Annotated in this window: 112 protein-coding genes and 1 pseudogene (2 of these 113 running past the window's edge); 87 read left to right on the top strand and 26 right to left on the bottom strand. The window is 66.5% G+C overall.

Going from position 1 to position 114,330, the window contains the following annotated elements; translation table 11 throughout:
* Window positions 1-31: the 5' portion of a sigma-70 family RNA polymerase sigma factor gene (locus tag ACZK45_RS10470; RefSeq protein ID WP_032127329.1), read on the bottom strand. The gene continues 593 nt to the left of window position 1, outside the view; only the first 31 of its 624 coding nucleotides appear in the window; its start codon is at window positions 29-31; its stop codon lies beyond the left edge, outside the window.
* Between the two features lie 134 nt (window positions 32-165).
* On the opposite strand from ACZK45_RS10470, the gene ACZK45_RS10465 reads away from it, so the two are divergent.
* The 11 genes from ACZK45_RS10465 to ACZK45_RS10415 all read left to right on the top strand — a co-directional run bounded on the left by ACZK45_RS10465 (window position 166) and on the right by ACZK45_RS10415 (window position 11,424).
* A complete protein-coding gene (locus ACZK45_RS10465; RefSeq protein ID WP_253143121.1) occupies window positions 166-933 on the top strand; it encodes a hypothetical protein in 768 nt (255 codons plus the stop codon).
* An 82-nt stretch (window positions 934-1,015) separates the two neighbouring features.
* The gene (locus tag ACZK45_RS10460; RefSeq protein WP_032127330.1) at window positions 1,016-1,966 is read left to right on the top strand and encodes an acyl-CoA desaturase; all 951 of its coding nucleotides are present in this window, start codon (window positions 1,016-1,018) and stop codon (window positions 1,964-1,966) included.
* A gap of 1 nt (window position 1,967) precedes the next feature.
* A complete protein-coding gene (locus tag ACZK45_RS10455) occupies window positions 1,968-3,245 on the top strand; it encodes an NAD(P)/FAD-dependent oxidoreductase (RefSeq protein ID WP_478445808.1) in 1,278 nt (425 codons plus the stop codon).
* Window positions 3,242-4,009, top strand: a complete 768-nt coding sequence (locus tag ACZK45_RS10450) for a DUF1365 domain-containing protein (protein WP_478445807.1) — start codon at window positions 3,242-3,244, stop codon at window positions 4,007-4,009. Before ACZK45_RS10455 ends, ACZK45_RS10450 begins: the two co-directional genes overlap by 4 nt.
* Entirely contained in the window at window positions 4,006-5,265 is a 1,260-nt protein-coding gene (locus ACZK45_RS10445; protein WP_478445806.1) for a class I SAM-dependent methyltransferase, read from the top strand. Before ACZK45_RS10450 ends, ACZK45_RS10445 begins: the two co-directional genes overlap by 4 nt.
* 1 nt (window position 5,266) lies before the next feature.
* Complete coding sequence (locus ACZK45_RS10440) at window positions 5,267-5,812, top strand: DUF2878 domain-containing protein (RefSeq protein WP_478445805.1); 546 nt, start codon at window positions 5,267-5,269, stop codon at window positions 5,810-5,812.
* Window positions 5,809-6,594: a DUF1295 domain-containing protein gene (locus ACZK45_RS10435; RefSeq protein ID WP_478445804.1), complete on the top strand. Its 786-nt coding sequence runs from the start codon at window positions 5,809-5,811 to the stop codon at window positions 6,592-6,594. The genes ACZK45_RS10440 and ACZK45_RS10435 overlap by 4 nt, the downstream gene beginning before the upstream one ends.
* Complete coding sequence (locus tag ACZK45_RS10430) at window positions 6,591-7,664, top strand: SAM-dependent methyltransferase (protein WP_121503239.1); 1,074 nt, start codon at window positions 6,591-6,593, stop codon at window positions 7,662-7,664. Before ACZK45_RS10435 ends, ACZK45_RS10430 begins: the two co-directional genes overlap by 4 nt.
* Before the next feature lie 8 nt (window positions 7,665-7,672).
* The gene (locus ACZK45_RS10425) at window positions 7,673-8,206 is read left to right on the top strand and encodes a lipocalin family protein (RefSeq protein ID WP_478445803.1); all 534 of its coding nucleotides are present in this window, start codon (window positions 7,673-7,675) and stop codon (window positions 8,204-8,206) included.
* Between the two features lie 150 nt (window positions 8,207-8,356).
* Entirely contained in the window at window positions 8,357-9,103 is a 747-nt protein-coding gene (locus ACZK45_RS10420) for a LuxR C-terminal-related transcriptional regulator (RefSeq protein ID WP_260467336.1), read from the top strand.
* Window positions 9,103-11,424: an ATP-binding protein gene (locus ACZK45_RS10415; RefSeq protein WP_478445802.1), complete on the top strand. Its 2,322-nt coding sequence runs from the start codon at window positions 9,103-9,105 to the stop codon at window positions 11,422-11,424. The genes ACZK45_RS10420 and ACZK45_RS10415 overlap by 1 nt, the downstream gene beginning before the upstream one ends.
* Here ACZK45_RS10415 and ACZK45_RS10410 read toward each other — a convergent pair whose 3' ends face one another.
* The 10 genes from ACZK45_RS10410 to ACZK45_RS10365 all read right to left on the bottom strand — a co-directional run bounded on the left by ACZK45_RS10410 (window position 11,425) and on the right by ACZK45_RS10365 (window position 22,306).
* On the bottom strand, window positions 11,425-12,180 hold the full coding sequence (locus ACZK45_RS10410) for a SapC family protein (RefSeq protein ID WP_459001196.1): 756 nt from the start codon (window positions 12,178-12,180) through the stop codon (window positions 11,425-11,427). It abuts the gene before it with no gap.
* A gap of 110 nt (window positions 12,181-12,290) precedes the next feature.
* On the bottom strand, window positions 12,291-12,563 hold the full coding sequence (locus tag ACZK45_RS10405) for a hypothetical protein (protein ID WP_005409616.1): 273 nt from the start codon (window positions 12,561-12,563) through the stop codon (window positions 12,291-12,293).
* A gap of 252 nt (window positions 12,564-12,815) precedes the next feature.
* On the bottom strand, window positions 12,816-14,852 hold the full coding sequence (fusA, locus tag ACZK45_RS10400) for an elongation factor G (RefSeq protein ID WP_346484541.1): 2,037 nt from the start codon (window positions 14,850-14,852) through the stop codon (window positions 12,816-12,818).
* Window positions 14,853-15,292: 440 nt separating this feature from the next.
* Window positions 15,293-16,051 (bottom strand): hypothetical protein, encoded by a 759-nt coding sequence (locus ACZK45_RS10395; protein WP_180837726.1) that lies wholly within the window; start codon window positions 16,049-16,051, stop codon window positions 15,293-15,295.
* Between the two features lie 100 nt (window positions 16,052-16,151).
* Window positions 16,152-16,775, bottom strand: coding sequence for a hypothetical protein (locus ACZK45_RS10390; protein ID WP_180837727.1), 624 nt, complete (start codon window positions 16,773-16,775; stop codon window positions 16,152-16,154).
* Window positions 16,776-16,882: 107 nt separating this feature from the next.
* A complete protein-coding gene (locus ACZK45_RS10385) occupies window positions 16,883-17,644 on the bottom strand; it encodes a heme ABC transporter ATP-binding protein (protein WP_006366865.1) in 762 nt (253 codons plus the stop codon).
* Window positions 17,641-18,684, bottom strand: coding sequence for a FecCD family ABC transporter permease (locus ACZK45_RS10380; RefSeq protein WP_012511012.1), 1,044 nt, complete (start codon window positions 18,682-18,684; stop codon window positions 17,641-17,643). The genes ACZK45_RS10385 and ACZK45_RS10380 overlap by 4 nt, the downstream gene beginning before the upstream one ends.
* On the bottom strand, window positions 18,681-19,727 hold the full coding sequence (locus ACZK45_RS10375) for a heme/hemin ABC transporter substrate-binding protein (protein ID WP_478445801.1): 1,047 nt from the start codon (window positions 19,725-19,727) through the stop codon (window positions 18,681-18,683). Before ACZK45_RS10375 ends, ACZK45_RS10380 begins: the two co-directional genes overlap by 4 nt.
* 51 nt (window positions 19,728-19,778) lie before the next feature.
* Window positions 19,779-21,155 carry a YncE family protein gene (locus ACZK45_RS10370; RefSeq protein WP_065723255.1) on the bottom strand — a complete coding sequence of 459 codons (1,377 nt, stop codon included), beginning with the start codon at window positions 21,153-21,155 and terminating at the stop codon, window positions 19,779-19,781.
* 122 nt (window positions 21,156-21,277) lie between these two features.
* Complete coding sequence (locus ACZK45_RS10365; RefSeq protein WP_478445800.1) at window positions 21,278-22,306, bottom strand: alpha/beta hydrolase; 1,029 nt, start codon at window positions 22,304-22,306, stop codon at window positions 21,278-21,280.
* A 279-nt stretch (window positions 22,307-22,585) separates the two neighbouring features.
* Here ACZK45_RS10365 and ACZK45_RS10360 point away from each other — a divergent pair, with 279 nt between their 5' ends.
* Window positions 22,586-22,960, top strand: coding sequence for a hypothetical protein (locus ACZK45_RS10360; RefSeq protein ID WP_478445799.1), 375 nt, complete (start codon window positions 22,586-22,588; stop codon window positions 22,958-22,960).
* Window positions 22,961-23,033: 73 nt separating this feature from the next.
* Here ACZK45_RS10360 and ACZK45_RS10355 read toward each other — a convergent pair whose 3' ends face one another.
* On the bottom strand, window positions 23,034-23,423 hold the full coding sequence (locus ACZK45_RS10355) for a DUF805 domain-containing protein (RefSeq protein ID WP_478445798.1): 390 nt from the start codon (window positions 23,421-23,423) through the stop codon (window positions 23,034-23,036).
* Window positions 23,424-24,003: 580 nt separating this feature from the next.
* Between ACZK45_RS10355 and ACZK45_RS10350 the strand changes: the two genes are divergently transcribed.
* Window positions 24,004-24,816, top strand: a complete 813-nt coding sequence (locus tag ACZK45_RS10350) for an IS110 family transposase (protein ID WP_478445310.1) — start codon at window positions 24,004-24,006, stop codon at window positions 24,814-24,816.
* A 36-nt stretch (window positions 24,817-24,852) separates the two neighbouring features.
* Here the strand turns inward: ACZK45_RS10350 and ACZK45_RS10345 are convergent, their stop codons facing one another.
* From ACZK45_RS10345 to ACZK45_RS10330, 4 genes are all read right to left on the bottom strand, one after another.
* Window positions 24,853-26,151, bottom strand: coding sequence for a replication-associated recombination protein A (locus ACZK45_RS10345; protein ID WP_223276803.1), 1,299 nt, complete (start codon window positions 26,149-26,151; stop codon window positions 24,853-24,855).
* Between the two features lie 209 nt (window positions 26,152-26,360).
* On the bottom strand, window positions 26,361-26,999 hold the full coding sequence (gene lolA, locus ACZK45_RS10340) for an outer membrane lipoprotein periplasmic chaperone LolA (RefSeq protein WP_478445797.1): 639 nt from the start codon (window positions 26,997-26,999) through the stop codon (window positions 26,361-26,363).
* Between the two features lie 111 nt (window positions 27,000-27,110).
* On the bottom strand, window positions 27,111-29,054 hold the full coding sequence (locus tag ACZK45_RS10335) for a DUF3857 domain-containing protein (protein WP_293791585.1): 1,944 nt from the start codon (window positions 29,052-29,054) through the stop codon (window positions 27,111-27,113).
* 39 nt (window positions 29,055-29,093) lie between these two features.
* Window positions 29,094-31,454 (bottom strand): DNA translocase FtsK, encoded by a 2,361-nt coding sequence (locus ACZK45_RS10330; RefSeq protein ID WP_032127351.1) that lies wholly within the window; start codon window positions 31,452-31,454, stop codon window positions 29,094-29,096.
* A 233-nt stretch (window positions 31,455-31,687) separates the two neighbouring features.
* On the opposite strand from ACZK45_RS10330, the gene trxB reads away from it, so the two are divergent.
* Window positions 31,688-32,659, top strand: coding sequence for a thioredoxin-disulfide reductase (gene trxB, locus ACZK45_RS10325; RefSeq protein ID WP_014037154.1), 972 nt, complete (start codon window positions 31,688-31,690; stop codon window positions 32,657-32,659).
* A gap of 101 nt (window positions 32,660-32,760) precedes the next feature.
* Window positions 32,761-33,885 (top strand): GNAT family N-acetyltransferase, encoded by a 1,125-nt coding sequence (locus ACZK45_RS10320; protein WP_478445796.1) that lies wholly within the window; start codon window positions 32,761-32,763, stop codon window positions 33,883-33,885.
* Between the two features lie 85 nt (window positions 33,886-33,970).
* Here the strand turns inward: ACZK45_RS10320 and ACZK45_RS10315 are convergent, their stop codons facing one another.
* Window positions 33,971-35,239 carry a hypothetical protein gene (locus tag ACZK45_RS10315; RefSeq protein WP_478445795.1) on the bottom strand — a complete coding sequence of 423 codons (1,269 nt, stop codon included), beginning with the start codon at window positions 35,237-35,239 and terminating at the stop codon, window positions 33,971-33,973.
* Window positions 35,240-35,311: 72 nt separating this feature from the next.
* Here ACZK45_RS10315 and aat point away from each other — a divergent pair, with 72 nt between their 5' ends.
* From aat to ACZK45_RS10295, 4 genes are all read left to right on the top strand, one after another.
* Complete coding sequence (gene aat / locus ACZK45_RS10310; RefSeq protein WP_478445794.1) at window positions 35,312-36,052, top strand: leucyl/phenylalanyl-tRNA--protein transferase; 741 nt, start codon at window positions 35,312-35,314, stop codon at window positions 36,050-36,052.
* Between the two features lie 86 nt (window positions 36,053-36,138).
* Complete coding sequence (gene infA / locus ACZK45_RS10305) at window positions 36,139-36,357, top strand: translation initiation factor IF-1 (protein ID WP_005409596.1); 219 nt, start codon at window positions 36,139-36,141, stop codon at window positions 36,355-36,357.
* Between the two features lie 171 nt (window positions 36,358-36,528).
* Window positions 36,529-36,801: a hypothetical protein gene (locus ACZK45_RS10300; RefSeq protein WP_125895705.1), complete on the top strand. Its 273-nt coding sequence runs from the start codon at window positions 36,529-36,531 to the stop codon at window positions 36,799-36,801.
* 129 nt (window positions 36,802-36,930) lie between these two features.
* Window positions 36,931-37,308 (top strand): hypothetical protein, encoded by a 378-nt coding sequence (locus ACZK45_RS10295; RefSeq protein WP_478445793.1) that lies wholly within the window; start codon window positions 36,931-36,933, stop codon window positions 37,306-37,308.
* A 48-nt stretch (window positions 37,309-37,356) separates the two neighbouring features.
* Here the strand turns inward: ACZK45_RS10295 and ACZK45_RS10290 are convergent, their stop codons facing one another.
* From ACZK45_RS10290 to clpA, 3 genes are all read right to left on the bottom strand, one after another.
* Complete coding sequence (locus ACZK45_RS10290; protein WP_032127356.1) at window positions 37,357-37,644, bottom strand: HigA family addiction module antitoxin; 288 nt, start codon at window positions 37,642-37,644, stop codon at window positions 37,357-37,359.
* Window positions 37,645-37,652: 8 nt separating this feature from the next.
* On the bottom strand, window positions 37,653-37,931 hold the full coding sequence (locus tag ACZK45_RS10285; protein WP_478445792.1) for a type II toxin-antitoxin system RelE/ParE family toxin: 279 nt from the start codon (window positions 37,929-37,931) through the stop codon (window positions 37,653-37,655).
* Window positions 37,932-38,114: 183 nt separating this feature from the next.
* On the bottom strand, window positions 38,115-40,400 hold the full coding sequence (gene clpA, locus ACZK45_RS10280) for an ATP-dependent Clp protease ATP-binding subunit ClpA (RefSeq protein ID WP_125895707.1): 2,286 nt from the start codon (window positions 40,398-40,400) through the stop codon (window positions 38,115-38,117).
* 138 nt (window positions 40,401-40,538) lie between these two features.
* Here clpA and ACZK45_RS10275 point away from each other — a divergent pair, with 138 nt between their 5' ends.
* A complete protein-coding gene (locus tag ACZK45_RS10275; RefSeq protein ID WP_478445791.1) occupies window positions 40,539-41,351 on the top strand; it encodes an APH(6) family putative aminoglycoside O-phosphotransferase in 813 nt (270 codons plus the stop codon).
* A 138-nt stretch (window positions 41,352-41,489) separates the two neighbouring features.
* Here ACZK45_RS10275 and clpS read toward each other — a convergent pair whose 3' ends face one another.
* Window positions 41,490-41,816, bottom strand: coding sequence for an ATP-dependent Clp protease adapter ClpS (gene clpS, locus ACZK45_RS10270; protein WP_006444529.1), 327 nt, complete (start codon window positions 41,814-41,816; stop codon window positions 41,490-41,492).
* A gap of 112 nt (window positions 41,817-41,928) precedes the next feature.
* Here clpS and ACZK45_RS10265 point away from each other — a divergent pair, with 112 nt between their 5' ends.
* The 9 genes from ACZK45_RS10265 (at window position 41,929) to ACZK45_RS10225 (ending at window position 47,973) form a co-directional block, all read left to right on the top strand.
* Window positions 41,929-42,402: a hypothetical protein gene (locus ACZK45_RS10265; protein ID WP_032127360.1), complete on the top strand. Its 474-nt coding sequence runs from the start codon at window positions 41,929-41,931 to the stop codon at window positions 42,400-42,402.
* Window position 42,403: 1 nt separating this feature from the next.
* Window positions 42,404-42,865 (top strand): NUDIX hydrolase, encoded by a 462-nt coding sequence (locus ACZK45_RS10260; RefSeq protein WP_107431877.1) that lies wholly within the window; start codon window positions 42,404-42,406, stop codon window positions 42,863-42,865.
* The gene (gene mnmA, locus ACZK45_RS10255; protein ID WP_107431878.1) at window positions 42,862-44,004 is read left to right on the top strand and encodes a tRNA 2-thiouridine(34) synthase MnmA; all 1,143 of its coding nucleotides are present in this window, start codon (window positions 42,862-42,864) and stop codon (window positions 44,002-44,004) included. The genes ACZK45_RS10260 and mnmA overlap by 4 nt, the downstream gene beginning before the upstream one ends.
* On the top strand, window positions 44,001-44,615 hold the full coding sequence (gene hflD / locus ACZK45_RS10250) for a high frequency lysogenization protein HflD (RefSeq protein WP_010485865.1): 615 nt from the start codon (window positions 44,001-44,003) through the stop codon (window positions 44,613-44,615). Before mnmA ends, hflD begins: the two co-directional genes overlap by 4 nt.
* A 164-nt stretch (window positions 44,616-44,779) precedes the next feature.
* Entirely contained in the window at window positions 44,780-45,970 is a 1,191-nt protein-coding gene (locus ACZK45_RS10245; protein WP_005409587.1) for a methyl-accepting chemotaxis protein, read from the top strand.
* Window positions 45,971-46,068: 98 nt separating this feature from the next.
* On the top strand, window positions 46,069-46,284 hold the full coding sequence (locus ACZK45_RS10240) for a hypothetical protein (RefSeq protein WP_125895711.1): 216 nt from the start codon (window positions 46,069-46,071) through the stop codon (window positions 46,282-46,284).
* A gap of 97 nt (window positions 46,285-46,381) precedes the next feature.
* Window positions 46,382-46,729 (top strand): hypothetical protein, encoded by a 348-nt coding sequence (locus ACZK45_RS10235; RefSeq protein ID WP_121503220.1) that lies wholly within the window; start codon window positions 46,382-46,384, stop codon window positions 46,727-46,729.
* 112 nt (window positions 46,730-46,841) lie between these two features.
* A complete protein-coding gene (locus ACZK45_RS10230; RefSeq protein ID WP_121503219.1) occupies window positions 46,842-47,306 on the top strand; it encodes a hypothetical protein in 465 nt (154 codons plus the stop codon).
* Between the two features lie 139 nt (window positions 47,307-47,445).
* Window positions 47,446-47,973 carry a hypothetical protein gene (locus ACZK45_RS10225; RefSeq protein WP_478445790.1) on the top strand — a complete coding sequence of 176 codons (528 nt, stop codon included), beginning with the start codon at window positions 47,446-47,448 and terminating at the stop codon, window positions 47,971-47,973.
* Window positions 47,974-48,090: 117 nt separating this feature from the next.
* Here the strand turns inward: ACZK45_RS10225 and ACZK45_RS10220 are convergent, their stop codons facing one another.
* Entirely contained in the window at window positions 48,091-50,850 is a 2,760-nt protein-coding gene (locus ACZK45_RS10220; RefSeq protein ID WP_293791612.1) for a bifunctional diguanylate cyclase/phosphodiesterase, read from the bottom strand.
* A 131-nt stretch (window positions 50,851-50,981) separates the two neighbouring features.
* Between ACZK45_RS10220 and ACZK45_RS10215 the strand changes: the two genes are divergently transcribed.
* Both ACZK45_RS10215 and ACZK45_RS10210 read left to right on the top strand, forming a co-directional pair.
* A complete protein-coding gene (locus ACZK45_RS10215) occupies window positions 50,982-53,084 on the top strand; it encodes a sensor histidine kinase (protein ID WP_478445789.1) in 2,103 nt (700 codons plus the stop codon).
* A 4-nt stretch (window positions 53,085-53,088) separates the two neighbouring features.
* Entirely contained in the window at window positions 53,089-54,861 is a 1,773-nt protein-coding gene (locus tag ACZK45_RS10210; protein WP_032127372.1) for an EAL domain-containing protein, read from the top strand.
* A 196-nt stretch (window positions 54,862-55,057) separates the two neighbouring features.
* Here ACZK45_RS10210 and ACZK45_RS10205 read toward each other — a convergent pair whose 3' ends face one another.
* From ACZK45_RS10205 to flgA, 4 genes are all read right to left on the bottom strand, one after another.
* Complete coding sequence (locus ACZK45_RS10205) at window positions 55,058-56,278, bottom strand: ATP-binding protein (protein WP_019337422.1); 1,221 nt, start codon at window positions 56,276-56,278, stop codon at window positions 55,058-55,060.
* Between the two features lie 91 nt (window positions 56,279-56,369).
* Window positions 56,370-56,708 (bottom strand): flagella protein, encoded by a 339-nt coding sequence (locus tag ACZK45_RS10200; RefSeq protein WP_049399388.1) that lies wholly within the window; start codon window positions 56,706-56,708, stop codon window positions 56,370-56,372.
* On the bottom strand, window positions 56,705-57,010 hold the full coding sequence (flgM, locus tag ACZK45_RS10195; protein WP_049421929.1) for a flagellar biosynthesis anti-sigma factor FlgM: 306 nt from the start codon (window positions 57,008-57,010) through the stop codon (window positions 56,705-56,707). The genes ACZK45_RS10200 and flgM overlap by 4 nt, the downstream gene beginning before the upstream one ends.
* Before the next feature lie 75 nt (window positions 57,011-57,085).
* A complete protein-coding gene (gene flgA, locus ACZK45_RS10190; protein ID WP_478445788.1) occupies window positions 57,086-57,742 on the bottom strand; it encodes a flagellar basal body P-ring formation chaperone FlgA in 657 nt (218 codons plus the stop codon).
* Between the two features lie 474 nt (window positions 57,743-58,216).
* Here flgA and ACZK45_RS10185 point away from each other — a divergent pair, with 474 nt between their 5' ends.
* From ACZK45_RS10185 to ACZK45_RS09910, 56 genes and pseudogenes are all read left to right on the top strand, one after another.
* Complete coding sequence (locus ACZK45_RS10185) at window positions 58,217-59,053, top strand: IS110 family transposase (RefSeq protein WP_478445787.1); 837 nt, start codon at window positions 58,217-58,219, stop codon at window positions 59,051-59,053.
* 69 nt (window positions 59,054-59,122) lie between these two features.
* Window positions 59,123-60,067 (top strand): chemotaxis protein, encoded by a 945-nt coding sequence (locus ACZK45_RS10180; protein ID WP_032127374.1) that lies wholly within the window; start codon window positions 59,123-59,125, stop codon window positions 60,065-60,067.
* A gap of 137 nt (window positions 60,068-60,204) precedes the next feature.
* Window positions 60,205-60,600: a flagellar basal body rod protein FlgB gene (gene flgB, locus ACZK45_RS10175; protein ID WP_005409576.1), complete on the top strand. Its 396-nt coding sequence runs from the start codon at window positions 60,205-60,207 to the stop codon at window positions 60,598-60,600.
* Between the two features lie 3 nt (window positions 60,601-60,603).
* Entirely contained in the window at window positions 60,604-61,011 is a 408-nt protein-coding gene (gene flgC / locus ACZK45_RS10170; protein ID WP_010485892.1) for a flagellar basal body rod protein FlgC, read from the top strand.
* A 23-nt stretch (window positions 61,012-61,034) separates the two neighbouring features.
* The gene (locus tag ACZK45_RS10165) at window positions 61,035-61,718 is read left to right on the top strand and encodes a flagellar hook assembly protein FlgD (protein ID WP_049421924.1); all 684 of its coding nucleotides are present in this window, start codon (window positions 61,035-61,037) and stop codon (window positions 61,716-61,718) included.
* A 32-nt stretch (window positions 61,719-61,750) separates the two neighbouring features.
* A complete protein-coding gene (gene flgE / locus ACZK45_RS10160) occupies window positions 61,751-62,974 on the top strand; it encodes a flagellar hook protein FlgE (protein ID WP_049398109.1) in 1,224 nt (407 codons plus the stop codon).
* Window positions 62,975-63,006: 32 nt separating this feature from the next.
* Window positions 63,007-63,756: a flagellar basal body rod protein FlgF gene (locus tag ACZK45_RS10155; RefSeq protein ID WP_032127377.1), complete on the top strand. Its 750-nt coding sequence runs from the start codon at window positions 63,007-63,009 to the stop codon at window positions 63,754-63,756.
* Window positions 63,757-63,858: 102 nt separating this feature from the next.
* Window positions 63,859-64,644 (top strand): flagellar basal-body rod protein FlgG, encoded by a 786-nt coding sequence (flgG, locus tag ACZK45_RS10150; protein WP_005409571.1) that lies wholly within the window; start codon window positions 63,859-63,861, stop codon window positions 64,642-64,644.
* Window positions 64,645-64,666: 22 nt separating this feature from the next.
* On the top strand, window positions 64,667-65,359 hold the full coding sequence (gene flgH, locus ACZK45_RS10145) for a flagellar basal body L-ring protein FlgH (RefSeq protein WP_010485899.1): 693 nt from the start codon (window positions 64,667-64,669) through the stop codon (window positions 65,357-65,359).
* A gap of 2 nt (window positions 65,360-65,361) precedes the next feature.
* Entirely contained in the window at window positions 65,362-66,498 is a 1,137-nt protein-coding gene (locus tag ACZK45_RS10140; protein WP_049421917.1) for a flagellar basal body P-ring protein FlgI, read from the top strand.
* A gap of 1 nt (window position 66,499) precedes the next feature.
* On the top strand, window positions 66,500-67,699 hold the full coding sequence (gene flgJ / locus ACZK45_RS10135; protein WP_032127379.1) for a flagellar assembly peptidoglycan hydrolase FlgJ: 1,200 nt from the start codon (window positions 66,500-66,502) through the stop codon (window positions 67,697-67,699).
* Window positions 67,700-67,707: 8 nt separating this feature from the next.
* On the top strand, window positions 67,708-69,588 hold the full coding sequence (flgK, locus tag ACZK45_RS10130; RefSeq protein ID WP_478445786.1) for a flagellar hook-associated protein FlgK: 1,881 nt from the start codon (window positions 67,708-67,710) through the stop codon (window positions 69,586-69,588).
* Entirely contained in the window at window positions 69,585-70,793 is a 1,209-nt protein-coding gene (gene flgL, locus ACZK45_RS10125) for a flagellar hook-associated protein FlgL (protein ID WP_049398114.1), read from the top strand. The genes flgK and flgL overlap by 4 nt, the downstream gene beginning before the upstream one ends.
* A gap of 86 nt (window positions 70,794-70,879) precedes the next feature.
* Window positions 70,880-71,575: pseudogene (locus ACZK45_RS10120) on the top strand (flagellin N-terminal helical domain-containing protein); the annotation flags it as partial.
* 177 nt (window positions 71,576-71,752) lie between these two features.
* Window positions 71,753-72,466, top strand: a complete 714-nt coding sequence (locus ACZK45_RS10115) for a flagellin (RefSeq protein WP_478445880.1) — start codon at window positions 71,753-71,755, stop codon at window positions 72,464-72,466.
* A gap of 222 nt (window positions 72,467-72,688) precedes the next feature.
* Window positions 72,689-74,233 carry a flagellin N-terminal helical domain-containing protein gene (locus ACZK45_RS10110; protein ID WP_478445785.1) on the top strand — a complete coding sequence of 515 codons (1,545 nt, stop codon included), beginning with the start codon at window positions 72,689-72,691 and terminating at the stop codon, window positions 74,231-74,233.
* Window positions 74,234-74,416: 183 nt separating this feature from the next.
* The gene (fliD, locus tag ACZK45_RS10105; RefSeq protein ID WP_049421909.1) at window positions 74,417-75,757 is read left to right on the top strand and encodes a flagellar filament capping protein FliD; all 1,341 of its coding nucleotides are present in this window, start codon (window positions 74,417-74,419) and stop codon (window positions 75,755-75,757) included.
* Window positions 75,758-75,882: 125 nt separating this feature from the next.
* Entirely contained in the window at window positions 75,883-76,302 is a 420-nt protein-coding gene (gene fliS, locus ACZK45_RS10100) for a flagellar export chaperone FliS (protein ID WP_049398118.1), read from the top strand.
* Entirely contained in the window at window positions 76,299-76,589 is a 291-nt protein-coding gene (locus ACZK45_RS10095; protein WP_125429337.1) for a hypothetical protein, read from the top strand. The genes fliS and ACZK45_RS10095 overlap by 4 nt, the downstream gene beginning before the upstream one ends.
* A complete protein-coding gene (locus tag ACZK45_RS10090) occupies window positions 76,586-77,164 on the top strand; it encodes a PilZ domain-containing protein (RefSeq protein ID WP_317216534.1) in 579 nt (192 codons plus the stop codon). The genes ACZK45_RS10095 and ACZK45_RS10090 overlap by 4 nt, the downstream gene beginning before the upstream one ends.
* Before the next feature lie 91 nt (window positions 77,165-77,255).
* Window positions 77,256-77,888 carry a response regulator gene (locus ACZK45_RS10085; RefSeq protein WP_032970105.1) on the top strand — a complete coding sequence of 211 codons (633 nt, stop codon included), beginning with the start codon at window positions 77,256-77,258 and terminating at the stop codon, window positions 77,886-77,888.
* Window positions 77,889-78,173: 285 nt separating this feature from the next.
* Window positions 78,174-79,583, top strand: coding sequence for an RNA polymerase factor sigma-54 (rpoN, locus tag ACZK45_RS10080; RefSeq protein WP_478445784.1), 1,410 nt, complete (start codon window positions 78,174-78,176; stop codon window positions 79,581-79,583).
* A gap of 14 nt (window positions 79,584-79,597) precedes the next feature.
* Window positions 79,598-79,975, top strand: a complete 378-nt coding sequence (locus ACZK45_RS10075; RefSeq protein ID WP_010485922.1) for a response regulator — start codon at window positions 79,598-79,600, stop codon at window positions 79,973-79,975.
* Window positions 79,972-81,477 carry a sigma-54 dependent transcriptional regulator gene (locus ACZK45_RS10070; RefSeq protein ID WP_049421906.1) on the top strand — a complete coding sequence of 502 codons (1,506 nt, stop codon included), beginning with the start codon at window positions 79,972-79,974 and terminating at the stop codon, window positions 81,475-81,477. Before ACZK45_RS10075 ends, ACZK45_RS10070 begins: the two co-directional genes overlap by 4 nt.
* A 185-nt stretch (window positions 81,478-81,662) precedes the next feature.
* Window positions 81,663-82,079, top strand: a complete 417-nt coding sequence (locus ACZK45_RS10065; protein ID WP_125895717.1) for a hypothetical protein — start codon at window positions 81,663-81,665, stop codon at window positions 82,077-82,079.
* A gap of 387 nt (window positions 82,080-82,466) precedes the next feature.
* Complete coding sequence (gene fliE, locus ACZK45_RS10060; RefSeq protein WP_253143087.1) at window positions 82,467-82,832, top strand: flagellar hook-basal body complex protein FliE; 366 nt, start codon at window positions 82,467-82,469, stop codon at window positions 82,830-82,832.
* Window positions 82,833-82,844: 12 nt separating this feature from the next.
* A complete protein-coding gene (gene fliF, locus ACZK45_RS10055) occupies window positions 82,845-84,491 on the top strand; it encodes a flagellar basal-body MS-ring/collar protein FliF (RefSeq protein WP_253143086.1) in 1,647 nt (548 codons plus the stop codon).
* A 7-nt stretch (window positions 84,492-84,498) separates the two neighbouring features.
* A complete protein-coding gene (gene fliG, locus ACZK45_RS10050; RefSeq protein WP_024958226.1) occupies window positions 84,499-85,485 on the top strand; it encodes a flagellar motor switch protein FliG in 987 nt (328 codons plus the stop codon).
* Window positions 85,482-86,123, top strand: a complete 642-nt coding sequence (locus ACZK45_RS10045) for a FliH/SctL family protein (protein WP_032129206.1) — start codon at window positions 85,482-85,484, stop codon at window positions 86,121-86,123. Before fliG ends, ACZK45_RS10045 begins: the two co-directional genes overlap by 4 nt.
* Window positions 86,120-87,505, top strand: coding sequence for a FliI/YscN family ATPase (locus tag ACZK45_RS10040; RefSeq protein WP_032129207.1), 1,386 nt, complete (start codon window positions 86,120-86,122; stop codon window positions 87,503-87,505). The genes ACZK45_RS10045 and ACZK45_RS10040 overlap by 4 nt, the downstream gene beginning before the upstream one ends.
* Window positions 87,506-87,508: 3 nt before the next feature.
* Window positions 87,509-87,976 (top strand): flagellar export protein FliJ, encoded by a 468-nt coding sequence (gene fliJ / locus ACZK45_RS10035; RefSeq protein ID WP_005416437.1) that lies wholly within the window; start codon window positions 87,509-87,511, stop codon window positions 87,974-87,976.
* On the top strand, window positions 87,976-89,112 hold the full coding sequence (locus tag ACZK45_RS10030; RefSeq protein WP_125895417.1) for a flagellar hook-length control protein FliK: 1,137 nt from the start codon (window positions 87,976-87,978) through the stop codon (window positions 89,110-89,112). Before fliJ ends, ACZK45_RS10030 begins: the two co-directional genes overlap by 1 nt.
* A gap of 192 nt (window positions 89,113-89,304) precedes the next feature.
* Complete coding sequence (locus tag ACZK45_RS10025) at window positions 89,305-89,820, top strand: flagellar basal body-associated FliL family protein (protein WP_049421892.1); 516 nt, start codon at window positions 89,305-89,307, stop codon at window positions 89,818-89,820.
* 10 nt (window positions 89,821-89,830) lie between these two features.
* Window positions 89,831-90,835, top strand: a complete 1,005-nt coding sequence (fliM, locus tag ACZK45_RS10020) for a flagellar motor switch protein FliM (protein WP_032129211.1) — start codon at window positions 89,831-89,833, stop codon at window positions 90,833-90,835.
* Window positions 90,832-91,167, top strand: a complete 336-nt coding sequence (gene fliN / locus ACZK45_RS10015; protein WP_012510967.1) for a flagellar motor switch protein FliN — start codon at window positions 90,832-90,834, stop codon at window positions 91,165-91,167. The genes fliM and fliN overlap by 4 nt, the downstream gene beginning before the upstream one ends.
* Complete coding sequence (gene fliO, locus ACZK45_RS10010; RefSeq protein WP_125895418.1) at window positions 91,164-91,583, top strand: flagellar biosynthetic protein FliO; 420 nt, start codon at window positions 91,164-91,166, stop codon at window positions 91,581-91,583. Before fliN ends, fliO begins: the two co-directional genes overlap by 4 nt.
* Window position 91,584: 1 nt before the next feature.
* Complete coding sequence (gene fliP / locus ACZK45_RS10005; RefSeq protein WP_043395553.1) at window positions 91,585-92,364, top strand: flagellar type III secretion system pore protein FliP; 780 nt, start codon at window positions 91,585-91,587, stop codon at window positions 92,362-92,364.
* An 82-nt stretch (window positions 92,365-92,446) separates the two neighbouring features.
* A complete protein-coding gene (locus ACZK45_RS10000) occupies window positions 92,447-92,716 on the top strand; it encodes a flagellar biosynthetic protein FliQ (RefSeq protein ID WP_012510965.1) in 270 nt (89 codons plus the stop codon).
* Window positions 92,717-92,729: 13 nt separating this feature from the next.
* On the top strand, window positions 92,730-93,521 hold the full coding sequence (fliR, locus tag ACZK45_RS09995) for a flagellar biosynthetic protein FliR (RefSeq protein ID WP_012510964.1): 792 nt from the start codon (window positions 92,730-92,732) through the stop codon (window positions 93,519-93,521).
* Between the two features lie 164 nt (window positions 93,522-93,685).
* A complete protein-coding gene (locus ACZK45_RS09990) occupies window positions 93,686-95,818 on the top strand; it encodes a putative bifunctional diguanylate cyclase/phosphodiesterase (RefSeq protein WP_121503205.1) in 2,133 nt (710 codons plus the stop codon).
* A 118-nt stretch (window positions 95,819-95,936) separates the two neighbouring features.
* On the top strand, window positions 95,937-97,067 hold the full coding sequence (flhB, locus tag ACZK45_RS09985) for a flagellar biosynthesis protein FlhB (RefSeq protein ID WP_107432403.1): 1,131 nt from the start codon (window positions 95,937-95,939) through the stop codon (window positions 97,065-97,067).
* Between the two features lie 44 nt (window positions 97,068-97,111).
* The gene (gene flhA / locus ACZK45_RS09980) at window positions 97,112-99,172 is read left to right on the top strand and encodes a flagellar biosynthesis protein FlhA (RefSeq protein WP_153855598.1); all 2,061 of its coding nucleotides are present in this window, start codon (window positions 97,112-97,114) and stop codon (window positions 99,170-99,172) included.
* 145 nt (window positions 99,173-99,317) lie between these two features.
* On the top strand, window positions 99,318-100,940 hold the full coding sequence (flhF, locus tag ACZK45_RS09975; RefSeq protein WP_180837599.1) for a flagellar biosynthesis GTPase FlhF: 1,623 nt from the start codon (window positions 99,318-99,320) through the stop codon (window positions 100,938-100,940).
* Complete coding sequence (locus ACZK45_RS09970; RefSeq protein WP_125895422.1) at window positions 100,927-101,814, top strand: MinD/ParA family ATP-binding protein; 888 nt, start codon at window positions 100,927-100,929, stop codon at window positions 101,812-101,814. Before flhF ends, ACZK45_RS09970 begins: the two co-directional genes overlap by 14 nt.
* On the top strand, window positions 101,811-102,554 hold the full coding sequence (locus ACZK45_RS09965; RefSeq protein WP_049401180.1) for an RNA polymerase sigma factor FliA: 744 nt from the start codon (window positions 101,811-101,813) through the stop codon (window positions 102,552-102,554). The genes ACZK45_RS09970 and ACZK45_RS09965 overlap by 4 nt, the downstream gene beginning before the upstream one ends.
* Window positions 102,555-102,611: 57 nt before the next feature.
* Window positions 102,612-103,004, top strand: a complete 393-nt coding sequence (gene cheY, locus ACZK45_RS09960; RefSeq protein WP_006365466.1) for a chemotaxis response regulator CheY — start codon at window positions 102,612-102,614, stop codon at window positions 103,002-103,004.
* A complete protein-coding gene (locus tag ACZK45_RS09955; protein ID WP_006442968.1) occupies window positions 103,004-103,609 on the top strand; it encodes a protein phosphatase CheZ in 606 nt (201 codons plus the stop codon). Before cheY ends, ACZK45_RS09955 begins: the two co-directional genes overlap by 1 nt.
* A gap of 2 nt (window positions 103,610-103,611) precedes the next feature.
* Window positions 103,612-105,444, top strand: a complete 1,833-nt coding sequence (locus tag ACZK45_RS09950; RefSeq protein WP_478445783.1) for a chemotaxis protein CheA — start codon at window positions 103,612-103,614, stop codon at window positions 105,442-105,444.
* A gap of 101 nt (window positions 105,445-105,545) precedes the next feature.
* Window positions 105,546-106,286 carry a flagellar motor protein gene (locus tag ACZK45_RS09945; RefSeq protein WP_010482457.1) on the top strand — a complete coding sequence of 247 codons (741 nt, stop codon included), beginning with the start codon at window positions 105,546-105,548 and terminating at the stop codon, window positions 106,284-106,286.
* Window position 106,287: 1 nt separating this feature from the next.
* Entirely contained in the window at window positions 106,288-107,304 is a 1,017-nt protein-coding gene (motD, locus tag ACZK45_RS09940) for a flagellar motor protein MotD (RefSeq protein ID WP_032129222.1), read from the top strand.
* Between the two features lie 4 nt (window positions 107,305-107,308).
* Window positions 107,309-108,091, top strand: coding sequence for a ParA family protein (locus ACZK45_RS09935; protein ID WP_005413243.1), 783 nt, complete (start codon window positions 107,309-107,311; stop codon window positions 108,089-108,091).
* Window positions 108,088-109,290 carry a chemotaxis protein CheW gene (locus tag ACZK45_RS09930; RefSeq protein WP_329913559.1) on the top strand — a complete coding sequence of 401 codons (1,203 nt, stop codon included), beginning with the start codon at window positions 108,088-108,090 and terminating at the stop codon, window positions 109,288-109,290. The genes ACZK45_RS09935 and ACZK45_RS09930 overlap by 4 nt, the downstream gene beginning before the upstream one ends.
* 285 nt (window positions 109,291-109,575) lie before the next feature.
* Entirely contained in the window at window positions 109,576-109,884 is a 309-nt protein-coding gene (locus tag ACZK45_RS09925; protein ID WP_014037092.1) for an STAS domain-containing protein, read from the top strand.
* Window positions 109,881-110,246 carry a response regulator gene (locus ACZK45_RS09920; protein WP_005409521.1) on the top strand — a complete coding sequence of 122 codons (366 nt, stop codon included), beginning with the start codon at window positions 109,881-109,883 and terminating at the stop codon, window positions 110,244-110,246. The genes ACZK45_RS09925 and ACZK45_RS09920 overlap by 4 nt, the downstream gene beginning before the upstream one ends.
* 45 nt (window positions 110,247-110,291) lie before the next feature.
* Window positions 110,292-112,280, top strand: coding sequence for a chemotaxis protein CheA (locus ACZK45_RS09915; protein WP_032129224.1), 1,989 nt, complete (start codon window positions 110,292-110,294; stop codon window positions 112,278-112,280).
* A gap of 351 nt (window positions 112,281-112,631) precedes the next feature.
* A protein-coding gene (locus ACZK45_RS09910; protein WP_125895426.1) for a methyl-accepting chemotaxis protein crosses the window boundary here: on the top strand, window positions 112,632-114,330 show its 5' portion. Its footprint extends 551 nt past the window's final position; 1,699 of the gene's 2,250 nt are visible here — the first part of the coding sequence; its start codon is at window positions 112,632-112,634; its stop codon lies beyond the right edge, outside the window.

Genomic DNA, 114,330 nt, shown 5'->3' with positions numbered 1-114,330 from the left:
TGAGGAGTGTGCTGGCGGCGTCAGGGTACATCTGCGTTCGCGGCGGGCAGGTGAAGGTCTTCCTCTGTACGCGCAGGGGCAGCCATTGGATGCAGTCGGCACTGCGCATCCAACCGGGCGCCCCCGCCGTATGACCTGAGAGACCTCCGCTTCCGGATGAACACCATGCGCACTGCCTGGCTGCTGTTGTGCCTGCCCCACGCCGCGCTGGCGGCACCCTGGCTGCGAAATGAGGGTGTGGCCACCTCCGCGCAGGGCGACATCCTCTACCGTGAAGTGCACTGGCGGCGCGAGGCAACGGAGGGTGCCGAACGCTGGGTGCTGTACCAGTGCCCGGATGGCCAGCCCTTCGCCCGCAAGCATCTGCCCGCCAGCGCCCGCCCGCAGGCACGGGGCTATTCGCTGCAGGACCGCCGCAGCGGCCAGACCGCCGAAGTCGACGCCACTGGCGACTCGGTGTCGATTGCCTGGAAGGAAGATGCCGCCAGCCAGCCGCATCAGCGCCGGCTTGAACTGCCGCCGGACGCGGTGATCGATGCAGGGTTCGACGCTGCGGTGCGCCTGCACTGGCCGGCGCTGCTGCGCGGCGAACGCATCAGTCTGCCCTTCCTGGTACCTGGGCGGCAGCGCTACTTCCCGGTGCAGGTGCGGCGCATCGGTCCGGTACGTTGGCAGGGTATTGATGGGCAGTCGATCGACGTCAGTCTGGACACCTGGTACGGCGGCATCGCCCCGCGTCTGTCACTCGTCTATGCCAGCACCGACCGCCGCCTGCTGGAATTCCGCGGTACCAGCAACCTGCGCGATGCACGCGGCACTTATCCGCAGGTGACGGTGCGCTTCAGCTCGCCTGCTGCCGAGCAGACTGCCGCGGAATGGCAGCAGGCCTGGACGCATCCTCTGGTCGACCGCTGCGCCGTGACGCCCAGGTGAAGTCGAGATTCTTCGCGTCGCAGCGCATCCATTGCACGCGCTGCTGCGTACAGGTAGACACGACACCCGCCGAGATCCCCCAATGGCCTCTGTAGCGCCCCTCCCCCGTCGACGCTCGCGCCTGCTGCGTACGCTGCAGCGCTGGATCGACACCGGCAACGTCGCAGAGACCACCGGCGAACAGCCCGGCCGCATCGACTGGTTGCGCGCCGTGCCATTCGCACTGATGCACCTGGCCTGCATCGCTGTGCTCTGGGTCGGAATCTCATGGACAGCGGTGATCGTCGCCGCAGTGCTTTATGCGGTGCGCATGTTCGCCATCACGGCGTTCTATCACCGCTATTTCTCGCACCGGACCTTCCAGGCATCGCGGCCGGTGCAGTTCGTGTTCGCTGTCATCGGCGCCTCCAGCGTGCAGCGTGGGCCGCTTTGGTGGGCCGCCCATCATCGCCATCACCATCGCCATGCCGACCAGCCGCTGGATCCGCACTCGCCACGCGAGGGCGGCTTCTGGCGCAGCCACATGGGTTGGTTCCTGACCCGCGAGGCGTTCGCCACCGATCTGTCACGGGTGCCGGACCTGGCGCGCTTCCCCGAACTGCGCTGGCTGGACCGTTTCGATACGGCCGTACCGGTACTGCTGGCCGCAGCGCTGTATGCATTGGGCGCCGGGTTGGAGCGCTGGGCACCGGGCCTGCACACCTCCGGCCCACAGCTGCTGGTGTGGGGCTTCTTCATCTCCACCATCGTGCTGTTCCATGCCACGGTCACCATCAATTCGCTGGCGCATCGATTCGGCCGCCGCCGCTTCGACACACGCGATGACAGCCGCAACAACCTCTGGCTGGCGCTGCTCACCTTCGGCGAAGGCTGGCACAACAACCACCACTTCTTCCCCGGCACTGTCCGCCAGGGCTTCCGCTGGTGGGAAGTGGATTTGACCTGGTACGGACTGCGCGCGATGGCGGCCCTGGGCCTGGTCAAAGGTCTCAAGCCCATCCCCGAGTGGGTCCTGGCCAAGGCGAGGTACTGACATGCGCATCGCCGTCATCGGCTCGGGTATCGCGGGGCTGGCCAGTGCCTGGTGGCTCGATGGCCAGCACGACGTCACGCTGTTCGAGGCCAACGACTACCTCGGTGGCCATACCCACACGCACGACGTCCAGGTGGGTGGGACACGCATGGCCGTGGATACCGGGTTCATCGTGTTCAATCCCCAGCACTATCCGCTGCTGACCGCGCTCTTCGACGAGCTGGGTGTGGCTTCGCAACCGACCACGATGAGCTTCTCGATGCACAGCGAGCGCAGCGGCGTGGAGTACAACGCCACCTCGCTGGATGGCCTGTTCTGCCAGCGCCGCAACCTGGTGTCACCTCGATTCTGGGGCATGCTGGCCGACCTGCGCCGGTTCTATCGGGATGCGCCGTTGCTGCTGGCCGAGGAAAACGGCCCCACGCTCGGCGAGTACCTGCGCAGCCAGCGCTATGGCGAGGCCTTCATCGACGAGCACCTGCTGCCGATGGCCTCGGCACTGTGGTCCTCACCGACCGCCACCGTGCAGGACTTCCCGGCGCGCTACCTGGCCCAGTTCATGGCCAATCACCAGATGCTGCAGATGACCGGGCGCCCGAGCTGGCGGGTGGTCAGCGGGGGATCGGCGCGCTACGTGGATGCGCTGCGCCGCCGCTGGCGGGTGCATGAGCGGCTGCAATGCCCGGTCAGGATGGTCGAACGCATGCCCTGGGGTGCACGCGTGCACAGCGCGGCCGGCGCGGAGGCCTTCGACGAAGTGATCCTGGCCTGCCACAGCGACCAGGCGCTGGCGTTGCTGGCCGACGCCGATGCCATCGAGCGTGAGGTCCTTGGCGCCATCCGCTATCAATCCAACGAGGCCGTACTGCATACCGATGCCTCTTTGCTGCCGCGCAACCGCAAGGCGTGGGCGGCATGGAACGCGCACGTGCCAGAGGATCGCGCCGCGCCCTGCACGGTCAGCTACTGCATGAACCTGCTGCAGGGCCTGCCCGGCGATACGCCCCTGGTGGTTACCCTCAACCGCAGCGAGGCAATCGATCCGGCCAAAGTACTGCGTACGCTGCGCTATGCCCACCCGGTGCACGACCACGCCGCGGTGCGGGCACAGCAGCGCTGGGCGGAACTGCAGGGCCGTCGCCATACGTGGTTCGCAGGCGCCTATTGGGGCTGGGGCTTCCATGAGGATGGCATCCGCAGCGCCCGCCGCGTGGTCGATGCCCTGCAGGCCTGCGCTCCACATCGGCTGGCATCCGCCTCGGATGAGGTGGCGGCATGAGTGCCAGCGCGCTCTACATCGGGCAGGTGGTGCATCGCCGGCATCATCCGCACCCGCATGCCTTCCGTTACCCCATCGCCCAGCTGCTGCTCGATCTGGACGAACTCGATACGGTGTTCGCCGGACGCTGGTTGTGGTCGGTCAATCGCCGCAACCTGGCCGAGTTCCGCCGCAGCGACTACTTCGGCGATCCCGCACGGCCACTGGCCGATGCCATCCGCGATCACGCTGCCCACACGCTTGGCTACCGGCCGACCGGCCCGGTGCGCCTGCTCACCCATCTTCGCTTTGCCGGGCACGTGTTCAACCCGGTCAGTTTCTACTACTGCTACCAGGCCGACGGCAGCACGCTGGACTGCATCGTGGCCGAGATCACCAACACGCCCTGGAAGGAACGGCACGCCTATGTGCTGCCGGTCGCTACCGCCACGCACGAAGGCAGCTCACTGCGTTGGCAGTTCGACAAGTGCTTCCATGTCTCGCCGTTCATGCCGATGGACTGCGGCTACGACTGGCGGTTCAACCGCCCCGACCAGGACCTGCGCGTGCACATGCAGGTCTGGCGGGACGGCGTGCGCCAGTTTGATGCCACCCAGGCCATGCAGCGGCGTGCCTTGGATGGCCGCGGGCTGGCCCGGGTCCTGGCCTGCTATCCCCTGATGACCACCCAGGTGGTGGCCGCCATTCACTGGCACGCACTGCGGCTGTGGTTGAAACGCAACCCGGTGCACGACCACCCCACTCTTGCCGAGAAACCGCGATGAACTCGATGACTCCCCGGGTTGCCCTGCCGCGCCCCGGTGCCTTGGACGCGTTCCTGCGCCGCCGCCTGCTGGCCCAGCTTGCCCCGATGCGCGACGGTCGGCTGTGCGTGCGCGATGCACTCGGCGAAGTCTGGCTGGGCGATGCCCGTGGTGAACTGCATGTCACCGTCACCATCGATGACCCGGCGTTCTATCGCAAGGTGGCTGCGCAAGGCAGCGTGGGCGCAGGTGATAGCTACATCCAGGGCGAGTGGCACTGCGATGATCTGGTGGCACTGATCCGGCTGCTGGTGCGCAATCGCGATCTGCTCGACGGCATGGAGCGTGGCCCGGCCCGCTTGGGTGGGGGGATGCTGCGGGTCTGGAACCGCCTGCGCCGCAACAGCCGTGAAGGCAGCCGCCGCAATATCGCCGCGCACTATGACCTGGGCAACGACTTCTTTGCCCTGTTCCTGTCGCCGGACCTGATGTATTCGTCAGCGATGTTCGACAGCGAATCCGAGTCATTGGAATCCGCCTCGCGACGCAAGCTGGACCGCATCTGCCAGCAGCTGCAACTCAAGCCAGGCGACCGTGTGGTGGAGATCGGCACCGGCTGGGGCGGTTTCGCGGTACACGCCGCCCAGCACTATGGCTGCCATGTGACCACCACCACCATCTCCGCGGAACAGCATGCGCTGGCCGCCCAGCGCGTAGAGGCGGCGGGCCTGCAGGATCAGGTCACGCTGCTGATGCAGGACTACCGCGACCTGCAGGGCCAGTTCGACAAGCTGGTCTCGATCGAGATGATCGAAGCGATCGGCGCCGAGTACCTGGACACCTACATGGCTACACTGCAACGCCTGCTCAAGCCGGATGGCGTTGCCCTGCTGCAGGCCATCACCATCGAGGACCATCGCTACGAACAGGCCCGGCGCAGCGTCGACTACATCAAGCGCTATGTATTTCCGGGCAGCTTCATCCCATCGATCAACGCGATCATGGCCGCCAAGACCCGATCCAGCGACCTGCAGCTGATCGCCCAGCAGGACTTCGGCCACTCCTACGCACTGACCCTGCGCGCCTGGCGCCAGCGCTTCCTGGCCCAGCTGCCTGCGGTGCAGGCGCAGGGCTTTGATGCGCACTTCTGCCGGTTGTGGGAGTTCTATCTGGCCTATTGCGAGGGCGGCTTCCTGGAACGTTCGATCGGCGTCTCGCATCTGCTGCTGGCCCGTCCGGACCACCGGCCCGTCCTCGCTGCGACCGACAGCCACTGACATGCATCGCTTCTGGGCCAATCTGCTCGGCAACCAGCTGGTCTGGCTGTGTGCCGTGGCCGGCGCGGGCCGCGGCTGGCAGTGGCCCGCGCTACTGGCCGCTGCGCTCTACATCGGCAGCCAGCTGCTGACCTCACCGCGCCCCCGGCTGGATCTGCGGCTGTTGATGTTGGCACTGGCCTGCGCATGGCTGGTCGACGCCAGTGCCGCCGCCAGCGGCGCCGTGCGCTACGCTGCTGCCCCGTTGGGCTGGACTCCGCCCCCTTGGATCATGGCGTTGTGGGCCGCGTTTGCGATGACGCTGACCACTTCGATGCGCTTCCTGCTGCGCCACCCTGCCCTGCCAGCCCTGTTTGGCCTGTTGCTGGCCCCGCTGGCGTATCTCTCCGCAGCGCGCGGTTTCGAGGCGGTCCGTTTCACTGCGCCGCTGTGGCAGGGCCTGCTGGTGCTGGGTGTGGGCTGGAGCATCGCGCTTTCGCTGCTGTGCATGGCCGCTCGTCGCGGCTCCCGCACCCTCCCGCCGCCCTTGGCAGGAGCACCGTCATGATCAATCTATTGTGGGTGCTGCTGTATGCCGTACTTGTGATGAGCTGGGGTTGGGCCTGGCAGCGCCGCCACGACAACATCGGCGTGGTCGATGTGCTCTGGGCCAAGGGCGTGGGCGCATCAGCCCTGTTGCTGGCGTGGCTCGGCGATGGTGCGGCGGCGCCACGGATGGCGCTCGGCGTGCTCGGTGGCCTGTGGGGCAGTCGACTCGCCTTGCACCTGTGGCACCGGGTCCGCCACGAACAGGAAGACGGCCGCTACCGTTATCTGCGCGAGCACTGGCAAGGGCATCAAGGCAAGATCTTCGGCTTCTTCATGGCCCAGGCGCTGCTGGTCGTGCTGTTCGCCCTGCCCTTCGTCGCGGTGGCGGCCAATCCGCAGACAAGCATGACGTTGTGGATCGTGGCCGCCGCACATGTCTGGCTGCTGAGCGTCGGCGGCGAGAGCCTGGCCGACCGCCAGTTGGCCCGCTTCCGCGCCGACCCGGCGAACAAGGGCCTCACCTGCCGCGAGGGGCTCTGGCGCTACTCCCGCCACCCCAACTACTTCTTCGAGTGGCTGCACTGGTTCAGCTATGTCCTGCTCGCGGTCGGCTCGCCACTGTGGTGGCTGGCCTGGGCCGGCCCGCTGCTGATGTACGTGTTCCTGCGCTATCTCAGCGGCATTCCCTTCACTGAAAAGCAAGCGCTGCGCAGCCGAGGCGACGACTACCGCGCCTACCAGCGCACTACCTCGATGTTCTTTCCCTGGTTCCCCCGTTCTTCCAAGGAGCATTCCGCATGAGCGCGATCCCGTCACTGAATCCGGCCGAAGATGCGGAAACCGGGCTGATCGCCTGGGCCGAACGTGGGCTGGTGCCCGATGCGGCGCTGCGTGCGGGCATCCGCCGCTTGTGCGCGCAACGCCTGCATGAGGAAAGCGAAGGCGGCATCGAAGGCCAATCGGCACGCTTCAGCCAGCGCATCACCGAGCTGGCCGACAGCCCACTCGCGCTACATACCGAAGCGGCCAACCGCCAGCACTACGAAGTTCCCGCGGCATTCTTCCAGGCCTGCCTGGGCAAGCGGCTGAAGTACAGCAGCTGCTACTACGCCACCGGGCGCGAAACGCTGGACCAGGCCGAGGACGCCATGCTGGAACTGTACGGCCAGCGCGCCGGACTGGCCGATGGCCAGCAGATACTTGAGCTGGGCTGCGGCTGGGGCTCATTGACCCTGTGGATGGCCGAACGTTACCCGCAGGCGCATATCACCGCCGTCTCCAACTCGCACAGCCAACGCCAGTACATCATGGCGCAGTGCCAGGCGCGCGGCCTGGGCAACGTCGAGGTGATGACCCGCGACGTCAACCAGCTTGACCTGCCGACGGCCCGGTTCGACCGCTGTGTCTCGGTGGAGATGTTCGAGCACGTACGCAACTACCAGCGCCTGCTGGCAGGCATCGCACGGTGGCTGAAACCGGACGGTGCACTGTTCGTGCACATCTTCGCCCATCGCACACTGATGTATCCGTTCGAGACAGACGGCGGCGACAACTGGATGGGTCGCCACTTCTTTACCGGCGGACTGATGCCGGCGGCCGACACACTGCTGCATTTCCAGCGCGACCTGCGCCTGGAGCAACGGTGGTTGCTGGACGGCACCCATTACCAGCGCACGGCCGACCACTGGCTGGCCAACCAGGATGCAGCCCGCGAGCGGGTGATGCCGGTATTGATCGCCACCTATGGCCAGGCTGCAGCGAAGGTCTGGTGGCAGCGCTGGCGCATGTTCTGGATGGCATGCGCCGAGCTGTTCGGCTACGACGACGGCCAGCAGTGGCTGGTGGCCCACTATCTGTTCCGACCCCGCTGAGGTGCCCGATGCGCATGTTTCCGCTGCTCCCCCTGATCGCGGTCGGCCTGTTCGGTTCCGGCTGCAGCTCCAGCGAAACCCGCCCGTTGCCGCGTCCGCCGTCGGTGGATGTACCGCGCTTCATGGGCGACTGGTACGTAATCGCGCATATCCCGTCGCGCCCTGAGCGCGAGGCCTTCGACGCCGTGGAGAGCTATGCCCTGCGCCCCGATGGACGCATCCAGACCACCTTCACTTACCGCAAAGGCAGCTTCGACGCGCCACAGAAGTCGATGCACCCCGTCGGCCGTGTCGAGAAGGAAGGCAACGGCGCGATCTGGGGCATGCAGTTCATCTGGCCGATCCAGGCTGAGTACGTGATCGCCTGGCTCGATGAAAGCTACCATCAGACCATCGTGGCACGAAGCAAGCGCGATTACGTCTGGTACATGGCCCGCACCCCGCAGGTATCGGACAGTGACTACCAGCAAGCGGTCGAGCGGATTGCGGCCATGGGTTACGACACCCACAAGCTGAGGCGGGTGCCGCAGTCGGTGAGATGACGCGGAGCCTTCTCCCCGGGCGGATCTTCCTGAAGCATCAGTGGTTGATCAATCTCAATGTCTACATGGAACCCGGCTGCCGGCTTCGCGACCCCGAAGCGCGTAACTGGGGCCTGACGATCCACCTCATCAATCGGCGGCATTGAATTGATGGGCTTTACGCATCGATTCTTAGGAATAATCGCAAAATTCCAACAAGTTCGATGCTCGACGCGACAGCGGCGCCAGAATGATCGCCACGCCCTGCGGGCGCCGATCACCTCCCTGCGCATGAATGGATATCCTGCACCGCGCCGACTGCGGCTGGCACTCCTGGACGATCACGAAATCGTCCGCCGCGGCACCGTCCTGCACCTGTCTCGCGACGTTCGCTTCAGCATTGTCGCCAGCCACACCCGCAGCGACGAGCTCATCGGCAGCCTCCGCCAGCTGGCAGTCGATGTCGCCATCATCGATCTCACCCTGGCGCCTGGCGACCGCAGCAGTGATGAGCTGGTTCCCCTGCTGCGCAAGTGTTTTCCACATATCCCCCTGCTCGCCTTCGCCACGCTGACGCCAACCACCCGCATCGACCACCTGCTGGCGAGCGGCATCTCCGGCGTAGTCAGCAAGTCCGAGCCCCTGGAGATGCTGTCTGATGCCATCGTGCGCATCTCGCAGGGGCTGTGCCGCCTCCCTGCTGATTGCCTGTTCCCGGCGTGCCGCGAGGAACTCAGCCGCAATGAACGCGAAGTGCTGGACCTGCTCCTGGCCGGCCTGACTGTCTCGGAGATCGCGCTGCGCCGCCACCGCAGCGTCAAGACGGTCAGTACCCAGAAGGTCGCGGCCCTGCGCAAGCTCGGGTTGCGCAATGACGTGGAGATCTATGCACTGCGGCAGCAGCTGGAGCTCCAGTGATGGGGTGCGTTCGCCTCCGCCTACGCACGTCGTGCACGTTGTTGCTGGTCCTGATCCTGCTGCCGGCTGCATCGGCCGAGGATGCACAGTTGCGGAGATGGTCCGCCGGCCGCGAAGTGCGGGTTGCCACCGCGCCATCATTGCGACCGCTCCCCCCAACGCTGGCGGATTCAAGCGCACTGCCCACCCTCGCCCATGGCTATGCCAAGCTTGTGGCTCGGCATTCCGGCCTGCGCTTCCGCGATCTCACCTACGCCAGCACGAGCGCAGCGGTCGCTGCCGTCTGCCGGGACGAGGCCGACCTGGTGCTGGTCATGGGCAGCCCCTCGCATCACCCGCTTCCCTGTCCCGACCTGAGGGCCTCCGGCGCCTTCCATGGCGGCAAGACGGTATTGGCTGTGCGTAAAGGCGAGCACCCGCCCCGTGACATTACCGGCGTGAGGGCGCAGCTGCTGGCCGTGGTTGACGGCGGCCCCTATGCCGACTGGCTGACGATCCACCACCCCCGGATCCGCCTCCTGCATCTCCCCGACCGCCATGCGGCCCTGGCCGCTGTTGAAAGCGGCAACGCCGATGCTGCGATCGGCCTGGAAGCAACGCTGCACTCGATGATCCGGCAGCACTTCACGGGAAGCCTGCAATTGCACCCGTTCGACAGCGAATTTTCCACCGATCTGCACCTGCTTGTCCGCCGGGAGGACCAGCAGCTGCTGGCGCGCATCGATCAGGCGCTGCGCGCCATCACCCTCGAAGAGCACGCAGGCCTGCTGGAGTTGTGGGCGCAGCAGATGCTGCCCACATCCATCGAGAGCGCACTGGATCGTGTGCGTTCCCCGCTCCTGCTCTGGTTGCTGTGTCTGGCCGCGGCACTCATCGGCCTGCCCGTGCTCTGGCAGGCGTTACGCTGGCGAATCGGCCGCGCGGAACAACGCCTCGGGCGCGCGGCGGGAATGATCAGCCATGAAGTGCGCAATTCCGCGCAGACAGTACTGGCTTCGATCGACCTGCTGAGCCAGTCACACCTGCCCAAGGGGCAGCGTGAACTGCTCGCGGCTGCCCTTGCCGCCGGCCACTCGCTGCGCAGGCTGCTCGATCGCTCGCTGGCGTTCTCGCGCCTTGCCAGCGGCAGCTTCAGGCCGCATCCCACGCCCTGCGACGTCGGCCAACTCTGTGCCCGTGCACTGGAAGCAATCCGGCCGGAGGCACTGCGGAGAGGGCTGTCACTCCAGTTGGATCGCGCGCCCGATCCAGCGCCGGTGGTTGTGCTCGATGCTGATGGACTGCGCCAGATTGTCGACAACCTGCTGGGCAATGCACTGAAATTCACCGATGTCGGCGGTATCGAGGTGCGCCTGCAACTACAACCCGCCCTGTCTCCCCGGGAGCTGTTGCTGGATGTGATCGACAGCGGCATCGGCATCGCACCCACTCAACTGGCGCTTCTGTTCCGACCATTCCAGCAGAACGAGGATGGCCAGAGACGTGGCGGCAGCGGACTGGGCCTGACGATTGCGCACGAACTGGCCGTTGCCATGGGCGGCAACCTGACCGCACACAGCGTGCATGGGCGCGGCAGCCGTTTCACCCTGCGATTGCCGGTCCGCGCCGTTCACGGCGATCAGCCGCCCATCGAGCCGCTGCAGCAGTCGCCACTGACCGGCATCGACCTGCTCCTTGTCGAAGATCATGCACTCAGCCGGCATGTCGTCGCAGAGCAACTGCGTCGGCTGGGCGCCGACGTACGCGCGGTTGCCGATGCCGACGCCGCATTGGCCGAGCAAGCGCTACGACCGCGCGGCACGGTCGTACTGGATATCGGGCTTCGCGGCTCGGATGGCTATGCACTGGCGCAGCAGCTGCGTGCGCAGGCACAGGCACCTCTGCGAGTGATTGCCCTGTCCGCCCGCATGGGGCGCCGGCACGCGGCACGCTGCCGAAGGGCCGGCTTCGACGCCATCCTGGTCAAGCCGCTGCGGGTTGCGAGCCTGCTGCAGGCGCTGGACCTGCCGCCCTCGGCGCACGGCACTGCGCCCGATGACACCCCTCGCGCCGCGCCGGATTACGCTGCGGACATTGCCCATGAGCTGGCCAGGATTGAACAGGCCGTGCAGGACGCCGATGCCTCGACACTGCTCCATCATGCACACCGGCTGCAGGGAACGCTGCAGATGTGCCGGGCAACGGATCAGGCCGGCACGGCGGCCGACCTGTGGGAACTGGGGCATGAAGCCGCGCCTGACTGGGTCGAGGCGCGGCGACTGCTGCGGGGATTGCAGCAGTGGCACGGCTCCCGCAGGGCGGAAGCCGCACCATCGACCTGATCAGGCCGCCAGGCGCTCGACCTGGCGACGGGTAAGGTCATTGAAGCGACCCAGCGACATCAGGTGCTGGTGGATCAGCGCCAGCCAGCCGCTGCGGTGCCACTCGACCACGGTCGCTTCCGGCAGCGCCACGAACTTCTCGACGTCCACCACCAGGAAGCCGTTGAGATTGAACTCGCGGCCATCCGGAGTGCGGACGGTGGCGTTGCGCTCGACCAGCAGGCCGTTGTCGATCAGCGCCTTGGAGAAGGCCTGGGTCTGTTCGTGCTCGCGGGTGTACTGGCCGCAGAACTCCAACGCCTGCTGCACCATGTCGGTGGCCTTGCCATCGACGAACAGCGGCTGGCCTTCTTCACCACCCTTGACCACGCGCGCGCTCTCTTCGTCGATGCCCAGCAGGAAGTCGTTGTCTGCACCGGTGTCGATGAAGATGAAGGGGTGGCGACGCAGGTAGGCCGGGATATAGGCCTCGTCTTCCCACAGGCCGTCCTTGATGAACAGGTTCTGGTCGGAAACGCCGACGGCGGCCATCGGCACGGCGGTTGGGCCGGCGAACAGGATCGGGAAGTGGTGCAGGGCCAGCGAGAACTCGCCCAGCACCAGCGGAATGGCGTTGTTGCCGGCGGCAAACTCGAGCCTGCCCGGCAGGATGCGCAGATCGGCATGCACATCGGCCTGCAGCGGCACCGGACGGGTGTAGAACAGGGGGGCGCTGCTCGGCGCCGCTTCGGTGGTGGTGTCGCTGGTGGTCGTCATCTTGGGAACCGTTCGATCATGCGCGCCTGCCATCCCGGGCGCGCCAGCGGGAACAACCTGAATCCCGCATTATCAACAAGCTCGATGACAACGGCCACCCCACCGACGGCCTATTTCAACTGCAGGGGGTAGCGCTGCCAGAGGACGTGGACCAGGAACCCGGCCAGCTCGGTGTCGCGCGCGCTCACCGCAGCGCGGATCTTGTCCAGCAGCACCATGTCCGAGCAGGAGCGCACATCGGCGTGGTTGGCCTGCCCAGCCCGGCGCGCGCGGTAGCGTGCTGCGCGCTGCGCGTCACTCATTGCGTACCCGAACTTGGGCGGACGACCGCGCTTTCGCGGCAGGGTCAGCTCCAGGGTTCCGGGGTCTTTGTCATCACGCATGAGAGGGGTGCGGGCGGCGGCGAGCAACGGGGGGTGCGCAATTTATCGTGAGGCATCACTTTAATCCAGCTTTTTCTGCAGTTTTGTTGCGATGCAGTGCATTATCCCGGTGTCGATGCGAATTCATCCACGCATGGCGTGGATCTACTGCAGGGCCTGCAACCCGATCACCCGGTAGATCCACGCCATGCGTGGATGGGCGTTCCCGACGACAAAAAAAGGGAGCCCGCGAACGGGCTCCCTCACCTTTCCTCATGCAGCGCGTACCGGCTCGTAACCATGCAGGTGCGCCTCACTGCTGGCCCGCCCCTGGCTGAGCGAACGCAGTGATGTGGTGTAACCCACCAGCTGCGCCAGCGGCGCAAAGCCGCTGACCTCGGCGCGACCGTCCTGGTCGTCGATGCGGGCAATGCGACCATGGCGGCGGTTGAGGTCGCCAACCACATCACCCACCGACGCCGACGGCGAATGCACCGTCACCGCCATCACCGGCTCCAGCAGCTGCGTACCGCCCTCCACCAGCGCCGCCTTGATCGCCTCGGCACCGGCACGGTGGAACGCCATCTCCGACGAGTCCTTGGCATGGGTCTGGCCATCGACAAGACTGACCTCGATACCGACCACCGGATGGCCCTGCGGACCTTCCGACAGCGCGGCACGCACGCCCTTCTCCACCGCCGCGATGAAGCTGCGCGGCACCACGCCACCGACGATGCGGTCGTTGAACACCACCTGGTCGTCCTCGCGCGGCAATACATCCAGCACCACATGCGCGAACTGGCCCTGGCCACCGGTCTGCTTGACCAGCCGCCCCACCACGCCGGCCATCGCACGCAGCGGTGTCTCCTGGTAGGCCACGCGCGGCGAACCTACGCCCACCTCGACCTTCCATTCGCTGCGCAGGCGCTCGACCATCACCTCCAGGTGCAGCTCGCCCATGCCCCAGACCAGGGTCTCCGCCGTGTCGCCATCGGTTTCGACGCGGAACGAGGGATCTTCCTGGGCCAGGCTGGCCAGACCCTGCGCCATCCGGATCAGGTCGGCCGCACGCGCCGGCTCCAGCCGCCAGGCCAGCACCGGCGCCTGTGCCTGGATGTTCTCCAGGCGTAGCGGCTGCGCACGGCCGCTCAGCGTTTCGCCACTGACCGCATCCTTCCAGCCCAGCACCGCGACGATGTCACCGGCCACGGCCTGTTCGATGTCGTGGGTCTGGTCGGCCTGCACCCGCACCAGGCGACTGACACGTCGACCCTGCGGATGCTGCGAACTGGCCACGGCATCACCGACCTTCAAGGTGCCCGAGTACAGCCGCACGAAGCTCAGCGCACCGTGCTGCTGGTGGGTGATCTTGAACAGCAGACCGGCCAGCGGACCGTCCGGATCCGGCGGCAGCACCACCTCGCCGCTCTCGCTTTCGGCGGTCACGGCAGGCCGATCCAGCGGTGACGGCAGGTAATCGACCACCGCATCCAGCAGCGTCTCGATGCCCTTGTCCTTGAACGCGGCACCGGCCAGCACCGGCACGCCTGCACCGGCCAGCGTCGCGCGCCGGATCGCCGCCCGCAGCAGTTCCGCATCGATTGCGCGACCTTCCAGCCAGGCATCAGCCAGCAGTTCGTCGTGGTCGGCCACGGCCTCGACCAGTGCGTCGCGCTGCGGCTGCCACAGGGTGCGCGCCGCGTCGTCCCACGGGGTCACCGTGGTTACGGCACCATCCTGCCAGTGCAGCACGCGCTCATCGACCAGGTCGACCCAGCCGTTGAAGTCGCTTTCGCTGCCCAGTGGCACACCGAGCGCCCACGGCCGCGCCTGCAGCTTGTCCTGCAGCTGCTCCAGCACGCGCTCGAACGAGCCGCCGACGCGATCCATCTTGTTGACGAAGGCGATCAGCGGCACGCGATGGCGACGCGCCTGGCGCCACACGGTTTCCGACTGCGGCTGCACGCCATCCACGGCCGAAAACACAGCCACGGCGCCGTCGAGCACACGCAGCGAACGCTCAACTTCAATGGCGAAGTCGATGTGGCCGGGAGTGTCGATCAGGGTCAGCCGATGCGGCGGCAGGTCGCGTGGCGCCCACTGCGCCTGTACGGCGGCAGCGCCGATGGTGATGCCACGTTCGCGTTCGATCGCCGAGAAATCGGTGGTTGCGTTGCCATCGTGCACTTCGCCGACGCGATGGATCTCGCCGCTTTTCCACAGCAGGCGTTCGGTCAGCGTGGTCTTGCCGGCGTCGATGTGGGCAATGATGCCGAGATTGCGACGACGGGAAAGGACTTGGGTGTTCATGAGAAAGGTTCCTGCAAAGCCAACTTCGGGGGCCGCGCGCCCCGGTTGGCGACAGGGTGCGCGGCTAGCGTTCGGTCTCGGCGATCTGGTGCATGGCACGTTCTCCTTGGGTACTGGGTAGGGTCGACTGGGTAGAGTCGACTGTTGGTCGACTTGCGGGAAATCAGAAACGAAAAGAGCGCCCCGGAGGGCGCTCTGTCGAAGGTCCAGCGATGGCCGTCTCAACGGCCTCGTGGGGCTCCAGGCAGACACGCCCGTTCCGCGCTTGCGCGGGTCAGGGTGAAAAACTTCAGGAGCGGCATCCGGTTCATGGGGCGCATTCTAGACCTGCCAATCTGGCGCGCAAGTGAATATTGCGCACATAAATAGAACGATGAGGCCGACCGGCATCGGGGTCGGATCACTTTGCGGCGGCAGAGGGCTCTGACCCCTGCCCTGCTTTACTTGCAGTCGTGCAGCTTGCGCGCCTCACCCACCGTCGCAGCCTGGTCGTCCCCCATCGAGATCCAGCCCTTCAACGACATCGCCGGATCCACATGTGGCAGCCGCGGCCCCTCATGGACAACCACCTCGGTCCAGCTGCCGACCGGCGCCAATTCGGACAGGCGTGCCGCCTGGTCGTCTTCGGTGCTGAGCATGTCGTCCGGACCGGCCGGCGGCGTGGTATTCACGGTTTCCGTCTTGCGGGTTCGTACCCGAAGCGCACCATCCGGGAGCCGCTGGGTGATGACGTCGTAGCGCTCGACGCCATACGCCCACCTGTTTTCGCCAACGCTGCGAGTCTCGCTACCGTCATCAGCCACGGCCACCACCTCGCCTGCCGGCCCGACGACGCCCGCGACAACCCCAAGGCCTGACATCAGTGCCTGATAGACGATCATCTGCCGCTGCTCGGAGGTCAACGCTCCGGCCTTGAGCTTGGCGGCAGGAATCTGCAGGTACGCCGCTTCACTGCACAGCACCAGCACCTGCTGGTCGTCCCAGCTCACCGACATTTCCTCGTTGGCGAAGTACTGCGTCTTCATCGATGTCACTGCAGCGCCGTCGCTACTGGAATGCAGGGTCTCGATCAGCGAGGCGTTCTCGGCCGCGTGGGTCAGCGAAACTGAAGATGTCGACGCCGCATTGGCGGCAAATGCAGAGAAAAAGGCCGATGCGATCAGCAACGTCCGCGAAACACCTGAAGCGGAGGGCAACATTGAATCAGTCCATTGAATGTAACTGGCGCCGAATGATACAGCGTCCGGATGGCGCGACCCATCAGTCAGCACATGCAGATCCACTTTATTGGAAACCTCCTCAGCGGATGAACAGCGGCAGGGCCAGGATGCTGTCGCACGCCGGCGTGCAGCTGCGGAACTGCTCGGCGAGCACTTCGGCGCTCGGCGCGCCCGGCGCTGGTGTCGCCAGCCGGGTGTGGAAGGGATGGCGTTCCAGCAGCCAGGGCTGCGTCTGCTGCAACAGCCGTAACGACTCCGCTTCGCGATCGCGTACCGAGATCCAGGTCGGCCTTGAGTGCAGGCGGTCGAACAGTCCAGACACCACAACCTCACCGATGTAGGTCGTTTCGCCTGCGCGCACGTCGAAAGTCAGCGCTTCGTCTTCGGGCACCGCCCCGACGTATCCATAACCATGTTCGGTCAGGTAGCCGACATAGTGGCGCCCGGCCTTGGCGCGGATGGCGGCCAGACCGGCCCTGCAGCCGAACTCGAATTCGCCGCGCAGGTCAGCCAACGGCGACGTCGACCGCGTGCCGCTGGCAAAGATCGTGATCAGCCTGATGTTGCTGGTGGCGCAGTTCACCGACATCACCACGTAGCCCTCGTCCGCGGCCAGTGGAACATCCGGTCGTGCCTTCAGCGTCGCGCACCCACCCAGCACCGTCGCGAGCGCTGCCGCGACCACCCACGAAATCCCTTTCATCGTGCTTGCCCCCTGGTTCCGGCGGAGCATACGGGATCCGCTGCCGCCGCGCCATTGAGGGGCCTGATGCCGCGGTCAGAAGCGCCCAGCGCGACGCCCTCACACAGTCACGTGACCACCACCAGTGGCACCCCACGCCTTGGGTGCTCCAACACCACCACATCCTGCTGGTAGACCCGCTGCAGATTATCTTCGGTCAGCACCTGCAGCGGCGTACCGTCTGCCGCCACCCTGCCCTGCTCCAGCAGCACGATGCGGTCGGCATAGCCAGCGGCCAGATTCAGGTCGTGCAGCACCACGATCACGCAAGCACCTGCTTCGGCACAGGCGCGCACACTGCGCAGCGTGCGTTCCTGGTGACGCAGATCCAGCGCTGCGGTCGGCTCATCCAGCAGCAGCAGCGGCGTGTCCTGCGCCAACACGCGCGCGAACGTGGTCCGTGCCGATTCACCGCCCGACAGCTGCTGCACCTCGCGCAGGCGCAGCGCCTGCAGTTCAGCGGCATCGATTGCCGCTTCCACCTGGGCGTCATCCACGGCTGGATCCGGCGGATGCGGAAGCCGGCCCATCGCCACCACTTCTTCCACACTGAAGGCGAAGCGCACGCCATGCTCCTGCGGCATCACCGCGCGCTCGCGTGCCAGCGGCCCGGCCTTGTAACCGGCCAACGGCTTGCCGAGTAGGCTTACTTCGCCAGCGTCGGCACGCAGGTCACCTGCCGCCACAGCCAGCAACGTGGACTTGCCCGCGCCATTCGGGCCAACCAGTGCGGTGACCGTACCCGGTTCAAACGCCAGCGAAATGCCGTGCAGGATCTCGCGCTGCTGGCGGCGCACCACCACTTCGTGCAGCTTCAACAACACGCTCATGGTGCGGCCTTGCGGCGCTGCTGCAGCACCAGCCACAGGAAGAACGGCGCGCCCAGCGCAGCCGAGAACAGGCCCAGCGGAATCTCCGCCGGCGGATCCAATGTGCGCGCGGCGGTGTCGGCCACCACGATCAGCAGTGCACCCAGCAGGCCGGACAACGGCAGCAACCAGCGATGACCAGGGCCGACCAGCAGGCGCGCCACGTGCGGCACCACCAGGCCGACGAAACTGATCGAACCAGCAAACGCCACCGCTGCGCCCACCAGCAGCGCACTGAACGCCACCAGGCGGCGACGCGTGCGGGTGACATCCAGCCCGAGGTGCTGTGCCTGGCGTTCGCCCAGCGCCAGCATGTCCAGCGGCGTAGCCAATCGCTGCAGCGCGAACACACCGATGGCGAACAACGGCACCACGGCCGCCACATCGGCCCAGTTGGCGCGCGCCAGCGAGCCCATCTGCCAGAACACCAGCGACTGCAGCTCGCTTTCGCTGGCGATATATGTGAGGAAACCGATCAACGCCGAGCAGAACGCGGCCATCGCGATACCGACCAGCAGCAGCGTGGCGTTGCCCGTACCCTTGCCGGGCCGGGCCAATGCGTAGGTCAGGCCGATCGCCAGTGCACCACCAGCGAATGCAGCCACCGGCACCAGCCAGCCGGCTGCGCCCGCAGCGCCGAGAACAATGGCAGCGACTGCACCCAGCGCAGCACCCTGGCTGACACCGACAATGCCGGGATCGGCCAGCGGATTGCCGAACAGGCCCTGCAGGCTGGCACCGGCCATCGCCAGCGACGCACCGACCATCGCGCCCAACAGGGCACGCGGAATACGCAGCTGCCAGACCACGGCGAGGTCGCGGCTGCTGACCGCCTGTGGATCGAGCAGACCCAGCTTCACCGCCAACGCCTGCATCACCTCCATCGGCGGCAGCCGCAACGGACCCACGGCGAACGAGGCCAGCACTGCCCCCAGCAGTGCCAGCAACGCCACCAGCAACATCGTCCGCCCGCGACGGCGGCGCCGATCCGCCGGACTCATGCCTTCGGCAACGCCGCCAGGGCCTTGGCCAGCGCCAGCGCACCGGCACCGGAGCCCACGCTGGTGTACTTCAGCTGCACATCCGGCATTACCCAGACCCGATTGGCCTGCCCGGCCGGGGTCTGCTTCAGCGTCGGGTACGCCTTCCACAGGCCCTCGGCACCGCCGAACAGCTGCAGGTCATGCTCGGTCACCAGGATCACCTCCGGTGCGGCAGCGACTACGCCCTCATTGCTGAGCTGCGAGTAGTTCTTCACCCCCGCCTCGGTGCCGATGTTGACACCACCAGCTAGTGCGATCAGCTGCGCCGACGCACTGTCGGCACCCGCAACGGTGGGTGAGCCACCGGCGCCGGTGGCCGACACGTGGATCAGTCGTGGCGCATGGCCCAGGCCCTTGCCAATCGCTGCAGCCTCATCGAGCTGGCGCTGCACCTGCGTGGCAAGTGCCTGCCCTGCCTCGGCCAGCCCTAGTGCGGCGGCGACCTTGCGCACCTTGTCCGGTGCCGGCTGCAGGTCATCGATGACCACCGCCGGTTCGCCCACCTCACGCAGTTTCTTCGCCAGCTCGGTGTGGCGGCGCAGGCTGTTGCCGAGGAACAGCGAGCCCTGCAGGCTCAGCACGCCCTCCACGCCCGTGGTGCGGTTGAACAGGAACTGGTGCGGGGCAGCCAGGCCAGCCTGGGTGGTGGTATTGGTCGGCGCGGCGAACACCTGCTTGTCCAGTCCCAGCGCCTCGATCACCGCGATCACGTCGTCACCACCGGCAATGATGCGGCTGGTATCGGCCACCTCGACGTCGGCGCCGTCATCGGAATGCACCTTGGCCGGCAGCACGGCCTTCTGATCGCGCACGGCCGGCATATCGGTGCCGGCCACGCGCTGCCAGCCAGCCGGCAACGCGGCTTCGCCAGCCGCGGTCGCGGCGGCAGGCTCAGCCAGCTTGCCAGTGTCCGAGGGCGTCGATGAACCGCCACAGGCAGCCAGTGCCAGCGAGACAGCCAACGGAAGCGCACACAGGCGCAGACGGGACGCGATGTTCATGCTCGTTCTCCTTGCTGGCAGGGCGACGCGCACGCCGCCCTGCCGTGTGACTTACTGCTTCGGGGTGATGCGGGTGATGCGGTCACCCTTCGGGTCTTCGGCGCCACGCGACTTGTTCACCGCGAACACGTTGCCCTTGCCATCGGCACGGACGTGGTTCGGCAGCGTGCCGCCGTCGAGGTTGGCGACCACCTTGCCGTCACCGTTCACCACGGTGACCGTGCCAGCGCCACGGTTGCTGACGTAGGCCAGGCCGGACGCATCATCGAAGGCGACGTTCAGCGCGCCGGCGCCGACCGGCACATCGTGCAGCACCTTGCCGGCGGCCACATCGACGATCAGCAGGTTGTCGGTGCCCTGCGAGGCCACGTACAGGCGGTTGCGCGCTGCGTCGAAGGCCACGCCCGAGGCACTGATCGAGTTGCCCAGGTCGATGACCTTCTCGACCTTGCCGCTGGCCACGTCGATCACTGCCGCTTCCGGGGTGCCGATGCTGACGGTGAACAGCTTGCCGCCCTTCTCGTCCAGCACCAGGCTCATCGGAGTGAACTTGCCGTCGTCCACGCCGGACTCCAGCGTCACCGCCGGCAGCTCCTTGAGAGTCTTGGCGTCGAACACCGACAGGTGGTCCTCGCCCGTGGCCGAGGCGAACACCTTGCCGTGGGTGCCATCAACCACCACGTCGCGCGCGTGCGGCACGGCATCGACCGGGAACTGGTGGACCAGCGACAGGTCCTTCTGGCGGTAGACCGCGATGGAGTTCTGGCGGGTGTTGGTGACCCATACATTGCCGTTGGTGTCATCCACGCCAACGCCGTAGACCGCGTAGACCGCGCCATTGGTGCTGCCCGGCACCTGCGCCGGGGTGATCGCCTTGGTCACCTTCAGCGACTTCGGGTCCAGCTTCAACAGCTGCGACTGGGTCACCGGCGGGCGGCCCACGGCCGAGGTCACGAACACCGCGTTGCTGGCGGCGCTGTAGGCGGACTGATACAGGCCCGGCACCAGCTTGTTGGACTGGGTGGCGAACTGCGCCTGGCCGGACAGCGGCAGCTGCGGCGAGACGCGCAGCTTCAGCACGGTGGCTGCAGCCGGCTGGCTGGCGCGCACCACCACCGGGTGGGTACCCGGCACGGCGTCGGCCGGAATGCTCAGCTGGGTCTTGAAGTTGCCATCGGCATCGACCACCAGCGGCTGCGTGTTGAGTACGCTGTCGCCACGCAACAGGCTGACTTTCTGGCCCGGCACGAAACCGCGACCGACCACGTCGGCAGTGCTGCCGGGAACCACGTTCTCACCGCGCGAGACGACCTCGCCCTTGAAGGTGGCGTTGGCCGGCTGATCGAACACCGGCTGTGCGGTGGCGGTCACGGCCAGCAACAGGCCAGCGGCGAGAGATGTGAGACGGAAAGACGGACGGAACGACATGGAAGGCTCCTTGCACACGTAGGCCGCGCCACGTGACGCGGGATTCATCGGTTGCCTGGGCCGCTGCACATCGGCAGCCTCGCCTGGGTAGTGGGGTCGCACGCCTTGGCATGCGAAGGGATTCATTCGGCGGCGTTGTCACCGCTATTGGGTGCGCCGTCACCGGCACTGCGGTCGGTCACGCCGTACAGTTCATGCAACGCGGCATGGAACGACGCAGGCAGCATCGGGCCGTGACCGAGGCCGTCGAACTCGCGGTACTGCACGCGCATGCCCGGCACCTTGGCCAACCGCTCGGACAGCTGCATCGCCGCATCCGGGGTGGCACCACCGATGCGGCGCAGGTGTGCGACCACGCGCGGATTACTCATGTCGCGCTTGCCGCGATCACCGACACGCTCGGCACCGCCCAGCATCAGCCAGAGCTTTGCTGGCTGGCCATGGACGTTCTGCACGAACTGCTGTTCCGGATCACCCAGCGCCGCGCCCTGGCTCCACCACAGCGACGGACTGGCCGCCAGATAGGACTGGAAGGCGGCGGGACGGGTGTACAGCGCATTGAGCACGAACAACCCACCCAGCGAGTGGCCCCAGAGTGCTTGCTGCTGCGTATCAATGCGTGCGCGGCGCTCGACTTCCGGCTTGATGCGGCGTTCGATCACATCCAGGAACGCGGCAGCACCGCCACCGACCGCCTGGGTCGTACCGCTCTCGTCGTCGGCGCGGTCGATCCACGCGGTGTAGTCGCGGGTGCGCGCCTTGGAATCGATGCGCAGGTCGTTGTCATAACCGATCAGCACCAGTACCGGCGGCGCCTTGCGTGCCGCCAGCTCGGCCAGCAACGGCTGATCCAGCACCATCGCCACGGCATTGCCATCCAGCGCGTACAGCACCGGCAGCGGCGCGTTTCTGGCCTTGGCCGGGATCGCCACATTCACCCGCCAGCGGCGTTGCTGGTCGGGACTGTCCACCACGAAATGCTCGAAGCGATAACTGACCGCCGGCTCGTCGAGCACGGTGTGGCCGATCTTCTGCAGCGGATTGCGCTGCTGCGCATGGACGTACGGGGTGGCCAGGAGCAGACCCATCATCAAGGCGACCAGGCCGCGGGCCAGTGGACCACGGCGCGAAGGCGGGACGAAATGCTTCATCAGCGGCGGCAGAAGCGGCTCACGGCCGCCGGTTCACAAGGGACCGCAGTCTACCTTAAACGCGAATGATTATCACATCGATCGAACGTCACGCTGTGTATCACGCGCGCGCATGCCGGGTTGCGCAAGGGGCGGCAATTCCCCTATTTTGCCGGCCATCGGGGCATTGGATCGCCCCGCTTCCAGCGCAGCCGTGGATGGCGGGCACTTGCCGCCATCCGGGTCGCGTTCATCTGCACACAACCGCCATGGGATTGGATCCCATGATTGTGAGAACCCTTGAAGCACACCGCACTGATCGCCCTGTCCCTCGGCCTGCTCGCCCCGCTGGCCGCCCACGCCGCGCAGGATCTGCCGTCGCTCTACCAGGCCTTTGAAGAGGCCGGCAATTCGACGTTGAGCATGGACCAACTCAACCAGACGGTGACGTTCACCGCCGTGGCACTGGGCGTCTCCAGCAACCTGGCGGGCGAGCCGCTGATCGAAGCGGGCGATGACCAGGGCAATGTCCTGGCCCGGCTGACCACCGACGACGAACAACAGGCGGCCAAGCTGGGCGCACTGGAAGAAGGCGCCACCTTCACCGCCAGCTGCACGCTGCAGTTCAGCTCCGGCACGGACTACCTGTCCTTCGGCGATTGCGCCATCAAGTAAAGACGAAGCCGGCGAAACGCCGGCTTCTTTTCTTTGCCTCTGTAGCGTCGAGCCATGCTCGACTCATGCAAGATCACGGGCCCGAAGGCACCGGACCATAAACGTTCTCCTGCGGCGTGCCCGGCAGCAGCGAGAAGATCATGATCACGATCCCGCCGCCCGGCACCAAGGCCAGCAGGAACAGCCAACCCGACTGGTTGCAGTCATGCAGGCGGCGCACGGTCACGGCAATCAGCGGCACGATCGTGGCCAGCCACATCACGCCCAGCAGCACCACCATGCCGATCAGGATGCCGGCCAGTGCATCGGGACTGTTGCGCAGGAGGATCGCCAGCACACCGGCCAGCATCATCACCGCAATTGCGACCAGGAACAGGAACAGCTGGTACATCCAGTACTCGCGGCGGTTGGCGCGGCCCTCGAACTGGGCGTAGCGCTTCAACGGCAGAATCATTTCCTGCACGGCATCGATCCTTGAAAGAGAAGCCGCGCAGTGTGCCAAATGCACGCGCGCTGGACAATGTTGCGACGAACCATGCTCGACTGCCATTGCCCCCCTGTAGAGTCGAGCCATGCTCGACTGCCATTGCCCTCTGTAGAGTCGAGCCATGCTCGACTGCTGTTCCAGAAGGCACCCGTAGTCCGTGCAAGAGCGGAGTCGAGCATGGCTTGTATGTTCCTCCCGGCTCCTACGCGGTATGTAGGAGCCAGGGTGGAGGGACCGTCAAGCATGCATCTGCGGATACTAGCCGACAGACGAGTCGAGCGATCCCCATCCCGCACACGAACGTCGATAAAGGATCGTACGGCCCCCAAAGGGGATCGTCGATGTAGGCAAGCTAACGTCGGTGCGGTACCACCCCAGCCCCTTAAAGATAGCTGGGAGCCGTACAAATGTCTGATTCTCTCGATATTGGCGTGGACGTGGACTCCAAGGAGTTCGTACCGGCAGTGGCCGACCGCAAGGCCGGCGACAGGATCGCCAACACCCGGGCAGCATAGCCCAGTGGCTCAACACCTTGCCCCAGCGATGCCGGATTGGCATGGAGGCGACGGGGCGGTACTACGAGTTGTTGGCTCGGATGGCTGGCCAGGCAGGCCACGTTGTCTATGTGATCAATCCACGTCTGATCAAGTACTACGGCCGGGCGACGGGCTCGCGTGGCAAGACGGACGCCATGGACGCCGAAGCGATCGCCCGGTACGTGAAGAAGGAGAGCGATCGCCTGCGTGAATACGTACCGCGTACCGACGAGCAGCAGCAGATGCACGATTTGCTGCGCAAGCGGCAGACGCTGGTAAAGACACGCGCGCGCCTGGAGCAATCCTTCGGGGTAAGCAAAAGTGCCCCCGGGGAGCTGTCAGATCTGTTCTGCGCTCTGGCTGGGACGCTGTCCGAGCTGGAAAGCGAACTGCAGCGCTTGGGTCGCGATGGAGAGCATGGCGCGCTCTACAAGCGCCTGTTGACCATCCCTGGTATCGGCCCTGCCGTCGCCGCTCACCTGATCTACTACATGACGCGCTGGCCGTTGGCCAACGCCAACGCGTGGATCGCCTGCACCGGCCTGGATCCCCGGCCCAACGAGTCTGGCGGCAGAACGGGTCGGCGTCGGCTGTCCAAACAGGGCGCGCCAGTGCTGCGCCAGATGCTCTACATGGCCGCAATGGGGCTCAAGCGGTGTCGCCGGGGGCAACCGCTCTACGACGAGCTGTCAAAACGCGGTCACCCCAGCACCGCCGTCTTCAACATCCTGGCCAGAAAGCTGGCCAGGATCGCCTGGGGTGTCTTCAAAAGCGGCCGGGACTTCGATCCGGCCATGCTGAAGGTGGGTCAAGCCTGCTTCCAGCAGGCTTGACCACGAACATAGGATCTCGACTCTACAAGAGCGGGCTCAACGACCCTTTGCCGCCCTTGCCGCTTCGCGCTCGGCGCGCAGCCGATCCAGCTTTTCCTTCAGCTTGATTTCCAGGCCGCGCGGCACCGGGTTGTAATACACGCGCTCGCCCATCGCATCCGGGAAGCCGGTCTGGTCCAGTGCGATACCGCCTTCCGCATCATGGTCATACTGGTACTCGGCACCATAGCCCAGCTCCTTCATCAGCTTGGTCGGCGCATTGCGCAGGTGCAGCGGCACTTCTTCGGTGCCACTCTCGCGCACATCGGCCTTGGCCTGGTTGAAGGCCGCATAGCCTGCATTCGACTTGGCGGTGCTGGCCAGGTACAGCACCAACTGAGCGAACGCGAGTTCGCCTTCCGGGCTACCCAGCCGCTCGTAGATGTCCCAGGCCTCCAGCGCCATGCTCTGCGCGCGCGGATCGGCCAGACCGATGTCCTCGATGGCCATGCGGGTCAGCCGGCGGGCCAGGTAGGACGGATCGCAGCCGCCATCGAGCATCCGGGTCAGCCAGTACAGCGCGGCATCCGGGTTGGAACTGCGAACAGACTTGTGCAGCGCTGAGATCTGGTCGTAGAACTGCTCGCCGCCCTTGTCGAAGCGACGGGTGCGATCGGCCAGCACCTGGGTCAGGGTCTGCGGGGTGATGCGACCCCCCTCCCCGCCCGCCAGCTCGGCAGCGATTTCCAACAGGGTCAGCGCGCGGCGCACGTCGCCGTCGGCGGCGGTCGCGATTTCCAGCAGCAGCTCGGGGGCGACCTCGATGCCCTCCTCGCCCAGGCCGCGTTCGCGGTCACCCAGCGCACGCTCCAGCGCCTCGACGATGTCGGTAGGCGAAACACCTTCCAGCACATGCACGCGGCAGCGCGACAGCAGCGCCGAGTTCAGCTCGAAGGACGGGTTCTCGGTGGTGGCACCGACGAACAGGATGGTGCCGCGCTCGATGTGCGGCAGGAACGCATCCTGCTGCGCCTTGTTGAAGCGATGCACCTCATCCACGAACAGCACGGTGCGGCGGCCTTCGGCGAACCGTTGCGCCGCCTCGGCCAGCACCTGGCGCACTTCCGGCAGGCCGGACAGCACTGCGGAGATCGCACGGAACTCGGCGTCGGAATATTCGGCCAGCAGCAGGGCCAGCGTGGTCTTGCCGCAGCCCGGCGGCCCCCACAGGATCATCGAATGCACGCGACCGGATTCGACCGCGCGGCGCAGCGCACTGTCCGGCGCGAGCAGGCGCTTCTGCCCGACCATTTCGTCGAGGGTTCGCGGTCTCATGCGCTCGGCCAGCGGGCGCATGTGTTCCCGATCAACGCTCAGCAGATCGGGGCCAGGGAAGGAAGTTGAACGATGTCTTGCCACACGCTCATTGTACCGCGAGAGCGTGCCAACCAAGGTTGGCACCCACCAGCGCCAGGCAACAGGAACCGGTAGTGCCGGCCGCTGGCCGGCAGATCAAAAGCGTGTCAACCAAGGTTGACACCCACCAAGGCGTTTCCGCCCAGAGATCAGTTACCGATGACGTCGGTGCCCTTCGGCAGGGTGAAGCTGAAGGTGCCGGCAGCAAAGCCCGGGTTGCGCTTCCAGCCACTGAAGCTGATCACGGTGCGCTGACCAACCGCATCGGTGATTTCCATCTTGGCCAGACCCTGGGCATTGAAGCCCAGCGCGGCGTACTGGAAGCTGGCTTCGGTCTCGCGCTTCGGCGACAGCGACAGCCACTGCAGGCCATCGCGCTGCGCGGCCTCTTCGCTGACGTCGTACTGCTGTTCCAGCAGCGCCGGGTTGATCAGCGCGGTCAGTGGGCTGTTCTGCTCTTCCTTGCCCTGCTCGCGAACAGTGGCCTGCTCCAGGTCCGGCTCGTACATCCAGACCTTCCTGCCGTCAGCCACGATCAACTGCTCGTGCGGGCGCACGTATTCCCAACGGAACAGGCGCGGCGCCGACAGTGCCACACGGCCACTGGTCGATTCCTTCACCTTGCCGCGACTGTCGAACACCTGCTGGCTGAACTGGCCATCCAGGCCCTTCAGGCCGCTGGTGAAGGTCTTCAGGTCATCGCGGGCGCCAGCCCAGGCGCTGCCGGCGGCGGCGCAGGCCACGGCCAAGGTGGTGGTGGCAAGGAAACGGCGGAAGCGGAAGTTCATGCGGGAATCCTGTGGGCGCGGGCGCCAGGAAAGGTGGTTGCCAGTGTGCCCGGGGAAAGATGAATGGGCGATCAGGGCGACATTATGCCGCCCTGAACGTCCATCGGCGATTCAGCCACCGGATCCCGGCAGCTTGCCGTACAGCACCTGGCCGCGGAAGCCACGCCGCACTTCGCGATACAGCGCGCGGAACGCCGGATAGTCCTGCGGCTGGCACAACGCCTCTGGCCCACGCACTGCATTCTGCTGCAAGCGGTGGTGCACGATCACCTCCTGCCCCTCGCGACTCCAGTCCACCCGGTACTCGCCGGCTGCATTGGCGAAACGCTGGCTGGCCGGGATGGCGATGATCGGCGCATTGGCCGGGAACTGCAGGCGATAGGTTTCCTCGCGCAGGCTGGCATTGCAGTAGAACGGCGTTTCGTTGGCCGGCGCCGAGGCAGTGGCGTACAGCCCACGCACCGACTCGCCACCCGGCGGATCCGGCACGGCCATGCCGCCGGCCACGCTGAAGTCGGCGTAGTCCTCGGCCTGGAACGCCATGCGATAGCCAAACGGCCGGGTCAGGTCGACCGGCACGCCCTGGATCTGCAGCTGCCCTCGCCCATCGAAACCGGACGCGGCCATGATCTGCTCTTCAGCGCGCGCACGGTTCTGCGCGTTGAGCTGGGAGAACTGGGCGCGCATGCCGATCTCGGCGTTCTCGCCCAGCTTCGGAATCGTCTCGCCGCGCAGGTTGCCGTTGGCGTCGAAGGTGAAGCGCACCTCCATCGAGGTGGCATTGCGCTCCGGCGTATTGGCCGGGGTGCGCGCCAGTGAGGCGTCGCGGGTACGCATCACCGGTGCGCCCAGGTCACCTTCCGGCAACTGCCCGAAGCGCGCCCACGCCGTGGTCGAATCCAGGTACAGATCGAACTCGGGGATGTAGGTGATGGCGTGGTTGAAGCGGCCCAGCACCGGGATCTTCGGCAGCGTCGGGCCACCGCCGGCACCGATCAGCACCGGCGAGCTGGCGATGCCCTTGGCCGCCAGCAGCGCCTCCAGGATCGTCACATGGTCCTTGCAGTCACCATAGTGGTTGTCGAGGATGCTCTGCGCACTGTTCGGCTCCAGGCCACCATTGCCCAGGTACACCGCCACGTAGCGGATGTTCTGCGCCACCCAGCGGTACAACGCGTCGGCCTGATCGCGACGGTCGCTGATGCCAGCGGTGATCTCATCGGCCAGCGCCTGCAGTTCCGGCGTGACCTGCGCGGCCGGGCCGGCCTTGAGCTGGTAGGCGCGACCCATCTGCGACCAGTCACGATAGGTGCTGGCCATGATGTTCGGGCCGAACTCCCAGCCCGCCGCCGACCAGTTCTGTGCTGGCATGGCTTCGCGACGCTGGTAGCGCCAGCGCCACTGTGCCTGTCCGTTCTTCACCGTGGGGCGATCACTGCCCTGCACGCCGCGGCTGTCGACGAACATCGGCAGGTTGGCCGGCGCACTCAGGGTGACCTCCGCGTCCTCGTACTCGGTGAAGACATTGAAGGTTTCCCACAGGCCGAAGTAGCCGGGGAAGTACGGCGTGGCCTGGGTGCGGCGTACCTGGTAGAACAGGCGCGTGCCCGGGGCCAGGTTCGGGAACACGATCACCCGCACCTTGCGGTCGGCATACATCGCCGCCGAGGCGCTGGAATAGCTTTCCTGGGTGTAGATGCGGTCGGCCGGCACGTCGCGGCGCTGGCCGTCGGCGGTGATGGTATAGGCGCCGAGTACTTCCAGCGTCTCCATCTTCTCGCTGTAGCTCAGCCGAACCTGGCTGAACTGCTCGACCGAGGCCTTGGTCTTGAGCAGGACTTCGTAGGTTTCGGTCTGCACATTGCCTGCATCCGGCCGCACCTGATAGTCGGCGCGGTAGCGGACAATGCTGAAATTATTGCTGGCTTCGGTATCGCCGCTGGTTGAAGGCGGCGCCGTGGCGGGCGCGGAGGTGGCGGTGTCTGCCAGTGCCGGGCCGGCAGCCAGGAAGGCTGCCAGCGCCAGTGCCAGCGCGCTTGGTACGGGGTGAAGCATGCGTCGGTTCCTTGGACGTCGTGGGGGATACGTCGGGTCTTACTTCGGCGGCGGCGGTGCCAGCACCGTGCGGTCGCCGTTGTGCTCGGGCGGGCTGACCACGCCGGCCGCTTCCATGGCCTCGATCAGTCGCGCTGCACGGTTGTAGCCGATCTTCAGCCGGCGCTGCACGCCGGAAATCGAGGCGCGACGGGTCTCGGTGACCACCCGCAGCGCTTCGTCATACAACGGGTCGGACTCATCGCCGGCAGAGCTGTTCTCGGGCAGGCCGGTGGCACCGACGACCACGCCGTCGCCCATCGTCTGCACCTCGTCCAGCACGCCGTCGACATAATCGGCCGGGCCCATCGCCTTGAGGTGTTCGACCACGCGATGCACTTCCTCGTCGGAGACGAAGGCGCCGTGCACACGCTCGGGCATGGCGGTACCCGGCGGCAGGTACAGCATGTCGCCGTGGCCGAGCAGGGTTTCTGCGCCGGACTGGTCGAGGATGGTGCGCGAGTCGATCTTGGAACTGACCTGGAAGGCGATGCGGGTCGGGATGTTGGCCTTGATCAGGCCGGTGATCACGTCCACCGACGGGCGCTGCGTGGCCAGGATCAGGTGGATGCCGGCCGCACGCGCCTTCTGTGCCAGGCGCGCGATCAGCTCTTCCACCTTCTTGCCGACGATCATCATCATGTCGGCGAATTCGTCGATGAAGATGACGATGAACGGCAGCGTCTCCAGCGGACGCGGCGCCTCACCCAGTTCCGGGTTCGGCTTGAACAGCGGGTCCATCAGCGGCTGGCCGGCGTCCTGGGCTTCCTTCACCTTCTTGTTGAAGCCGGCCAGGTTGCGCACGCCCACCGCGCTCATCAGCTTGTAGCGGCGCTCCATCTCGGCCACGCACCAGCGCAGGCCGTTGGCGGCCTCCTTCATGTCGGTGACCACCGGCGCCAGCAGGTGCGGGATGCCCTGGTAGACGCTCAGTTCGAGCATCTTCGGGTCGATCATCAGCATCCGCAGGTCTTTCGGCGAGGCCTTGAACAGCAGGCTCAGCACCATCGCGTTGACCGCCACCGACTTGCCCGAACCGGTGGTACCGGCCACCAGCAGGTGCGGCATGCGCGCCAGATCGGCCACGGTCGAGCGGCCAGCAATGTCCTTGCCCAGCGCCAGGGTCAGCACGCTGGCCGACTTGTCGTATTCCTTCGAACGCAGCAGCTCGGAGAGGTAGATCATCTCGCGGGTGACGTTGGGAATTTCCAGGCCGATCACCGATTTGCCCGGAATGACGTCGACCACGCGCACCGACTTCACCGACAGGCCGCGCGCGATGTCCTTGTCCAGCGAACTGATCTGGCTGACCTTGATGCCCGGCGCCGGCTCGATCTCGAAACGGGTGATGACCGGGCCGGGGTTGGCGCCGACCACCTGGGCGTCGATGCGGAAGTCCTTCAGCTTGAACTCGATCTGCCGCGACAGCGCGTCCAAGGTTTCCTTGTCGTAGCCCACCGGCTGCGGCTTGGGGTCGTCCAGCAGCGCGAGCGGCGGCAGGTCCGAGCCATCCCCGTTGACGCCACGGAACATCGGGATCTGCGTGTCGCGCTTGGCTCGGTCACTCTTCTCGATCACCGGTTCCGGGCGCGGCTCGATCTTCACCGGCTCGCGCTTGGCGCGCACCTCGGCATCGGCCTTGCGCACTTCCTGGCGCTCCTCGCGCATCACCCGGGTCTGCTGCCACTCGGTGACTTCTTCCTTCTTGCGCGCCAGCAACGGCGCCAGCGACATCACGCCGCGGCCTATCTTCTCCATCACCGTGAACCAGGACAGCCCGGTGGCCAGGGTGATCGAGGCCAGCAGCAGCACCAGCACGAACAGGTTCGCGCCCAGCGCGCCAAAGCCCACCGTGAGCGAGTTGCCCACCAGCTTGCCGAGGATGCCGCCGGCACTGGAGACATCGCCACTGAACAGGCGCACATGCAGGAAGCCGGTGCCGGCGATCAGGAAGCCGACCAGGCCGACCAGGCGCAGCGCCGGGTCCAGGTCGTTCTCGCCCTTGCTCTCGCGCTTGAGGCCGAACATGGCGATCCACGCCAGCGCGCCCAGCACCACCGGCAGCAGGAAGGCGATGTAGCCGAACAGCTGCAGCAGCACGTCGGCGATCCAGGCGCCGGCGCGGCCGCCGAGGTTGTGCACTGGCGCGACCACGCTGCCGGTGTGCGACCAGCCCGGGTCGGTCGCTGAATAGGTGAACAGACTGGCCGCCAGGTACAGCAGCGCCGGCGCGATGGCGATCAGGCCAAGGTCGCGCCAGAGGCGTTGGCGGCGTGGATTGTCGGTCGTCGCCGCCGCGGCCGTGCGACGTGACGCCTTGCTGTCGTCGGACTTGGAGCGTTCGGGGACCTGCTTCGCCACCTTAGACCATACCTTTGGAATGCGCTGTTAGTGATTGATAATAAATGAGACGGCGTCAGTTTTCAGTTATGCGACATCTGACAGGGCAATCAGAGGGCCGGAACCACTGCTGGATGACGGCGTTCTGTTCATCGGCTTGAATCGCCCTGCCCCAGCCGCCACTCTATGACCAGCCACGGATGCTGCGCAAACATCGCCAGCGCCTTGTCCCATCTACCTTTTCGCGAGTCTACATGAGCACCAGCCTGCCCTCCCGCCACCAGCGCCTCGTCATCCTCGGTTCCGGCCCGGCCGGTTGGACCGCCGCCGTCTACGCCGCCCGCGCCAACCTGAAGCCGGTCGTCATCACCGGCCTGCAGCAGGGTGGCCAGCTGATGACCACCACCGAGGTGGACAACTGGCCGGGTGACGCCCACGGCCTGATGGGCCCGGACCTGATGGCGCGCATGCAGGCCCATGCCGAGCGCTTCGAGACCGAGGTCATCTTCGACCACATCCACACCGCCGATGTGTCGCAGCGCCCGTTCAAGCTGATCGGCGACAGCCACGAGTACACCTGCGATGCCCTGATCATCGCCACCGGCGCCACCGCCAAGTACCTGGGCATCCCGACCGAGGACGAGTTCAAGGGCCGCGGCGTGTCCGCCTGTGCCACCTGTGACGGCTTCTTCTACCGCGACCAGGACGTGGTCGTGGTCGGCGGCGGTAACACCGCCGTGGAAGAGGCCCTGTACCTGTCCAACATCGCCCGCAAGGTCTACCTGGTCCACCGCCGCGACACCCTGAAGGCGGAGAAGATCATGCAGGACAAGCTGTTCAAGAAGGTGGCCGAAGGCAAGATCGAGACCGTCTGGCACCACCAGGTGGAGGAAGTGCTGGGCAATGACGCCGGCGTGACCGGCGTGCGCGTGAAGTCCACCCTGGACGGCAGCACCCGCGACATAGACGCCCACGGCTTCTTCGTGGCCATCGGCCACCACCCGAACACCACCCTGTTCGACGGCCAGCTGGCGATGAACAACGGCTATCTGGAAATCCGTTCGGGCCTGGGCGGCAACGCCACCCAGACCTCGGTGGAAGGCGTGTTCGCCGCCGGCGACGTGGCCGACCAGCACTACCGCCAGGCGATCACCTCGGCCGGCTTCGGCTGCATGGCCGCTCTGGACGCCGAGCGTTATCTGGACGCGCAGGGCAAGGCCAGCTGAGGGGCGAACCCGCTGCTGTAGCGTCGAGCCAGGTTCGACTCAGGCAAAAGGCCGACGCCAGTGCGTCGGCCTTTCTGTTTCATCTGCCCTATCCTTTCCTCATGCCCTCCCCCCGCTTCCTCGACTCCCTGCAGTCCGTTTCCGCCACCGACTGGGATGCCCTGCACGAAGGCCTCAACCCCTTCGTCAGTCATGCCTTCCTTTCCGGGCTTGAACAGCACGGCTGCCTGCGCGAGGACTGGGGCTGGCAGCCCCGGCACTTCACGCTATGGGAAGGTGACACCTTGGTCGGCGCCATTCCGGGCTACCTGAAGACCAACTCCCACGGCGAATTCGTGTTCGACCATGCCTGGGCCAACGCGTATGCCCGTCATGGCCGCGACTACTATCCGAAGTGGCTGGGCGCGGTGCCGTACTCGCCGGTCACCGGCCCGCGCCTACTGGCCCGTCACGATTCAGAGCGCACCGCATTGCTGTCGGCGTTGCGCGAGGCGCTGCCGGCACTGGACGTGTCCTCGGCCCATATCAACTTCCACACCGCAGTGGACGAGGCGCTGTTCGGCGATGACTGGCTGCTGCGCGAAGACGTGCAGTTCCAGTGGCAGAACCCGGGCGACTGGGCGACGTTCGACCAGTTCCTCGGTGCGATGAACCACAAGCATCGCAAGAACATCCGCCAGGAACGGGCCAAGGTCGTTCGCCAAGACATCACCTTCCGCGTGGTGCACGGCGATGAAGCGAGCCGCGCCGATCTGCAGGCGATGTACCGCTTCTACCTGCAGACGTTCCTCGAGTACGGCAATGCCCCGGCGCTGACCGAGACCTTCCTGCGTCACCTGGCCATTTCTTTGGGTCGGGGGCTGGTGCTGTTCCTGGCCGAACAGGACGGCGAGCCGATTGCCGGCGCGCTATGCCTGCGCGGTGGAGACACGCTGTACGGCCGTTACTGGGGCGGCGCCACGCTGCCCGGCCTGCACTTCGAGGCCTGCTACTACCAGGGCATCGAGTATTGCCTGCGCGAAGGGCTGACCCGCTTCGAGCCGGGCGCACAGGGCGAGCACAAGCTGGCACGCGGTTTCCTGCCGACGCTGGTGCGCAGCCGGCACTGGGTGGCCGATCCGGACTTCGCGGAAGCGCTGCAGGAGTGGTGCCGGCAGGAGCGACAGAGTGTGCGGCGCTACCAGCAGGAGCTGCAGGGGCATGGGCCGTTCCGCGTAGAACCGTAGAGGCGCGCTTGCTCGATTGGCGCGGTGCCGAAAGGCGTGCCAACCAAGGTTGGCACCTACCAAGGCAATAGCGAGGGCGCTGTGCTCAGGTGCACTGCCAGAAGTGCCCGCTCACCCGGCACTTTGCACACCAGAACGTATAGAGCATGCCGCCGCTGCCCCACAGCAGCGTGCCCTCACCCGTGGTCGGCAGTGTCGAATCCAGCTGCATCACGAACGGCATCTCTTCGCCGCAATCGATGCACGCCGGGTACCACGCACTCTGCACCCAACTTGGCGCTCCGCCCACACGCGACAGGTTCTGCCGATGATTGGACTGGCCCCAGTCCTGTTGCTGCCAGCGCGCGCTTTCGAGCGCCACCAGGCCCACCTCGGCCCGCATCAGGTCGCCACTGTCGGTGGGCGTACTCGGCACCGCACGGTGCTGGCTGGGATGGCAGGTGGGCAGACCGTCGGCATCGTGGCGATAGAAACGCACGGGCGGGTCTTCCCAGCCGCAGCAGTCCAGGCACAGCCCCAGCGTGATCTCGCCCGACGCGCCCGGCTGCAGCGCGGCAGCATCGGTCTGCAGCAGGCGCTGAAGCGGCGCATGGCAGCTGCTACACAGCGCTTCCAGCGGCCCTCCCATCTCCCCAACATGGTGTACCTGCCCACCATTCCAGGTCGGGTGCAGGCGCCAGGTGCGCTTGCGCCAGCTCGGTTCGTCTGCCTGCTGCGCGCGATGCTGTTCGTGGCCGAAGCGGAAGTGCAATGGCCGCTCGCCATGCAGGCGACGCGGCTGCGGACCTTCGGCGAGGCCGGCCCAGTGCGCCCAGACCTCGGCATCCAACCGCCCCCAGTCGACCAGGTAGCCGCGAGCAATGGCGTAGGTTTCGGGTTGGGCGGCGAGCAGCAACGCCCTGGCCCGCGCCATTTCGCGATCGTCATCGGCTTCGGCCAGGATCTGCGCCCAATGCGCGGCCGTCGCGCTGGGCAGGCCCTGCCAGACCTGCGTGGCCAACTGCACCTCATCCTCACTGGCGACCGCCAGCAATGCCTCCCAGTCGCCCTGCAGCACCTGCGGCGCCTGATAGCTGGCGAACTCCATCACGCTCGTCAACACGTCACCGCGCTCGCCCGCGCGATAGCGGCGCCACGCGTCGGCCACGACCGCGGGCACCGCGTCATCCGGCAGCAGGTCCAGTGCCATGTCGAGGAAGGCCGAGCTCGGCGAAGGCCGCGCCAGCGCCTGCAGCATCAACTCTCCCAGCTGACGCGGCTGTTCAGTGGCCATCGACAGCAGCATGCCTTGGCTGTCGTTGCGCGTGCGCGGGGCGTCATGCAGGTCGAGGATGGCGCTGATCGAGTCACTCATTCGGAGGCTCCTTGCCGGTGAACAGTGATGGTGCCAGACATCACGAATCACCACGACGAATACAATGGCCCCATGACCCGCCAGCTGCCCTGGCGCCTGGCCGATGCGCCGGACGCCCCCTTCCCTCCGGCCGAGACCGCACTGCGCCAGCCCGATGGCCTGCTGGCGGTGGGCGGCGACCTGCATCCGGTGCGTCTGCTCAATGCCTACGCCGGCGGTATCTTTCCGTGGTTCAGCGAGGGTGAGCCAATCCTGTGGTGGTCGCCGGACCCGCGCATGGTGTTCCGCACCGACGGCGTGCATCTGTCCAGTCGCTTCCGCCGCCAGCTGCGCAGCAGCACGTGGGAGATCACCGCCGACAGCGCCTTCAGCCAGGTGATGCGCGCCTGCGCCGCCGCACCACGCCCTGGCCAGGACGGTACGTGGATCAGCCCGGCGATGGTCGAGGCCTACAGCCAACTGCACGACCTTGGCTTCGCCCATTCCTTCGAAGTCTGGGATCGGCAGACACTGGTCGGCGGCATCTACGGCGTCGCGATCGGCGCCATGTTCTTCGGCGAGAGCATGTTCAGTGGCGCCAGTGGCGGCTCCAAGATCGCCCTGGCCGCGTTGGCAGCCACCCTGCGTGGCTGGGGCTGGGAACTGATCGATGCCCAGGTGGAGAATCCGCACCTGCTGCGGATGGGCGCCGAGCACCTGCCGCGCGCGGACTTCCTGGAGCACGTCCGTCAGGCCGTACACCATGACGGCCGTGAAGGCCCCTGGACCCAGGCGGTAGGACGCTTGCCAGCACAGCGTTTGGCCGGGGGTTAACACAAACTTTGCAAGCCGGGCCCATCACGCGTAAAATACCGCGCCTTAGGCCCAGCGTGGCCGTTTTCTGAACCGCACAGGACTACATGTCGAAAGACGATTCCATCGAGTTCGAGGGCACCGTCAGCGAGACGCTGCCGAACACCACTTTCCGCGTTCGTCTGGAAAATGGGCACGAAATCATCGCCCACATCTCCGGCCGCATGCGCAAGAACTACATCCGCATCCTCACCGGTGACCGGGTCAAAGTTGAAATGACCCCGTACGACCTGACCAAGGGTCGTATCACCTACCGCATGAAGTAAGCGGTCGGCGCATTGCGCCACTCCGACAGGGCCGGCCTCGCTGCTGGCCCTTTGTCGTGCGCGGAAGAAAGCGACCGGCACCGGGACCGATCGATTTTCGTCCCTGTCCGAAATACCGCATCGCGCCGCGACTCTAGACTCAATGCGTTCTTCACAGAAGGCGTTGCGCGCATGACCCACCTGATCGTCCTGGACCCCCAGTCCGTCACCAGCCGCTGCTACGCCAGCAAGGGCCCGGACGGCACCTGGTTCGGCCAGCCCTGCCTGGTCTGCACCAGCATGGACGCCTCGCACCCGCTGTACCTGGCCGTGCAGCGCGAGATTCCGCATATGGGCAGCACCCTCAAGCAGCGCCTGCACATTCCGCACGAGGCGGTCGCCTTTGTCATCGAAGACGGCGGCGACCAGGGGCGCCAGCAGGGATTCCGTTCGATCGCGGCCTGAGGCGCCAAAGGTCATCGTGACCGATCTCACCGTGGCGTCGGTCAGCCCTGCTTGCGGCAGATTCGCATTTGCAGCGGCGGCGGCATCTTGGGATCCGATCCAGTCCGGATCGCTGCCCCCTGCCCCGCCATGAACCTGTCTTCCCTGCTCATCCCCCTGGCTTTGTCTGCCGTCACCCTGCTGGCGTCGTCCGCCCATGCCGCCGACACCGCGCCGGCACAGTGCGTATCACTGACCAGCGAACAGCAGATCGTTCGCGCCGGCGCCGACAAGAACATCCTGCTTCGCTCCGGCGAAGACCACTATGTCGTGCATTTCCGCAACAGCTGCCCTTCTGCCGTACTGGCCACCCGCCTCGGCTTCAAGACCGACGGCAAAGAAGCTGACGAGCTGTGCAGCGAGGGCCGAAGCGCACTGGACACAGGTCGCGGCAGCTGCGAGGTTGCACGCATCGAGCCGATCGATGCCGAGCGATTCAAGCGTGAGGCGCGCCGCCGCAGCCGCTGACCCCAGACAGGACAAGGGCGGCCGAAGCCGCCCTTGTCGCGATATACGTCAACGCGTCGCGGCAACCAGCGACAACACTCTCGGTTGCGCGCGCTGCCGTGCCAACCAGAGATCGTAGCTGGATTGCAGCCCCATCCAGAAAACCGCAGTACTTACCCCCGCCATCTCAAGGCGGATGGCCAGGTCAGGACTGATGCCCGCCTTGCCGTTCAGAACCCGCGAAAGGGCTACCCGCGACATTGCCAGGCGCTCGGCCGCTTCGGTCACAGACAGATCCATTGGATCAAAGACCATTGCCTTGATCGCCTGCCCGGGATGCGGATGGTGATGAATCATGCGCGGCCTCAGTGATAGTCCAGGTAATCCAGCAGCTCCACGTCGCTGCCGGCGAAACGGAAGGTAATCCGCCAGTTTCCATTGACCCATACAGACCAATGCCCTTTCAGGCCGCCCTGAAGCGTATGCAGACGCAATCCAGGCATGGCGAGATCCTCAGGACCCGAAGCAACATCCAGGATCGACAGGATCAACAACACCTTGCTGGCGTGACTGTGGCGGATTCCACTGCTACTGCCGGAACGGTAGAGCCGCTCGAGGCCCCTGTGGCGAAAACCGATGATCATCACTGTATCCTGTATCGTTTCGCGATACAAACAGGGCAACACCCTATCGCGACCAGAAGACAGCATTGGCACCTCCGTTCCGTTCAAGCAAGGCCGCGGACGACAGTCCCACTGGAAACAACAAGGGCGGCCGAAGCCGCCCTTGTCATTTCCAGGCTTTCACGCCAAGCCTATGGCATCAGCTCATTCCACCGTGACCGGCAGCAGCCGCTCCGGCTCGGCCTGGGTCTCGACCACCAGCTCGTCGTCGCGAACATCGATGCTGACCTTGCCACCGTCGACCAGCTTGCCGAACAACAGCTCGTCGGCCAGCGGACGCTTGATCTTGTCCTGGATCACGCGGGCCATCGGGCGGGCACCCATCAGCGGGTCGAAACCATGGTGGGCCAGCCAGTCGCGCGCGGTCGGGGTGGCCGACAGGCTGACGTGCTTGTCCTGCAGCAACATCTCCAGCTCGATCAGGAACTTGTCGACCACGCGCAGGATGTGCTCGAAGCCCAGCGCCTGGAACTGCACCACCGCGTCGAGGCGATTGCGGAATTCCGGGGTGAAGCTGCGGCGGATGGTCTCCATCGCGTCGGTGGCATGGTCCTGCTTGGTGAAGCCGATCGAACGCCGCGAGGCCTGCGCCGCACCGGCATTGGTGGTCATCACCAGCACGACGTTCTTGAAGTTGGCTTCACGACCGTTGGTATCGGTCAGCACACCGCGGTCCATCACCTGCAACAGGATGTTGAAGATGTCCGGATGCGCCTTTTCGATTTCGTCCAGCAGCAGCACGCAGTGCGGCGTCTTGACGATCTTCTCGGTCAGCAGGCCACCCTGGTCGAAGCCGACGTAGCCCGGAGGCGCACCGATCAGGCGGCTGATCGAATGCGGCTCCATGTACTCGGACATGTCGAAGCGGACCAGCTCGATGCCCAGCTGCAGCGCCAGCTGCTTGGTCACCTCGGTCTTGCCGACACCCGTGGGACCGGCGAACAGGAAGTTGCCGATCGGCTTTTCCGGGTTGCCCAGGCCCGAACGGGCCAGCTTGATCGCCGAGGACAGCGTCTCGATGGCCGGGTCCTGGCCGAAGATCACCATCTTCAGGTTGCGCTCCAGGTGCTGCAGCACATCCTTGTCGGTGGCGCTGACCTGCTTGGTCGGGATACGCGCCATCTTGGCGACGATCGCCTCCACTTCCTCGACGTCGATCAGTTCCTTGCGCTGGCCTTCCGGCAGCAGGCGCTGGCGGGCGCCCGCCTCGTCGATCACGTCGATGGCCTTGTCCGGCAGCAGGCGGTCGCCGATGTGCTTCACCGACAGGTCCACCGCCGCCTGCAGCGCCTCGTCGGAATAGGTCACACCGTGGTGCAGCTCGTACTTGGACTTCAGGCCCTGCAGGATCTCGTAGGTCTCGCCGACGGTCGGCTCGACGATGTCGATCTTCTGGAAGCGGCGGGCCAGCGCCCGGTCCTTCTCGAAGATGCCACGGTACTCCTGGAAGGTGGTCGAGCCGATGCAGCGCAGCTCTCCGGACGCCAGCGCCGGCTTGATCAGGTTGGAGGCATCCATGGTGCCGCCCGACGCCGAGCCAGCACCGATGATGGTGTGGATCTCGTCGATGAACAGCACCGCATTGGGCACCTTCTTCAGCGCGGTCAGCACGCTCTTCAGGCGCTTCTCGAAGTCGCCGCGGTACTTGGTGCCGGCCACCAGCGCGCCCAGGTCGAGCGAATAGATCACCGCATCGGCCAGAACGTCGGGCACCGAGCCCTCGACGATGCGGCGGGCCAGGCCCTCGGCGATGGCGGTCTTGCCTACGCCCGCCTCACCTACGTACAGCGGGTTGTTCTTGCGGCGGCGGCACAGGACCTGGATGGTGCGCTCGATCTCGTCGGCACGGCCGACCAGCGGGTCGATGCGACCGGCCCGGGCCTGTTCGTTGAGGTTGCTGGCGAACTCGGTCAGGGCATCACCCTTCGGCTCGCCCTCCCCGCCTTCGATGCGGCCTTCACCCTCGGAGGAGGACGACGGCTGCTCGCCTTCCTCGCCCAGCTTGGCGATGCCGTGGGACAGGTAATTGACCACATCCAGCCGGGTGACATCCTGCTGGTTGAGGTAGTAGACGGCGTGCGAGTCCTTCTCGCCGAAGATGGCGACCAGCACATTGGCGCCGGTGACCTCCTTCTTGCCCGAGGACTGCACGTGGTAAACGGCCCGCTGCAACACGCGCTGGAAGCCCAGGGTCGGCTGGGTATCGCGGCCGTCATCTTCGGCCAGGCGGGACACGGAGGCCTCGATGGCCTGCTCCAGCTCCTGGCGCAGGCGTTCGGCGTCGGCGCCACAGGCCTTCAGTACAGCCTGGGCGGACGGGTTGTCGAGCAGTGCCAACAGCAGGTGTTCGACCGTCATGAACTCATGCCGGGCCTCACGGGCGCGCTTGTAGCACTGGCCGATGGTGTGTTCGAGGTCTTTGCTGAACATGGATTACTCCGGCGGCAGATGGGGACAATATGCGGCCTGACTACGCGTTTTCCATCACCCTAGCGGATTGCTGCGTTCAGATGGCGTTATCAGTGCGAATCGCTTGATCTTCATTCACTCCAGGACAGCCCACCCAGCATGAGCGAACCCTACCTGAGCCGCTGGCGATTGCGGCGTGATGGCGTGGCCATCGAGACGCCACACGCCCGGCTCTGGCCGGTGCTGACCGCCGCCGGCGAGCCGGCGATGCTGAAGATCAGCAGCGAAACCGAGGAGCAGAACAGCCACCGCCTGCTGCGTTGGTGGGACGGTGACGGCGCCGTCCGCCTGCTGGCCCACGAGGGGCCGGCGATCCTGATCGAACGTGCCGGCGGCGACTCGCTGCGGCAGCGCTCGATCGAGGGCGACGATGACACCTGCACCACGATCCTGTGCCAGGTCCTGCAACGGCTGCACCGGCCACGGAGCGCACCGCCAGCGGAACTGGTCTGCCTGCGTACATGGTTCGCGGACCTGCTGCAGCCAAGGGCGCCGCTGCCATCACTGCTGGAACAGTGCGGATTGCTGGCGGCGGCATTGTTGCAGGAGGAACAGGAGATCCGACCGCTGCACGGCGACCTGCATCACGACAACGTGCTCGATTTCGGTGCGCGCGGCTGGTTGGCGATCGATCCGAAGCGACTGATCGGCGACCGTGCGTTCGATTACACGACGCTGTTCAGCAACCCGGACCTGTGCGGGCCGGGCATCCACGTTGCGACGCGGCCCGAGCGGTTCGCCGCCCGGCTCGACCAGGTTTCAGCGCTGGCAGGGATCGAGCGGCGCCGGCTGCTGCGCTGGATCGCGGCCAGCACGGCATTGTCGGCCGTGTGGTTCCGCGATGACGGCGACCCGGCCGATATCGACGAGGCGGTGGCGAGAATGGCGCTGGAGGCGTTGGCGGAGGGCTGATCCCGCGCTCTGGTAGATGCCCACCTTGGTGGGCACGCCCCATCCATTATCGATACAGGCCCCTGCCTTGGTAGGTGCCCACCTTGGTGGGCACACCGGGTCCGGAGTCGATGTGCCCGGACGAAAACCGTCAGCCGGTCAGGCCTTCTCCATCGTGCACAGCAGCGGGTGCTGGTTCATCCGCGAATACTCGTTGACCTGGGCGACCTTGGTCTCGGCCACTTCGCGGGTGAACACCCCGCACACGCCGCGGCCACGGGTATGGACGTGCAGCATCACCTGCGTGGCCTTGTCCAGGTCCATGCTGAAGAACTGCTGCAGCACGTCCACCACGAAATCCATCGGGGTGTAGTCGTCGTTGAGCAGCATCACCTGGTAGAACGGCGGCGGCGCCACTTCCGGGCGCGCGGGCTCCACGGCAACGCCGTGCTCGTGATGGGAATCGGGAGAAGACTCATGGGGCATCTGCCCATTATAGAGGCACGGGCCAGCCTGCGTCGGCCTGCCGCAGATTGGACGGCACGCACGCCCACCGTCACAATTGCACCCTCTCTCAACACTGTTTCACAGGATCTTCATGAAAAGGACCCTTCTTCCCGCCCTGCTGATCGCCCTGGCCGCCGCCGGCTCCGCCGCCGCCGAGACCCAGGCCGACAAGGCCGTGGCCCGCCACCTGGACAAGCTGGGCTATACCTACGAGGTCGACGAGGACGGCGACTACCGCATGGTGTTCGACGTCGAGGGTGATCGCACCCAGATGGTCTACGTGCGCTCGTCGGTGGAAGATTTCGGCACCCACAACATCCGCGAGATCTGGTCGCCGGCCTACAACGCCAAGACCAAGCAGTTCCCGGTGGCCGTAGCCAACCGCCTGCTGGAAGATTCGCAGGACGCCAAGATGGGCGGCTGGGTGAAGCAGGACACCACCGCCATGTTCGTGGTCAAGATCGACGCCGATGCCACGGCCGACCAGCTCAGCGACGCCATCGATGCGGCCATCCGCACCGCCGACGCCATGGAGCTGGAACTGACCAAGAAGGACGAGTTCTGAGTTGAACACCACGCCGGACCCGCGCTGGGCACCGCACGCCACTGTCGCCACCGTGGTGGTCGACGGCGGCCGCGTGCTGCTGGTCGAGGAGACCATCGACGGCCGCCAGGTGCTGAACCAGCCGGCCGGCCACCTCGAGCCGGGCGAAAGCCTGGCCGAGGCAGCCCTGCGCGAGACCTGCGAGGAAACCGGCTGGACGGTGCAGCTGACCCACTTCATCGGCTGCTACCAGTGGACGGCCGGCGACGGCACCACCTTCCTGCGCTTCTGCTATGCGGCGCGTCCGGTCTCGCACGACCCGGCGCAGCCGCTGGACACCGGCATCGATCGCGCGCTGTGGCTGACCCCGGCCGAGCTGCAGGCCGCCACGGAGCGCCTGCGCAGTCCGCTGGTCTGGCAGGTGGTGGCTGATTTCCTGGGTGGCCAGCGCCATCCGCTTTCGCTGGTCCGGGAGGTCGCATGAGCACTCCGCGCGTGATGGTGGGCGTCTCCGGTGGCGTCGACTCCTCGGTCGCCGCCTGGCGGCTGGTGCAGCAGGGCGAGGCCGTAGCCGGTCTGTTCATGCAGAACTGGGCCGACGACGGCAGCGGCGACTGCCGCGCCGAGGACGACCGCCGCGATGCGGTGGCCGTCTGCGGCCTGCTCGGTATCCCGTTCCACTTCCGTGATTTCTCCAGCGAGTACTGGCAGGGGGTGTTCGAGCACTTCCTGGCCGAGTACGCGGCCGGCCGCACCCCGAACCCGGACGTGCTGTGCAACCGCGAAGTGAAGTTCAAGCACTTCCTGGATGCCGCCCGCGAGCTGGGCGCCGAACGCATTGCCACCGGCCACTACGCGCGGGTGGCCCAGCGCGGCCACCAGTGGCTGCTGCTGCGTGGTGCCGACCGCTCCAAGGACCAGAGCTACTTCCTGCACCAGCTGGGCCAGGCGCAGCTGGCGGCCACCCTGTTCCCGATCGGCGACCTGGAAAAGACCGACCTGCGCCGGATCGCGCGTGACGTCAGCCTGCCGACCCACGCCAAGAAGGACTCCACCGGCATCTGCTTCATCGGTGAGCGCGACTTCCGCGAGTTCCTCGGCCGCTACCTGCCGGCCAAGCCCGGGCAGATCCTGGACCCGGCCGACGGCAGTGTGATCGCCGAGCACCCAGGCGTCTTCTATTTCACCCTGGGCCAGCGCGAGGGCCTGAACATCGGCGGCGTGCGTGGCCGCCCGGCCGCGCCGTGGTACGTGGTCGGCAAGGATGTGGCCAGCAACGTGCTGTACGTGGACCAGGACCGCGACAGCAAGTGGATGCTGTCCGACCGCCTGCGCTCGGAAACCGCGCACTGGATTGCCGGCGCGCCGCCGGCACGGCGCTTCGAATGCACCGCCCAGACCCGCTACCGCCAGCCCGACGAGCCCTGTACGGTCGAGGTGCTGGACGATGGCAGCGTGCTGGTCACCTTCGCGCGCCCGCAGCGCGCCGTTACTCCCGGTCAATCACTGGTGCTGTATGACGGTGATGTGTGCCTGGGTGGCGCGGTGATCGCCGCCACCGATGCGCCGCTGGAACAGCGCCTGCGCACCACCCCTTCCCCTTTTGAGGTAATCGCTGCATGAGTTTTACTGTCGACGACCGCGTCCTGGCTTTGGCCGGCATTGCCCAGGCCCTGCAGCAGGTACGCCGCATCGCCGATACCGGCCATTCCGACGCCGCCGCCGTGCGCACCGCCGTGGACAGCGTGTTCCGCGTCGATGCGTCTTCGCCGCAGGAGGTGTTCGGTGACCGCCATGCATTGAAGGCTGGGCTGCGCCTGCTGCACAACTACTTCCGCAGCCAGGGCCAGGACCCGATCCTGCCCAAGCTGGCCCTGTCGGTGCTGCAGCTGGAGCGCCGCTTCGTTCAGGATGGCGCCACCGTGAACAAGGTCGCCTCCGGCATCGAGCGCGCCCAGCGCCAGGCTACCGAACTGGGCGACAGCGGCCACCCGGACGTGCTGGCCAATCTGGGAGGCCTTTACGCCGACACCATCAGCCACCTGAAGCCGCGGGTGATGGTGCAGGGCAACCCGCATTACCTGGGCCAGGCCGGTGTGGTTGCCGAGATCCGCGCCCTGCTGCTGGCCGCGGTGCGCTCGGCAGTGCTGTGGCGCCAGCTGGGCGGCAGCTACTGGGACTTCCTGTTCAGCCGCAAGGCGATGATCGAGGCCGTGGACCGCCAGCTGGCCTGAGCCCCATGGGGTCGGATCCTTTTCCGGCAAGGAAAGGGCTCTGACCCCGAAGCCGCCGAGGCGTCGGAAAACCGGCGCATTCAGAATGCACTTCGAGGCATTTCGACGTTAAAGAGAAAGGGGGTACGGCCGATACATCCTCCGTGCACCTCCCGAGAACGTCCATGTACTCACGCATTTTCATCCGTCTGGCCGCCCCCCTGGCTCTGACCCTGCTGCTCCCCTTCGCCATCGGTTTCGAATGGCCGGCCGCCCTGCGTTGGGCGATCCTGACCACGATGACGCTGAGCTGGCTCGGCTTTGCGTGGTGGACCACCCGCGCCCAGGCACACCGTTCCCCGGAACACGCCCGTGTCCTGCGTGAGCAGGACCAGCTGCTGACCGAACTGCGCAATTTCGTCGGCAACGAGATCGAGGGTTCGCGCGGCGAAGTGGAACGCGCCCGTGACCTGATCCGCCAGGCCGTCTCCAGCCTCGGTGGCAGCTTCGATGCGATGAACCGCAAGTCGCGCCAGCAGAGCCAGGCCCTGTCGCGCATCGTCGACCGCGCCGGTGACGAAGGCAATGCCGGCCTCGACGTTGCCCGTTTCGCCCAGCACGCCAGCCACCGCATGGAACAGCTGGTCGAAGCGCTGGAACAGGTGAGCGGCCAGAGCAGCACCACGGTGCAGCACATCGACCAGATGGCGCAGCACCTGGATGGCATCTTCGCGCTGCTGGAAGACGTCAAGTCGATCGCCGACCAGACCAACCTGCTGGCCCTGAACGCTGCCATTGAAGCGGCACGTGCCGGTGAAGCCGGTCGTGGCTTCGCGGTGGTCGCCGACGAAGTGCGCAACCTGTCCGAGCGCTCGACCACCTTCAACGAGCAGATCCGCAAGCTGGCACACAGCTCCAAGGACGCCATCGCCAAGGTGCGCGAGACGGTCTCGCACATGGCCTCGCGTGACATGGACCGCTCCCGCGAAGCTCGCCAGGAAGCGGCGGCAATGCTCGACAACGTCGCGCAGATCAACGCCTCGCTGGGTGACGGCATGCGCGAAGTGTCCGAGTGCGCCCGTTCGATCGATGGCAGCGTGGCCGAAGCTGTACGCGCCCTGCAGTTCGAAGACATCGCCACCCAGGCGCTGGGCGGCGTGCACACCCACCTGGACCGCCTGACCGCGATCAACCGCGAGGCGGTGGCCCTGCAGGAACTGCTGCACCGCAATGGCGGCGTGTTCGACGAAGAGATCGCCACCGCCCTGCAGCGCACCGGCAGCCGCCTGCGCGAACTGCGCAGCGAATGGGAACGCCCGCCGCACAAGCCGGTTGCCCAGCAGAGCATGGGCGCCGGCACCGTCGAGCTGTTCTGATCCTGATGTCCGCTGCCGTTGCCGGCAGCCCGCAAGGCCCCGGTTCGTCCGGGGCCTTTGCCTGTGACCCGCCGTTGGATGCATCCTGTACACGCACCATGACCCTGATCCGCGCCCTGCCCTCCCTCGCCGACACCGAGCGCCCGCGCAACGCGAGCGTGCGTGAGCAGCTGCAGCAGCTGGAAGAGGTAGCACGTGAGGAGATCCGCGAACTGCAGCAGCTGGCGGATGCGCGGCCTGGCCCGTCACGGGCGGATGAGGCGCTGCTGGGACTGGCGTGGGACCTGGGGTTGGACGGGGACGCCTTGAGGTAGACCCACGCCATGCGTGGATGGTCTTCACCACCACCCGCTCCAAACCCATGGCATGATCCGCCCATGCCATCTACGGCTGGACACGGAGTGTCGTCGCATGAGCACCACGTTCATGACCTGGCTGGGATTTGCTGTGATGGTGCTCATCGCGGTCACCTTCACCTGGCGCCCCGCCTACGCCACTTTGCGGCCACCTCGGCATAGACCTGTCGCATTCCTGTTCGGCAGCCTGCTCTTCATGCTGATGGCCTTTCTATTTGCCTGGGCGCCGGCAACTGCCATCAACACCGGGCATGTTCATCTGAGCCATCACCGCTCCGGCACCATTGATGCATGGCGGGACATCGAGCCGATGACCTTCTGGCTGATCATCGTCGCGGAGTACGTGTTCGGGCTGTTGATCGCCAGCTATTCCATTGCAGGCATCGCATTGATGAAACGGTAGATCCACGCCATGCGTGGGTGCATGCGATCGCCCCTCCACCCTTTCGGACTTGTTGCATGGTGTGGATCACAGGCCCGGGGCACACTCGTCGCTCTCCCTCCCTGGTGGCCGCATGGCATTCAATCCGGAAGAAGCGCGAGAAACCTTCGAACAGTTTCTGATCATCATGGACGATCAGATTGAATGGCTGATCGAACAAGCACAGCTCCGCGGCGTCGACCTTGACGGCAGCCTGGAGAGCCTTGATCGCCTGGAGACGCTGTACACGACGATGGCTGCAACGTTGTCGGAGGACGAACAGGATGGCCTGAGGATTGTGTTTGCACGATATCTGGGCGATGTAGTGTGGGAGCATCACGGCGGCAAATGGACCCTGCCACTGGATGATCCAAAAGACATCAATTTCAACATGCCGGTTATCGTGGGGCACTCATCCTGCCCGTGGCTGGAATTCAATCCCATCCATACGATGCATTGCTATGCCCTACGCCCAAAGGCTGGAATGCTCCGAAGCATCGTCGCGCACAGTGTTGATCCACAGATTCTGGATCTCAGCGATCTGGTGGAAGACGATTGAATCCAGGAGACTGCTCGATTCACTGGACCGCCCCGCGAGGACGGTAGCTGGTTCCGGGCAACATCCACGCATGGCGTGGATCTACTGGGGTGGCGAAATCGCTATGGCATGATGCGCAGGTCCCGTTCATGGAAGACCGATGGCCATCGCCCTGATCGCCGCGCTGTTGATCGAAGTCCTGCTGCTTGTGCTGTGGGCGCCGTTCTTCTTCCGCACCGGCATCGTCCTGTTCAATCAGCGCATCGCCGCTACGCCGGCAGAGCTGGCGCAGCTTTCGCTGGCCGGGTTGGAGCATGATCTGCCGGCCGATACCTGGCTTCGCCTGGTGTTCCGCGCGCTGCCGGACGGCAGTGTCGCCTTTCGCGAGAGCTTCGCGCCGAGCTTTGGCAGTCGCTACTTTCCGCTGATGCGCGGGCGGGTGATGATCGACGCGCAACGCAGGGAGGTGCGGGTGGTCGGGCGGTGCAGCTGGTTCGCGCTGGGCCTGACACTGATGCTGGTGCCGATCATCCTGGTCCGCCCGGCTGCGTCGCCGATGCTGGTGGCCCTGCTGCTGTTCTACATGGGCTATTTCATCCAGCGCCGACGCTATGCACATGTGGTGGAAGCAGTGCGCGCACGGCTTCGCTCCGAATTTCCGCAGCGAATGGTTGCCGCATCGCAGTAGATCCACGCCATGCGTGGATGATCGCGAGCACCGGCATTCGTGTCGACCAAGGTCGACACCTACCAGAGCGGTGCGTCGGCGTGCGGCGATCCCGCCGGGCAAGGCCCGGCGCTACCCTCAGCGTGCCAGCACGACCTCGCTGGCAGCGTCGGTGCGCCCGGGCGCGGCGTGCTGCTGGCGCAGCCACTGCGCCAGGTCGCGCGGGCTGAGCGGGCGCGAGTACAGGTAGCCCTGGATCTCGTCGCAGCCCTGGCGACGCAGCATGTCTTCTTCCTGGTGCGTTTCCACGCCCTCGGCCACCACTTTCATGCCCAGCGCGTGGCCCAGGTGCACGATGGCCTGGGTCACTTCGGCCGTGCCCGAATCATGCAGCATGCCCTGCACGAAACTGCGGTCGATCTTCAGGCGGCCCACCGGGAATCGGTTGAGGTAGTTCAGATTGGAGAAGCCGGTACCGAAATCATCCACCGCCAGCGGCACGCCATGCCGTTCCAGCACGTCGAAGCAATGGCGCAGGATGTCGGTGTCACGGATCAGCGCCGACTCGGTCAGCTCCAGCTCCAACCGCTGCGGCGGCCAGCCGTGGGCATGGCAGATCTCGATCACCCGCTCGGCAAAGCCACGGTCACGCAACTGCACCGCCGACACGTTGACCGCGATGCGGTCGAAACACAGGCCAGCCCGGTCCCAGGCGATCGCCTGGCGGCAGGCTTCATTCAGTACCCAGTCGCCGATGCGCACGATCTCACCGCACTTCTCTGCAATCGGAATGAACTCGGCCGGGCTGCAGTAGCCGATGCCGGGACGATGCCAGCGCAGCAGTGCCTCGATCGCTGGTGGCTCGCCCTGGTGCGCATGCAGCAGCGGCTGGTAGGCCAGGCTGAACTCTTCGCGTTCGATCGCCCCGTGCAGGGCATGCTCCAACTCGAGCTTGCGCTGGATGCGGGCCAATGCGTCCTGGCTGTAGTACTGGTAGGTGTTGCGCCCCGCTTCCTTAGCCGCGTACATCGCGGCGTCGGCGGCACGCAGCAGTGAATCGAAATCGGTCTGCGCATCGCCCAGCATCGCGATGCCGACGCTGGCACCGACCTTCAACGTGGTCTCGCCACGGCGCAATGGCTCGGCCAGCGAAGCGATCAGCTTCCGCGCCACGTGGCCGGCGTCTTCCGGCTCGGCCAGGTCGCGCAACACCACGATGAACTCGTCGCCACTGAAGCGGCCGAACAGGTCGTTGTTGCGAAGGTTCTGGTGCAGGCGGGTGGCGGCAGCCTTCAGCAGCGCATCACCGGTGGCATGACCGAAGCTGTCGTTGATGGTCTTGAAGCCGTCCAGATCAATGAACAGCATCGCCAGCGAGGTGCCGCGGTCGCGCGCTTCCTCGATGGCTTCTGCCGTCTGCTCGCCGAGCAGCACGCGATTGGGCAAGCCGGTGAGCAGATCGTAGTGCGCCAGCAGCTCGATGCGCTCGTTGGCCTCGCGCTCGCGGGTGATGTCACGGAACAGGACCACGAACCGAGGCGGCAGGCCGTCACGGCGATCCAGCTCGATCAGTACCTGCACCCACACGCGCAGGCCGGACTGGCGGTAGAAGCACAGGTCCAGCTGTTCGGGCAGCCCGCCGCCGGCAATCCGGACCAACGCGGCGTCGAAGGCATTGCGCGAATCCTCGGTGTACAGCGCCAGTGCCTGGTCGAGGGTGATCGGCTCCTTGCGCAGACCGTGGATGCGGTAGCACTCCTCGGTCCACTGCATGTGCCGGGTCTGCACTTCGATCTCGCAGCCGCCGATGCGGCCCAGCGCGGAAACACGGTTGAGCAGTTCGGTACGCCAGCGGATCAGTGCATCGGTCTGGTGCTGCTCGGTGATGTTCTGCACCTGGCCGAGCAGTCGCTTGGGCTGGCCATCCATGTCCAGCAGCGGCTGCATCCATAGCCGCAGATGCTGCGACGGTTCGTTGCCCCGGGTCAGTTCCAGTTCGATGTTGGCGGCCCGGCCATCGCGCCACAAGCGTCGCCATGCTGCGCGTAGCGCACCACGCGAGCGCGGATGCAGCTGCTTCAGCCAGCGCCGCTGGCCGGGTACGGCCCCCTGCTCCAACGCCAGCAGCGAACGCAGCTCCGGCGACCACCAGAAATGACCGCTGTTGGGGTCGAACGACCAGCTGCCCATGCTGGCGATGCGCTGGGCCTCGCTCAGGTGCAGCTGCTGCTCCTGAAGCAGCCCTTCCAGCTGCTTCTGCTGTTCGATATCGGTATGCGTGCCGACCATGCGCAGCGGCTGGCCATCGGCGGTGCGCGCGACCACGCGCCCGCGGTCCAGTACCCAACGCCACTGGCCATCGGCCTGGCGGAAACGGAACTGTGCGCTGTACTGCTCGCTCAAGCCACGCAGATGCTCATCCAGTGCAGCCCGCACCTGTGCGATGTCCTCGCTGTGCACGCGGGCCAGAATCTCGGTAGCGGTTTCATCGCCCAGTGCCGGGGTGCGCACCACACGGTCGCTGGGAATGTCCCAGTCCCAGAGGCTGTGCCCGGCGCTGTCCAGCGCCAGCTCCCAGCGCCCACCGCCGCCGAGCGGCACCGGCTCGGGAATGCTCAGCGTGAAGGCCAGCAGGTTGCCGGCGCCATCATGCACCGCGCGCAGGTGGCCGTCGTAGTGGCCGTGCGGGCCACCCGGCAGCGTGCAGGCCACGATGCCGCCATCGGCGGCCATCAGGCGCAGATCTTCCAGCATCGGCGCATACGCAGCCACGGTCGCCGGCAGGCCATGCTCGCGCGCAGCCGGATTGGCCGCCAGCGGGCGGCCCGTGCGGTCGACAATGACCAGCGCCGACGCAAGCGGGTGCTGCAGCAGGCTGGCGATGATCCCTTGGTCCACGCGATCTTGCTCCGGATGACACGCCCGTCAGCGGGGCACGCAGTGGTTAACGGCGCCTGCGGCGGATAATTGAGTGGTCTGGGCGCACCTGCGCGGTAAGATGGCCGGCGCCCCTTTCTTCCGCCCTGTCCATGCCCGCAGAACCGACCGGCAACGCCCCAGTTCCCGACCCGCGGATGGCGCAGGCGCTGAGCCGCGACCGGCGCCGGGTGGTGCTGAGCTACCTGGTGATGGCATTGGCCTGGATGATCGCTTCCGACAGTGCCGTGCAGGCGCTGGTGCCGGATCCGCAGCAGGCGGCGATGTGGCAGAGCGTGAAGGGCTCGTTCTTCGCACTGGCCAGTGCCGGCCTGCTGTATCTGCTGTTGCGGCCGCTGGCCGAGCATGTGCTGCACACCCATGCGCGCCAGCAGGCCTCGGAGCTGCGCCTGCGGCAGATGTTCGAGGGCAACCCCGGCCCGATCCTGGTCTACGACCTCGATACGCTGGCGATCCTCGATGCCAATCCGGCGGCCTGTACGGTCTTCGGCTGGGACCGTGACGAACTGCTGGAGCAGACCATCGATTCGCTGTGGCCGCCAGGCCAGGACCTGGCGCTGCAGACCAAGCTGGAAGCGATCCGCGAGGCACCGGAGGAACTGTGCATCCTGCGTACCCAGCTGCAGCTGCGTGACGGCTCGCTGCGGCAGATGGAGCTGCGCTCCAACGCCATCAGCTATGACGGCCACAACGCCCGCCTGCTGATTGCCATCGACCGCACCGCTGAAGACCTGGCCCAGCTGCGCCGTGACCAGGCGCTGGCGCGGGTCGAAGAAGCCCACGAGCTGGCGCGCATCGGCGCCTGGGAACTGGACCCCTCCACGGGACTTGGCCGCTATTCGAACCAGGTCTATCGCCTGCTCGGTCGCCGCCCGCCCGAGGCGCGGCGCTGGCATCGCTTCGACGAACTGCTGGTGCCGGCAGACCCGGCCACCGCCACCCAGACCGAACAGCTGCTGGCCGAGCTCTGCTCCGGCGAGCCGGTCCAGGTGGACGTGCTGTTGCCGTTGCTGTCGATGGATGGGCGCGCCTTGATGGTGCATCTGCGTGCGGCCAGCGGCATCGACGAGGCCGGCCGCAACCGCGTGCTGGGCACCCTGCAGGACGTGACCGAGCGGGAGCAATCGCGGCGCCTGCTGCGCGAGCGCGAAGAACAGTTCCGAGAGCTGGTGCGGGTGCTACCCGATGGCGTGGTGATCCTCTCCGACGAGCACGTGCTGTACACCAACGCCTGGGCCGCCAGCCTGTTCGGCTATGGCAGCCACACCCTGCTGGGCGAACCCCTGTCAGCACTGGTGGACAGCGCCGATCTGGCCCGCGTGCGCAGCCAATTGCGTGCAGGCCAACCACACCTGGGGCCCGGTCACAGCAGCATGGTGGCCATGCAGCGCGCCGACGGCCGCAGCTTCCATGCCGGCCTGGCGGTGGGCGAGGTTCGCTATGGTGGCCGCGACTGCAAGCTGCTGATCGTGCGCGACCTCAGTGATTCCGAACGGACGCGCAGTGCACTGGAAACCAGCAACCGCGAACTGCAGGCGATGGCCGGCCGCCTGTTCTCCCTGCAGGAAGACGAGCGCCGCGCGATCTCGCGCGATCTGCACGACGACATCGGCCAGGCGATCACGGCGATCAAATTGTCCGCCCATGCCGCGCAGGACGAGCACGATCCGCAGCGCCGCGCCGAGGACCTGGCACAGATCGTCAGCCTGGCCGACACCACGGTAGCCAAGCTGCGCGACATCTCCACCCTGCTGCGCCCTCCGCAGCTGGACGCGCTGGGCCTGGAAGCGGCCCTCAGCTGGCAGGCACGGGTGCTGTTCCGTTCTTCGCAGGTGGAGCTGCTGGCCGAGATCGAACCCCTGCCTCATCGCCCCGACAACAGCATCGAACAGGCCTGCTTCCGCATCGCACAGGAGAGCCTGACCAACGTGCTGCGGCACGCACGCGCGAGCCAGGTACACCTGCAACTGCGCGACATCGGCAAGCGCAGCCTGCACCTGCAGATCCGCGACGACGGCGAAGGTTTCGACCCGGACGGTCCGCGCGGGCTGGGCCTGATCGTGATGCGTGAGCGTGCGCAGAGCGTCGGTGGCCATGTGCGGATCGAATCCGCACACGGCGAAGGCACCCTGATCGACGTACACCTCCCCTACCAGGCGGCCAGCATGGCCGCCGTTGAGTCACCGGACTACTGAGCCTATGTGGAATCCCAACCAGCCCCCGGTCAGCATCGATGATGCGCCTGATCGCCTTGGCGCCGGCAACCCCGAGCTGCAGGCGATGGTCGCCGAGGCGGCCTCGGGCGGCACCGCACTGATGTTGATGCACGTGGACATCGACCACTTCGCCTCGGTCAACGAAAACATGAGCGCCGAGGTGGGTGACCAGGCCCTGGTGCTGGTGGCGCAGCGGTTGCAGTCCTACCTGCGTGGTCGCGGCAAGCTGTGGCGCCACGGCAGCGATGAGTTCCTGATCGCAGTGCCACGCACTGCCGACGTGCCATTGCCGGAGGACTTCGCCGAGGAGATCCGCCAGCAGATGGAGCTGCCGCTGTCGGTGCTGCCGTACACCTTGTTCATGACCGGCAAGCTGGGCGTCAGCCTGTGCCCGGACCATGCCAGCAGCACCTCGCGCCTGCTCGATCACGCCGAGGATGCGCTGTACCAGGCGGCCCGCGAAGGCGGCAACGCGGTGCGCATCCACGCCGTGGATACGCCACCGAGCGCGCACAGCGAAAGCATCATCGCCCGCCAGATCGTGGACGCCATTCCCAACGGCGAACTGAAACTGCGTTACCAGCCGCTGGTCAGCGCCCGCGATGGCCACGTGGTCGGCATGGAAGCGCTGCTGCGCTGGCAGTCGCCGACGCTGGGCATGCTGGTGCCGGAGCGCTTCATGCGCACCGCCGAGCGGCTGGGCATCATCGTGCAGATCGGCACCTGGGTGCTGGAAGGCGCACTGAAGCAGGCCCGCCTGTGGCGCGACCAGGGCTTCGACGACTTCACCATCGCGGTGAATGTCTCCACCCTGCAGCTGCTGCGGCCCAACTTCTTCGCTGAAGTCATGGGCCTGATCCAGGCCGCGGGCGTGCCGGCACAGATGCTGACACTGGAGATCAACGAAAGCGCGCTCACCAACAACGTCAACTTCGTGCACGAGACGCTGGCCAATCTGCGCAACGAAGGCATCAGCCTGAGCCTGGACAATTTCGGCACCGGTGATTCCAGCCTGAGTGCACTGGTCCGCTACCCGGTGGACAAGCTGAAGATCGATCGCAGCTTCATCAAGAGCGCACCGGCCGGCAACCGCGAGGCCGCCATCGCCCGCGCGATCATCGCCATGGGCCACCAGCTGGGCATGACCGTGATCGCCAACGGTGTGGAATCGCAGGCCCAGCTGGGCTTCCTGCGCCGCAACGACTGCGATGTGTTCCAGGGCTATCTGTTCGGCGAACCGATGTCGGCCGATGCCGCCGGCATGACCCTGCGCCGCCGCTACCTGCGTCCGGAAGCCTTTGCCGAGACCCGTCCCGACCGCACGCTGCTATTGCTGGACGACGAAGAGAACGTACTGCGCTCGCTGGTGCGTCTGTTCCGTCGCGACGGCTACCGCATCCTGGCCGCCGGCAACGTGCGCGATGCGTTCGACCTGCTGGCAATCAATGACGTGCAGGTGATCCTGTCCGACCAGCGCATGAGCGACATGAGCGGCACCGAGTTCCTGGGCCGGGTGAAGATGCTGTACCCGGACACGATCCGCCTGGTGCTGTCCGGTTACACCGATCTGAACACCGTGACCGACGCGATCAACCGCGGTGCGATCTATCGCTTCCTGACCAAGCCGTGGAACGACGACGAGCTGCGCAAGCACATCCACCAGGCGTTCCGCACCTATGAGGAACAGCGCCGCAGCAACGCCGGTCCGGCGCCGGTGGAAAGCGGAGATGGCGGCGAGGATCGCCCATTGCGGTAACGATCCCCTCTGGTAGCGCCGGCCGCTGGCCGGCTGCTCTGGATGTCGGGTTCAATGAGGTTGCCGGCCAGCGGTAGCTACCCGAAGCGCGAATCCAGGTCTGGGACAAGCCCTGGTAGAGCCGGCCGCTGGCCGGCTGCTCTCGATGCCGGGTTCAATGAGGTTGCCGGCCAGCGGCCGGCACTACCTGAAGCGGTCAGCGCGGCTGCTTCACCGGCAGCACCACGCGGAAACGCGAACCCACGCCCGGGGTGCTGTCCAGGTCGATGCGGCCGTGGTGCTTGTTGATGATGCTGTAGGAGATCGACAGGCCCAGGCCGGTGCCGCTGCCCACCGGCTTGGTGGTGAAGAACGGATCGAAGATGCGCTGGCGCAGTTCCGGCGAGATGCCGCCGCCGGTGTCTTCAAACTCGACCCATACATGATCGCCATCGACGCCGGTACGCACCGTGATCGTGCCGCGCTCGGCGATGGCGTGGCCGGCGTTGAGCAGCAGGTTCATGTAGACCTGGTTCAATTCCGACGGCAGGCACTCCACCAACGGCAACTGGCCGAACTCCCGCACCAGGGTGACCTTGTACTTCAGCTCGTTCCAGATGATGTTGATGGTCGATTCCAGGCCCGCGTGCAGGTCGACCAGCTTCCACGACTCGTCGCGGCCGGAATACGAGAAGTCCTTCAGATCACGCACGATGCGCGTCACCCGCTCGATGCCTTCGCGCGACTCGGCCATCAGCTGCGGCAGGTCGCGGCTGATGAAATCGATGTCCAGGCGGTCACGGATATCGTCGATCTCCGGGATCAGCGCCTTCGGGTCCGGCGCCCGCAATGCGCGCTCGTAGGCTTCGATCACGGTGAACAGGCTGCGCAGGTACTCCTGCAGGCTGCCCAGGTTGGAGTGCACGTAGCCGATCGGGTTGTTGATCTCGTGCGCGACGCCTGCGGCGAGCTGGCCGATCGAGGCCATTTTCTCCGACTGCAGCAGTTTTTCCTGGGTACCGTTGAGGCGCAGGTAGGCCTGCCGCAGCTCTGCATGACGCTGCTGCAATTCGCGTTCGTAGTCTTCCTGGCCTTCGATATGGCGGAACAACGCCAGGAAGTGCCCCTGGCCGACCGGGCCGTGGTGATACAGATGGGCGATGACCACGCCCTCGCCCAGCGGCAGGCTGCCGTTCCAGTGACCATGCTGGCGCGCCTGCTCCAATGCATCAGGCGGCAGCAGTTCACGCAGGCGCTGCGGCGGCGGCAGGCCGCCGCCCTCACCGCTGGCCAGCAGGTTCTGCGCGGCCGGGTTGGCCAGGGCCACCTGCCCGTCTTCGGTGAACAGCAGCAGCCCTTCGCGCAGGCGCTCAAGCAGCGCCTGCAGCACCGGCTGCGGCGGAAGGGGGGCGGTAACCAGGGCGTTGGCAGCGGACACGGCGACTCGGGGCATTCGAACAGGCGCCCAATATACGCGGTCGTGCGGCGGGCTTCAGCCCGCGGGGGTGGGATGTGCGACCGCCGTCGCGTCAGGCGATGGCGAGTGGGCGCCGCGCAGTGACCGTATGCGACTGGCCCTTGGCATCATAGGAGGAGGAGGCCTCGGTACGCCCGAGCTGGCGCAGCGCCCAATCGACCTCGCGGCGCCGGCGCGACAGCAGCACGCCATTGGCTCGGTTGCGTTCGGCCAGTTCCTGGAGGTGATCCCCCTCACCAAGCGGCGGCGTGCCTTCCAGTGCACGCAGCGCCTCCAGCTTGGCACCGGTCGCCCGGATCAGCGCGTGTACGTCATGATCGACCAGCGCCTGACGTTCAACGTCAAGCGCCTGGGCCAGCCGCTGCAGTTGTTCGCTCATCGGCGCGGTCATCCGTGCAGCTGCTGATCCAGCTCAAGCATGCGCGATGCGATCGCGTCCGGATTGATCTTGTAGGTGCCGTTCTGCAGCGACTCGCGCACTGCGGCCACACGCTGGGCGTCGATTGCCGGGGCGGTGGTCAGCTCACGCTCGATGGCCTGCAGATTGGTGGCCTCGCCGGTCAGGCGCAGGCTGTCGGCCGCTTCGACCGGGCGCGTCGCCGCATCGGTGCTGACGCCGGGCTTGTTGGCCGGGGTCGTCACGCTGCGCAGTGCCTGGGGGACCTGCAGGTTGCCGTCGATTTTCTGGCTCATGGGGTGTCCTGGAGTTGCCGTTCACAAGGGATAACGGCCGCAGGGCCGTGATCTTTAGGGATATTTTGCGGTAAATCAACGCGCCACGATTACGTCACCGGCGGCATCGACCGTGCCCTGCACGATCCGCCGCGAGGACAGGTTCTCCACCGAGACCCGTTCGTTTTCACCGGCATCGCCCATCGCACGGCCTGCAATACGGACCTCGACCGAGCCGCGACGCGAAACCAGGGCCACATTGTCTCCTCGCTTGATGAGACGCTGCACCACCAGATCGTTGTTCGACAGCAGGGCTCCGGCCTGCAACGGACGGCGGGCGATGCGGCCGATCGCTGCATTCGGATCGGCCAGCACCGCACCGGCAATCCGGGCGGCATCACGCTGGGCAGTGGTGATATCGGCGGCGGTGAGGGTTTCTCCAGTACCGATTCCGCGGTTGAGCACCAGCACGGTCTGGTTGCGCCGCACCTTTACTGGCACGAACAGGCGCCAGCCGCCGGCATCGGGGCAGCTGACTTCAACCGTGGTGTTGGCGGTGGGCTGCACCTGCAGCGCGCCAGCACACCTGGGCAAGCGCAGCGCATCGGCCACCTGGGCCTCGCCCTCGCTGCCGGCCGGCAGCGTCGACAACGCGGCGGTGCGGATACTGGCCACCGGCTGCCAGTCGGCGGCAACCGCCCACGGCGGGGCCAGCGCCAGCGCGATGGCGAACAGAGATGTGACCCGGCGCATGGCGCCTCCTGTCGAAGGGATCTGGCCCAGGTGCGTGCAAGGGGTGTGCCAGATCGACGGAGCGGCTTCTGTAGAGTCGAGCCATGCTCGACTGGCCGTCCGGAGCAGAGCAGTCGAGCATGGCTTGTATGTTCCTCCCGGCTCCTACGCGGTATGTAGGAGCCAGGGTGGAGGGACCGTCAAGCATGCATCTGCGGATACTAGCCGACAGACGAGTCGAGCGATCCCCATCCCGCACACGAACGTCGATAAAGGATCGTACGGCCCCCAAAGGGGATCGTCGATGTAGGCAAGCTAACGTCGGTGCGGTACCACCCCAGCCCCTTAAAGATAGCTGGGAGCCGTACAAATGTCTGATTCTCTCGATATTGGCGTGGACGTGGACTCCAAGGAGTTCGTACCGGCAGTGGCCGACCGCAAGGCGGCGACAGGATCGCCAACACCCGGGCCGGCATAGCCCAGTGGCTCAACACCTTGCCCCAGCGATGCCGGATTGGCATGGAGGCGACGGGGCGGTACTACGAGTTGTTGGCTCGGATGGCTGGCCAAGCAGGCCACGTTGTCTATGTGATCAATCCACGTCTGATCAAGCACTACGGCCGGGCGACGGGCTCGCGTGGCAAGACGGACGCCATGGACGCCGAAGCGATCGCCCGGTACGTGAAGAAGGAGAACGATCGCCTGCGTGAATACGTACCGCGTACCGACGAGCAGCAACAGATGCACGATTTGCTGCGCAAGCGGCAGACGCTGGTAAAGACACGCGCGCGGCTGGAGCAATCCTTCGGGGTAAGCAAAAGTGCCCCCGGGGAGCTGTCAGATCTGTTCTGCGCTCTGGCTGGGACGCTGTCCGAGCTGGAAAGCGAACTGCAGCGCTTGGGTCGCGATGGAGAGCATGGCACGCTCTACAAACGCCTGTTGACCATCCCTGGTATCGGCCCCGCCGTCGCCGCTCACCTGATTTACTACATGACGCGCTGGCCGTTGGCCAACGCCAACGCGTGGATCGCCTGCACGGGCCTGGATCCCCGGCCCAACGAGTCTGGCGGCAGAACGGGACGGCGTCGGCTGTCCAAACAGGGCGCGCCAGTGCTGCGCCAGATGCTCTACATGGCCGCAATGGGGCTCAAGCGGTGTCGTCGGGGGCAACCGCTCTACGACGAGCTGTCAAAACGCGGTCACCCCAGCACCGCCGTCTTCAACATCCTGGCCAGAAAGCTGGCCAGGATCGCCTGGGGTGTCTTCAAAAGCGGCCGGGACTTCGATCCGGCCATGCTGAAGGTGGGTCAAGCCTGCTTCCAGCAGGCTTGACCACGAACATAGGATCTCGACTCTACAAAAGCGCTCAAGTTCGGGGCCCACCCCGCCGATACAGCAGCCATGTCCCATGACCTGCTCAACCGGATCGACCAGCGGACCCGACTGGCCGGCCACAATCGCCTGGCGCTGCTGCTGTTCCGCCTCGGCGGACGTCAGCTTTTTGGCGTCAATGTCTTCAAGGTGCAGGAAGTCCTGCGCCGCCCGGAGCTGTTCCAGGTACCCGGACTGCCCAGCCAGTTCGCCGGCGTGGCCGACGTCCGTGGCCGCTCGGTGCCGGTGCTGGACCTGGGCCTGGCCATCGGCCACCCCGAGCGTGAGCCCGATGCGGACACCTCGCCCGGCTACCTGGTCGTCACCGAGTTCAACCGCTCGATCCAGGGCTTCCTGGTCAGCGGCGTGGAGCGCATCGTCAACATCGCGGTGGAAGACATCCATCCGCCACCGGAACTGGGCGCCGAATCGAGCTATCTGACGGCGGTGACCCGCTTCCAGGGCGAGTTGATCCAGGTGATCGACGTTGAAAGCGTGCTGGCCGATATCGCCCAGGTACGCGGTGAAGCAGTACTCGACCCGGCGATGGCAATGCCCGCCGACGGCCCGCAGCTGCAGGTGCTGGTGGTGGACGACTCTCGTGTAGCCCGCCAACAGATCCGCAGCGTGCTGGACCAGCTTGGGGTGGGTGCCACCCTGCTTTCCGACGGCAAGCAGGCGCTGGACCACCTGCTGCAGATCCAGGCCTCGGGCGAGAACCCCGCCGAGCGCTATGCCATGGTCATCTCGGACATCGAAATGCCGGCCATGGACGGCTATACGCTGACGACGGAAATCCGGCGCCACCCGGGCCTTGCCGGCCTGTATGTCCTGCTGCATACCTCGCTGTCGGGCGTATTCAACAATGCGATGGTCGAGCGCGTCGGTGCCAACGCCTTCGTCGCCAAGTATTCGCCGCACGAACTGGCCGACTTCGTGCTGGACCGCCTGCGCAAGGTCGCGATGGCGGCCTGAGGCCTCTGATCCGGTAGTGCCGGCCGCTGGCCGGCAACCGCGGACAATCCGGGAAGCCGGCCAGCGACCGGCACTACCCTCTCGAATTTGGCACACCCCTTGCAGCTTCCCGGGCAACGTTCCTGTGGGAGTGCACCGTGCGCAACCTGATTACCGACTACCTGGGCGTCCACGCCCAGGCCATGCCGTTGCGCGAACAGCGGATGAAGCTGATCGCCAGCAACCTCGGCAATGCCGACACCCCCGGCTACAAGGCCCAGGATCTGGACTTCGATGCCGCCCTGCGCCACGCCCAGGGGCAGGATGCCAATGGCCTGATGGCCACCACCCACGAGCAGCACTACGAGATCAGTAGTGGCCTGAACCCGTTCCAGATCGCGCGCGAAGGCGTGCAGCCCAGCCTGGACGGCAACACCGTCGATCCCGATGCCGAGCGTGCCGCCTATGGCCGCGCCGCACTCGAATACCGCGCCTCGCTCAGCTTCGTCGAGAGCAAGGTGCGTTCCATGCTGACCGCGATCACGGGGCAATAAGCCATGAGCAACCTGCCGATCTTCGATATCGCCGGCTCCGCGCTGCAGGCGCAGTCGGTGCGCATGAGCACCATCGCCTCCAACCTCTCCAACGCCGACACCGTCGCCGGTTCCGCCGATGCCGTGTACAAGCCGCTGGAACCGATCTTCCAGGCAGTGACCAGCAAGAACGATCCGAACATCACGTCGGTGAAGGTCAAGGAGATCACCCAGAGCGAAGCCGCGCCGATCAAGCGCTATGAACCGGGCCACCCGCTGGCCGACGGCGATGGCTACATCTACCAGCCCGATGTCGATCCGGTGGCGCAGATGGTCAACCTGATCTCGACTTCTCGCAATTACCAGGCTGGCGTGGAGATGCTGACCACCGCCAAGGAACTGGCCCTGGCGACCTTGACCATGGGCCGCTGAGGCCCGCAGCACCGGATACCACCATGACCACCGCCGTCAACAACCAGACCAACCAGGACGTCTACGCCGCGCTCGGCCTGAACGCCCCGAACAGCAACGCCACCAAGAAGAAGAACACGCTGGACCAGGCCGATTTCCTGCGCCTGATGACCGAGCAGCTGCAGCACCAGGATCCGCTGAAGCCGATGGACAACACGCAGATGGTTGCGCAGATGGCGCAGATGTCCACCGTGCAGGGCATCACCGATCTGAACAAGACGGTGAAGGGTTTCCAGGAATCGATGGCCAGCGACCAGGTGCTGCGCGGTGCCGCTCTGGTTGGCCACCAGGTACTGGTGCCGTCGGAAAAGCTGGTACTGGAAAAGGAAGGCAGCGTCGAAGGCACGGTGGCTGCGCCCTCGGCCGGCATCGTGACCGTCGACATCACCGATGCCAACGGCACCAAGGTCACCTCGCTGAGCGTAGAAGCCAAGGCCGCTGGCGAAACCGCGTTTCAGTGGGACGGCAAGGACGCCAACGGCAAGCGCATGGAACCGGGCAAGTACTCCATCGTCGCCAACCACGTCGACACCGCCGGCAAGAGCACCAAGCTGTCCACCTTCGTGCAGGCCCCGGTGGAGAGCGTGACCGTCGGCTCCGACGGCCTGTACCTGAATCTCAAGGGCCTGGGCACGGCCCCGATCGACTACGTGCTCCGCGTCAGCTGAGCCGCACATTCCGCATCTACCAGGAGCATCCCATGGGCTTCAACGTCTCCCTGTCCGGCATCAATGCCGCCAATACCGACCTGAGCGTCACCGCCAACAACGTCGCCAACGTCAATACCGCCGGCTTCAAGCAATCACGCGCCGAGTTCGCTGACCTGTTCGCCTCCACCAGCTACGGCCTGTCGAAGAACCAGACCGGCTCGGGCGTGCGTGTTTCCAACGTGGCCCAACAGTTCATCCAGGGCCACAACGAGCAGACCGGCCGCAGCCTGGACATGGCGATCTCCGGTGAGGGCTTCTTCACCATGAACATGAACGGCTCGCGCGTGTACTCGCGTGCCGGCAACTTCCAGACCGATTCCGCCGGCTATGTGATCAACCCGCAGGGCGCGCGCCTGCAGGTGTTCGCGCCGAACGCCGATGGCACCAACTTCGATGCCGGCCGCCTGGTGGACCTGCAGCTGCTGACTACCGACAGCGCGCCGAAGCAGACCAGCGAAGTGAAGGTCGGTTTCACCCTGCCCGCCAACGCCAAGCAACCGACGGTCAATACCTTCGACCCGACCGACTCGAACAGCTACAACCACTCCAGCGGCGGCATCACCGTGTACGACTCGCTGGGCGTGAGCCACATCCAGGTTTCGTACTTCGTGAAGGGCGCCAACCCCAACGAGTGGACCGTGCGCAACTACGTGGATGGCCAGCCGGCCGGCGCACCGACCCCGGTGACGTTCGACAACAGCGGCAAGCTGACCAATCCTGCCAACGGCAAGGTCAGCCTCGGCACCTTCACCCCGACCACCGGCGCGGGCCAGCTGAACATGACGCTGGATATCAGCGGCTCGACCCAGTACGGCGAGAAGTTCGCGCTGCGCAACACCCAGCAGGACGGCTATGCCGCTGGCAAGCTCAACGAGATCACCGTATCGGAAACCGGCGTGGTCTATGCCCGCTACTCCAACGGCGACGACAAGCCCCTCGGCCAGGTCGCACTGACCACGTTCAACAACACGCAGGGTCTGGAGCAGAAGGGCAACAACCTGTGGGTGGAGACGTTCGAGTCGGGCACCCCGCGCACCGGCATGCCGGACACCTCCAACCTCGGCAAGATCCAGGCCGGCTCGCTGGAAGCATCCACCGTCGACCTCACCGAGCAGCTGGTCAACATGATCACCGCGCAGCGCAACTTCCAGGCCAACGCGCAGATGATCACCACGCAGGACCAGATCACCCAGACCGTCATCAACATCCGTTGATGACCTGCTGACCCCGTCACGGAACTCCCCGCATGGATAAAGCCCTTTACGTGGCGATGACCGGTGCCCGCGCCTCCCTGCAGGCGCAGGGTACGCTCAGCCACAACCTCGCCAACTCCGACACCCCCGGCTTCAAGGAAGCGCTGGCCAACACCGAAGCCTTCCCGATCCGTGGCCCGGGCTTTGCCTCGCGGGTGGATGCGCTGCATGTCGACGCCGGATTCAACCGCACGCCCGGTTCGCAGCACATCACCGGCAAACCGCTGGACCTGTCCCTGCAGACCGGCACCTGGCTGGCCGTGCAGTCCAGTGACGGCAGCGAGGCGTACACGCGCGGCGCGGCGTTGTCGGTGACGCCGAACGGCCAGCTGGTGACCTCCAGCGGCCGCCCGGTGCTGGATGACAACAACAACCCGATCGCCATTCCGCCCTACCAGGCGATGGAGATCGGTGCCGACGGCACGCTCTCGATCATCCCGCAGGGCGAAGGTCCGCAGACCATGGCGCAGATCGGTCGCATCAAAGTGGTGCAGGCACCGGATGAACGCCTGGAGCGTGGGCTGGATGGCCTGTTCCGCAACACCGACCCGCTGCAGCCGTTCGCACCGGCACAGGGCACGGCCGTGCACAGCGGCCAGCTGGAAGGCAGCAACGTGGATGCCGCTGGCGCGCTGGTGCAGATGATCCAGCTGCAGCGCCAGTACGAAATGCAGGTGCAGGTGATCAAGCACGGCGACGAAAACGCGCGCAGCGCCAACAGCATGCTGCGCCTGGGCAGCTGACGGAATTCCGGCGCCGGTTGATGCCGGCGCTGGCACACCGCTTGCACACCCGCATACAAGGGCCGCACCACGCGGCCGGCTTCAGCAGACAGGACATCGAAGATGAACCAGGCATTGTGGATCGCGAAAACCGGACTGGATGCGCAGCAGATGCGCATGTCGGTGGTTTCCAACAACCTCGCCAACACCAACACCACCGGCTTCAAGCAGGACCGTGCCAGTTTTGAAGACCTGCTGTACCAGCAGGTACGGCAGCCCGGCGGCTCCTCGTCGGCGCAGACGCAGCTGCCCACCGGCCTGCAGCTGGGTACCGGCGTGCGCGTGGTCGCCACCGCCAAGAACTTTGAACAGGGTGGCCAGCAGCAGACCGGCCGCGCCCTGGACGTGATGGTCAATGGCCGCGGCTTCTTCGAAGTTCAGATGCCTGATGGGAGCTCGGCCTACACCCGTGATGGCTCGTTCAAGATCAACCAGGACAGCGAGCTGGTCACCAACAGCGGCTACCCGGTGCAGCCGGGCATCCAGATTCCCGAAGGCGCGCAGTCGGTGACCATCGGCACCGATGGCACCATCAGCGTGAAGATGGCCGACGGCGCCGCCTCGGTGGAAGTCGGCGCACTGACCCTGACCGACTTCGTCAATCCCGCTGGCCTGCAGGCACGTGGCGAGAACCTGTTCCTGGAGACCACTGCGTCCGGCCCGGCACAGAACGGCAACCCCGGCCTCAACGGCCTCGGCACTGTGGTGCAGGGCGCGCTGGAAGGCAGCAACGTCAACGTGGTGGAGGAGCTGGTGTCGATGATCGAAACCCAGCGCGCCTACGAGATGAACGCCAAGGCGATCTCCACCACCGACTCGATGCTCGGTTATCTCAACAACAAGCTCTGACCGGCCAAATCGGGAAACCGCCATGTCGCCCATTTCCAACTTCGCCCGCACTGCTCTCGCCTGCGCCGTGGCCGCCCTGCTCGGTGGCTGCGTGATCGCGGGCGACGTGCGCCCCTACCCGACGATGGCACCGATCCAGCCGATCATGCCGCCGCAGGCACAGCCGACCGCCGGCGCGATCTACGCTGCCGGCCCGACCCTGCAGCTGTATTCGGACCGGCGCGCGCGCGATGTTGGCGACCTGTTGACCATCACCCTGCTGGAAAACACCACCGCGCAGACCAGCGCCAACACGGCCACCAACAAGGAATCGAACCTGAGCCTGGGAACGCCGTCCATTCTCGGCGCTCCGGTCACCCTCGGCGGCAAGGACATCCTGAGTGCCACAGCCAAGGGCGCGCGTGACTTCACCGGCAAGGGCAACAGCGCGCAGAGCAACCGCCTGCAGGGCAGCGTCACCGTCACCGTGGTCCAACGCCTGCCCAACGGCAACCTGGTGGTGCAGGGGCAGAAGAACCTGCGGCTCAACCAGGGCGATGAACTGGTACAGGTGCAGGGCATCGTGCGCCCGGGCGACATCAGCCAGGACAACACCATTCCGTCCAGCCGCGTGGCCGAGGCCCGCATCGTCTACGGCGGCCGCGGTCCCGTCGCGCAGTCCAACGCGATGGGCTGGCTGAGCCGCTTCTTCAACTCCGGCCTGACGCCGTTCTGAGTATGGCCATGAAACTCTTCTCCTCTTCTTCCTGGCAGCGACGCATGGCGTCGTTCGTCGCGCTGATGCTGCTGGTCGTGGCTGCCCCGGCCAGCGCCGAGCGCATCAAGGACCTGGCCCAGGTCGGCGGCGTGCGCGGCAATGCGCTGGTGGGTTATGGCCTGGTGGTCGGCCTGGATGGCAGCGGCGACCGCACCAGCCAGGCCCCCTTCACCGTGCAGAGCCTGAAGAACCTGCTCGGCGAACTGGGCGTCAACGTGCCGCCGAACGTCAACCCGCAGCTGAAGAACGTGGCCGCCGTGGCGATCCACGCCGAACTGCCGCCGTTCGCCAAGCCGGGCCAGCCGATCGACATCACCGTGTCCTCGATCGGCAACGCGGTCTCGCTGCGGGGCGGTTCGCTGCTGATGGCGCCGCTGCGCGGTGCTGACGGCCAGATCTATGCCATCGCACAGGGCAACCTGATCGTCGGCGGCTTTGGTGCGCAGGGCAAGGATGGTTCCCGTGTCTCGGTGAACGTGCCCAGCGTCGGCCGCATTCCCAACGGTGCCACCGTTGAACGCGCCCTGCCCGACCCGCTGGCCAACGGCGGCGACATCACCCTGAACCTGCACAACAACGACTTCACCACGGTCTCGCGCATGGTTGCCGCGCTCAACAACGCCTTCGGCGAAGGTGCGGCGCGTGCGGTCGATGGCGTGACCGTGGCGGTCACCGCGCCGACCGATCCGGGCGCACGCATCGGCCTGCTGGCGCGAATCGAGAACCTGGAACTGACCCCCGGCAGCGCCCCGGCCAAGGTGGTGGTCAATTCGCGTACCGGCACCGTGGTCATCGGCCAACAGGTGCGCGTGGGACCTGCGGCGATCTCGCATGGTTCGCTGACCGTGACCATCCAGGAAAACACCAACGTCAGCCAGCCCAATGCGCTGTCCGGCGGCCGCACCGTGGCCAGCCCGCAGTCGACCATCACCGCCACCAACGACGGCAGCCGCATGTTCAAGTTCAGCGGCGGCACCACCCTGGACGAGATCGTGCACGCGGTGAACGCCGTGGGCGCGGCACCGGGCGATCTCATCGCGATCCTGGAAGCCCTGAAGCAGGCCGGCGCACTGAGTGCCGAGCTCGAGGTGATCTGATATGCGTATCACTCCCGCATTCGATCTGCACCCGGCGCAACAGAACGATCCGGCCAAGATCGACAAGGTCGCGCGCCAGCTGGAAGGCCAGTTCGCGCAGATGCTGGTCAAGAGCATGCGTGACGCCAGCTTCGGCGACTCGCTGTTCCCCGGCGAAAACAAGATGTTCCGCGAGATGTACGACCAGAAGATTGCCGAGGCGATGACCCGCGGCAAGGGCCTGGGCCTGTCGGGCATGATCAGCCGGCAGCTGTCCGGCCAGGCCGCCGACGGCCCGGCGCTGGATACCCGCGTGGACCCGGCCAAGGCCAGTCGTGCCTACCAGCTCAATGCACCGGCCAAGCCGGCACCGTCGCTGCCGCTGGAAGACGGCAGTCAGGCCGTGCGCCTGCTGCAGCAGATGGCCGCCGGTGCACAGCACGGTGCGCAGGCGGCAGTCGCACCGATGGAACAGGCGCTGGACCTGATCGCCGGCCGCGAGAGCAGCAGCATGCACCGCTCGTTGGGCACCGAGGATCCGTACATCGGCAGCCTGCAGGGCGAGGACTGGGCCGCCAACGGCGACCAGTGGTCCGCCACCGCCAGCAATCGCGGCACCGCGATCAGCCCGGCCGATGCGATGGCCACCCGTACCGCCGTCGCCCAGCTGGGCGAGCACACCCCGGAAGGCTTCGTTGCCAGCATCTGGCAGCACGCGCAGAGTGCAGCCAAGGAACTGGGCGTGGATGCCCGCGCCCTGGTCGCCCAGGCGGCGCTGGAAACCGGCTGGGGCAAGCGCCACATCAAGCATGCCGACGGCAGCACTTCGCACAACCTGTTCGGCATCAAGGCCAATGGCTGGAACGGCCAGCGCGCCGTGGCCGGCACCCACGAATATGTCGATGGCGTGCGCCGCAACGAGACCGCCAGCTTCCGCGCCTACAGTTCGCCGGCCGAGAGCTTCGCCGACTATGTGCGCCTGCTGAAGACCAGCCCGCGTTACCAGCAGGCCCTGCAGGCCGGCACCGACGTGCAGGGCTTCGCCCGCGGCCTGCAGCGCGCCGGCTACGCCACCGATCCGCGCTATGCGGCCAAGATCGCCGCGATCGCCGGCGGACCGACCATCGAGCGCGCCGTCAGCGCCGTCGCCGATGCCGGCTCACGCCTTGGCCAGACCTTCGCCAGCACCGCAACCGCGGCGCTGGGTATCACTCGTCGTTGAGGAACCCCATGTCCAGCGTACTTTCCACCGGTACTGGTGCCCTGCTCGCCTTCCAGCGTGCGTTGGCGACCACCAGCCACAACGTCGCCAACATCAACACCCCTGGCTACAGCCGGCAGAAGGTCGACTTCGCCACGTCTGATCCGCAGAACTACGGCTTTGGGGACGTTGGCAGCGGCACCCGCATCACCGATATCCGCCGTGCTGCCGACCAGCTGGCCATCTCGCGCCTGCTCGACAGCAGCGGCGAGCTGGCACGCCTGAAGCAGCTTTCGGGCATGGCCGACCGGGTGAATGCCCTGTTCTCGGACCCGGCCACGAATGTCGCCGGCTCCTGGTCCAACTTCTTCGACGCCGTCAGTGGCCTTTCGTCCAACGCGGCCGGCACGGCCGACCGGCAGAGCCTGCTCGATGGCGGCAAGGCCCTGGCGAGCCGCTTCGTGCAGCTCAACACGCAGATGAACAACCTGAGCAGCGAGGTCAACAACGGGCTCATTGCCGGCGCCACGGAAGTCAATCGCCTGGCGCAGGAGATTGCGCAGATCAACGGCGCCATTGGCAGCAACGTGGCCAACGCGGCGCCGGACCTGCTCGACCGTCGCGACCAGCTGATCTCGCAGCTGATCGGTTACACCGGTGGCACTGCCGTCGTCCAGGATGGCGGCGTGATGAACGTCTATACCGCAGGCGGCAATGCGCTGGTGGTGGGCACGACCGCGTCCAAGGTCACTACGGTGACCGATCCATACCAGCCCGAACGCCTGCAACTGGCGCTGGAAACCCAGGGCAACACGATCACGCTCGATCCCAAGGCAGTGGGCGGAAAGATCGGCGGCATGCTCGAGTTCCGCGATACCGTGCTGACACCGGCCCAGGCCGAACTGGGCAAGCTCGCCGTCGGCCTGGCCGAGAGCTTCAACCAGGCGCACCACCAGGGCGTGGACCTGTACGGCAAGATGGGCGGCGACTTCTTCACCATCGGCAACCCACGCGTCACGCCCAACGCGAGCAATACCGGTACCGGCAGCCTCACTGCGACCTACGGTGACCTCTCCAAGCTGGAGGCACAGAACATCGTCCTCAAGTTCGACGGCACCCAGTGGCAGGCCACCCGCGCCGACACTGGCGCCACCGTTGCGTTGACCGGTACCGGCACCGCCGCCGATCCGCTGGTGATTAATGGCGTCAAGCTGGTGGTCGGCGGCACACCGGCCACCAACGACCGTTTCCTCCTGCAGCCGACCGCGGGCGTCGCCGGAAGCCTGGAAACCGCCATCACCGATCCCTCCCGCATCGCCGCAGCGGCAGCGGTCAAGGGTACGGCTGCACTGGCCAACACCGGCACCGGGAAGCTGACCGGCGTCACCGTCAACGATGTATCCAATCCGAACCTGCGCGATCCTGCCGCAATCGTGTTCACGTCGGCGACCACCTACACCATCAACGGTGGGCCGCCGCAGACCTACACACCGGGCCAGACCATCAGCGCCAATGGCTGGAGCTTCGTGCTGGACGGTGCACCGAAGGTCGGCGACACCTTCAATATCAGCCCTACTCCGGCAGGCTCGTCGGACAACAGCAACGCGGCAAAGCTGGCCAAGGTAGAGGACGCCAAGGCGTTCAACGGCGGCACCGTCACCCTCAACGGTGCGCTGGGGGGGTTGACCACGCAGGTCGGCGCGGCGGCACGTTCGGCTGAGTACTCGCTGGACGCGCAGCAGGTCATCACAGACAAGGCGCAGGCAGCCCGCGACGAGATCTCCGGCGTCAACCTGGATGAGGAAGCAGCCGACATGCTGCGGTTGCAGCAGGCCTATCAGGCCGCCTCACAGCTGATCTCCACCGCCGACAACATGTTCCAGACCATCCTGGGAGCCGTCCGTCGATGAGCAGCCGAATTTCCACCGGGATGATGTTCAACCAGTCCGTGTCGCTGATGCTCGCCAAGCAGTCGAAAATCAGCCACCTCGAGCAGCAGATCGCGACTGGCAGCAAGATCACCTCCGCCAAGGACGACCCGGTCGCTGCAGGTACGGCCGTTGGCCTGGACCGTGTCGTGGCCGGGCTCGAGCAGCTCGGCAAGAACGCCAACAGCGTGCAGAACCGCCTGGGCCTGCAGGAAAACGCCTTGGCTCAGGTCAATGAGCTCATGTCGCGCGCCGTGGAGTTGAGTATCCAGGCCAACAGTCCGGTGCCCAAGGCCAGTGACCTCAAGGCCATCGTCAGCGAGCTGAAGACCATCCAGGAAAGCCTGCTGTCGCTGGCCAATTCCCGGGATGGCAGCGGACGCTACCTGTTCGGTGGCAGCAACGACGCTGACGCCCCGTTCCAGCGAAGCGGCGGCACCGTGACCTACAGCGGTGACCAGAACCAGCGGCAGGTGGAGGTGGCACCGGGCCAACTGGTCTCCGACGCCCTGCCCGGCAGCGAGATCTTCATGCGCATCCCCACCGGCGATGGCCGTGTGGATGCCAGCGCGGCCGCCGGCAACACCGGCAGTGGCCTGTTGACCTCGGTCAGTCGCGACGGCAGCGGCAGCTGGGCCGGCGGCACGCTCAATGTCCGCTTCACCGGCACTGCCGAAGGTGCCTATGAGGTGGTTGATGGCACCGGCACGGTGGTCGGCAGCGGAACCCACAAACCCGGCGAGGACATTGTCGTTGGCGGCGTGCGCATGCGCATCGAGGGCAAGCCAGCCGCCGGTGATCAGTTCAACGTCAGCGACGCGGGTAGCCGCGACATCTTCTCCACCCTGGACAAACTGGTCGCCGCACTGGAAACCGACCCGTCCACCGAAAGCCAGCGCACGGCGCTGCAGAACACGCTGCAGTCCAGCATCCGCGACCTCAACAGGGCCTCGGAAACGATGATCGACGCCCGCGCCAAGGGCGGCGCCCAGCTGGCCGCCATCGATACCGCGGCCAGCGCCCGCGAAGCCACAGCCGTCACCGTCAAGAGCACCCTCTCGACGATGCGCGACCTCGATTACGCCGATGCCATCGGCCAATACAAGCTGGAGACCGCCGCCCTTCAAGCCGCCCAGACGATCTTCAGCCAGATGCAGGCGATGTCCCTGTTCAACAAGATCCGCTAGTCCCTTTCCCCGTTCCATCCGTCTTCCAGCACGGCGCGTCCCGCGCCTTCCATACCGAAACAACCGAGCAACCACGGAGAAGCACCATGGCACAGATCATCAACACCAACACCATGTCGCTGAACGCTCAGCGCAACCTGTCCACCAGCAGCAGCTCGCTGGCCACCTCGATCCAGCGCCTGTCATCGGGCATGCGCATCAACAGTGCCAAGGACGACGCCGCCGGTCTGGCGATCTCCGAGCGTTTCACCACCCAGATCCGTGGCATCAACCAGGCCGCGCGCAACGCCAACGACGGCATCTCGCTGGCGCAGACCGCTGAAGGCGCACTGGGCGAAGTCGGCAACAATCTGCAGCGCATCCGCGAACTGGCCGTTCAGGCCCGCAGTGCAACCAACTCGGCCTCGGACCGCCAGGCGCTGAACGCCGAAGTGCAGCTGCTGAAGCAGGAAATCCAGCGCGTTGCGGAGCAGACCAACTTCAACGGCACCAGCCTGCTGGACGGCAGCTTCACCAACCAGGCCTTCCAGATCGGCGCCGACCAGGGCCAGACCATCAACATCTCGCAGATCACCAATGCGAATGTGCACATGCTGGGCAGCTGGACTACGGCTTCCCGCGCTGCCTCGCTGGTGGGCGCCACGCCTACCGGCGCAACCGCTGCGGCTGCCACGCCGGCCACTGTGGGCATCGGCACCATTACGGCCGGTACAGGTGGCACCACCACCAGCACCCTGGCGACCACCTTCACCGCCAACAACGGCAAGTCGGTCAGCATCAACATCACCGGCACGGTCGACAATGCAAGCGTCACCACGGCCCTACAGGGAACGTTTGGCGCGGACGGCAAGAATGAAGTCGACGGCTTCACCCTGGACCTCGGCGGCAGCGCTACCGTCGCCGCGGCGGTTACGGCAGGCAGCCTGAAGGTTGTTCGTACCGACGGTTCCAACATCAATGTGACGGAGACGGCTACGGGTTACACCACGGCGGCCAGCCTGAACTTCGACGTAGCGAGTACGGATGGCAAGGTGGCCGTCGCAAAGTATGACGCGATCACCGCCGACCAGTTCACCATCAACGGCCAGAGCATCGAAGTTGGCGCGGCGAAGGACGCAAGCGAGCGTGCCACCACGCTGGTCAATGCAATCAACGCGCAGACCCACAAGACCGGCGTCACTGCCTCCCTGATTGACGGCAAGCTGCAGCTGACCTCGCCGGACAAGGACTTCATCGTTGGCGGCACCCTTGCCGGTGGCTTGGCGGCAGCAACGGGTCTGAATACCGGCAGCACCGACGCTGCTTCGGCAACGCCGATCGCCGGTGCGACCTCGTTCAAGGCCGGCGAGCCCGCGACCGGCTTCGCCGAACTGGATATCTCCAACCAGGCCAACGCCGACAACGCCATCCTCGCCATGGATGCGGCACTGCAGTCCGTCAATTCCGCCCGCGCCGACCTCGGTGCAATCCAGAACCGCTTCACCTCGACCATCGCCAATCTGAACACCAATTCGGAGAACCTGTCCGCCGCACGCAGCCGCATCCGCGACGTTGACTACGCCCAGGAAACCGCCGAACTGACCCGTGGCCAGATCCTGCAGCAGGCTGGCACGGCCATGCTGGCCCAGGCCAACCAGGTGCCGCAGAACGTACTGCGCCTGCTGCAGTCGTAATACCTGCACCACTCGAGCTGGAGCCGGGCCCCGCCATGCAGATGGCGGGGCCTTTTCGTTTGACCAGAGAAAAAAGGATCGAAACTCCGCTAAAGGCCGGAGGGGTAGTGCCGTTATTGATTTCAGCAGCGGTAGCACACCCCTTGGGGGGAAGCCAGCCACTGCCCCCCGAAACCGGTCAGGCTGCTCTGCCGGACACACTGCCTACAAGGAAACCGCACCATGGCACAAGTCATCAACACCAACACCATGTCGCTGAACGCCCAGCGCAACCTGGGCACCAGCGGCGCCAACCTGGCCACCACCATTCAGCGCCTGTCCTCGGGCATGCGCATCAACAGCGCCAAGGACGATGCCGCCGGCCTGGCGATCTCCGAGCGCTTCACCACCCAGATCCGCGGCGCCAACCAAGCCGCCCGCAACGCCAACGACGGCATCTCGCTGGCCCAGACCGCCGAAGGCGCACTGGGTGAGATCGGCAACAACCTGCAGCGCGTCCGCGAGCTGGCCGTGCAGTCGCGCAGCGCCACCAATTCCGATTCCGACCGTCAGGCCCTGAACGCCGAAGTGCAGCTGCTGAAGCAGGAAATCCAGCGCGTCGCCGAACAGACCAACTTCAACGGCACCAACCTGCTGGACGGCACTTTCACCAGCCAGGCCTTCCAGATCGGCGCCAACCAGGGCCAGACGATCAACATCTCGCAGGTCGCCAACGCCAACATCAGCAAGCTGGGCAACTGGACCAGCGCTTCGACCAGCGCCAGCATCTCAGGCGAACTGCCGACACTGACCAAATCCGCCAACTCGGGTGTTTCGGGAACCTTCGCAACCGCAACCGCTGGTGCCGCTGGTGAAAAATTCACGCTGAAGGTGGATGGCGTCACCATCGTAGACACGACGGCGACGGCTGCCGGCGACAAAGTTGATGCGGCCGCTATCGACGCGGGACTCGCCAACACGACCACCGCGAATGCACTCGCGACTGCAGGCATCAAAGTATCCGGTAGCGCGACCGCCGGCACCTTGGCCTTCACAAAGGCTGATGGCAGTGATCTCGACATCACCTTGACGAACGACATGGCCACGCTTGGTGGCTTCGCAAATGCCGGATTTGTTGCCAGTCACGAGGCCTCTCTTGCCGGAGCGAAGTTCGGTGCAATTGACGCTGGCCAGCTGAAGATCAATGGCGTCGACATCAAGGTGGACGAAGCCAAGACCGCCAGCGACCGTGCAACTGCGCTTGCGAATGCTGTCAATGCGCAAACCCACAAGACCGGCGTATCGGCCTCACTGATCGAAGGCAAGCTGCAGCTGACCTCGAAAGACAAGGACTTCAGCATCGAGAGCTCGCTGAATGCAGCAGACCTCAAGGCAGCAACGGGCCTGGCTACCGCGAACACCGCCTCCAGCACGGGCGCGAACATCCAGAAGTACGACGGCGGTACCGCTGTCGAAGGCTTTGCAGGTCTGGATATCTCCTCGGTCAAGGGTGCCGACGACGCCATCCTGGCGATGGACGCAGCCCTGAACTCGATCAACTCCGCCCGCGCCGACCTGGGTGCAATCCAGAACCGCTTCACCTCGGTGGTTGCGAACCTGAACACCTCGTCGGAGAACATGTCGGCTGCCCGCAGCCGCATCCGCGACGTGGACTACGCTTCGGAAACCGCCGAGCTGACCCGCAACCAGATCCTGCAGCAGGCCGGTACCGCCATGCTGGCCCAGGCCAACCAGTCCAGCCAGAACGTGCTGAGCCTGCTGCGCTGATCCAGCGGTAGTACAAAGCAACAACGGGAAGGGGGCGCAAGCCCCCTTCTTCGTGCCCGGCGGCAGATTGGCATGGGTCTTGCAGAAGGCTGGAGAGCGTTTCCACGCTCAAGCTCGCCCCTCCCAGGCCGATAGCAGGTGCAGGACACCCGCCCGGCCCGTCCAAGAAAAAGGATTCCCCTCATGGCCATCGGCACGATTGGTTCCGGCCTCGACATTCCCAGCCTGGTTGCACAGCTGACCGCCAAGGAACGCGAGCCCCGGGAAAAGCAGATCAACTCGGCGGGTGTTGCCGCCAGCGCCAAGCTTTCGGCGCTTGGCACCATCAAAAGCGGAATGACAGGTCTGCAGAGCGCGCTGAAGACCCTGGTCAAGGGTGTGGCCACCCCCGGCTTGAAAGTCAGCACGCCGACCGAGTCGAACTTCACTGCGACCCTGGACACCAGCACGACCGCCGGCAAGGCCGCTGCGGGCAGCCACCAGGTGGAAGTCAAATCCCTGGCACAGAACCAGAAGCTCAGCTCCAAGGCGTATACAAAGGACGCCGTGGTTGGCGACGGAACGCTGACGATCGCATACGGCGACAAGTCCATCAGCGTGAACATCGAACCCGGCGCGACGATGGAGAAGATCGCAGCCGAGATCAATTCCGCCGCCGAGAGCAAGGGCGTCACCGCGGCCGTGGTGACCGCCGACGATGGCATGCACCTGGTATTGACCGCCGTTGATTCCGGCAGCAAGGGCGCGTTGAAGGTCAGCGCCAGTGGCGGCAATGGCGGACTCTCCGAGCTGGCCTATGACGGCACATCCGCATCGAAGATGACCGAGATGGTGCCCGCCAAGGATGCAGTGGTGGTGGTGGATGGTTTCACCCGCACCAGCAGCTCCAACACGATCACCGACCTGGTACCGGGCATCAGCCTCACCCTGACCAAGGCGAAGGAAGGCGAGACGCAGACGCTGACCGTCACTCCGGACAACAGCACGCTGAAGACCAATCTCACGGCCTTCATCACCGCCTACAACGGCATCCAGACCACGTTGAAGAATTCCAGCGCTTACAACGCTGAGACGCGCACGGCCTCGACCATGACCGGAGACGCCATGGTCCGTGGCCTGCAGCAGCAGCTGCGCGCCCAGCTGAGTGCCAACGTCAACGACCTCAAGGATCTGGGCATCACCATTGCCGCCGACGGCAGCATGAGCCTTGATGGCGCCAAGCTCGACACCGCGCTGGCGAAGAACCCGGAGGCCGCCACCAAGCTGTTCGGTGCAGAGGGCGCGCTGGGCAAGCCGATGACCGAACTGCTCAAGAGCAGCCTGGACGCGACCACCGGCACGATCACCCAGCGTACGGCGACCTTGAACAAGCAGATCAAGGCACTGGAAAAGCAGCTGGACGAGCTGGACAAGAACATGGAAAAGGTGGCCGACCGCTACACCAAGCAGTTCACCGCGATGGAAAAGATGGTCACGCAGATGCAATCGGCCGGCGGCTCGCTCATCCAGCAGCTCGGCAACTGATTTCCAGGCATTTTTCCGGCGCAGTCGGTACTCAAGTAGAGCCCCGGCTGCGCCGATAACCCGTTAGACCCGTGCCGAACCCCTCAACCCACGCGGATGGGCAGGCATTCCAGGAGACTTCCCCTATGTACGGTTCCAATCGGCAGTTCGCCGAGCAGTACCGAAAAGTCGGCGTGACCACCTCGGTCGTCGATGCCGATCCACACAAGTTGGTAGCGCTGCTGCTGGCCGGTGCCTGCGAGCGCATCCGCACCGCTGAAGCCTCTTTGCAGCAGAATGACCAGGCGCGCAAGGGCAAGGCCATCGGCGAAGCCTGCGCCATCGTCGGCCACCTCAACGGCTCGCTCGATCACGAAGCCGGCGGCGAGATTGCCGGCAATCTGTCGGCACTGTACGACTTCGTCATCATGCGCCTGACCGAGGGCAACCTGCACAACGATCCAACCGCACTGAAGGAAGCCCTGGGCTTGATGGTGGAGATCGATTCGGCCTGGAACGCGATTCCGGCAGACCAGCGCCAGGTCACCAAAGCGGTGGCGCCATGAACCTTCAAACTATGCACGACGCCCTTGATACGCTGGAAACCAGCCTCCAAGGCGAGGACCACGACACCAGCGAACGCCTGATGGCCGAACACCTGGAAGCCGTGGCTGCCCTGTCGTTGGTTGTCGAGCGCCCCAGTGATGCCGCCATCCTCGCGTTGCGCGACCACCAGCAACGCGTACTGGCGCGCATGATCTCCCTCCGCGATGAAGCCGCAGCTCACCTGAAGCACACCGGCCGCTCCCTTCGAGCGGCGCATGCCTACCTGCAGGCAGAATCACTCGCATGACCCAACTGCCGACCACGTCGCTGCACCACCCCGCCGAAAGCGAGCTGTTCGACGAAACGCTCAGCTGCGAGCTGGCCTTGCCGGCCGAGTTCCAGGCAGGCAGCGCCGCCGGTCGCACCAGCAGTGCCGAAGGCCTGCTGCGCAGCCTGGCCTTGGTCGAGGACAGCCGCGTTGACGAGCACGACGACCGCAATGAGTCCAGCCTGCAGTTGCAGCGGCTGGAAGCCAAGCTGGATCTGGCGATGGTGCTGCTCGGCCGTCTGGTACGCCAGCAGGGCCAGGAACTGACGCTGCGCCCCGTGCGCTGGTCACGCCGCGGCATCCGCCTGCAGCTGGGGCCGCGCAGCGGCGCCAGCCCCGGCCAGGCCGGCCTGGTGCGCCTGCAGCCCAGCGACTGGCTGCCTGACCATATCGACCTTCCCGTGGAAGTGGTCGCCGAAGCGGCGGACGGTGGCGGTGGTCATTACCTGTGGCTGCGTTTCCAGCGTCTTGGCGATGGCCTGGAGATGGCAATGGAGCGGCATCTGTTCCGCCTGCATCGCCGCCAGGTGGCCGAAGCACGCCGCGCCCGCTGAAACCTGCCACCATGACGCCGGATGGGCAACCCTTGGCGCGCCCGTTCAGCTAAGTTAAGGTGGACTCCCCTCACGGACCTCCAACGTGCCTGTGCGAGTTCTCATCGTCGACGATCACACCCTGGTCCGCGCCGGCCTGGCGCGGCTGCTGCAGGGGTTTGCCGACGTGCAGCTCGTCGCCGAGGCCAGCAATGCCGAGCAGGCACTGCAGCTGGCCCTGCAGCACGCCCCGGACGTGATTCTGATGGACCTGTCACTGCCCGGCCGCACCGGCCTGGAAGCCCTCAGCGACATCCGCCTGCGCGCCCCCGGCACGCGGGTGGTGATGATGACCATGCACGACGACGCCGCGCACGTACGCGATGCACTCGATCGCGGCGCGGTCGGGTTCCTGGTCAAGGATGCCGCACCGCAGGAGCTTGAACTGGCGCTGCGTGCCGCACACGCCGGTCAGGTGTTCCTGAGCCCGCAGATCTCCGCCAAGATGCTGGCACCGATGCTCGGTCGCGAAAAACCCACCGGCATCGCCGCACTGTCGCCGCGCCAGCGCGAGATCCTGCGCCGCATCGGCAAGGGCGAAAGCAACAAGGAAATCGCCGCCGACCTCGGCATCAGCGTCAAGACGGTGGAGACCCACCGCGCACGCATGATGGAGTCGCTGGGCTGTCGCCGCGCCAACGATCTGCTGCTGCTGGCCGCGCGCCACCAGCACGAGCTGGAGTGATCCTCCGCGAAGGAGGCCAGATCCGCACTGACGACGAATTCCCGTCACCCCGACGCTCCCTGACAGGAATCCGTACACGGCGCAGCCCGATCAATCCGGGACCCACACCGGAAATCAGCAACTTAGCGGCGATCATCGTCAACATTCCGCGACAATGTAGGGAATACCCCTACACCCTGTCAGGACATTCACGAAGCCCCTCAGGAACCCCCTGATTCCGTCCCCGCCGGATCAAAAGCAAGATGCGTTCCACAAGGCGCCGGGGAGCGGTGCCGGGGAACCACGATGAAGGCTGCACTCTCGACCCAGCTGGGCCAACAACTTCACCTCACCCCGCAGTTGCTGCAGTCGATCCGGCTGCTGCAGCTTGATGGCCTGCACCTGGAACAGGAAATCCAGCGCCTGCTGGACTCCAACCCGCTGCTGGAGATCGAAGAGGCTGAAGCACCCACCGCCGAAGCCACCGAGGCCGGCGCCACCACGCTGGAAACCGCTGCGTTCGACGAGCTGCCCGAGTCGTCGATGTGGGACGTGGCCGGCGCCAGCTGGCAGGACGGCGACGACGACCGCATGGCGCGCATCGCCGCCGGCGAATCGAGCGACCCGCAGCTGCGCGTGCTGCAGCGCCTGTCGCTGGACATGGATGACCGCGAGCTGGCCGTGGCCGCCTTCTGGCTGGACCATTGCGATGAGGCAGGCTACCTGCAGGCACCGCTGGACCAGCTGCAGCTGCTGGCCAGCGCCCAGTTCGACATCGCCGCCGACGGCGTGGAAGCCATCCGTCAGCAGCTGCTGCATGGCGAGCCGGCCGGCATGGCCGCTCAGGACCTGCGCGAAGGCCTGCAGGCACAGCTGCGCAGCCTGCACGGCGTAGTCCCCGCCCGCCACCTGGCGGCACGCATTCTCGATGGCGCGCTCGACGCGCTGGCCGCGCACGACTACCCCGCCCTCGCCCGCCTGCACGACGCCGAGATCGACGACGTGCGCGAAGCCGTGCGCCTGATCCTCTCGCTGCAGCCGCGCCCGGGTGACAGCCTGCTGCCCGAACGCAATGCCGTGGTGGTGCCGGACGTGATCGCCTGGCACGCCGACGACCAGTGGAAGGTGGCGCTGAATCCGGCGACCAGCCGCCGCGTCTCGATCAACAGCCAGTACGAACAGGCCCTGGCCGAGACCAGCGAGGCCGCACCGGCACTGCGCGAAATGCTGCAGGAAGCGCGCTGGTTCAGCCGCGGCCTGTCGATGCGCTACGACACCCTGCTGCGCACCGCGCGGGTGATCGTCGAGCGCCAGGCCGCGTTCCTGGTGCGTGGCGAGGAGGCCATGGCGCCGCTGACGTTGAAGGAAGTGGCCGAAGAGATCGGCATGCACGAGTCCACCGTCTCGCGCATCACCACCGGCAAGTTCCTGCAGACCCCGCGCGGCACCTTCGAACTGAAGCACTTCTTCGCCGTGCGCCTGGAAGGCGCCAGCGTCTCCGGCCAGGCCGTGAAGGCCATGGTCCGCCGCCTGATCGACGCCGAACCGGCCGGCCGGCCGCTGGCCGACGAGGCCATCGCCGGCCTGCTGTCGCGCCAGGGGGTGAACATTGCCCGCCGAACCGTCGCAAAATACCGAGAACAACTGGACATCGCCCCGGCCCGTGAACGGCGCCGGCTTGGCGCCAGGCAACCGCAGCTGGCCCGGGTGGGCTGAAAAGGATGTTGGACATGAACAAGCTCACGGTCCTGCTGGTCGATGACCACGAGGGCTTCATCAACGCGGCGATGCGCCATTTCCGCAAGATCGACTGGCTGCAGATCGTCGGCAGCGCCGGCAACGGCCTGGAAGCGATCGAGCGCTCGGAAACGCTGCGCCCGCAGGTGGTGCTGATGGACCTGGCGATGCCAGAAATGGGCGGCCTGCAGGCCACCCGCCTGATCAAGTCGCAGGACGATGCACCGTACATCGTGATCGCCAGCCACTTCGACGACGCCGAGCACCGCGAACACGCGCTGCGCGCTGGCGCCGACAATTTTGTCAGCAAGCTGTCCTACATCCAGGAAGTCATGCCGATCCTGGAAGGCCTCAGGGAGGATCGATCGTGAGCGAATCGCGCATCCTGGTGCTGGACAACGACGCCGTGCGCGCAGAGCGCACCGTTGCCCTGCTGGAATTCATGGATTTCAACCCGCGCTGGGTTTCCGACGCGGCCGACTTCGACCTGGGTCGCCAGCGCCAGAACGACTGGATGGCCGTGATCGTCGGCAGCCTGGACGACACCGCTGCCAGCACCGCGCTGTACAACTGGCTGGGCGGCAGCAGCCTGCCGCCGCCGGTACTGCTGGCCGACGGTGATGCCGCAGCCTTTGCCCATCAGCACGGCCTGCACGAAGCCAACATCTGGCCGCTGGAAACGCCGCTGCGCCATGCGCAGATGGAAGCCCTGCTGCGCCGCGCCAGCCTCAAGCGCCTGGACGCCGAGCACCAGGCCGGCGCCGCGCAGGACCAAGGCCCGACCGGCAACGGTCCGGCGGTGACTGCGTTGCGCACGATGATCGAACAGGTGGCCGCATTCGACACCACCGTGCTCGTGCTGGGCGAATCCGGTACCGGCAAGGAAGTGGTGTCGCGCGCCATCCATCAGCGCTCGCCGCGCCGCGACGGCCCGTTCGTGGCGATCAACTGCGGCGCCATTCCGGCCGACCTGCTGGAAAGCGAACTGTTCGGCCACGAAAAGGGTGCCTTCACCGGCGCACTGACCGCGCGCAAGGGCCGTTTCGAAATGGCCGAAGGCGGTACCCTGCTGCTCGACGAAATCGGCGACATGAGCCTGCCGATGCAGGTGAAGCTGCTGCGCGTGCTGCAGGAACGCAGCTTCGAGCGCGTCGGTGGCAACCAGACCATCCGCTGCAACGTACGCGTTGTGGCCGCAACCCACCGCGACCTGGAAACCCGTATTGCCGAAGGCAAGTTCCGCGAGGATCTGTTCTATCGCCTCAACGTGTTCCCGATCGACGTGCCCGCCCTGCGCGAGCGTCGCGAAGACCTGCCGGCGCTGGTGGAAACCATCGCCGCACAGCTGGCGCGCACCGGCCGTGGCGAAGTGCGCTTCACCCCGGAAGCCCTGCAGGCCCTGGCCGGCTACGAGTGGCCGGGCAATGTGCGCGAACTGACCAACCTGGTCGAGCGCCTGGCGGTGCTGCACCCGGGCGGATCGGTGCGCGTGCAGGACCTGCCGGCCCGCTACCGTGGCGACGCTGCACTGGCAGCGGTGGCCGCACCGGCACCGGTACAGCCGACGGCCAGCGAAGAACGCCTGGACCTGCGCAGCTTCTCGTTCCACACCCCGGGCGGCGGCAACCAACCGGCGCTGGAGCACGGCATTGCCGTCAATCGCGCCGCAGCACCGGCGGCGCTGCCCGATGAAGGCATGGACCTGCGCAACCACATGGCCAACATCGAACTGGGCCTGATCAACGAAGCACTGGAACGCACCCAGGGCGTCGTCGCCCACGCCGCCCAGCTGCTCGGCCTGCGCCGCACCACCCTGGTGGAAAAGCTGCGCAAGTACGGCATCGAACGCGAGCAGGCCGAACTGGCCGGCTGAACCTCGCGACCAGCATGAAGGGGGCACGAACGCCTGGGCTTGCCCGGGCGTTGGTGTTTCCAGTACCTGGGGTCAGATCCCTTTCCTGCGGAAAGAGATCTGACCCCATTGCATTTGCACGTTTTCCTAAAGACATCACCGCCGCAGTGCGGAGCATGGCAAGGACATCCCAACGAGGTCCCACCATGCATCGCCTCACTCTGCTCGCCGCCTTGCTCTGCCCGCCCCTGGCCAGCGCCGCCGACTGCACCCTGCCCACCACGCTGGACCAGCGCCAGTTCACCAACCTCAGCGACCCGCTGTACGCACCGGACAACCCCAATGCCGGACGCATGGTGCAGGTCAGCTTCGCCGGCAACCAGTATGTGCTGGACATCCTCGGCACCGACCTCCGCATCGGCGGCAGCTACCGCTATCAGCACCTGGCCCCGCATATCGCGGAAATCCAGATGACCGAAGCCCACCCGGCCGGCCCTACCCACTACACCCTGCTGCTGACCTGCCAGACCGACCACCAGGGCCGCTTCATCTACACCCAGCACGACGGCCCCATCGCACCCCGCCAGCGCCAGAATTCCGGCCGCTGGACCCTGCAGCCATAGGCCAGAAAACCGACGCCGGTTAAATGGCGCCTTCAATGGGGTAAGAGCCCGTGCCGACCAACGGTCGGCACCCACCATCAGCAGCAGGTTCCAACAGATCGCGGAATTCTGTCGAAGGCGGGGTGGGTCCGGTTGCGGGGGCGTGAGCGCCATGGATGGCGCGACCGAGCTTACATGGATGTACTTGCAGCGTCCCCCGCAACCGGACCCACCCCGCCCCCCACGGATCGCCAGCCGTTGACGTTGACGTTGATTCGGCGGGTGCAGGGCGCAGCCCTGCCAGCACACCCAAAACCCTCACTTCACTGAATCGAAAACCGGTTTCGGCACGGCACTTGCACCTGCTCCAGCAGACAACCCCATCCCCTGTTTCTGGAACCGTTGCAGATGTCCCACTCCGTCACGTCGATCCTTTCGCAGATCCGCTCCTATCAGACCCAGATGGGACAACCGGCGCTCAACCCGCTGGGCGAAACGCCGCGCAGCAACGCCCTGCCGGGCACGGTGCTGGATGCACCGCAGGCCCAGCCGGTCAGCTTCACCGAAACCCTGCGTGGTGCGATTGCCGGCGTCAACGACGCGCAACAGAAATCCGGCGCCCTGGCAAAAGCCTTCGAAATGGGCGACCCCAGCGCCGACCTCGCCAAGGTCATGGTCGCCTCGCAGCAGTCCCAGATCGCCTTCCGCGCCACCGTGGAAGTCCGCAACCGTCTCGTCCAGGCCTACCAGGACGTGATGAACATGCCGCTGTAAGGATAGAACCGCATGGCCCTGTCGCTCTCCAAGGAATCCCTGAACGCCGAAAAGGCGGGCCAGTGGTTCGATCGGCTGCAAAGCCTGCAGATCACCCGTCGGCTCGGACTGATGGCGATGATCGCCGTGGCCGTAGCGGCCGGGCTGTCCGTGTTCTTCTGGTCGCAGAAGCCCGGCATGGTCCCGCTGTATACCGGCCTGGACCAGAAGGCCACCGCTGAAGCGACCGACCTGCTGCGCGCCGCGCAGATCCCGTTCGCGCTCGACCCGGCCACCGGTGGCATCACCGTGCCGGAAAAGAACCTGCACGACGCCCGCCTGAAGCTGGCCGGCTCCGGCCTGACCGACAGCGGCAAGCTCGGCTTCGAGCTGATGGAACGCGACCCGGGCTTCGGCGTCAGCCAGTTCGTGGAAAGCGCACGCTACCAGCACGCGCTGGAAACCGAGCTGTCGCGCACCATCAACACGCTGCGCCCGGTGCGCGATTCGCGCGTGCACCTGGCCATTCCCAAGCCCAGCGCCTTCACCCGCCAGCGCGACGTGGCCAGCGCCTCGGTCACCCTGGAACTGCGTGGCGGCCAGCAGCTGGAACGCAGCCAGGTGGACGCCATCGTGCACATGGTCGCGGCCAGCATTCCGGACCTCGCTCCGGAACGGGTGACGGTGGTCGACCAGAGCGGGCGCATGCTCAGCATCACCGACCCGAACAGCGAAGCGGCGGTCAATGCGGCCCAGTTCGAGCAGGTCCGCCGCCAGGAAACCTCGTTCAACCAGCGCATCCGCGAGCTGCTGGAGCCGATGACCGGTCCTGGCCGCGTCAATCCGGAAGTGAGCGTGGACATGGACTTCTCGGTGACCGAGGAAGCCCGTGAGCTCTACAACGGTGAACCGCAGAAGCTGCGCAGCGAGCAGATGAGCGAGAACACCACCAGCACCCCGGGGCCGCAGGGCGTGCCGGGCGCGACCAGCAACAGCCCGCCGGGCCAGCAGGCCGCACCGGCCACTGCGCAGGCCCCGACCGAAAGCAGCAAGAATGCGACCCGCAACTACGAGCTGGACCGCACCCTGCAGCACACCCGCCAGCCGGCTGGCCGCATCAAGCGCGTCTCGGTGGCGGTGCTGGTGGACAACGTCCCGCGCGCCGGTGCCAACGGCAAGATGAGCCCGCAGCCGCTGTCGGCCGCCGAACTGACCCGCGTCGAGGCGCTGGTCAAGCAGGCCGTCGGCTTCAACGCCGAGCGTGGCGACACCGTGTCGGTGATGAACGCCCCGTTCGTGCGTGACACCACGCCGGTCGAAGGCCCGGCATGGTGGGAGCTGCCGTGGGTGCACGACGCCGGCCGCATGCTGCTGGGTGCCGTGGTGGTGCTGGCGTTGCTGTTCGGTGTGCTGCGCCCTGCACTGCGCGCGATCACCGGCCAGAACAAGAAGAACGACGAGCTGGCACTGGAGCCGCATACCGCGGACGTGCAGCTGGTCGATGACGATGGCATGCCGCTGCCGGCGCTGGGCGCCGACCGGGCCAGCCTGGGCGGGCCGGATGCATTGGCCCTGCCGGTGGATTCATATGAGGAACGACTGCGGATGGCGCGTGAAGCCGTGAAGACCGACTCCAAGCGCGTGGCCCAGGTGGTCAAGGGCTGGGTGGCCAATGACTGAGGCCGCACTGACTGGCGTGCAGCGCGCCGCCGTACTGCTGCTTTCGCTGGGTGAGCTGGATGCGGCCGAAGTGCTGCGTCACATGGAACCCAAGGAAGTTCAGAAAATCGGCATCGCCATGGCCACCATGACCGACATCACCCGCGAACAGGTGGAACGGGTGATGGACCAGTTCGGCCAGGAGCTGGGCTCGAAGACCTCGCTGGGCGTGGGCTCGGACGATTACATCCGCAACATGCTGGTGCAGGCACTGGGCAGCGAGAAGGCCGGCAACCTGATCGACCGCATCCTGCTCGGCCGCAACACCACCGGCCTGGACGCGCTGAAGTGGATGGACCCGCGTGCGGTGGCCGACCTGGTGCGCAACGAGCACCCGCAGATCATCGCCATCGTGATGGCGCACCTGGAAACCGACCAGGCCGCCGACGCGCTGAAGCTGCTGCCCGACCGTACCCGCGTGGACGTGCTGCTGCGCATCGCCACCCTCGACGGCATTCCGCCGAACGCACTCAATGAACTCAACGAGATCATGGAGCGCCAGTTCGCCGGCAACCAGAACCTGAAGTCGTCCAACATTGGCGGCGTGCAGTGCGCGGCCAACATCCTGAACTTCATGGACAGCGGCCAGGACCAGGCGATCCTGGGCGAGATCGCCCGCATCGATGCGCCGTTGAGCAACCGCATCCAGGACCTGATGTTCGTGTTCGACGACCTGGTAGACCTGGACGACCGCGAAATGCAGCTGGTGCTGCGCGAAGTGAGCGGCGAGCGCCTGGGCCTGGCCCTGCGCGGTGCCGACATCAAGGTGCGCGACAAGATCACCCGCAACATGTCGCAGCGCGCGGCCGAAATCCTGCTGGAAGACATGGAAGCCCGCGGCCCGGTGCGCCTGTCCGACGTGGAAGGCGCACAGCGCGAGATCCTGGCCATCGTCAAGCGCATGGCCGATGAAGGCACCGTCACCATCGGTGGCAGCGCGGAGGCCATGCTGTGAGCAACGTCGTGCGCTGGCTTGCCCCGGACCTGCTGGCCCAGCCCGAACCGGTGCTGGATCAGGCGGATGCGTTCGAACTCACCGAGCCGGACCCGGAACACGAGCCGGAGCCGCCGCTGCAGCTGCCGACCCTGGAGGAAATCCAGGCCATCCAGGACAGCGCAGAGAAGGAAGGCTTCCAGCACGGCCATACCGAAGGCTACGGCCAGGGCCAGGCGGAGGTGCGTCGTCTCGCCGCGCAGATCGAAGGCATCCTGGACAACTTCAGCCGACCGCTGGTGCGGCTGGAGAACGAAGTGGTCGGCGCACTGGGCGAGCTGGCGGTACGCATCGCCGGTGCGCTGGTCGGCCGCGCCTATGAAGCCGACCCGGCACTGCTGGCACAGCTGGTCGGTGAGGCCATCGACGCGGTGGGTGGCAGCACCCGGGAAGTGGAAGTGCGACTGCACCCGGACGACATCGCCGCCCTCGCCCCGCTGTTGAGCCTGCCGCCACAACAGCGCCTGGTGCCAGACACCAGCCTCAGCCGCGGCGATCTTCGCGTGCACGCCGAAGCCGTGCGCATCGACGGCACCCTGGAAGCCCGCCTGCGCGGCGCGCTGGACGCGGTGATCCGCCAGACCGGAGCCAATGCATGAACCCCGATCAGCAGCCGACGCCGCCACCGGCCGACTGGGCCATGGCCCGCAACCTGCGCCTGGCCCGTCGCCTCGATGGCCTGCGTGTGGATACTGCCCATGGCCGCGGCCTGATCCGCGAGGGCGTGCTGCGCCGCGCGGTCGGGCTCACGCTGGAAGCGGTCGGCTGCGAGGCACCGCTGGGCGCAAGCTGCAAGGTGGAAGTGGTTGATGGTGGCTGGGTCGATGCCGAAGTGGTCGGCTTCGCCGGCGAGCGCACCTACCTGATGCCCAGCGCAGAGCTGCATGGCCTGTTGCCCAATGCGCGGGTGGTGCCGTCCGCGCGCCGTGGCGGCGTGGAAGTGGGTGAAGGCCTGCTCGGCCGCGTCATCGACAGCGACGGCGTGCCGCTGGATGGCAAGGGCCCGATCCGCGCCGAGGGCCATGTCGGCATGGCCGGCGTGTCGATCAATCCGTTGGCGCGTGAGCCGATCACCCAGCCGCTGGACGTGGGCGTGCGCGCGATCAACGCGCTGCTGCCGATCGGCCGCGGCCAGCGTGTCGGCCTGTTCGCCGGTTCCGGCGTCGGCAAGTCGACGCTGCTGGGCATGATGACCCGCTACACCGCCGCCGACGTGATCGTGGTCGGCCTGATCGGTGAACGTGGCCGCGAAGTACGCGACTTCGTCGAGACCACGCTGGGCGAGGAAGGCCTGCGCCGCGCCGTGGTGGTGGCCAGTCCCGCCGACCGGCCGCCGCTGGCGCGCCTGCATGGTGCCTATCGCGCTACCGCCATCGCCGAATGGTTCCGCGACCAGGGCCTGAACGTGCTGTTGCTGATGGACTCGCTGACCCGCTTCGCCCAGGCGCAGCGCGAGATCGGCCTGTCGGTCGGCGAACCACCGACCACCCGAGGCTACCCACCGTCGGTGTTTGCCAAGCTGCCGGCGCTGGTCGAGCGTGCCGGCAATGGTGCCAAGGGCCGTGGCTCGATCACCGCGTTCTACACGGTGCTGACCGAAGGCGACGATCCGCAGGATCCAATCGCCGATGCAGCGCGCGCGATCCTCGACGGCCACATCCTGCTGTCGCGGCGCGTGGCCGACAGTGGCCTGTACCCGGCCATCGACGTTGAATCGTCGGTCAGCCGCGTGGTCACGGAAATCGCCGACGAACCGTGGCGCCTGCGCATCCGCAAGCTGAAGCGGCTGGTCTCGGCCTACTCGGCCAACCGTGACCTGATCGCCATCGGTGCCTACCAGCGCGGCAACGACGCGGCCACCGACGAAGCCCTGGAACGCTGGCCGGAAATCATGGAGTTCCTCGGCCAGGACGTCGCCAAGGCCGCAGATCTCCCGCACAGCCAGGCGGCACTGCAGCGCCTGGTGGAACAAGAGAGTTAAGCCATGAACCAGTCCAAGCGCATCGATCCCCTGCTCAAGCGGGCCCAGGAACACGAGGACGCAGTCGCCCGCGATCTGGCCGAACGCCAGCGCGTGCTCGATACCCATCTATCGCGACTGGACGAACTGCGCCGCTATGCCGAGGAATACGCGAACGCGCAGATGGCGGCGACCAGCCCGGCGCAGCTGCTGAACCGGCGCGCCTTCCTCGACCGTCTCGACAGTGCGGTGGAGCAGCAGCAGGCCACGGTCAACGGCAACCGCGAAAAGGTGGAAGCCGAGCGCGCCCGCCTGATCCTGGCCAGCCGTGACAAGGCCGTGCTGGAACAGCTGGCCGCCAGCTACCGCGCACAGGAAAAGGTAGTGACGGACCGCCGCGACCAGCGCGAGATGGACGACATTGGCGCGCGTCGCGCCCGCCTGGTGCAGGCCGAAGATCAGGACGGCGCCGAGCAGGGGGGCCGCTCGTGATGCCCGCGCCATTGGCCAGCAGCGCCAACGCGCAGCCACAGCATTCCGGCAGCAGCGCACCCCGCGCGCCACGCGGTGATGGCAACAAGGAGTTCAGCCAACTGCTGCACGGTGGCTCGCCGGCTGCCGATGCACCCTCGAAACCCTCGAACTCGCCTATGCCGTCCACGCAGGGACCGGCATCGGACAGCACTGGCCAGGCCGGCGCCGAGCGCAGGCCGGACAGCACTGCCGTCCCCGAAGAGACCGCCGCCACGGTGCCCACAGCACCGGCCAAGCCGGTTGCCGAAAAGGACACCCCGGCGGCGACCGAGGAAGCCCCTTGGCCGCCACTCGGCCTGGCCGGGCTGGTGCTGGCGGTACCCGCGCCTGCCGATCCTGCCGCCGCTCTGCCAACAGTGGCCGCAACGGCTACCGACGTAGACGGCAACGCACTACCCGCCCCCGCCGCACTGCCGGCCGCCGCAGCCCTGCCATCCACAGCGGCGGCTGCCACATCGTCCACCACCAGCAGCGGCACCGACCAGACAGCCACGCTGCCGTTGCCTGAACTGGTGCTGCCCGGCAAGCGCAACGAACGTGGCGAAGACAGCGACGCAACCTTCATCGGCGACCGTGCCGCAGCGCCGCTGCTGCATGCGCCAAGCAATGCGGCCGTGCAGGATCTGAAAGCCGCGCTGGCCACCGGCAATGCCATCTTCAATGGCGAGCCGACGCCGAAGCCGGTGCTCGGTGACGATGGTTTCGACCAGGCCGTCGGCGCGCGCCTGGGCTGGCTGGCCGACCAGAAGATCGGCCACGCCCACATCCGGTTGAGTCCGGACGACATGGGCCCGGTCGATGTGCGCCTGCAGTTGAACGGCGACAAGGTGCATGCCAGCTTCAGCAGCCCACACGTGGATGTGCGCCAGGCACTGGAAAGCAGCCTGCCGCGCCTGCGCGAACTCCTCGGCGAGCAGGGCTTCCAGCTGGCTCATGCTGATGTTGGTCATCAGGCGCCCGGTGGTGACGGCAATGCGTCAGGCCAGGCCAGTGGCGGCGGCATCGCGGGTGACGGAGAACCGTCGCCGGGCGAGGCCAGCGTGTCGTCCGCGCAGTTGATCCGCCAGCGCGGGTTGCTGGACGCGTACGCCTGACAGACGTGCCAACCAAGGTTGGCACCCACCAGAGCGGGACGGTTGGCACCTACCAGTATCGCGTTGGTGGGTGCGGAGCGTGCTCCGCACGGCCCCACCGGCACCCCGACGGAATTCCGTCGCACCCCTCTGCCCCGGCTCCGGCACACCCCTTGCATATCCCGGTGAAGCAACCCTCAGGAGCTTCACCCCGTGGCCGCAGCCGCTGACAAAACCAAGAAGACCGCCGAGAAGGACAAGGCCGCCAAGCCGCGTAGTCCGATCCTGATCACCGCACTGGTGGCCGTGCTCGCCGCCGCTGCCGCCGGTGGCGGCGTCTGGTTCTTCACCCAGTCCAAGCACGAAGAGAAGACCGCGCAGGCCCCGAAGAAGGCCAGTACTCCGGCACCGGCGCAGTACTTCGCGCTGGACCCGGCCTTCGTGGTCAATCTCAACGGCCCGGTCGACGGCCCGCGCTACCTGCAGCTGGAAGTGCAGCTGATGACCCGCGATCCCGCTGCACTGGAAGCGATCAAGACGCATGCGCCAGCCATTCGCGCACGCCTGCTGATGCTGTTCTCGCAGGTCAGCCCCGACCAGATCGCCGACATCGCCGGCAAGCAGAAGCTGCAGGCCGCTTCGCTGGCCGAAGTGCAGAAAGTGCTCAAGGCCGAGACCGGCAGCAACGGCGCCGACGATCTGCTGTTCACCAGCTTCGTGACCCAGTAAGGGCCCACAGATGAATGATCTGCTGTCCCAGGACGAGATCGATGCCCTGCTCCACGGCGTGGACAGTGGCGCGGTCGAGACCGATGCGGAACCGCCGTCAGGCGAAGCACGTTCGTACGACTTCGCCAGCCAGGACCGCATCATCCGCGGTCGCATGCCGACCCTGGAAATGGTCCATGAGCGCTTCGCGCGCCTGTGGCGGATCGGCCTGTTCAACCTGATCCGCCGTTCGGCCGAACTGTCGGTGCGCGGCATCGAGCTGATCAAGTTCAACGACTACATGCACTCGCTGTATGTGCCGACCAACCTGAACCTGATCCGCTTCAAGCCGCTGCGCGGTACCGGCCTGATCGTGTTCGAACCGACCCTGGTGTTCGCCATCGTCGACAACTTCTTTGGCGGCGACGGGCGCTACCCGACCCGCATTGAAGGCCGCGAGTTCACCGCCACCGAAATGCGGGTGATCCACCTGCTGCTGAAGCAGACCTTCGCCGACCTGCGCGAGGCCTGGGCACCGGTGATGGATGTCGACTTCGAGTACATCAACTCGGAGATCAACCCGCACTTCGCCAACATCGTGACGCCGCGCGAGTACGTGGTGGTGTGCCGGCTGCACGTCGAGCTCGACGGCGGTGGCGGCGACATCCATGTGACCCTGCCGTATTCGATGCTGGAACCGATCCGCGAGCTGCTCGACGCTGGCATCCAGAGCGACCGCAATGATCGCGACGAAAGCTGGGGCCAGACCCTGCGCGAACAGCTCAACATCGCCGAGGTGACCCTGTCCAGCGTACTGGCCAGCAAGCGCATGACCCTGCGTGACCTGACCCAGCTGAAGGTCGGCGACATCCTGCCGATCGAGCTCAGCCCGCAGGTGCCGCTGTGCGTGGAGAACATCCCGGTGTTCACCGGCGAGTTCGGCATCGCCAACGGCATGAACGCCGTGAAGATCACCGCTACCCATCCGCCGGGCACCCGCCCGCGCGCACCCGTCATCCAGGAAGACCCGCAATGAACGATATCGACGCCCTCGAACCGACCCCGGCCCAGTTCGGCACCCTGCAGGCCGAAGAAGGGGCCGGCGCCGACCTCAACCTGGACGTGATCCTCGACGTGCCGGTGACCCTGTCGCTGGAAGTCGGTCGTGCCCGCCTGCCGATCCGCAATCTGCTGCAGCTCAACCAGGGCTCGGTGGTGGAACTGGAACGCGGTGCCGGCGAGTCGCTGGACGTGTTCGTCAACGGCACCCTGATCGCCCACGGCGAGGTGGTGGTGATCAACGACCGCTTCGGCGTGCGCCTGACCGACGTGGTCAGCCCGAGCGAGCGGATCCGGAGACTGCGTTGAGCCTGCTGGCCTCCACCCTGTTGGCGGTCGGCAAGACCGCCGCACCGATCGGTCCGCAGGTCGGCCAGCACGCGGCCGCCGCACCGAGCCTGTTCGGTGCGGTGCTGGCGCTGCTGGCCGTGCTGGCGCTGGTCATCGGCCTCGGCTGGCTGCTAAAGCGCCTGCCCGGCAGCGGCTTCCGCCCGGCCGACGGCATGAAGGTGGTGGCCAGCCTGAGTGTCGGTGCCAAGGAGCGCGTGGTGGTGGTCGAGGTCAACGGCCAGCAGCTGCTGCTGGGCGTCACCGCCGGCGGTATCAACACCCTGCACACCCTGCCCGAACCGCTGCCGGCGCCCGCGCCGGTGCGCGTGCCGGACTTCAAGAACCTGCCGAATTTCGCCCAGCTGCTGCAGCAGCGGCTGCGCAAGGATCCCTGACATGCGTGTCACCCGTACCCGTCTTGCCACCCTGATGCCGTGGCTGCTGATGCTCGCCCTGTGCCTGTTGCCGGCGCTGGCATTCGCCGCACCCGGTGCCCCGACCACGCCGCTGCCGGACATCAACGTCGGCAAGATCGGCGGTGCACCGGTCAGCCTGCCGCTGCAGACCCTGCTGCTGATGACCGCGATCACCCTGATCCCGTCGATGCTGCTGGTACTGACCTCGTTCACCCGCATCATCATCGTGCTGGGCCTGCTGCGCCAGGCACTGGGCACCGGACAGACGCCGTCCAACCAGGTGCTGCTGGGCCTGGCCCTGTTCCTCACCGCAATGATCATGCTGCCGACCTGGGACAAGGCCTGGAGCACCGGCATGGCGCCCTACCTCAATGGCGAGATCGACTTCCAGACCGCCTGGACGCTGACCACCTCGCCGCTACGCGCCTTCATGCTGGCGCAGATCCGCGAGACCGACCTGATGACCTTTGCCGGCATCGCCGGGCATGGCACCTACGCCAGCCCCGACGCGATCCCGTTCCCGGTGCTGGTCGCCTCGTTCGTCACCAGTGAACTGAAGACCGCCTTCGAGATCGGCTTCCTGATCTTCATTCCGTTCGTGATCATCGACCTGGTCGTGGCCAGCGTGCTGATGTCGATGGGCATGATGATGCTGTCGCCGATGCTGGTGTCGGCACCGTTCAAGATCCTGCTGTTCGTGCTGGTGGATGGCTGGGTGCTGACCGTCGGCACCTTGGCGGCGAGCTTCAATCCGGCGTGATCGAGAGGCAGTCGAGCATGACTCGACTCTACAGAAGCACAGTCGAGCGCGGCTCGACTCTACATGAGCAGATGGAACCCGAATGACTCCCGAACTTGCCCTGACCGAACTGCGTGGCGGCCTGATCACCGTGTTGTGGGTGGCCGGCCCGCTGCTGCTCACCGTGCTGGTGGTCGGTGTGGTGGTGGGCGTGGTGCAGGCCGCGACCCAGCTCAATGAGCCGACCATCGCCTTCGTTGCCAAGGCGGCGGCGCTGACCGCGGTGCTGTTCGCGCTGGGCAGCCTGCTGATCGGCCACCTGGTGGAGTTCACCACGCTGCTGTTCCAGCGCATTCCACACCTGATCGGCTAGGACACGCGCTTCGATGGACGCCGCCACCCAGATGGCTGCCGACGGCCTGCAGGCCTTCGGCATGATCGGCACCGTGCTGTGGACCATGCTGCGCATCGGCGCAGTGGCCATGGCCATGCCGATGGTCGGCACCCGTGCCGTTCCCGCGCGGGTGCGCGTGGTGCTGGCTGGCACCCTGGCCATCGCACTGGCGCCGCTGCTGCCGCCGGTACCGGACTGGACCGGTTTCGATGCCGCCACGGTCCTTACCATCGCCCGTGAACTGGCCATCGGCGTATCCATCGGCTTCCTGCTTCGGCTGGTGTTCGAGGCCGGCGCGATGGCCGGCGAACTGATCGCCCAGGGCACCGGCCTGGCCTTCGCGCAGATGAGTGACCCATTGCGTGGCGGCACCTCCGGCGTGATCGGCCAGTGGTTCTATCTGCTGTTCGGCCTGCTGTTCTTCACCGCCAACGGGCACCTGGCGCTGATCTCGCTGGTGGTGGACAGCTACCGGGCGCTGCCGATCGGCGCCCCGCTGCCGGACCCGCACGCCTTCTTCAGCATCGCCCCAACCTTCCTGCTGACCGTACTGCGCGGCGCATTGACCCTGGCGATCCCGCTGACTGTGGCAATGCTGGCGGTGAACCTGGCGTTCGGCGTACTGGCCCGTGCGGCCCCGGCGCTGAACCCGATCCAGCTCGGCCTGCCAGTGTCTCTGCTGCTGGGCCTGTTCCTGCTGGCGCTGCTGGCCGGGGAAATGGGTCCGCCGGTACAGCGCCTCTTCGATGCCGCCTTCCAGGCTGCGGACACGGTCACACACTGACCGGATCATCACGTTTTACTGCTTGCCCTTCCCCCGGGTCTGCGCGTTAGAGTGAATACGCGGCAACCGGGGGGATGCCGCACGTGGCCGGCGCCGTGCGTCGGCCTGCCTCATGCATGCCCCACCGTGGTTTCCGTCGACAGGCAGGTCCGGGAGACTGACGAATGCTGGTAGGCACGTACAACCCGTGGCTGGTGGCGATCTCGCTGCTGGTGGCCGTGATGGCTTCGTACACCGCGCTGGCGATGGCCGGGCGCACGGTCACTGCACCCGGCAAGGGCGCGGCGTGGTGGTGGCGCCTCGGTGGTGGCTTCGCCATGGGCCTGGGCATCTGGTCGATGCACTTCATCGGCATGCTCGCCTTCGATCTGCCCATTCCGCTCGGCTACGACCTGCCGATCACCCTGCTTTCCCTCGCATTGGCGATCGCCTCATCGGTGTTCGCGCTATGGCTGGTTTCGCTGCGTACCCTGCCCCACCCGCGGTTGGCCGGTGGCGCGCTGCTGATGGGCACCGGCATTGCCGGCATGCATTACGTTGGCATGGCCGCAATGCGCATGCAGCCGGGCATCGACTACGACCCGGGCTGGCTGCTTTTTTCGCTGATGGTGGCGGTGGCCGCCTCGTGGACGGCGCTGTACGTGGCGTTCCGCCTGCGCGCGCAGCGCACCCGTGTCGGCGACCGGCTCGCGGCTGCCGGCCTGCTCGGGTTGGCCATCGTCGGCATGCACTACACCGGCATGGCCGCCGCACGCTTTCCGGAAGGCAGCATCTGCGGCGCAGCCGTCGGCGATGGGCTGCAGAGCGAATGGCTGGCCATGCTGGTGGTGGTGCTGACCGTCGCCATCCTGGCCGTGGTGCTGGTGGTCTCCTGGCTGGACCAGCGGGTGGAGGCGCAGCTGCTGCGCCTGCGCAATTCCCTGTTGAGTACCTCACTGACCGACGCACAGCAGGAACTGACCCAGGCCGCACTGCACGACCCGCTTACCCGCCTGCCCAACCGCCTGCTGCTGCAGCGTCGGATCGTGCAGGCGCTGGCCGAGGCCGAACAGGGCGGCAGCCGCTTCGCGGTGATGTTCATGGACCTGGATGGCTTCAAGCAGGTCAACGATGCCTACGGCCACCAGGCCGGCGATGCACTGTTGGTTGCGGTGGCCGAACGCACGCGCCAGCTGCTTCGGCCCAACGACATGCTGGCCCGTCTGGGCGGTGACGAATTCGTGCTGGTGGTGCGCATCGAGCACGACGAGGACCTGCCGACGCTGGCCCGGCGCATCCTGCAGGCGGTCGGCAGCGGGCCGTTGCTGGCCGACAACGAACTGCAGGTGACCGCCAGCATCGGCGTGGCGATCTGTCCGGATCACGCTGCCAGCGAGCGGCAGCTGATGGCCTTTGCCGATGCAGCGATGTACCAGGCCAAGGAATCCGGACGCAACGCCTTCGTGCTGTTCGCCGACTGGATGAATGACAGCGCCGAACAACAGTTCCGGCTGCTGGCCGACCTGCGCCGGGCCATCGGCAGCGAGCAGCTGTTCCTGCACTACCAGCCGAAGATCCAGGTAGCCACGCAGAAGGTGGCCGGTGCCGAAGCGCTGATCCGCTGGCGCCATCCGGAGCATGGCCTGATCCCGCCGGACCGCTTCATCCGGCTGGCCGAACGCAGCGGTGCGATCAATGAGATCGGGCGCTGGGCGCTGGACCAGGCCTGCCAGCAGCTGCGCCGCTGGCACGATGCCGGCCACGAGGGCTGGTCGATGTCGGTGAACCTGTCGCCGGTGCAGTTCAGTTCGCCGCACCTGCTGCAGGATGTGCGTGAAGTGATCGAACGCTACGACATTGCCCCACGCCACCTGGTGCTGGAGATCACCGAAAGCACGGTGATGCGCGATACCGATACCAGCCTGCGCCTGCTGCAGGCGCTCTCGGCACTGGGCGTGGGCATCTCCATCGATGACTTCGGCACCGGCTATTCCAGCCTGCTGTACCTGAAGCGGTTGCCGGCCACCGAAATCAAGATCGACCACGCCTTCGTACGCGACCTGGAGCACAGCGCCGAGGACGTGGTGATCGTCTCGGCGATCGTGGCGCTGGGCCACGCGCTGGACATGGACATCGTCGCCGAGGGCGTGGAGACCGCCGCGCAGCGCGCCTACCTGGAGCGGCTGGGCTGCGATTACCTGCAGGGCTACCTGCTCGGCCGTCCGGTGGATGCGGCGCGCTTCATGCAGCTGCATGACCTGCCGCGGCCTCGGGTGGAACTGGCGCAGAGCCCGCCGACGCAGCACCCGCCGGGGTAAATCCAGGCTGCGCTCCCACCTGCACTTGCTCTGGTAGATGCCAACCTTGGTTGGCACATGAACCCATCACGGAACACTTCTTGCACGCACCCCGGCATCCCCTGCCGCAGTGCCCGTGATGTCCGAGAACGAATCCGCCGGCGAAAAGACCGAACAACCTACCGAAAAACGCCTGCGCGACGCCCGTGAACAGGGCAACCTGCCGCGCTCGCGCGAGCTCGGAACGGCCGCCGTGTTCGGCGCCGGCGTGCTGGCGGTGATGGCCATGAGCGGCTCGATCGGCCGTGGTGCAAGCGCCTGGATGAAGCATGCACTCAGCCCAGAGCAGAGCCTGCGGCAGAACCCGAAGGAACTGTTCGGCCACTTCGGCGACCTGCTGCTGCAGTTCATGCTGGTGATCGCGCCGCTGGTGCTGGTCTGCCTGCTGGCCAGCTTCGTCGCCCCGCTGGTGATGGGCGGCCTGCGCTGGTCGCAGAAGGCGATGATGCCCGACTTCAACCGCATGAACCCGATGAGCGGGCTCAAGCGCCTGTATGGCCCGGAAGCCATCGCCGAGTTCACCAAGTCGTTGTTGCGCGTGGCTTTTGTCGGCGTTGCCGCCGGGCTGGTGGTGTGGACCGGCTTCGACACCCTGCGCGGGCTGATTCACCACCCGCTGGAGACCGCCATCACCGACGGGCTCGGCTTCACCCTGCGCCTGCTGCTGGCCACCGCCGGCGCCATGCTGGTGCTGGCCGCCATCGATGCGCCCTACCAGCGCTGGAACTGGATGCGCAAGCTGAAGATGACCCGTGAAGAGCTGCGCCGGGAAATGAAGGAAAGCGAGGGCAGCCCGGAGGTCAAGGGCCGCATCCGCCAGCTGCAACAGCAGATGGCCAACCGCCGGATGATGGAGGCGGTGCCCACTGCCGACGTGGTGGTAGTCAACCCCACCCACTACGCGGTGGCCCTTAAGTACGAGGGCGGCGCCATGAACGCCCCCAAAGTGGTCGCCCTGGGTGTGGATGAGACCGCCCTGCGCATCCGTGAAGTGGCCGACGGCAACAAGGTGGCGATCGTCTCCGCCCCGCCTTTGGCACGCGCCTTGTATCGGGAAGGCCAACTCGGAAAGGAAATCCCCGTGAGACTGTATTCGGCCGTCGCCCAGGTCCTGTCCTACGTCTACCAGCTGCGCGCCTGGCGCACTGGCCCGATGCCGGACGCCCCGCACATCCAGGTGGATGAATTCGGCAAGGGAGGCCGCCCGTGAGCGCCCAGCCCTCCACCGGTTTCAACACCCGCCGCGCGCTGGAAATGATCCGCCAGGGCCTTGGCGCACCGCTGATCGTGCTGGCCCTGCTGGCCATGGTCGTGGTCCCGCTGGCCGCGCCGGTGCTCGATGCGCTGTTCACCTTCAACATCGCCATCTCGCTGATGGTGCTGCTGGCGGTGGTCTACGTGAAGCGCCCACTGGATTTCACGATCTTCCCGATCGTGCTGCTGATCACCACCATGCTGCGGCTGGCGCTGAACGTCGCCTCCACCCGCGTCATCCTGCTGAACGGCCAGAACGGCCACGACGCCGCGGGCAAGGTCATCGCCGCGTTCGGCGAATTCGTGATCGGCGGCAACTACGCAGTGGGCATCGTGGTGTTCGCGATCCTGACCATCATCAACTTCGTGGTCATCACCAAGGGCGCCGGCCGCGTCTCGGAAGTGACCGCGCGCTTCATCCTCGACGCGATGCCCGGCAAGCAGATGGCGATCGACGCCGACCTCAACGCCGGTTTGCTGACGCGTGAAGAAGCCAAGCTGCGCCGCGAGGAAGTCCGCGAGGAAGCCGATTTCTACGGCGCGATGGATGGTGCCAGCAAGTTCATCCGTGGTGATGCCATTGCCGGCATCCTGATCCTGTTCATCAACATGCTCGGCGGCCTGGCCGTAGGCGTGCTGCAGCATGGCATGCCGTTTGGCGATGCCGCTGCCACCTACACCCTGCTGTCGATTGGTGATGGCCTGGTGGCGCAGCTGCCGGCGCTGCTGGTCTCCAGCGCCGTGGCCATGCTGGTCACACGCGCCTCGCGCTCGCAGGACATGGCCCAGGCCATGACCGGCCAGGTGTTCGGGCAGTACCGTGCGCTGGCGATCACCGCCGGCATCATCGGCGTGGTCGGCCTGGTGCCGGGCATGCCCAACGTCGCTTTCCTGACACTGTCCGCGATCCTCGGCTTCATCGCCTGGAAGGTCTACCGCAAGGGCAAGGCCGCGGCCACCGATCCGGCAGCCGCAGGCAATGACGCTGCCGCGCTCAACGCACTCGGCCGCCCGGCCGCGCCGGCTCCGACTGCCGAACTGAGCTGGGACGAACTGCGCCCGGTCGATCCGCTGGGCCTGGAGGTCGGCTACCGGCTGATTCCGCTGGTGGACAGCAGCCAGGGCGGCGAACTGATGGCACGCATCAAGGGCGTGCGGCGCAAGCTGACCCAGGACGTCGGCTTCCTGATCCCGTCGGTGCACATCCGCGACAACCTGGAACTGCCGGCCAACGGCTACCGCGTGCTGGTGCACGGCGTACCGGTGGCCACCGCCGAGATCCATCCGGACCGCGAGCTGGCACTGGACCCGGGCAGCGCGCTCGGCGCGCTGGAAGGCATCGCCGGCAAGGACCCCGCGTTCGGCCTGGACGCGACCTGGATCCAACCGCACCAGCGTGCCCAGGCCGAAACGCTGGGCTACACCGTGGTCGATCCGGCCACCGTGGTCGCCACCCATCTGTCGCACCTGATCCGCGAACACGCGCCCGAGCTGCTCGGCCACGAGGAAGTGCAGCACCTGCTGGCCAACCTGGCCAAGAGCGCGCCCAAGCTCGTCGAAGATCTGACGCCGAAGGCGCTGCCGCTGTCGGCGGTGGTGCGCGTGTTGCAGAACCTGCTGGTCGAGCGCATTCCAATCCGCCAGCTGCGCAAGATCGCCGAAGCACTGGTCGAACACGCTCCGAACAGCCAGGACCCGGCCGTACTGACCGCCGCGGTGCGCACCGCGCTGGGTCGTTTCATCGTGCAGGAGATCGCCGGAATGTCGGCGGAGCTGCCGGTGTTCACGCTCAACCCACAATTGGAACGTGTCTTGCAGGAGTCCACGCAGGGCAACGGCGCCGCGCTGGAACCCGGACTCGCTGAGCGACTGCACCAGAGCCTGGCCGAATGTGTCAGCAAGCAGGAAGCCCGCAACGAGCCCGCGGTCGTGCTGGTACCTGGCCCGGTGCGTGCCGCGCTGGCCCGCCTGGTCCGCCACAGCGTTCCGTCGCTGTCGGTCCTGGCCTACAGCGAGGTGCCGGAGGACAAGCGCCTGAAGCTGGTCGGAACGATCAGCTGACGCCGCCCTCCGATGCGCCAGAAAACAGACACCACTTTCGAACCAACGCAACAGACAGATACCAAGGGGAACCCGCACCGTGCAGACCACCGACCACCCGAGTTCTCCGACCGCCACCCCGCCGTCTTCGTCCCGTGACCACAGCATGAAAATCAAACGATTCGTCGCCGCCGACATGCGCTCGGCCATGAACCTGGTGCGCAAGGAACATGGTCCTGACGCCGTGATCCTGTCCAACCGCCGGATCGAGGAAGGCATCGAGATCGTCGCCGCCGCCAACTACGACGAGAGCGCCGTGCAGCGTGCACTGGAAGCCTCGCGTCGTGACATCGCTCCGCCGCCGGCGCCGAAGCCGCGCACCGCCGCCGACGCGGTGATCGCCGCGGTCACCCGCCGCCGCAGCAACACCCCGGCACCGGAACCGGTCGCCGCAACCACCTCGGCCGTGGCTGCCCTCGCCCGCGCTGCGGTCGGCGCCACCGGCCGCACCCTGGACAGCGCCGACGAGATCGTGCCGACCCGCGGCAGCACCGGCTTCGCCGCCACCCTGGCACGCGCCGCCGTCAACGAACCGGCGCTGCCGGATCAGCCCTTCGCTCCGTTCGCCGAAGCCATCGTCGCACCGGCGCCCAGCACCGCCGCACCGGCCAACCGCGCCCGCTTCCAGATCGACCCGCCGCACGAGACGCATCACGAATGCGCGGCGTCGGCCGTGCAGCCGCCGCCGCTGCCTACCGCTGCCGTGACCGAAGCGCAACCCGGGATCGTCGCCAGCGAACCGGCACCGGTCGAAGCCAGCGACGAAACCGGCGCTGCCCCCGTGCTGGCCCCAGCCCCGGCACTGACCCTGGTGGCCCAGGACGACGCCGAGATCCGCCAGCTGCGCCAGGAAGTGGCCGGCATGCGCCATGTGATCGAGCGCGAGATGAACCGCTTCACCGACGAGCGCCTGCGCGGCTGCCCGGTGCGCGCCACCGCGCTGGACCTGATGGACGAGTATGGCTTCGATGCCGGCCTGGCCCGCGACGTGGCCATGCAGATCCCGCTGGAGACCGAGGCCCATCGAGGCCGCGGCCTGATGCTGGGGCTGATTTCGCGCAAGCTGCCGATCGCCCCGGTCGACCCGCTGGAAGAAGGTGGTGTGATCGCACTGGTCGGACCGACCGGCGCCGGCAAGACCACCACCATCGCCAAGCTGGCCTCGCGCTTCGCCGAGAAGCACGCGCCGCGTGACGTGGCCCTGGTCACCACCGACACCACCCGCATCGGTGCCCGCGAGCAGCTGTACGGCTACGGCCGCCAGCTCGGCATCGCGGTGCACGAGGCCAACAGCGGCACCGACCTGGACCAGCTGCTGGAACGCCTGAAGGACTACAAGCTGGTGCTGATCGACACCGCCGGCCTGGGCCCGCGCGACCGCGCCCTGGCCGCCCAGCTGCAGTGGCTGCGTGCCGCCCGCCAGGTCCGCACCCTGCTGGTGCTGCCGGCCAACACCAGCTTCGGCGACATGGACGAGGTGGTCCGCCGCTTCGGCGCCGCCAACCTGCAGGGCCTGGTACTGAGCAAGCTGGACGAGACCGGCCGCTTCGGCAACGCCCTGTCGGTGGCCGTGGACCATGCCCTGCCGATCACCTGGGTGACCGATGGCCAGGACGTCCCGGAGGACCTGCACCGGGCCAGTGCAGCCAATCTTGTACTTCGCCTTGAAGATTTGCGCCGCGCGGCCGATATGCCCTGCAACCCGGAGTTGAACCATGCCGTCGCGTGAGTACGCCAAGCTGACCAAGACCTTCCCGCTGTCGGCCACCCGCAGCGAGCCGCTCGGCCCTGTGCGCACCATTGCGGTCACTGGCGGCAAGGGCGGCGTGGGCAAGACGAATGTGTCGGCCAACCTGGCCGTGGCCCTGGCTGGCATGGGCAAGCGCACGCTGCTGCTGGACGCCGACCTCGGCCTGGCCAACATCGACGTGATCCTGGGCCTGAACCCCACCTTTACCCTGGCCGACCTGGTCGCCGGGCGCTGTTCGCTGGACGACGTCATCGTCGAAGGCCCGAACGGCGTACTGGTGGTCCCGGCCGCATCCGGCCGCCGGCACATGGCCGAGCTGGCCCCGGCTGAGCACGTTGGCCTGGTCAACGTGTTCTCCGAGCTGGAGCGCGAGCTGGACATCATGGTGGTGGACACTGCCGCGGGCATCACCGATGGCGTGCTGACCTTCTGCCAGGCCGCACAGGACACCGTGGTGGTGGTCTGTGACGAGCCGGCCTCGATCACCGACGCCTACGCACTGATCAAGGTGCTGTCGCGCGAGCGCGGCGTGGACCGCATCCAGGTGGTGGCCAACATGGTGCGCGACCCGAACGAGGGCCGCGTGCTGTACGAAAAGCTGACCCGCGTCTGCGAGAAGTTCCTTGCCGATGTCTCGCTGAACTACCTCGGCTGCGTGCCGCAGGATGACTGGCTGCGCCTGTCGGTGCAGCGCCAGCAGCCGGTGGTGAAGGCCTATCCGTCCAGCCCGGCGGCGCTGGCGATCACCGAGATCGCGCGCCGTACCGCGCGCTGGCAGGCGCCGACCGAACCGCGTGGCGGCGTCGAGTTCTTCCTCGAACGCATCCTCAAGCAGCGTGGGGTGACGGCATGAAAGGCGCAGCCCAGTACAGGGAAGTGCAGCGCTCGGCTGCAAACGAAGTCATCGCCCAGCATTCGGACCTGGTGCGGCGCATCGCCCACCACCTGGCCGCGCGCCTGCCGGCCAGCGTCGAGGTCGACGACCTGATCCAGGCCGGCATGATGGGCCTGATCGAAGCCTCGCGCAGCTATGACGCCGACCAGGGTGCTTCTTTCGAGACCTACGCCTCGATCCGCATCCGTGGTTCGATGATCGACGAGATCCGCCGTGGTGACTGGGTCCCGCGCTCGGTGCACCGCCGTGCACGTGATGCCGCCGCCACCATCCGCCGCCTGGAACAGAGCAGTGGCCGTGCCGCCAGCGCCACTGAAGTGGCCGCCGCGATGGAGATGCCGCTGCCTGAGTACCTGCGGCTGATGGAAGACGCTGCACGTGGCCAGGTGCTGAGCCTGGAATCGCGCATCGAGGACCAGGGCGAGCTGGACACCGTCGCCCAGGGCGGGCCGACCCCGCAGCAGGTACTGGAGCGCGGTGAGTTCGGTCGCGAGCTGGGCAAGGCCATCGGCCACCTGCCCGAGCGCGAACAACTGGTGCTCTCGCTGTACTACGAGCAGGAACTGAACCTGAAGGAGATCGGCGCGGTGCTCGGCGTGAGCGAGTCGCGGGTCTGCCAGATCCACGGCCAGGCGGTACTGCGCCTGCGCGGCCGGCTGAAGCTGTTCGAGGCTGCCGACGCAGGCCTCGAAGAATGAACATCCCCGAGGCGGCTGCCCCCGGCCGTCCGGAATGAACAACAAAGGAATTCTGCTTTGAACAAGAACATGCGCATCCTGATCGTCGACGACTTCTCGACCATGCGTCGAATCGTCAAGAACCTGCTGGGCGATCTGGGCTTCACCAATACCGCCGAAGCCGAGGACGGGCATGCCGCGCTGTCGCTGCTGCAGAGCCAGCCGTTCGATTTCGTGGTCACCGACTGGAACATGCCGGTGATGACCGGCATCGAGCTGCTCAAGGCCATCCGTGCCGATGCCAAGCTGAAGACCCTGCCGGTGCTGATGGTCACGGCAGAAGCCAAGCGCGAGCAGATCATCGAAGCCGCCCAGAGCGGCGTGAACGGCTACATCATCAAGCCGTTCACCGCGCAGACGCTGGAAGAGAAGCTCGGCAAGATCTTCGAACGCCTGGCGGCCAGCGCCTGATGGATACCACGGTCGACAAGAACGCCCTCGCCCTGCGCCTGCAGGAGGCCCTGGACGCGCTCGAATCCGGTGACGAGGCCGCCTGGCGGCAGCGCATCGACGGGCTGGTCGCGCTGCGCACGCAGCCGATGATGAGCGGCCTCTCGCGGCTGGCCCGCGAGCTGGGACAGGCGCTGGGCGAACTGCCGACCGTGCCGAGCGAAGCCGGCGAACTGGACGACGCCTGCGCGCGACTGGACCACGTGGTGGCGATGACCGAACAGGCCACGCACCGCACCCTGGACCTGGCCGAGGAATGCCGCAGCCTGACCGAACAGCTGCGCGCCGAAGGCCTGCAGCCGGGCCAGGACGCGCAGCTCGAGCGCATCCGCCACAACCTGACCGAGATCGCCCTGACCCAGAGCTACCAGGACCTGACCGGGCAGATCATCCGTCGCGTGGTCGGCATCGTCCGCCGCGTGCACGAAGGCTTCGGCGCGCTCGGCCTGCCGCCGGAACAGCATCGCACCGACCCGGAACTGGCCGGGCCGGCACTGAAGGGACTGGACCGCCACGCGGTCTCGCAGAACGACGCCGACGACCTGTTGTCGGATCTGGGGCTGTAAGCATGAGCGCGGTATCCGACGACATCACTGCCGATTTCATCATCGAGGCGCAGGAGATCCTGGATCGCCTCGGCGAACAGCTGGTGTCGCTGGAGCAGGCACCGCAGGACAGCGATCAGCTCAACGCGGTGTTCCGTGGCTACCACACGCTCAAGGGCGGCGCCGGCTTCCTCGGCGTCACCGCCATGGTCGAGCTGTGCCATGCCGCTGAAGAGGCGCTGGGCGCCGCACGTGCCGGCCAGGCCGTGCTGCAGGCCCACCACTTCGACGCGGCCCAGCAATCGCTGGATTACCTGCAGTCGATGCTGGATGCAGTGTCCTCGGGTACCGAACCGGGCTACGCGCCCCCCGAGCTGATCGCGCAGTTCGATGTACACGGTGGCGCCACCGCCCCGGCGGCAGCCGCCGCTGCGCCCGCCGCCGGTGGCAGTGACCTGATCACCGATGATGAGTTCGAGGCCCTGCTCGACCAGCTGCACGGCGGCAATGCCCCGACCGCGGTCGCACCGGCGAAGAAGGCCGACGACGGACTGATCAGCGAAGACGAGTTCGAAGCCCTGCTCGACCAGCTGCACGGTGGCGCGGCACCGGGCACCAAGCCTGCGGCCGTGGTGGCACCGGCCCCGATCGCAGCGCCGCGCCCGGTCGCCGCACCGGCACCGGTGGCGAAGCCGGCCGCCAAGCCGCTGGCCGAGGCCGAACATACCGTGCGCGTGGACACCAAGCGCCTGGACGCGATCGTCAACCTGATCGGCGAACTGGTGCTGTCACGCAATCGGCTCAAGACCCTGCGTGCACGCCTGCGCGATGAAGAGCTGGACCGGGCCGTGTCCACTCTGGATATCGCCACCGCCCGCCTGCAGTCGGCAGTGATGCGCACCCGCATGCAGCCGGTGGGCAAGGTGTTCTCGCGCTTCCCCAAGGTTGCCCGCGACGTCGCCCGCTCGCTGAAGAAGGAAGTGGACCTGGAACTGATCGGCGCCGAGACCGAGCTCGACCGCAACTTGGTGGAAGCGCTGGCCGACCCGCTGGTGCACCTGGTCCGCAACGCCATCGACCATGGCGTGGAAATGCCCGACCTGCGCGAGGCACAGGGCAAGCCACGGATGGGCCATGTGCGCCTGTCCGCACAGCAGGAAGGCGACTACGTCAGCATCGAGGTGCAGGACGATGGCGCCGGCATCGACCCGGAAAAGCTGCGTGCCAAGGCCCGCGAGAAGGGCCTGATCGATCCGGAAGCCGCCGCGCGCCTGAGCAGCGAGGAGTGCCTGCACCTGGTGTTCCTGCCCGGCTTCTCGACCAAGCAGCAGGTCACCGACATCTCCGGTCGTGGCGTCGGCATGGACGTGGTGCAGTCACGCATCCGCGAACTGAGCGGCCAGATCCAGATCCAGTCGGAACTGGGCCGTGGCAGCCGCTTCCTGATCCGCGTGCCGCTGACCCTGGCGATCCTGCCGACCCTGCTGGTGCAGGCCGGCGAGGACGTCTATGCGCTGCCGCTGGCCCGCGTGATGGAAGTGCTGCACGCGCCGCGCACCTCGCTGGGCTGGTTCGATGGCCGTGCCGTGCTCGACCGCCGCTCGCACACGCTGCCGCTGGTCGATCTGCGCCAGTGGCTGGATGTGACGCCGGCCGCCTCGCCGCTGCTGACCATCGTGGTGCTGCAGGCTGGCGAAGCGCGCTTCGGGCTGGTCGTGGACCAGGTACGCGGGCGTGAGGAAGTGGTCATCAAGCCGCTGCCGAAAGCGCTGCGCGGCCTGCGCGGTTATGCCGGTGCAACCTTGATCGGCGATGGTCGCATGGCGCTGATCCTGGACGTGGACGGGCTGCGATGAACCCCACCGGGCCATGCCCGGCGCCCCGAAAACTGTGACCACCGTCTGTACGCGATCTACCGGTGTCTCAAGTCCCATTCATACACGCCGATACCGGAACCATGGATAGACTCAGCCTCATTGGACTCTTTCTCGCCCTGGCCTCGCTGGTCGGCGGCAGCATCCTCAAGGGCGCCGGCCTGGCGTCGTTGTGGTCGCCTGCGGCGTTCGTGATCGTCATCGTCGGCACCGTCGCCGCGATCCTGCTGCATACCTCGCCGGCGGTGTTCAAGCATGCCTTCAAGATCGTGCGCTGGGTCGTGCGCCCGCCGCACAGCGATCGCCGCGAACTGATCCAGCAGATCGTCGAGTGGAGCAACATCGCCCGCCGCCAGGGCCTGCTGGGCCTGGAATCGCAGGTGGAAGCACAGCAGGACCCGTTCCTGCGCAAGGGCCTGCAGCTGCTGGTGGACGGCGTCGAACCCGAATCGATGCGGCACATGCTGGAAATCGAACTGGGCAGCCAGGAACACCAGGACCAGGCCGGTGCCAAGGTCTTCGAAGCGATGGGCATCTATGCACCGACGCTGGGCATCATCGGTGCCGTGCTTGGCCTGATCGCGGTGATGAAGAACCTGGCCGACCCGAGCAAGCTCGGCCACGGCATCGCCGCAGCGTTCACCGCCACCATCTACGGCATCGCCTCGGCCAACCTGCTGTTCCTGCCGGTGGCCGCCAAGCTCAAGAGTGTGATCTCGCACAACACCCGCGACCGCGAAATGGTCATTGAAGGCCTGATCTCGATCGCCCAGGGCGAAAACCCGCGCAACATCGAAACCAACCTCTCCGGCTTCCTGCACTGACATGGCCCGCCGCAAGCACCACGAAGAGCACGCCAACCACGAAGCATGGGCGATCCCCTATGCCGACCTGATGACGCTGCTGCTCGCCTTCTTCGTGGTCATGTACGCGATTTCCTCGGTGAACGAAGGCAAGTACCGGATCATGGCCGACGCGCTGACCGATGCCTTCGGGGGCGCGCCGCGCACGATCAATCCGGTACAGGTGGGTAACAAGCAGGTGCAGGGTGGCGGCTGGGACAGCCCCTCGGTGATCAAGTCCGGCACCAAGATCGGGCCCTCGGCGCCTGCGCCGTCGCACGACCCGACCCTGCTGCCGTCGATGGCCTCGCAGATGCGCATGCCTGTTTCGGTGCACAACCAGGAGCAGATCGCGCGCGCCGAGCGCCAGCTCAACAGCATCGCCGACCGCCTGACCGCCGCGCTGGCACCGCTGATCGACCGCGGCATGATCAGCGTGCGCCGCACCGAGCTGTGGATCGAAGTCGAGATCAACAGCGACATCCTGTTCCCCACCGGTTCGGCCGCGCTGGACGTGCATGCGCGGCAGACCCTGGCCAGCCTGGCCGAGGTCCTGCGCGACGTACCCAACAGCGTGCGCGTGGAAGGCCACACCGACAATGTACCGATCGCCACCGCCACCTTCCCGTCGAACTGGGAACTGTCGGCCGGGCGCGCGGCCAGCGTGGTGCACCTGTTCGCCGACCAGGGCGTGCAGCCGTCGCGGCTGGCGATGGTCGGCTACGGCCAGTTCCGTCCGCGCGAAGAGAACGACAGCGCGCAGGGCCGCAACCGCAACCGCCGGGTGATGGTCATCATCCTGGCCGACACCTCGCACTCGGTGGACCCACTCGGCCAGCGCCTGAACGCAGCCACCGGCGCCACCCGGAACACCGATACCGAACAAGCCGCGGCAACTCCGGCTACCGCCCCCACCTCCCCCATCGCACCGGTGAAGTTGCCGCCGGTGCCGGCTGGCAGCCGCGTCGGCGCCGCCGTTCCCCCGGCAATGAAGGAGTAATCCGATGCGCATCTGGGCAGTCGCCAACCAGAAGGGCGGAGTCGGCAAGACCACCACCACCCTCGCCCTCGGCCGCGGACTGGCCGCACTTGGCCATCGCGTGCTGCTGATCGACCTCGATCCGCATGCCTCGCTCAGCCGCGCGTTCGGCGTACCGGTGGACCCGCCGCCGGCTGGCGTGCTGGAGCTGTTCGGCGCCCCGCCCGCCGATCTTTCCAGCCTGTGCCATGCCAGCAGCATCCATGGCCTGGACTATGTCTGCGCACAGTCCGCGCTGGCCACGCTGGAACGCCGCAGCGCCAACCAGCCTGGCCTTGGCCTGGCGCTGCAGAATGCGCTTGCGCGCCACCAGGGCCAGCACGACTACATCCTGCTGGACTGCGCGCCCACCCTCGGCCTGTTGATGATCAATGCGCTGGCCGCAGCCGATCGCCTGATCATCCCCACCCAGGCCGAGCCACTGGCGCTGCATGGACTGGACGGCATGGTCCGCACCGGCGAGATGGTCGAACGTTCGCGCCGCCGCCCGTTGCCGATCTCGATCCTGCCGACCCTGTTCGACCGCCGCACCCGCGCCGGTAATGAGTCGCTGCGCACGATGCAGGATCGTCACGGCACCCGTGTGTGGGAAGACGCGATTCCGATCGACACCCGCATCAGCAACGCCGCCGGCCTGACCCTGCCGAGCGTTGGTGAGGATTACCCGGGCCGCGGCCTGGCCGCCTATCGCCGCGCGCTGAACTGGATCCTCGGCGAGGATGCCCGCGCCCTGGAGCAGGCCGCATGAACAGCACCGGTGTACTGGACGACTACCTGGACGAACTGCTGGGCGAAGCGATCGCCGTGGCACCACCGGCTGCACCGCCGCCGGCGAGCGACGAAGCGTGCCCAGCAATTGCAGCCGACGCCGAACGCGAGCCGACTTGGGATGACCTGCCGGCCGAGGTGATCTACGAAACCGAGACCGTCGCCGCTGCGCCTGCCGTCGACAACGCCGCACTCGAAGCCGCCTTCGACGCGGCCGCAACGGCTGAGCGCGAACCCACCTGGGACGATCTGCCCGCCGAAGTGATCTACGAAACGGAGACTGTTGCTGCTGCCGCGGCAGAGGACGACGCAGCACTGGAGGCCGCCTTCGAGGCCGCCGCAATGCCTGTCGCCGCCCCCGAGCGCGAACCGACCTGGGATGACCTGCCTGACGAGGTGATCCACGAGACGGCCCCTGCTCCCGCCACCGCCAAGTCCGGCCCGGAACCTACATGGGACGACCTGCCGGACGAAGTGATCTACGAGACCGATCCGGCCGACAGCCATCGTCTCGCCCACACCGACAGCCCCGGCCTGGAGGCCGCGTTCGAGGCCGCTGCCGGCGGCGAGGATGTTCCTGCGCCACCAGCGGCCGTGGTCACAGCACCCGCTCCAGTTGCACGCACCGATGCCGCGCCGCCCCCGCGCGTGGCCGTGGACGCGCCAGCAGGCAACCGCCCGAGCAGCTGGCAGGAGCTGCAGGCACAGGCACATCGGCCCGCCAGCAGCCCGCATCCACAGAACCGACGCGCCGGCGAGCGCACCTCGCGCTGGCTGCGCCTGCGCTGCGGCACCCAGGCCTATGCACTGGAACTGCTGAAGGTGCAGGAAGTGGTGCTGCCGGTGCCGCTGCTGCCGTTGCGCGGCACTGCGCCGGCCATGCTGGGCATCATGAACCTGCGTGGCCAGGTGGTACCGGTGATGGACCTCGGCCTGCACCTGGGCGCCGCGGCCGCCGAAGACGACTCACAGACCCGCATCGTGGTGCTGGAGGAAGACGGCGAGACCATCGGCCTGCGCGTGTCGGCAGTGGAAGATGTCGCCAACCTCACCGATTCGCAGATCGAGCCACCCGATACCGCGCGCATCTGCCAGATCTCCAACGACCTGTTCCGTGGCGTCGCCAGGGTCAGCCAGCGCCCAATGATCCTGCTGGATGCCACCCGGTTGTTGAGTTGAACGAAAAAAGGGGACGGAGGGGATTAAGTCGCAATCGACCAGGCGCTCCCGCAGCCACCCTCAGCAACCGCGACCACGCAGTGGGGACGTAAGGTATTGATCCAACGGATCAACGCCTTGCGTCCCCGACAGGCACCGCATCGGCGCAAAGCGCCGAGCCAGTTGCGACTTAATCCCCTCCGTCCCCTTTTCAACAGCGACCGCATCGACGCACCGCGTCGATTCCCCTAAAGAACCCCGCCGGGGTGCCGTTATGGATCACGGAACCGTTTGTCCGGAGCAACGATGAGCACAGTCGAACTGGGTGGGGATCTCGGCATCGAGAGCACCACCGAGCTCAAGAACCGCCTCGCCCCGCTGGTGGCGCAGGCAGGCGAGCTGACCCTGGATGCCAGCCAGGTCGCCCGCATCCACACGGCCGCCGTGCAGGTGCTGTGTGCGTTCGTGCAGGCCCGCCGCGAGGCAGGCCTCGGCACCGGCTTCCACGGTTGCACTGCAACCTTCCGTGACGCCGCGCGCCTGCTGGGCGTCACCCAGGCCCTGGGCCTGGACGTAACCCATGACAACCTGAAATCTGTGGAGAACGCTGCATGAGCGCACGTATCTTGGTGGTGGACGATTCGGCGTCAATGCGCCAGATGGTGTCCTTCGCCCTCACCTCGGCCGGTTTTGCCGTCGAAGAAGCTGAAGACGGCGCGGTCGCGCTCGGTCGCGCCAAGGGCCAGCGCTTCAATGCGGTAGTCACCGACGTCAACATGCCGAACATGGACGGCATCGCGCTGATCCGCGAACTGCGCCAGCTGCCGGACTACAAGTTCACGCCGCTGCTGATGCTGACCACCGAATCGGCCGCCGACAAGAAGTCCGAAGGCAAGGCCGCCGGTGCCACCGGCTGGCTGGTCAAGCCGTTCAATCCGGAACAGCTGGTCGCCACCGTGCAGAAAGTGCTGGGCTGATCGCCCGCCACCGCTCCCCCACTTCGCTTCCGGACCACCACTGCCATGAGCATGGACCTGCAACGCTTCCACGCCACCTTCTTCGAGGAGAGCCGCGAAGGCCTCGACGCGATGGAGGCTGGCCTGCTGGCCCTGGAATCGGGGCAGCAGGACGCGGAGATCATCAATTCGGTGTTCCGCGCCGCCCACTCGATCAAGGGCGGCGCCGGCACCTTCGGCTTCGATGCGATCGCCGGCCTGACCCATGTGCTGGAAACGCTGCTCGATGAGCTGCGTGCCGGCAAGCGGGCGCTGGAAGGCCACGCCGTCGACGCCATGCTGTCCTCGGTGGACGTGCTGCGCGCCCTGCTGCGCGAAGCCGAACACGGCCAGGCCGCCGATCCCGCCGCAGTTGCTGCGGTGAAGGCGCGCCTGGAGGCGGTTCTTTCCGGGGAGGCCGCAGCGAGCGCCCCCGCGGCCGCCGCAGCCAAGGTGGACGATACGCCGGAAGCCTGGCAGATCGGTTTCACCCCGGCGCCATCGCTGTTCATGAGCGGCAACGACCCGCTGCGCATCATCCGCGAACTGGAACATCTCGGTTCGCTGCAGGTCGCCGCGCGCATGGAACGCCTGCCCGGCTTCGCCCAGCTCGACCCGCTGGAGGCCCACCTGGCGTGGGATCTCGGCCTGGTCGGCAAGGTGCCGCGCAGCAAGATCGAAGACACCTTCGCCTGGGTGCTGGACGACTGCGAACTGGACATCCGTCCGGCTGCGCCGCCGAGCCTGGCCACCGAGGCACCCGCCACACCCGCCCCTTCCACACCGGCTGCCGTTGTACCGGCGGCACCCGCCGCCGCTGCCAGCAGCGCTGGCGGCCAGGAAGCCGAAACCTCGATCCGGGTCAGCGTCGACAAGGTCGATGCGCTGATCAACCTGGTCGGCGAACTGGTCATCACCCAGGCCATGCTCAAGCAGGTCTCGCACGCGCTGGACCCGGTCCACGCCGAGAGCCTGTTCGCCGGCCTGGACCAGCTTGAACGCAACACCCGCGATCTGCAGGAAGCGGTGATCGGCGTGCGCATGCTGCCGGTCGATGCGGTGTTCCGCCGCTTCCCGCGCCTGGTCCGCGACCTGTCCAGCCGTCTCGGCAAGCAGGTCCGCCTGCGCACCGTCGGCGAAGGCACCGAACTGGACAAGGGCCTGATCGAAAAGATCGCCGATCCGCTGGTGCACCTGGTGCGCAACTCGATCGACCACGGTCTGGAAATGCCCGACGTACGTCGCGGTGCGGGCAAGGACGAGACCGGCACGATCACCCTGGCAGCCTCGCATCAGGGCGGCCATATCGTCATCGAAGTCAGCGACGACGGCCGCGGCCTGGACCGCGCCAAGATCCTGGCCAAGGCCACCGAACGCGGCCTGGCGGTGCCGGACAACCCGACCGATTCGCAGGTCTGGGACCTGATTTTCCAGCCGGGTTTCTCCACCGCCGATGCAGTCACCGACCTGTCCGGCCGTGGCGTTGGCATGGACGTGGTCCGCCGCAACATCCAGGCGCTGGGGGGCGAGGTCCAGATCGAAAGCAGCCTCGGCGCTGGCACCCGCACGCTGATCCGCCTGCCGCTGACCCTGGCCATCCTCGACGGCATGACCGTGGCGGTGGCCGGTGAAACCCTGATCCTGCCGCTGGCTTATGTGCTTGAGGCCCTGCAGCCGCAGGCCGAGGACATCCGCAGCATGGCCGGCGAAGGCCGCGTGCTGCGCGTGCGTGGCGAGTATCTGCCGATCCTGTCGCTGAGCGAGTACTACGGCTACGGCAACCGCGCACCGGGCAGCGAATCGCTGGTGGTGGTGGTTGAAGGTGATGGCCAGAAGATTGCGCTGGAAGTGGACGAGCTGGTCGGTCAGCAGCAGGTGGTGGTGAAGAACATCGAGAACAACTACCGCCGCATCGGCGGGGTATCCGGTGCCACCATCCTTGGCGATGGCCGCGTGGCCCTGATCGTCGACATCGGCGGTCTGGTGCGTTCGCTGCGGATGCCGCAGGCCGCCTGATCCACGTTGAATGCGTGCACTGAGCCGCCGCCCTTCGGGGCGGCGGTTTTCGTTTGCGCGCACGGCCACGATCTGACCGCGCTCGCTTCGCCAGGCATACCGTGAACTCCGTCTGCACGAAGGTTTCGGGCGCAACCTTGCCGTTCAAGCGAAAGCCCTGTCATGGCACCACTTTCGCGACGTCATCCCTACGCAACCGAATGTGATCTGCGTCCATAAAGTCCATCCGAACTGCGCCGCTATTTCGCTTTGACGGCCGTCACCGAACCCCCACCGGGCACCACCGTTCGCTCTGCACCCCCCCCAGCCGACGCAACGACGCCGGCGCCCTGCCCACCTGGAGCACCCTGCATGAAGTGGTTCCACGATCTGCCCATCGCCCGCAAGCTGGCCGTGGGGTTCACCCTCACCACCTTGATGACCCTCGTCCTCGGCGCATTCGCACTGCTGCGGCTCAACGAGGCCAACAAGCAACTGGGCGAGATGGCCAGCAACGATATTCCCTCGGTGCAGCATCTCGGCGAGGCGCGCTCGCAACTCGGCGAGTTCCGCACCTACGAGCTGGCTCTGTTGAGCATGCTCGACCAGCCTGACAAGGTGGCCGACTACTACAAGCGCATGGACGACACCGCCAAGGCCGTACATGACGAACTGGCCGCCTACTCGGCACTGCCAGCCCTGGCCAAGGAGCGCGAGCTGTACGCTGCGGCCAACGTACAGCTGGACCGCTACTTCGCTGCCAACAAGGCCATGCGCGAAGCCGTCGCGGCAGGCGACGGCACCTTGGCACGGCAGATCTCCGACGAACAGTCGCGCCCGGCCCGCCGTGACCTGTTCGCTGCGATGAAGACCCTCGGCACCCATATCGCCGGCCTGATGGATGCCAAGATCGCCGATGCAAATGCCACCCACCGCGCCAGCATGATCGCCATCATCGGCTGCATCGTGCTGCTGTCGCTGGTGGCAGCCGCGCTGGCAACGGTCATCTCGCGCGCCGTCACCGGCCCGCTCGGCAAGGCCGTGCACGCGATCCAGGCCGTTGCCCGTGGCGATCTCAGCGTCAGCACCCAGGCCACCAGCAAGGACGAAGCCGGCAAGATGCTGGCCGCCACCACCGAAATGACCGCGATGCTGCGCCGCTTCTCCGAGCAGACCCAGCTGATGGCGCAGATGCACGCCGGTCCGGACATCAGCCATCGCATTCCGGAAGACTTCCCGGGCGTCTACGGGCAGCTGGCCAGCGGCATCAACACGGTCATCTTCGAACATCTTGACGCGATCCGCGATGCCATCGACGTGCTCAACCAGTACGCCACCGGCAACCTCACCCCGGACGCACGCCGCCTGCCCGGCAGCCGCGCGATCCTGCACGAGTCGATGGATGCGGCCAAGGCCAGCCTGCTGGCCATCAACACGCAGATCCAGCAGCTGGCCTCGGCCGCCGCAGCCGGCGACTTCAGCCAGCGCGGTGATGCGCAGCGTTTCGATCACGATTTCCGCGTGATGATCGAGCAGCTCAACAGCATGATGCAGGTCGCCGACGGCAACCTCGGCCAGCTCTCGCAGCTGCTGCAGTCGATCGCCGCCGGCGACCTGACCGCGCGCATGGACGGCCAGTTCAACGGCGTGTTCGCACGCATGCGTGACGACGCCAACACCACCGTCGCGCAGCTGACGCAGATCGTCGGCCAGATCCAGGCCAGCGCGTCCAGCATCACCCTCGCCGCTGGCGAGATCGCGTCGGGCAACAGCGATCTGTCGCGCCGCACCGAGCAGCAGGCCGCCAATCTGGAAGAAACCGCCGCGTCGATGGAGGAGCTGACCTCCACCGTGCGCCAGAACGCCGAGCACGCCCGCCAGGCCAATCAGCTCGCCATCGGCGCACATGGCGTCGCCTCGCAGGGCGGTGAAGTGGTCGGCCAGGTGGTCACCACCATGTCGGCCATCGAAGCCTCGTCGAAGAAGATCGCCGAGATCATCTCGGTCATCGACGGCATCGCCTTCCAGACCAACATCCTGGCGCTGAACGCCGCAGTGGAAGCCGCACGTG

The organism is Stenotrophomonas sp. 63632_Sma (assembly GCF_056482875.1).
This window is presented reverse-complemented; position numbering and strand designations above follow the sequence as displayed.

Bases quoted from the DNA above. Each gene is read 5' to 3' on its own strand.
- ACZK45_RS10465 (WP_253143121.1), top strand. From the start codon at position 166: ATGCGCACTGCCTGGCTGCTGTTGTGCCTGCCCCACGCCGCGCTGGCG.
- ACZK45_RS10460 (WP_032127330.1), top strand. From the start codon at position 1,016: ATGGCCTCTGTAGCGCCCCTCCCCCGTCGACGCTCGCGCCTGCTGCGT.
- ACZK45_RS10455 (WP_478445808.1), top strand. From the start codon at position 1,968: ATGCGCATCGCCGTCATCGGCTCGGGTATCGCGGGGCTGGCCAGTGCC.
- ACZK45_RS10450 (WP_478445807.1), top strand. From the start codon at position 3,242: ATGAGTGCCAGCGCGCTCTACATCGGGCAGGTGGTGCATCGCCGGCAT.
- ACZK45_RS10445 (WP_478445806.1), top strand. From the start codon at position 4,006: ATGAACTCGATGACTCCCCGGGTTGCCCTGCCGCGCCCCGGTGCCTTG.
- ACZK45_RS10440 (WP_478445805.1), top strand. From the start codon at position 5,267: ATGCATCGCTTCTGGGCCAATCTGCTCGGCAACCAGCTGGTCTGGCTG.
- ACZK45_RS10435 (WP_478445804.1), top strand. From the start codon at position 5,809: ATGATCAATCTATTGTGGGTGCTGCTGTATGCCGTACTTGTGATGAGC.
- ACZK45_RS10430 (WP_121503239.1), top strand. From the start codon at position 6,591: ATGAGCGCGATCCCGTCACTGAATCCGGCCGAAGATGCGGAAACCGGG.
- ACZK45_RS10425 (WP_478445803.1), top strand. From the start codon at position 7,673: ATGCGCATGTTTCCGCTGCTCCCCCTGATCGCGGTCGGCCTGTTCGGT.
- ACZK45_RS10420 (WP_260467336.1), top strand. From the start codon at position 8,357: ATGGGCTTTACGCATCGATTCTTAGGAATAATCGCAAAATTCCAACAA.
- ACZK45_RS10415 (WP_478445802.1), top strand. From the start codon at position 9,103: ATGGGGTGCGTTCGCCTCCGCCTACGCACGTCGTGCACGTTGTTGCTG.
- ACZK45_RS10410 (WP_459001196.1), bottom strand. From the start codon at position 12,180: ATGACGACCACCAGCGACACCACCACCGAAGCGGCGCCGAGCAGCGCC.
- ACZK45_RS10405 (WP_005409616.1), bottom strand. From the start codon at position 12,563: ATGCGTGATGACAAAGACCCCGGAACCCTGGAGCTGACCCTGCCGCGA.
- fusA (WP_346484541.1), bottom strand. From the start codon at position 14,852: ATGAACACCCAAGTCCTTTCCCGTCGTCGCAATCTCGGCATCATTGCC.
- ACZK45_RS10395 (WP_180837726.1), bottom strand. From the start codon at position 16,051: ATGTTGCCCTCCGCTTCAGGTGTTTCGCGGACGTTGCTGATCGCATCG.
- ACZK45_RS10390 (WP_180837727.1), bottom strand. From the start codon at position 16,775: ATGAAAGGGATTTCGTGGGTGGTCGCGGCAGCGCTCGCGACGGTGCTG.
- ACZK45_RS10385 (WP_006366865.1), bottom strand. From the start codon at position 17,644: ATGAGCGTGTTGTTGAAGCTGCACGAAGTGGTGGTGCGCCGCCAGCAG.
- ACZK45_RS10380 (WP_012511012.1), bottom strand. From the start codon at position 18,684: ATGAGTCCGGCGGATCGGCGCCGCCGTCGCGGGCGGACGATGTTGCTG.
- ACZK45_RS10375 (WP_478445801.1), bottom strand. From the start codon at position 19,727: ATGAACATCGCGTCCCGTCTGCGCCTGTGTGCGCTTCCGTTGGCTGTC.
- ACZK45_RS10370 (WP_065723255.1), bottom strand. From the start codon at position 21,155: ATGTCGTTCCGTCCGTCTTTCCGTCTCACATCTCTCGCCGCTGGCCTG.
- ACZK45_RS10365 (WP_478445800.1), bottom strand. From the start codon at position 22,306: ATGAAGCATTTCGTCCCGCCTTCGCGCCGTGGTCCACTGGCCCGCGGC.
- ACZK45_RS10350 (WP_478445310.1), top strand. From the start codon at position 24,004: ATGGAGGCGACGGGGCGGTACTACGAGTTGTTGGCTCGGATGGCTGGC.
- ACZK45_RS10345 (WP_223276803.1), bottom strand. From the start codon at position 26,151: ATGCGCCCGCTGGCCGAGCGCATGAGACCGCGAACCCTCGACGAAATG.
- lolA (WP_478445797.1), bottom strand. From the start codon at position 26,999: ATGAACTTCCGCTTCCGCCGTTTCCTTGCCACCACCACCTTGGCCGTG.
- ACZK45_RS10335 (WP_293791585.1), bottom strand. From the start codon at position 29,054: ATGCTTCACCCCGTACCAAGCGCGCTGGCACTGGCGCTGGCAGCCTTC.
- trxB (WP_014037154.1), top strand. From the start codon at position 31,688: ATGAGCACCAGCCTGCCCTCCCGCCACCAGCGCCTCGTCATCCTCGGT.
- ACZK45_RS10320 (WP_478445796.1), top strand. From the start codon at position 32,761: ATGCCCTCCCCCCGCTTCCTCGACTCCCTGCAGTCCGTTTCCGCCACC.
- ACZK45_RS10315 (WP_478445795.1), bottom strand. From the start codon at position 35,239: ATGAGTGACTCGATCAGCGCCATCCTCGACCTGCATGACGCCCCGCGC.
- aat (WP_478445794.1), top strand. From the start codon at position 35,312: ATGACCCGCCAGCTGCCCTGGCGCCTGGCCGATGCGCCGGACGCCCCC.
- infA (WP_005409596.1), top strand. From the start codon at position 36,139: ATGTCGAAAGACGATTCCATCGAGTTCGAGGGCACCGTCAGCGAGACG.
- ACZK45_RS10300 (WP_125895705.1), top strand. From the start codon at position 36,529: ATGACCCACCTGATCGTCCTGGACCCCCAGTCCGTCACCAGCCGCTGC.
- ACZK45_RS10295 (WP_478445793.1), top strand. From the start codon at position 36,931: ATGAACCTGTCTTCCCTGCTCATCCCCCTGGCTTTGTCTGCCGTCACC.
- ACZK45_RS10290 (WP_032127356.1), bottom strand. From the start codon at position 37,644: ATGATTCATCACCATCCGCATCCCGGGCAGGCGATCAAGGCAATGGTC.
- ACZK45_RS10285 (WP_478445792.1), bottom strand. From the start codon at position 37,931: ATGATCATCGGTTTTCGCCACAGGGGCCTCGAGCGGCTCTACCGTTCC.
- clpA (WP_125895707.1), bottom strand. From the start codon at position 40,400: ATGTTCAGCAAAGACCTCGAACACACCATCGGCCAGTGCTACAAGCGC.
- ACZK45_RS10275 (WP_478445791.1), top strand. From the start codon at position 40,539: ATGAGCGAACCCTACCTGAGCCGCTGGCGATTGCGGCGTGATGGCGTG.
- clpS (WP_006444529.1), bottom strand. From the start codon at position 41,816: ATGCCCCATGAGTCTTCTCCCGATTCCCATCACGAGCACGGCGTTGCC.
- ACZK45_RS10265 (WP_032127360.1), top strand. From the start codon at position 41,929: ATGAAAAGGACCCTTCTTCCCGCCCTGCTGATCGCCCTGGCCGCCGCC.
- mnmA (WP_107431878.1), top strand. From the start codon at position 42,862: ATGAGCACTCCGCGCGTGATGGTGGGCGTCTCCGGTGGCGTCGACTCC.
- hflD (WP_010485865.1), top strand. From the start codon at position 44,001: ATGAGTTTTACTGTCGACGACCGCGTCCTGGCTTTGGCCGGCATTGCC.
- ACZK45_RS10245 (WP_005409587.1), top strand. From the start codon at position 44,780: ATGTACTCACGCATTTTCATCCGTCTGGCCGCCCCCCTGGCTCTGACC.
- ACZK45_RS10240 (WP_125895711.1), top strand. From the start codon at position 46,069: ATGACCCTGATCCGCGCCCTGCCCTCCCTCGCCGACACCGAGCGCCCG.
- ACZK45_RS10235 (WP_121503220.1), top strand. From the start codon at position 46,382: ATGAGCACCACGTTCATGACCTGGCTGGGATTTGCTGTGATGGTGCTC.
- ACZK45_RS10230 (WP_121503219.1), top strand. From the start codon at position 46,842: ATGGCATTCAATCCGGAAGAAGCGCGAGAAACCTTCGAACAGTTTCTG.
- ACZK45_RS10225 (WP_478445790.1), top strand. From the start codon at position 47,446: ATGGCCATCGCCCTGATCGCCGCGCTGTTGATCGAAGTCCTGCTGCTT.
- ACZK45_RS10215 (WP_478445789.1), top strand. From the start codon at position 50,982: ATGCCCGCAGAACCGACCGGCAACGCCCCAGTTCCCGACCCGCGGATG.
- ACZK45_RS10210 (WP_032127372.1), top strand. From the start codon at position 53,089: ATGTGGAATCCCAACCAGCCCCCGGTCAGCATCGATGATGCGCCTGAT.
- ACZK45_RS10200 (WP_049399388.1), bottom strand. From the start codon at position 56,708: ATGACCGCGCCGATGAGCGAACAACTGCAGCGGCTGGCCCAGGCGCTT.
- flgM (WP_049421929.1), bottom strand. From the start codon at position 57,010: ATGAGCCAGAAAATCGACGGCAACCTGCAGGTCCCCCAGGCACTGCGC.
- flgA (WP_478445788.1), bottom strand. From the start codon at position 57,742: ATGCGCCGGGTCACATCTCTGTTCGCCATCGCGCTGGCGCTGGCCCCG.
- ACZK45_RS10180 (WP_032127374.1), top strand. From the start codon at position 59,123: ATGTCCCATGACCTGCTCAACCGGATCGACCAGCGGACCCGACTGGCC.
- flgC (WP_010485892.1), top strand. From the start codon at position 60,604: ATGAGCAACCTGCCGATCTTCGATATCGCCGGCTCCGCGCTGCAGGCG.
- ACZK45_RS10165 (WP_049421924.1), top strand. From the start codon at position 61,035: ATGACCACCGCCGTCAACAACCAGACCAACCAGGACGTCTACGCCGCG.
- flgE (WP_049398109.1), top strand. From the start codon at position 61,751: ATGGGCTTCAACGTCTCCCTGTCCGGCATCAATGCCGCCAATACCGAC.
- ACZK45_RS10155 (WP_032127377.1), top strand. From the start codon at position 63,007: ATGGATAAAGCCCTTTACGTGGCGATGACCGGTGCCCGCGCCTCCCTG.
- flgG (WP_005409571.1), top strand. From the start codon at position 63,859: ATGAACCAGGCATTGTGGATCGCGAAAACCGGACTGGATGCGCAGCAG.
- flgH (WP_010485899.1), top strand. From the start codon at position 64,667: ATGTCGCCCATTTCCAACTTCGCCCGCACTGCTCTCGCCTGCGCCGTG.
- ACZK45_RS10140 (WP_049421917.1), top strand. From the start codon at position 65,362: ATGGCCATGAAACTCTTCTCCTCTTCTTCCTGGCAGCGACGCATGGCG.
- flgJ (WP_032127379.1), top strand. From the start codon at position 66,500: ATGCGTATCACTCCCGCATTCGATCTGCACCCGGCGCAACAGAACGAT.
- flgK (WP_478445786.1), top strand. From the start codon at position 67,708: ATGTCCAGCGTACTTTCCACCGGTACTGGTGCCCTGCTCGCCTTCCAG.
- flgL (WP_049398114.1), top strand. From the start codon at position 69,585: ATGAGCAGCCGAATTTCCACCGGGATGATGTTCAACCAGTCCGTGTCG.
- ACZK45_RS10110 (WP_478445785.1), top strand. From the start codon at position 72,689: ATGGCACAAGTCATCAACACCAACACCATGTCGCTGAACGCCCAGCGC.
- fliD (WP_049421909.1), top strand. From the start codon at position 74,417: ATGGCCATCGGCACGATTGGTTCCGGCCTCGACATTCCCAGCCTGGTT.
- fliS (WP_049398118.1), top strand. From the start codon at position 75,883: ATGTACGGTTCCAATCGGCAGTTCGCCGAGCAGTACCGAAAAGTCGGC.
- ACZK45_RS10095 (WP_125429337.1), top strand. From the start codon at position 76,299: ATGAACCTTCAAACTATGCACGACGCCCTTGATACGCTGGAAACCAGC.
- ACZK45_RS10090 (WP_317216534.1), top strand. From the start codon at position 76,586: ATGACCCAACTGCCGACCACGTCGCTGCACCACCCCGCCGAAAGCGAG.
- rpoN (WP_478445784.1), top strand. From the start codon at position 78,174: ATGAAGGCTGCACTCTCGACCCAGCTGGGCCAACAACTTCACCTCACC.
- ACZK45_RS10075 (WP_010485922.1), top strand. From the start codon at position 79,598: ATGAACAAGCTCACGGTCCTGCTGGTCGATGACCACGAGGGCTTCATC.
- ACZK45_RS10065 (WP_125895717.1), top strand. From the start codon at position 81,663: ATGCATCGCCTCACTCTGCTCGCCGCCTTGCTCTGCCCGCCCCTGGCC.
- fliE (WP_253143087.1), top strand. From the start codon at position 82,467: ATGTCCCACTCCGTCACGTCGATCCTTTCGCAGATCCGCTCCTATCAG.
- fliF (WP_253143086.1), top strand. From the start codon at position 82,845: ATGGCCCTGTCGCTCTCCAAGGAATCCCTGAACGCCGAAAAGGCGGGC.
- ACZK45_RS10040 (WP_032129207.1), top strand. From the start codon at position 86,120: ATGAACCCCGATCAGCAGCCGACGCCGCCACCGGCCGACTGGGCCATG.
- fliJ (WP_005416437.1), top strand. From the start codon at position 87,509: ATGAACCAGTCCAAGCGCATCGATCCCCTGCTCAAGCGGGCCCAGGAA.
- ACZK45_RS10030 (WP_125895417.1), top strand. From the start codon at position 87,976: ATGCCCGCGCCATTGGCCAGCAGCGCCAACGCGCAGCCACAGCATTCC.
- fliM (WP_032129211.1), top strand. From the start codon at position 89,831: ATGAATGATCTGCTGTCCCAGGACGAGATCGATGCCCTGCTCCACGGC.
- fliN (WP_012510967.1), top strand. From the start codon at position 90,832: ATGAACGATATCGACGCCCTCGAACCGACCCCGGCCCAGTTCGGCACC.
- fliP (WP_043395553.1), top strand. From the start codon at position 91,585: ATGCGTGTCACCCGTACCCGTCTTGCCACCCTGATGCCGTGGCTGCTG.
- ACZK45_RS10000 (WP_012510965.1), top strand. From the start codon at position 92,447: ATGACTCCCGAACTTGCCCTGACCGAACTGCGTGGCGGCCTGATCACC.
- fliR (WP_012510964.1), top strand. From the start codon at position 92,730: ATGGACGCCGCCACCCAGATGGCTGCCGACGGCCTGCAGGCCTTCGGC.
- ACZK45_RS09990 (WP_121503205.1), top strand. From the start codon at position 93,686: ATGCTGGTAGGCACGTACAACCCGTGGCTGGTGGCGATCTCGCTGCTG.
- flhB (WP_107432403.1), top strand. From the start codon at position 95,937: ATGTCCGAGAACGAATCCGCCGGCGAAAAGACCGAACAACCTACCGAA.
- flhA (WP_153855598.1), top strand. From the start codon at position 97,112: ATGATCCGCCAGGGCCTTGGCGCACCGCTGATCGTGCTGGCCCTGCTG.
- flhF (WP_180837599.1), top strand. From the start codon at position 99,318: ATGAAAATCAAACGATTCGTCGCCGCCGACATGCGCTCGGCCATGAAC.
- ACZK45_RS09970 (WP_125895422.1), top strand. From the start codon at position 100,927: ATGCCGTCGCGTGAGTACGCCAAGCTGACCAAGACCTTCCCGCTGTCG.
- ACZK45_RS09965 (WP_049401180.1), top strand. From the start codon at position 101,811: ATGAAAGGCGCAGCCCAGTACAGGGAAGTGCAGCGCTCGGCTGCAAAC.
- ACZK45_RS09955 (WP_006442968.1), top strand. From the start codon at position 103,004: ATGGATACCACGGTCGACAAGAACGCCCTCGCCCTGCGCCTGCAGGAG.
- ACZK45_RS09950 (WP_478445783.1), top strand. From the start codon at position 103,612: ATGAGCGCGGTATCCGACGACATCACTGCCGATTTCATCATCGAGGCG.
- ACZK45_RS09945 (WP_010482457.1), top strand. From the start codon at position 105,546: ATGGATAGACTCAGCCTCATTGGACTCTTTCTCGCCCTGGCCTCGCTG.
- motD (WP_032129222.1), top strand. From the start codon at position 106,288: ATGGCCCGCCGCAAGCACCACGAAGAGCACGCCAACCACGAAGCATGG.
- ACZK45_RS09935 (WP_005413243.1), top strand. From the start codon at position 107,309: ATGCGCATCTGGGCAGTCGCCAACCAGAAGGGCGGAGTCGGCAAGACC.
- ACZK45_RS09930 (WP_329913559.1), top strand. From the start codon at position 108,088: ATGAACAGCACCGGTGTACTGGACGACTACCTGGACGAACTGCTGGGC.
- ACZK45_RS09925 (WP_014037092.1), top strand. From the start codon at position 109,576: ATGAGCACAGTCGAACTGGGTGGGGATCTCGGCATCGAGAGCACCACC.
- ACZK45_RS09920 (WP_005409521.1), top strand. From the start codon at position 109,881: ATGAGCGCACGTATCTTGGTGGTGGACGATTCGGCGTCAATGCGCCAG.
- ACZK45_RS09915 (WP_032129224.1), top strand. From the start codon at position 110,292: ATGAGCATGGACCTGCAACGCTTCCACGCCACCTTCTTCGAGGAGAGC.